The sequence below is a fragment of the Streptomyces sp. NPDC049915 genome (genome assembly GCF_040656475.1).
GTDB lineage: Bacteria > Actinomycetota > Actinomycetes > Streptomycetales > Streptomycetaceae > Streptomyces.
Genome location: NZ_JBFAMH010000027.1, coordinates 1 through 93,605, shown reverse-complemented (window position 1 = coordinate 93,605; position 93,605 = coordinate 1). Strand labels below are relative to the sequence as shown.

At 73.5% G+C, this 93,605-nt stretch carries 86 protein-coding genes, 4 pseudogenes and 1 riboswitch; of the genes and pseudogenes, 52 read left to right on the top strand and 38 right to left on the bottom strand.

The window, feature by feature from the left end; translation table 11 throughout:
* Positions 1-234 precede the first annotated feature (234 nt).
* A complete protein-coding gene (locus AB0J12_RS32670; protein WP_363268226.1) occupies positions 235-621 on the bottom strand; it encodes a MarR family transcriptional regulator in 387 nt (128 codons plus the stop codon).
* Between the two features lie 291 nt (positions 622-912).
* Here AB0J12_RS32670 and AB0J12_RS32665 point away from each other — a divergent pair, with 291 nt between their 5' ends.
* Complete coding sequence (locus tag AB0J12_RS32665; protein WP_363268218.1) at positions 913-1,233, top strand: hypothetical protein; 321 nt, start codon at positions 913-915, stop codon at positions 1,231-1,233.
* Positions 1,234-1,352: 119 nt separating this feature from the next.
* Positions 1,353-2,726 (top strand): hypothetical protein, encoded by a 1,374-nt coding sequence (locus tag AB0J12_RS32660; protein ID WP_363268217.1) that lies wholly within the window; start codon positions 1,353-1,355, stop codon positions 2,724-2,726.
* On the opposite strand, the gene AB0J12_RS32655 is transcribed toward AB0J12_RS32660, so the two are convergent.
* Positions 2,669-3,355 (bottom strand): maleylpyruvate isomerase N-terminal domain-containing protein, encoded by a 687-nt coding sequence (locus AB0J12_RS32655; RefSeq protein ID WP_363268216.1) that lies wholly within the window; start codon positions 3,353-3,355, stop codon positions 2,669-2,671. The genes AB0J12_RS32660 and AB0J12_RS32655 overlap by 58 nt on opposite strands.
* 127 nt (positions 3,356-3,482) lie before the next feature.
* Here AB0J12_RS32655 and AB0J12_RS32650 point away from each other — a divergent pair, with 127 nt between their 5' ends.
* Genes AB0J12_RS32650 through AB0J12_RS32640 form a run of 3 tightly spaced genes read left to right on the top strand, consistent with a single transcriptional unit; the run spans position 3,483 to position 7,142 of the window.
* Complete coding sequence (locus tag AB0J12_RS32650) at positions 3,483-4,031, top strand: 2Fe-2S iron-sulfur cluster-binding protein (RefSeq protein WP_363268214.1); 549 nt, start codon at positions 3,483-3,485, stop codon at positions 4,029-4,031.
* Positions 4,028-5,020: a xanthine dehydrogenase family protein subunit M gene (locus AB0J12_RS32645; protein ID WP_363268212.1), complete on the top strand. Its 993-nt coding sequence runs from the start codon at positions 4,028-4,030 to the stop codon at positions 5,018-5,020. The genes AB0J12_RS32650 and AB0J12_RS32645 overlap by 4 nt, the downstream gene beginning before the upstream one ends.
* Before the next feature lie 22 nt (positions 5,021-5,042).
* Complete coding sequence (locus AB0J12_RS32640) at positions 5,043-7,142, top strand: xanthine dehydrogenase family protein molybdopterin-binding subunit (RefSeq protein ID WP_363268211.1); 2,100 nt, start codon at positions 5,043-5,045, stop codon at positions 7,140-7,142.
* Between the two features lie 107 nt (positions 7,143-7,249).
* Here the strand turns inward: AB0J12_RS32640 and AB0J12_RS32635 are convergent, their stop codons facing one another.
* Entirely contained in the window at positions 7,250-7,666 is a 417-nt protein-coding gene (locus AB0J12_RS32635) for a hypothetical protein (protein WP_363268210.1), read from the bottom strand.
* A gap of 625 nt (positions 7,667-8,291) precedes the next feature.
* Between AB0J12_RS32635 and AB0J12_RS32630 the strand changes: the two genes are divergently transcribed.
* The 3 genes from AB0J12_RS32630 to tgmB all read left to right on the top strand — a co-directional run bounded on the left by AB0J12_RS32630 (position 8,292) and on the right by tgmB (position 9,834).
* The gene (locus AB0J12_RS32630; protein ID WP_363268209.1) at positions 8,292-8,432 is read left to right on the top strand and encodes a hypothetical protein; all 141 of its coding nucleotides are present in this window, start codon (positions 8,292-8,294) and stop codon (positions 8,430-8,432) included.
* A 206-nt stretch (positions 8,433-8,638) separates the two neighbouring features.
* On the top strand, positions 8,639-8,830 hold the full coding sequence (gene tgmA, locus AB0J12_RS32625) for a putative ATP-grasp-modified RiPP (RefSeq protein ID WP_363268208.1): 192 nt from the start codon (positions 8,639-8,641) through the stop codon (positions 8,828-8,830).
* Positions 8,831-8,847: 17 nt separating this feature from the next.
* Complete coding sequence (gene tgmB / locus AB0J12_RS32620; protein ID WP_363268207.1) at positions 8,848-9,834, top strand: ATP-grasp ribosomal peptide maturase; 987 nt, start codon at positions 8,848-8,850, stop codon at positions 9,832-9,834.
* Between the two features lie 30 nt (positions 9,835-9,864).
* Here the strand turns inward: tgmB and AB0J12_RS32615 are convergent, their stop codons facing one another.
* Together AB0J12_RS32615 and AB0J12_RS32610 are read right to left on the bottom strand one after the other, a co-directional pair.
* A complete protein-coding gene (locus AB0J12_RS32615) occupies positions 9,865-10,080 on the bottom strand; it encodes a hypothetical protein (protein WP_363268206.1) in 216 nt (71 codons plus the stop codon).
* A 141-nt stretch (positions 10,081-10,221) separates the two neighbouring features.
* The gene (locus AB0J12_RS32610) at positions 10,222-10,479 is read right to left on the bottom strand and encodes a DUF5133 domain-containing protein (RefSeq protein ID WP_363268205.1); all 258 of its coding nucleotides are present in this window, start codon (positions 10,477-10,479) and stop codon (positions 10,222-10,224) included.
* A 265-nt stretch (positions 10,480-10,744) separates the two neighbouring features.
* On the opposite strand from AB0J12_RS32610, the gene AB0J12_RS32605 reads away from it, so the two are divergent.
* Positions 10,745-11,062: a hypothetical protein gene (locus AB0J12_RS32605; RefSeq protein ID WP_363268204.1), complete on the top strand. Its 318-nt coding sequence runs from the start codon at positions 10,745-10,747 to the stop codon at positions 11,060-11,062.
* Positions 11,063-11,088: 26 nt separating this feature from the next.
* Here the strand turns inward: AB0J12_RS32605 and AB0J12_RS32600 are convergent, their stop codons facing one another.
* From AB0J12_RS32600 to AB0J12_RS32590, 3 genes are all read right to left on the bottom strand, one after another.
* Positions 11,089-11,613 carry an SRPBCC domain-containing protein gene (locus AB0J12_RS32600; protein ID WP_363268203.1) on the bottom strand — a complete coding sequence of 175 codons (525 nt, stop codon included), beginning with the start codon at positions 11,611-11,613 and terminating at the stop codon, positions 11,089-11,091.
* 307 nt (positions 11,614-11,920) lie between these two features.
* On the bottom strand, positions 11,921-13,690 hold the full coding sequence (locus AB0J12_RS32595) for an ABC transporter ATP-binding protein (RefSeq protein ID WP_363268202.1): 1,770 nt from the start codon (positions 13,688-13,690) through the stop codon (positions 11,921-11,923).
* Positions 13,691-13,773: 83 nt separating this feature from the next.
* A complete protein-coding gene (locus tag AB0J12_RS32590; protein ID WP_363268201.1) occupies positions 13,774-14,355 on the bottom strand; it encodes a hypothetical protein in 582 nt (193 codons plus the stop codon).
* Positions 14,356-14,650: 295 nt separating this feature from the next.
* On the opposite strand from AB0J12_RS32590, the gene AB0J12_RS32585 reads away from it, so the two are divergent.
* The gene (locus AB0J12_RS32585) at positions 14,651-14,881 is read left to right on the top strand and encodes a DUF397 domain-containing protein (protein WP_363268200.1); all 231 of its coding nucleotides are present in this window, start codon (positions 14,651-14,653) and stop codon (positions 14,879-14,881) included.
* Between the two features lie 131 nt (positions 14,882-15,012).
* Positions 15,013-15,927 (top strand): helix-turn-helix transcriptional regulator, encoded by a 915-nt coding sequence (locus AB0J12_RS32580; RefSeq protein WP_363268199.1) that lies wholly within the window; start codon positions 15,013-15,015, stop codon positions 15,925-15,927.
* A gap of 86 nt (positions 15,928-16,013) precedes the next feature.
* Here the strand turns inward: AB0J12_RS32580 and AB0J12_RS32575 are convergent, their stop codons facing one another.
* Together AB0J12_RS32575 and AB0J12_RS32570 are read right to left on the bottom strand one after the other, a co-directional pair.
* Positions 16,014-16,832 carry an SAM-dependent methyltransferase gene (locus AB0J12_RS32575; RefSeq protein ID WP_363268198.1) on the bottom strand — a complete coding sequence of 273 codons (819 nt, stop codon included), beginning with the start codon at positions 16,830-16,832 and terminating at the stop codon, positions 16,014-16,016.
* Between the two features lie 444 nt (positions 16,833-17,276).
* A pseudogene (locus AB0J12_RS32570) lies at positions 17,277-18,212 on the bottom strand (alpha/beta hydrolase).
* A 299-nt stretch (positions 18,213-18,511) separates the two neighbouring features.
* On the opposite strand from AB0J12_RS32570, the gene AB0J12_RS32565 reads away from it, so the two are divergent.
* Together AB0J12_RS32565 and AB0J12_RS32560 are read left to right on the top strand one after the other, a co-directional pair.
* Positions 18,512-18,739, top strand: coding sequence for a hypothetical protein (locus tag AB0J12_RS32565; protein ID WP_363268197.1), 228 nt, complete (start codon positions 18,512-18,514; stop codon positions 18,737-18,739).
* Positions 18,740-18,849: 110 nt separating this feature from the next.
* The gene (locus AB0J12_RS32560; protein ID WP_363268196.1) at positions 18,850-19,728 is read left to right on the top strand and encodes a Gfo/Idh/MocA family oxidoreductase; all 879 of its coding nucleotides are present in this window, start codon (positions 18,850-18,852) and stop codon (positions 19,726-19,728) included.
* A gap of 15 nt (positions 19,729-19,743) precedes the next feature.
* On the opposite strand, the gene AB0J12_RS32555 is transcribed toward AB0J12_RS32560, so the two are convergent.
* Positions 19,744-20,109, bottom strand: coding sequence for a hypothetical protein (locus tag AB0J12_RS32555; RefSeq protein ID WP_363268195.1), 366 nt, complete (start codon positions 20,107-20,109; stop codon positions 19,744-19,746).
* A gap of 132 nt (positions 20,110-20,241) precedes the next feature.
* Between AB0J12_RS32555 and AB0J12_RS32550 the strand changes: the two genes are divergently transcribed.
* Positions 20,242-21,351, top strand: a complete 1,110-nt coding sequence (locus AB0J12_RS32550) for a PP2C family protein-serine/threonine phosphatase (protein WP_363268194.1) — start codon at positions 20,242-20,244, stop codon at positions 21,349-21,351.
* Here AB0J12_RS32550 and AB0J12_RS32545 read toward each other — a convergent pair.
* On the bottom strand, positions 21,308-23,623 hold the full coding sequence (locus AB0J12_RS32545; RefSeq protein WP_363268193.1) for an MMPL family transporter: 2,316 nt from the start codon (positions 23,621-23,623) through the stop codon (positions 21,308-21,310). The two genes, AB0J12_RS32550 and AB0J12_RS32545, sit on opposite strands and share 44 nt — an antisense overlap.
* A 279-nt stretch (positions 23,624-23,902) precedes the next feature.
* Here AB0J12_RS32545 and AB0J12_RS32540 point away from each other — a divergent pair, with 279 nt between their 5' ends.
* Positions 23,903-24,109, top strand: a complete 207-nt coding sequence (locus tag AB0J12_RS32540) for a hypothetical protein (RefSeq protein WP_363268192.1) — start codon at positions 23,903-23,905, stop codon at positions 24,107-24,109.
* 97 nt (positions 24,110-24,206) lie between these two features.
* Here the strand turns inward: AB0J12_RS32540 and AB0J12_RS32535 are convergent, their stop codons facing one another.
* Positions 24,207-24,683: a DUF5709 domain-containing protein gene (locus AB0J12_RS32535; protein ID WP_363268191.1), complete on the bottom strand. Its 477-nt coding sequence runs from the start codon at positions 24,681-24,683 to the stop codon at positions 24,207-24,209.
* Between the two features lie 328 nt (positions 24,684-25,011).
* Between AB0J12_RS32535 and AB0J12_RS32530 the strand changes: the two genes are divergently transcribed.
* Together AB0J12_RS32530 and AB0J12_RS32525 are read left to right on the top strand one after the other, a co-directional pair.
* Positions 25,012-26,484 carry an APC family permease gene (locus AB0J12_RS32530; RefSeq protein WP_363268190.1) on the top strand — a complete coding sequence of 491 codons (1,473 nt, stop codon included), beginning with the start codon at positions 25,012-25,014 and terminating at the stop codon, positions 26,482-26,484.
* Between the two features lie 15 nt (positions 26,485-26,499).
* Positions 26,500-27,459 (top strand): hypothetical protein, encoded by a 960-nt coding sequence (locus AB0J12_RS32525; protein ID WP_363268189.1) that lies wholly within the window; start codon positions 26,500-26,502, stop codon positions 27,457-27,459.
* Between the two features lie 15 nt (positions 27,460-27,474).
* On the opposite strand, the gene AB0J12_RS32520 is transcribed toward AB0J12_RS32525, so the two are convergent.
* The 3 genes from AB0J12_RS32520 to AB0J12_RS32510 form a co-directional block, all read right to left on the bottom strand.
* Entirely contained in the window at positions 27,475-28,953 is a 1,479-nt protein-coding gene (locus AB0J12_RS32520; protein ID WP_363268188.1) for a hypothetical protein, read from the bottom strand.
* A gap of 204 nt (positions 28,954-29,157) precedes the next feature.
* A complete protein-coding gene (locus AB0J12_RS32515) occupies positions 29,158-31,497 on the bottom strand; it encodes a glycoside hydrolase family 65 protein (RefSeq protein WP_363268187.1) in 2,340 nt (779 codons plus the stop codon).
* Positions 31,494-32,234, bottom strand: coding sequence for a beta-phosphoglucomutase family hydrolase (locus tag AB0J12_RS32510; protein ID WP_363268186.1), 741 nt, complete (start codon positions 32,232-32,234; stop codon positions 31,494-31,496). The genes AB0J12_RS32515 and AB0J12_RS32510 overlap by 4 nt, the downstream gene beginning before the upstream one ends.
* 84 nt (positions 32,235-32,318) lie before the next feature.
* Between AB0J12_RS32510 and AB0J12_RS32505 the strand changes: the two genes are divergently transcribed.
* Together AB0J12_RS32505 and AB0J12_RS32500 are read left to right on the top strand one after the other, a co-directional pair.
* On the top strand, positions 32,319-32,963 hold the full coding sequence (locus tag AB0J12_RS32505) for a nucleoside/nucleotide kinase family protein (protein WP_363268185.1): 645 nt from the start codon (positions 32,319-32,321) through the stop codon (positions 32,961-32,963).
* Positions 32,964-33,160: 197 nt separating this feature from the next.
* Positions 33,161-34,708 (top strand): phospholipid carrier-dependent glycosyltransferase, encoded by a 1,548-nt coding sequence (locus AB0J12_RS32500; RefSeq protein WP_363268224.1) that lies wholly within the window; start codon positions 33,161-33,163, stop codon positions 34,706-34,708.
* Between the two features lie 478 nt (positions 34,709-35,186).
* Here AB0J12_RS32500 and AB0J12_RS32495 read toward each other — a convergent pair whose 3' ends face one another.
* Positions 35,187-35,585, bottom strand: coding sequence for a DUF3662 domain-containing protein (locus tag AB0J12_RS32495; RefSeq protein ID WP_363268184.1), 399 nt, complete (start codon positions 35,583-35,585; stop codon positions 35,187-35,189).
* 14 nt (positions 35,586-35,599) lie between these two features.
* Positions 35,600-35,794 (bottom strand): hypothetical protein, encoded by a 195-nt coding sequence (locus AB0J12_RS32490; RefSeq protein WP_363268183.1) that lies wholly within the window; start codon positions 35,792-35,794, stop codon positions 35,600-35,602.
* 138 nt (positions 35,795-35,932) lie between these two features.
* Here AB0J12_RS32490 and AB0J12_RS32485 point away from each other — a divergent pair, with 138 nt between their 5' ends.
* The 5 genes from AB0J12_RS32485 (at position 35,933) to AB0J12_RS32465 (ending at position 41,749) form a co-directional block, all read left to right on the top strand.
* Entirely contained in the window at positions 35,933-36,850 is a 918-nt protein-coding gene (locus AB0J12_RS32485) for a MurR/RpiR family transcriptional regulator (RefSeq protein WP_363268182.1), read from the top strand.
* A gap of 276 nt (positions 36,851-37,126) precedes the next feature.
* Entirely contained in the window at positions 37,127-37,492 is a 366-nt protein-coding gene (locus AB0J12_RS32480) for a hypothetical protein (protein WP_363268181.1), read from the top strand.
* Between the two features lie 495 nt (positions 37,493-37,987).
* Complete coding sequence (locus AB0J12_RS32475) at positions 37,988-40,297, top strand: SpoIIE family protein phosphatase (protein ID WP_363268222.1); 2,310 nt, start codon at positions 37,988-37,990, stop codon at positions 40,295-40,297.
* Between the two features lie 83 nt (positions 40,298-40,380).
* Positions 40,381-41,157: a TetR family transcriptional regulator gene (locus tag AB0J12_RS32470; RefSeq protein WP_363268180.1), complete on the top strand. Its 777-nt coding sequence runs from the start codon at positions 40,381-40,383 to the stop codon at positions 41,155-41,157.
* 160 nt (positions 41,158-41,317) lie between these two features.
* A complete protein-coding gene (locus AB0J12_RS32465; protein ID WP_363268179.1) occupies positions 41,318-41,749 on the top strand; it encodes a zinc ribbon domain-containing protein in 432 nt (143 codons plus the stop codon).
* 7 nt (positions 41,750-41,756) lie between these two features.
* Here the strand turns inward: AB0J12_RS32465 and AB0J12_RS32460 are convergent, their stop codons facing one another.
* On the bottom strand, positions 41,757-43,097 hold the full coding sequence (locus AB0J12_RS32460) for a Gfo/Idh/MocA family oxidoreductase (RefSeq protein ID WP_363268177.1): 1,341 nt from the start codon (positions 43,095-43,097) through the stop codon (positions 41,757-41,759).
* A gap of 232 nt (positions 43,098-43,329) precedes the next feature.
* Here AB0J12_RS32460 and AB0J12_RS32455 point away from each other — a divergent pair, with 232 nt between their 5' ends.
* On the top strand, positions 43,330-46,038 hold the full coding sequence (locus tag AB0J12_RS32455) for a hypothetical protein (RefSeq protein WP_363268221.1): 2,709 nt from the start codon (positions 43,330-43,332) through the stop codon (positions 46,036-46,038).
* A gap of 86 nt (positions 46,039-46,124) precedes the next feature.
* Here the strand turns inward: AB0J12_RS32455 and AB0J12_RS32450 are convergent, their stop codons facing one another.
* On the bottom strand, positions 46,125-46,517 hold the full coding sequence (locus AB0J12_RS32450) for a PPOX class F420-dependent oxidoreductase (RefSeq protein ID WP_363268176.1): 393 nt from the start codon (positions 46,515-46,517) through the stop codon (positions 46,125-46,127).
* A gap of 88 nt (positions 46,518-46,605) precedes the next feature.
* Here AB0J12_RS32450 and AB0J12_RS32445 point away from each other — a divergent pair, with 88 nt between their 5' ends.
* The 3 genes from AB0J12_RS32445 to AB0J12_RS32435 all read left to right on the top strand — a co-directional run bounded on the left by AB0J12_RS32445 (position 46,606) and on the right by AB0J12_RS32435 (position 50,029).
* Complete coding sequence (locus AB0J12_RS32445; RefSeq protein ID WP_363268220.1) at positions 46,606-47,631, top strand: hypothetical protein; 1,026 nt, start codon at positions 46,606-46,608, stop codon at positions 47,629-47,631.
* A gap of 143 nt (positions 47,632-47,774) precedes the next feature.
* Positions 47,775-48,575: an SAM-dependent methyltransferase gene (locus tag AB0J12_RS32440; RefSeq protein ID WP_363268174.1), complete on the top strand. Its 801-nt coding sequence runs from the start codon at positions 47,775-47,777 to the stop codon at positions 48,573-48,575.
* A gap of 98 nt (positions 48,576-48,673) precedes the next feature.
* Positions 48,674-50,029, top strand: coding sequence for a S1 family peptidase (locus tag AB0J12_RS32435; RefSeq protein WP_363268172.1), 1,356 nt, complete (start codon positions 48,674-48,676; stop codon positions 50,027-50,029).
* 4 nt (positions 50,030-50,033) lie between these two features.
* Here the strand turns inward: AB0J12_RS32435 and AB0J12_RS32430 are convergent, their stop codons facing one another.
* The 4 genes from AB0J12_RS32430 to AB0J12_RS32415 form a co-directional block, all read right to left on the bottom strand.
* Positions 50,034-50,852, bottom strand: a complete 819-nt coding sequence (locus AB0J12_RS32430; RefSeq protein ID WP_363268171.1) for a DMT family transporter — start codon at positions 50,850-50,852, stop codon at positions 50,034-50,036.
* A gap of 64 nt (positions 50,853-50,916) precedes the next feature.
* Complete coding sequence (locus tag AB0J12_RS32425; protein WP_363268170.1) at positions 50,917-51,102, bottom strand: hypothetical protein; 186 nt, start codon at positions 51,100-51,102, stop codon at positions 50,917-50,919.
* Positions 51,103-51,231: 129 nt separating this feature from the next.
* Entirely contained in the window at positions 51,232-51,930 is a 699-nt protein-coding gene (locus AB0J12_RS32420; protein ID WP_363268169.1) for a L,D-transpeptidase family protein, read from the bottom strand.
* A gap of 77 nt (positions 51,931-52,007) precedes the next feature.
* Positions 52,008-52,628, bottom strand: a complete 621-nt coding sequence (locus AB0J12_RS32415) for a maleylpyruvate isomerase family mycothiol-dependent enzyme (RefSeq protein ID WP_363268168.1) — start codon at positions 52,626-52,628, stop codon at positions 52,008-52,010.
* Between the two features lie 70 nt (positions 52,629-52,698).
* Here AB0J12_RS32415 and AB0J12_RS32410 point away from each other — a divergent pair, with 70 nt between their 5' ends.
* Positions 52,699-53,619: a LysR substrate-binding domain-containing protein gene (locus AB0J12_RS32410; RefSeq protein WP_363268167.1), complete on the top strand. Its 921-nt coding sequence runs from the start codon at positions 52,699-52,701 to the stop codon at positions 53,617-53,619.
* 81 nt (positions 53,620-53,700) lie between these two features.
* On the opposite strand, the gene AB0J12_RS32405 is transcribed toward AB0J12_RS32410, so the two are convergent.
* From AB0J12_RS32405 to AB0J12_RS32390, 4 genes and pseudogenes are all read right to left on the bottom strand, one after another.
* Positions 53,701-54,615, bottom strand: a complete 915-nt coding sequence (locus AB0J12_RS32405) for an SDR family oxidoreductase (protein ID WP_363268166.1) — start codon at positions 54,613-54,615, stop codon at positions 53,701-53,703.
* A 108-nt stretch (positions 54,616-54,723) separates the two neighbouring features.
* A complete protein-coding gene (locus AB0J12_RS32400) occupies positions 54,724-55,356 on the bottom strand; it encodes an MBL fold metallo-hydrolase (RefSeq protein ID WP_363268164.1) in 633 nt (210 codons plus the stop codon).
* Positions 55,353-56,441 (bottom strand): S-(hydroxymethyl)mycothiol dehydrogenase, encoded by a 1,089-nt coding sequence (locus AB0J12_RS32395; protein WP_363268163.1) that lies wholly within the window; start codon positions 56,439-56,441, stop codon positions 55,353-55,355. Before AB0J12_RS32395 ends, AB0J12_RS32400 begins: the two co-directional genes overlap by 4 nt.
* Before the next feature lie 184 nt (positions 56,442-56,625).
* Positions 56,626-56,915 (bottom strand): annotated as a pseudogene (locus AB0J12_RS32390) (hypothetical protein).
* 176 nt (positions 56,916-57,091) lie between these two features.
* Here AB0J12_RS32390 and AB0J12_RS32385 point away from each other — a divergent pair.
* The 4 genes from AB0J12_RS32385 (at position 57,092) to AB0J12_RS32370 (ending at position 60,669) form a co-directional block, all read left to right on the top strand.
* The gene (locus tag AB0J12_RS32385; protein ID WP_363268162.1) at positions 57,092-57,457 is read left to right on the top strand and encodes a nuclear transport factor 2 family protein; all 366 of its coding nucleotides are present in this window, start codon (positions 57,092-57,094) and stop codon (positions 57,455-57,457) included.
* Positions 57,458-57,590: 133 nt separating this feature from the next.
* Positions 57,591-57,674: riboswitch (ZMP/ZTP riboswitch) on the top strand.
* Between the two features lie 21 nt (positions 57,675-57,695).
* Positions 57,696-58,550 carry a bifunctional 5,10-methylenetetrahydrofolate dehydrogenase/5,10-methenyltetrahydrofolate cyclohydrolase gene (locus AB0J12_RS32380; protein ID WP_363268161.1) on the top strand — a complete coding sequence of 285 codons (855 nt, stop codon included), beginning with the start codon at positions 57,696-57,698 and terminating at the stop codon, positions 58,548-58,550.
* A gap of 60 nt (positions 58,551-58,610) precedes the next feature.
* Positions 58,611-59,117 (top strand): glycosyltransferase, encoded by a 507-nt coding sequence (locus AB0J12_RS32375; protein WP_363268159.1) that lies wholly within the window; start codon positions 58,611-58,613, stop codon positions 59,115-59,117.
* A 310-nt stretch (positions 59,118-59,427) separates the two neighbouring features.
* Positions 59,428-60,669 (top strand): YncE family protein, encoded by a 1,242-nt coding sequence (locus tag AB0J12_RS32370; RefSeq protein WP_363268158.1) that lies wholly within the window; start codon positions 59,428-59,430, stop codon positions 60,667-60,669.
* 456 nt (positions 60,670-61,125) lie between these two features.
* Here AB0J12_RS32370 and AB0J12_RS32365 read toward each other — a convergent pair.
* Positions 61,126-61,614, bottom strand: a pseudogene (locus AB0J12_RS32365) (MFS transporter); the annotation flags it as partial.
* A 192-nt stretch (positions 61,615-61,806) separates the two neighbouring features.
* Positions 61,807-62,307 carry a metallophosphoesterase gene (locus AB0J12_RS32360; protein WP_363268157.1) on the bottom strand — a complete coding sequence of 167 codons (501 nt, stop codon included), beginning with the start codon at positions 62,305-62,307 and terminating at the stop codon, positions 61,807-61,809.
* 96 nt (positions 62,308-62,403) lie between these two features.
* Here AB0J12_RS32360 and AB0J12_RS32355 point away from each other — a divergent pair, with 96 nt between their 5' ends.
* Together AB0J12_RS32355 and AB0J12_RS32350 are read left to right on the top strand one after the other, a co-directional pair.
* A complete protein-coding gene (locus tag AB0J12_RS32355) occupies positions 62,404-62,859 on the top strand; it encodes a MarR family transcriptional regulator (RefSeq protein ID WP_363268156.1) in 456 nt (151 codons plus the stop codon).
* A 106-nt stretch (positions 62,860-62,965) separates the two neighbouring features.
* A complete protein-coding gene (locus AB0J12_RS32350; RefSeq protein ID WP_363268155.1) occupies positions 62,966-63,550 on the top strand; it encodes a hydrolase in 585 nt (194 codons plus the stop codon).
* A gap of 79 nt (positions 63,551-63,629) precedes the next feature.
* Here the strand turns inward: AB0J12_RS32350 and AB0J12_RS32345 are convergent, their stop codons facing one another.
* On the bottom strand, positions 63,630-63,812 hold the full coding sequence (locus tag AB0J12_RS32345; RefSeq protein ID WP_363268154.1) for a hypothetical protein: 183 nt from the start codon (positions 63,810-63,812) through the stop codon (positions 63,630-63,632).
* 212 nt (positions 63,813-64,024) lie between these two features.
* Here AB0J12_RS32345 and ctaD point away from each other — a divergent pair, with 212 nt between their 5' ends.
* Positions 64,025-65,698, top strand: a complete 1,674-nt coding sequence (gene ctaD, locus AB0J12_RS32340; RefSeq protein ID WP_363268153.1) for a cytochrome c oxidase subunit I — start codon at positions 64,025-64,027, stop codon at positions 65,696-65,698.
* Positions 65,695-66,093 carry a cytochrome c oxidase subunit 4 gene (locus tag AB0J12_RS32335; protein WP_363268152.1) on the top strand — a complete coding sequence of 133 codons (399 nt, stop codon included), beginning with the start codon at positions 65,695-65,697 and terminating at the stop codon, positions 66,091-66,093. The genes ctaD and AB0J12_RS32335 overlap by 4 nt, the downstream gene beginning before the upstream one ends.
* On the opposite strand, the gene AB0J12_RS32330 is transcribed toward AB0J12_RS32335, so the two are convergent.
* From AB0J12_RS32330 to AB0J12_RS32320, 3 genes are all read right to left on the bottom strand, one after another.
* Positions 66,014-67,444 (bottom strand): ubiquinol-cytochrome c reductase cytochrome b subunit, encoded by a 1,431-nt coding sequence (locus AB0J12_RS32330; RefSeq protein WP_363268219.1) that lies wholly within the window; start codon positions 67,442-67,444, stop codon positions 66,014-66,016. The genes AB0J12_RS32335 and AB0J12_RS32330 overlap by 80 nt on opposite strands.
* A 255-nt stretch (positions 67,445-67,699) precedes the next feature.
* Positions 67,700-68,119 (bottom strand): CBS domain-containing protein, encoded by a 420-nt coding sequence (locus AB0J12_RS32325; RefSeq protein ID WP_363268151.1) that lies wholly within the window; start codon positions 68,117-68,119, stop codon positions 67,700-67,702.
* 69 nt (positions 68,120-68,188) lie between these two features.
* A complete protein-coding gene (locus AB0J12_RS32320) occupies positions 68,189-70,630 on the bottom strand; it encodes a SpoIIE family protein phosphatase (protein ID WP_363268150.1) in 2,442 nt (813 codons plus the stop codon).
* A gap of 193 nt (positions 70,631-70,823) precedes the next feature.
* Here AB0J12_RS32320 and lanKC point away from each other — a divergent pair, with 193 nt between their 5' ends.
* From lanKC to AB0J12_RS32300, 4 genes are all read left to right on the top strand, one after another.
* A complete protein-coding gene (gene lanKC, locus AB0J12_RS32315; protein WP_363268149.1) occupies positions 70,824-73,391 on the top strand; it encodes a class III lanthionine synthetase LanKC in 2,568 nt (855 codons plus the stop codon).
* A gap of 63 nt (positions 73,392-73,454) precedes the next feature.
* Positions 73,455-73,571 carry a SapB/AmfS family lanthipeptide gene (locus tag AB0J12_RS32310; protein WP_363268147.1) on the top strand — a complete coding sequence of 39 codons (117 nt, stop codon included), beginning with the start codon at positions 73,455-73,457 and terminating at the stop codon, positions 73,569-73,571.
* 89 nt (positions 73,572-73,660) lie between these two features.
* Positions 73,661-75,397, top strand: a complete 1,737-nt coding sequence (locus AB0J12_RS32305) for an ABC transporter ATP-binding protein (protein WP_363268145.1) — start codon at positions 73,661-73,663, stop codon at positions 75,395-75,397.
* Entirely contained in the window at positions 75,394-77,328 is a 1,935-nt protein-coding gene (locus AB0J12_RS32300) for an ABC transporter ATP-binding protein (RefSeq protein WP_363268144.1), read from the top strand. Before AB0J12_RS32305 ends, AB0J12_RS32300 begins: the two co-directional genes overlap by 4 nt.
* Here AB0J12_RS32300 and AB0J12_RS32295 read toward each other — a convergent pair.
* A pseudogene (locus tag AB0J12_RS32295) lies at positions 77,251-77,508 on the bottom strand (LuxR C-terminal-related transcriptional regulator); the annotation flags it as partial. The gene AB0J12_RS32300 and the pseudogene AB0J12_RS32295 sit on opposite strands and share 78 nt — an antisense overlap.
* Before the next feature lie 684 nt (positions 77,509-78,192).
* Here AB0J12_RS32295 and AB0J12_RS32290 point away from each other — a divergent pair.
* Positions 78,193-80,328 carry a SpoIIE family protein phosphatase gene (locus tag AB0J12_RS32290; protein ID WP_363268143.1) on the top strand — a complete coding sequence of 712 codons (2,136 nt, stop codon included), beginning with the start codon at positions 78,193-78,195 and terminating at the stop codon, positions 80,326-80,328.
* Between the two features lie 131 nt (positions 80,329-80,459).
* On the opposite strand, the gene AB0J12_RS32285 is transcribed toward AB0J12_RS32290, so the two are convergent.
* Positions 80,460-81,908: a S1 family peptidase gene (locus AB0J12_RS32285; protein ID WP_363268142.1), complete on the bottom strand. Its 1,449-nt coding sequence runs from the start codon at positions 81,906-81,908 to the stop codon at positions 80,460-80,462.
* A gap of 223 nt (positions 81,909-82,131) precedes the next feature.
* Between AB0J12_RS32285 and AB0J12_RS32280 the strand changes: the two genes are divergently transcribed.
* The 5 genes from AB0J12_RS32280 to AB0J12_RS32260 all read left to right on the top strand — a co-directional run bounded on the left by AB0J12_RS32280 (position 82,132) and on the right by AB0J12_RS32260 (position 89,133).
* A complete protein-coding gene (locus tag AB0J12_RS32280) occupies positions 82,132-82,545 on the top strand; it encodes a PaaI family thioesterase (RefSeq protein ID WP_363268141.1) in 414 nt (137 codons plus the stop codon).
* A 395-nt stretch (positions 82,546-82,940) separates the two neighbouring features.
* Positions 82,941-83,156, top strand: coding sequence for a type A2 lantipeptide (locus AB0J12_RS32275; protein WP_363268140.1), 216 nt, complete (start codon positions 82,941-82,943; stop codon positions 83,154-83,156).
* A 94-nt stretch (positions 83,157-83,250) separates the two neighbouring features.
* On the top strand, positions 83,251-84,057 hold the full coding sequence (locus tag AB0J12_RS32270) for an HlyD family efflux transporter periplasmic adaptor subunit (protein ID WP_363268139.1): 807 nt from the start codon (positions 83,251-83,253) through the stop codon (positions 84,055-84,057).
* Positions 84,054-86,279 carry an NHLP family bacteriocin export ABC transporter peptidase/permease/ATPase subunit gene (locus tag AB0J12_RS32265; RefSeq protein ID WP_363268138.1) on the top strand — a complete coding sequence of 742 codons (2,226 nt, stop codon included), beginning with the start codon at positions 84,054-84,056 and terminating at the stop codon, positions 86,277-86,279. Before AB0J12_RS32270 ends, AB0J12_RS32265 begins: the two co-directional genes overlap by 4 nt.
* A 1-nt stretch (position 86,280) precedes the next feature.
* Positions 86,281-89,133, top strand: a complete 2,853-nt coding sequence (locus tag AB0J12_RS32260) for an NHLP bacteriocin export ABC transporter permease/ATPase subunit (RefSeq protein WP_363268137.1) — start codon at positions 86,281-86,283, stop codon at positions 89,131-89,133.
* Positions 89,134-89,155: 22 nt separating this feature from the next.
* Here the strand turns inward: AB0J12_RS32260 and AB0J12_RS32255 are convergent, their stop codons facing one another.
* Together AB0J12_RS32255 and AB0J12_RS32250 are read right to left on the bottom strand one after the other, a co-directional pair.
* Complete coding sequence (locus AB0J12_RS32255) at positions 89,156-89,683, bottom strand: SRPBCC family protein (RefSeq protein WP_363268136.1); 528 nt, start codon at positions 89,681-89,683, stop codon at positions 89,156-89,158.
* A 6-nt stretch (positions 89,684-89,689) separates the two neighbouring features.
* A complete protein-coding gene (locus AB0J12_RS32250; protein ID WP_363268135.1) occupies positions 89,690-90,061 on the bottom strand; it encodes a metalloregulator ArsR/SmtB family transcription factor in 372 nt (123 codons plus the stop codon).
* Between the two features lie 92 nt (positions 90,062-90,153).
* On the opposite strand from AB0J12_RS32250, the gene AB0J12_RS32245 reads away from it, so the two are divergent.
* From AB0J12_RS32245 to AB0J12_RS32225, 5 genes are all read left to right on the top strand, one after another.
* Complete coding sequence (locus AB0J12_RS32245) at positions 90,154-91,164, top strand: Ppx/GppA family phosphatase (protein WP_363268134.1); 1,011 nt, start codon at positions 90,154-90,156, stop codon at positions 91,162-91,164.
* A complete protein-coding gene (locus tag AB0J12_RS32240) occupies positions 91,161-91,364 on the top strand; it encodes a hypothetical protein (RefSeq protein ID WP_363268227.1) in 204 nt (67 codons plus the stop codon). The genes AB0J12_RS32245 and AB0J12_RS32240 overlap by 4 nt, the downstream gene beginning before the upstream one ends.
* Positions 91,365-91,551: 187 nt before the next feature.
* Entirely contained in the window at positions 91,552-92,577 is a 1,026-nt protein-coding gene (locus AB0J12_RS32235) for an iron-containing redox enzyme family protein (RefSeq protein WP_363268133.1), read from the top strand.
* A gap of 21 nt (positions 92,578-92,598) precedes the next feature.
* Positions 92,599-93,252 carry a HemK2/MTQ2 family protein methyltransferase gene (locus AB0J12_RS32230; RefSeq protein ID WP_363268131.1) on the top strand — a complete coding sequence of 218 codons (654 nt, stop codon included), beginning with the start codon at positions 92,599-92,601 and terminating at the stop codon, positions 93,250-93,252.
* Positions 93,233-93,511, top strand: a complete 279-nt coding sequence (locus AB0J12_RS32225; protein WP_363268130.1) for a CDGSH iron-sulfur domain-containing protein — start codon at positions 93,233-93,235, stop codon at positions 93,509-93,511. Before AB0J12_RS32230 ends, AB0J12_RS32225 begins: the two co-directional genes overlap by 20 nt.
* Positions 93,512-93,605: the final 94 nt, after the last annotated feature.

Sequence of the window (93,605 nt, the reverse complement as noted above, 5' to 3'; positions counted from 1 at the left end):
CCATCGGAAAGGCTCGTCTCGCCGTGCACGATCACGTGCTCGGGAGGTTGACCGCGTCTCGCTCGTATGGCCCGGCTGGGGGTGCCGCTCCGTCGGCCGGTGGCGGCGCCGTTCGTGCCGGGCGGCTTCAGCGCACCCCCGGTCGAGGCCGTACCGACGCCGCGGGAGCGCCGTCGGCGCGGCCGGCGCCGTGGCCGTCCGGAGCGGGAGGGCAGCGGCGGTTCCTGACATCGGTCAGGGCCGGATGAGGGCCTGCTCCAGCAGGCCCTGCAACGTGCGCTGCTGATCCGGGCCCAGGCCGGCCAACGGCGAGTCCCGTTCGAGCAGTTCGAGGAGCCGGGTCTGCAGGGCGTGGCCCTGCTCGGTGAGCACCAGGTGCCGGGCCCGGCGATCGGTCGGGTGCGGGCGGCGCTCGACGAGGCCCTGCTTCTCCAGCCGGTCGACCACGAAGGTGGCGTTGGACGGCTCGCAGCTCATGCGTTCGGCGAGCTCCCGCATGGTCATCGGCCCGGTCATCTCCCGCAGCGCGGTCGCCTGCGGCGCGGTGAGCCCGAGCGCCTCGGCGCGTTCGCGCACATGGTCGGCGATCTGCTGGGCCAGGCCGTTGACCAGTCCGCACAGCCGGCGCTCTGCAACGGCCTGCGGCTCGACGGTCCGGCGTGGCAGCCGCTGGACGACTGACCGTCCACCGTGCGGCCGAAACGGACAGGACCCGTCCCGATGCGGATGGTGAACGGGCCCTGTCCGCCCAGATGATTGTGCTGGCCGGGGCCCGGCCGGAACCACGGGTGCGCACCGCCCGCCATGGTGAACGGCGCACACGCCGTGCGCGCGGCGTGCGTCCCGTGTGCGCCATGCCCGGACGAGAGCGCGCGGCGACATGCCGCCGTACGCCCCGGGTACCCGGCCCGCATGAACGACCGCAAGACACCCGATCCGCGTGAGGCCGCCCAGGCGGCGGAGACCGCCGACGAGCAGCGGGCCGCGTCCCGCCCCTTCGACTACCCCCACGACGAACGGCGCGCCGGCGTCCGCGCCACCCGGCACATCAGCCGCGAACAGGCCGACGCCGAGAGCGTCCCCGGAGTACCCGGCGGCTACGGCACCACGGGCGGCGGGCAGCCGAACACCCGTGGCGCCGACGCCCGGCCGGGCCGGGACGAAGCCGACGAGGAAGCCGGCGTGACGGACATCGTCGCGGGCCTGGAACCCCATCCCGACCGCAAGGAGTGACCGCGGCGGTCCGGCAGCCGGTCCGACACGCGGTACGCGCTCTCACCCCCGCGTGCTCCACGGGGGCCGCGGCGACGATACTGGCAGGACACGTCGTCCCCGCCCTCACGAACGGACCCATGCCGATCTCGCCCACGGACCGCACCGATCCCTCCACTACACCCCCGACGCTGTGGCCGGCCCGCGGCCGGTTCCTGGGGTCCGCAGCCGCCGGCGTGCTGCGCAGACACCTGCAGCGGCTGAAGGACGACGGGGCCGTCCAGGACTTCCTGGAACTGCCCGAGGACGAATCTCCCGCCGGACAGCGCGTCTTCGAGGCGCGCTGGCAGGTGCCCGAGGCGGTGACCGTCCGGGCACGGCTGACCGTCGCCATGGGCGCCGGCCACGGCCAGGAATGGCTGCTGGTCGCGGAGGCCGAACGGCCGTGGGACCTGCGCTGGCCGTCGCCGGCGGGTGTGTTCTGGCCCGCTGAGCCGGACGGCGGCTGGGCGCACGAGTCCGCGACAGGACTTCGTTTCCTCCAGGTCAACGCGCTGCCGGAGGACGACAAGGCACTGCGGCGGGTGCTGAAGGACGCCCTGCGCGACCGCTGGAGCGTCCATGTCGTCGTCCACGAGGCGATGACGCCCGACGAACGCGGCCGTGGCCCGCTCACCCGCTTCCTGCCGCCGGGCCTGCACCACCGCGTCGTGGAACACCGGGCCGCCCCGCACCAGCTGCGCGCCCTGAACTACGCGCTGCGCGACGCCGGGGTCGAGGTGCCGCGCGGAGGCGCCGCCGTCCTGCCCGGCGCCCCGGTTCCGGACGGCTGGAGCGCCGCGGACTTCTCAGTGCGCAGCGTGTTCCTGGACGGCTCGGAGCCGGTGGAGCTGGTCGACGCCGTGACCCGGTTCGCCGCCCTGGCGCGGCCGCTGCCGGACGGTGCCGCGGAACAGCTGGGCGCGCTGCGGGAGGGGTGGCACCTGTACACGCTCGAGGAGGAGCTGGAGCGCCAGCGCGCGCTGGTCGCCATGTACGCCGAGGCGCTGGAGGCGATGACGCGCTCCCGTGACCTGTACCGGGAGGCCGCGGAACGCGCGCACGAGGCCCTGGCCGCCTACCGGGAGACCGCCGCGGCGACCGTGGGTGACCAGCCGGCACCGGCGCGGCCCGTCGGCGGTCCGCTCCAGCAGCTGACCCGGACCTTCGAACGCCTGAAGATCTCCGGCCGTTCCCTGCGCCCCGCCGCCCTCCGCGAGCCTGCCGCTCCGGCCGGTCCGGCCGCCGCCGAGGAGGCCGCCGCCGACGGGACCACCTCCTTGGGTGAACCGTCCGTCGTCGGCGAGATCAGCTCTTCGGGTGAACTCTCCGTGGACGGAATCCCCTCTGCACGGGAGCCCGCCACCGCGGACAATGCCACCCCGCCGGGTGAGCCCGCCGCCGTCGGCGAGTCCGCTCAGGACAGCAGCGGCAGCCGTTCCGCGGAGGAGCCCAGTGTGCGCCGCTCCTCCTGAGTGAGAGGCGCGCGGCCCGTCGCGGCACGGGCGTAGTGCTCGTCGCTCCAGTCCAGGGGCACGGGCCGGCCCAGCAGCCCGTCCAGGGTGGCCCGCACCGCGGCGAGGCCCTCCGGCGCCGGGCCCGCGGCCCCTGGCAGGGAGACGGTGAGGTCGAGGTGGTGCACGGTGGCCTCGACGGCGAGCGTGGTGAGCAGGTCGCCCGCGGTCAGGACGTGGCCCTGGGTGCCCACGGCGCGGGCCGGGTCGGCCGCCGCACCGGCGGTGACGGTGGCGGCCGCGGTCTCCAGGTACAGGTCGCGCAGCGGGCCGAAGCTGAGGAACATGCTCGCGCTCACCCGTGTCCAGCGCCGCCCGTGCGCGGCGCCGACCGGATCCGGCGCCCAGTCGTGCCAGTAGGTCACGGCGTCCCGGTCCGCTGGTGCGGTGGCCGGCGTGTGCAAGGCGACGAGCGCGCGCTGGGCGTCGGAGAGGCAGTGGAAGACGAGGTCGCGCACGGCCCATCCGGTACAGCCCGTGGGCAGCCAGGACTCGTCGTCGCCGAGCGTTTCGACGACCGCGGCGAAAGCCCCGTAGGAGGCGCGCAGAGCGGTGACCGGGGCGACGGCGTCCGGGTGCTCAGCTGTCATGCGGCCAGCGTAGGGAGCGCACCCCGGCGGTCCGCCACCGGTTTCCGGCCATCGGCAGGTGTCGCCCGGCGCAGTCGGGATACGCGGACAGGACAGCACGACGCCCCCGTCCGGAGGGGAACACCACATGGGCAGCGAGCACCGCGCACCGTCGGCCGCGCACCATTCCGACACGACCCTCCGGGTCAACGGCAAACCGCACACCCTGACCGTCGACCACCGGCGTACCCTGCTCGACCTGCTGCGCGAGGATCTGGATCTCACCGGCGCCAAGAAGGGCTGTGACCACGGCCAGTGCGGCGCGTGCACGGTCCTGGTGGACGGGCGCCGCGTCAACGCATGCCTGCTGCTCGCCGTGGCGGCGGACGGCTGCGAGGTGACGACCGTGGAGGGCCTCGCGGGCGACGGCGAGGCATCCCACCCGCTCCAGCGGGCCTTCGCCGAGCGGGACGCCTTCCAGTGCGGGTACTGCACGCCGGGCCAGCTCTGCTCCGCGCTCGGCGCGCTCGCCGAGGCCGACGCCGGGCACCCCTCGCACGTCACGGACCCGGCGGCGCCGTCCGGCCGGCCCGTGCCGCTGACCCGGGAGGAGATCCGCGAGCGGCTCAGCGGCAACCTGTGCCGCTGCGGCGCGTATCCACGCATCGTCGACGCGGTGGAGGACGTGATCCCATGAAGCCCTTCGGCTATGTGCGGGCGGGCAGCGTCGCGGAGGCCACCGAGGCGTACGCCGCCCACCCCGGCGCCCGATACCTCGGCGGCGGCACCAACCTGGTCGACCTGATGAAGCTCGGCGTGGAACAGCCGGCCGTCCTCGTCGACGTCACCCGGCTGCCGCTGGCCGCAGTGGAGGAACTGGCGGACGGCTCCCTGCGGGTGGGCGCCCTGGTCCGCAACAGCGACCTCGCCGCGCATCCGCTGGTCCGCGACCGCTACCCGGCGCTCTCGCAGGCGCTCCTCGCGGGCGCCTCCGGCCAGCTGCGCAACGCCGCCACCACCGGCGGCAACCTGATGCAGCGCACCCGCTGCCCCTACTTCCAGGACCTGTCCAAGCCGTGCAACAAGCGTCAGCCGGGCACCGGCTGCGGCGCCCTGGACGGCGTCCACCGCGACCACGCGGTGCTCGGCCACTCCGAGAAGTGCATCGCCACCCACCCCTCGGACATGGCGGTGGCGCTGGCCGCGCTCGACGCGCGCATCGAGGTGTACGGCCCCGGCGGCGCCCGGGAGATCGCGGCGGACGTCTTCCACCGGCTGCCCGGGGAGCACCCCGAGCAGGACACCGAGCTGCGGCCGGGCGAGCTGATCACCGGTGTGCGGCTGCCGGCGGCGACGGCCGGTCTGCCCTCGCGCTACCGCAAGGCCCGCGACCGGGCGTCGTACGCCTTCGCGCTGGCGTCCGTCGCGGCGGTGCTGCATGTGGCGGACGGGGTCGTGGAGCGGGCCGGAATCGCCTTCGGGGCGCTGGCGCACCGGCCCTGGCGGGCCCGCCGCGCCGAGGAGGTGCTGCGCGGCGCGGCGCCCACCGCGGCCGCGTTCGAACACGCCGTCGATCTGGAGCTCGCCGAGGCGCGGCCGCTGCGCGACAACGCGTTCAAGGTGCCGCTCGCCCGCAATCTCGCCGTGGACGTCCTGACCGGCCTGGCCCGGTCCTCGGCGACCTGACCTGCATCCGCCAGGAGGAAGCATGACCGCCACCGCCGTGGGCGCGCCGGCCGAGCGCCGTGAAGCGCGTCTGAAGGTCTCCGGCACCGCCCGCTACGCCGCCGAGCACGCCCTGTCGGGCCGGCTCTGCGCCCGTCCGGTGCCGGCCACCGTCCCGCGCGGCCGGGTCACCGCCGTCGACGCCTCCGCCGCGCTCGCCCTGCCCGGCGTCGTCGCGGTGCTCAGCCACGACAACGCGCCGCGCCTGGGCAAGTCGAACGATCCGACGCTCGCCGTGCTGCAGGACGCGCGGGTGCCGCACCGCGGCTGGTGCGTGGCGCTGGTGGTGGCGGAGTCCCTGGAGGCGGCCCGTGCCGGTGCCGCCGCGGTCCGGGTGACGTACGCGGAGGAACCTCACGACGTGACGCTCACCGAGGACCATCCGGAGGTGTACGTCCCCGAGAAGGCCAACGCCGGGTATCCGGCGGTGCGGGAACACGGAGACCCGGAAGGCGCGTTCGCCTCCGCGGCCGTCCGCGTGGACGCCACCTACCGGGTGCCGCCGCTGCACAACCACCCCATGGAACCGCACGCCAGCACCGCCCACTGGGACGGCGAGCGGCTGAAGGTGTACACCTCCAGCCAGGGCACGTCCGTCGTGCGGATGGTGCTCGCCAGACTGTTCGACCTGCCCGAGGAGCGGATCTCGGTCGTGGCCGAGCACGTCGGCGGCGGCTTCGGCTCCAAGGGGACGCCGCGCCCGGACGTCGTTCTGGCGGCGATGGCGTCGCGGGCGACGGGACGACCGGTCACGATGGCCTACCCTCGCCGCTTCCTGCCCAGCTCGGTCGGTCACCGCGCGCCCACCGTGCAGCGGGTGCGGCTCGCCGCCGGCGCCGACGGCCGGCTGACCGCGCTGCTGCACGAGAGCACCACGCACACCTCGCGCATCAAGGAGTTCGTGGAGCAGGCGGCGGTGCCCGCCCGCGTCATGTACGACGCCCCCGGCCACCGCACCGTGCACCGCGTCGTCCGGCTCGACGTGCCCACCCCGTCCTGGATGCGGGCGCCCGGCGAGGCGCCGGGGATGTACGCGCTGGAGTCCGCGATGGACGAACTGGCCTGCGCCCTGGGCATGGACCCGGTCGAGCTGCGGGTCGTCAACGAGCCGGAGAGCGAGCCGGACAGCGGCAAGCCGTTCAGCAGCCGGCACGTCGTGGAGTGTCTGCGCGAGGGCGCCCGCCGGTTCGGCTGGGCGGAGCGCGACCCGCGGCCGGGGGCGCGGCGGCAGGGGCCGCTGCTGCTGGGCACGGGGGTGGCCGCGGCGACGTACCCGGTCGTGACGCAGCCGTCGACCGCGCGGGCGCACGCCCGGCCCGACGGCACGTTCCTCGTCGAGATCAACGCCACGGACATCGGCACGGGCGCCCGGACGGTGCTGGCGCAGGTCGCCGCCGACGCCCTCGGTGTTCCGCTGGACCGGGTGCGCACCGAGGTGGGCAGCAGCGACCTGCCGTACGCCTCCCTGGCCGGCGGGTCTTCGGGCAGCGCCTCCTGGGGCTGGGCGGTGCACGAGGCGTGCGCCCGGCTGGCCGAGCGGCTCGCCGGACGGCCGGAACCCCTTCCGGCGGAGGGGCTCACCGCCGAGGCCGACACGGCCGGGACGGCCGACGCCGAGAGCCCGTACTCCCGGCACGCCTTCGGGGCGCACTTCTCCGAGGTCGCCGTGGACACCGTCACCGGTGAGGTCCGGGTGCGCCGGCTGCTGGGCGTGTACGCGGCCGGGCGGATCCTCAACGCCCGTACGGCGCGCTCGCAGTTCGTGGGCGCGATGACGATGGGCCTGGGCATGGCGCTGACGGAGGACAGCACCGTGGACCCGGCCTTCGGCGACTTCGTCCAGTCCGACCTGGCGTCCTACCACGTGCCCGTGAACGCCGACGTGCCCGACATCGAGGCGCACTGGAGCGAGGAGGACGACACCCACCTCAACCCGATGGGCAGCAAGGGCATCGGCGAGATCGGCATCGTCGGCACGGCGGCGGCGATCGCCAACGCCGTCCACCACGCCACGGGCATCCGCCTGCGCGACCTCCCGCTGACGCCGGACAAGGTGCTGGAGGCGCTGACGGGCATGCGGTGAGCCCCGTCACCTTCGCGTGCCGGCGGGGGGTACGACGGCGACGGCCGCCACGGGGTTCTTGTGCCCCTCGTGGCGGCCGTCGCGCCGCGCGATCCCGAAACCCGGCCCTACTCGGAGGAGACCCGCTCCCCCACCGCCGCCGGGGTCGCCGCCGGTTGCGGGGCCGGGCGTTCACCGGCCGGCCGCACGCACAGCGCCGCGAGTGCGGTCAGGGCGGCGGCGAGGACCAGCGGGCCGGTGATCCAGGGCGGTGCGGCCGTCAGCACGAGGAAGCGCGACAGACCCGCCACGTCGATCCGGCCGACCAGCAGTCGGGCCGCCGCCAGGGCCGCCGGTACGGCCACCGCCGCACCGAGGACGGGCAGCGCGGGGCGCCGGCGGGTGAGCAGCAGGGCCGGCAGCAGGCACAGGGCGGACAGCCCGAAGGCCACGCCGTACACCCGGGCCGGTGCGCCGTCGCGGTGCAACGGGAACCAGGCCACGCCGCACAGGGCGAGAACGAGCGCGGCGAGACGGCCGGCCATGACGCGAGCGCGGCGGGCGGCCCGTCCTCGCGGGACGACGAGGGCTGTTGGGCCGGGGCGGCCGCCTCCGCCGCCGGTTGGTCCGCGGCGGGCGGCGCGGGCGGCGCCTGCGCGGCGCGCTGCTCCCGCTCGCGGGCCGGCCGCCCGACGAGTCCACCAGCTCCTCCGCCGGGCGGCCGGTGGCGGCGGGCGGCCGCCCGCACGGCCTCGTCGCCGCGGTGCTGCTCCGCCGGTTCGCGGTAGAGCAGTTCCATCAGCCGGGTTACCTCAGCGACCGGGCGGTGCGCGGCGGCGGCGCGGATCATCTCGTCGGCGTCCCCGGCGCGGTACGGAGGCCGGGAGAACACCGCGACCAGCCGGCTGGCGTCCTCCACGGGCCGTTCGACCCCGACGGCGCGCAGCACGTCGGTCGCCGCGCCCGCGTACTGCCCGGACTGCTGGAGGTTGAGGGATGCGGTCGCGCCTGGTCCGAGAACTCGCGGGACTCGGCGGGCCCGTTGGAACGGACGTTCGCGAGAACGGTTTCGCCGCGCGGGGCGGTAACCGGGCCCGGAAACGGGAATCCGTGAATCGAAAGCGGGGGAAGAGCAGACGCGGTGCGGCGCTCCGCGCCAGGGGAGGACTCGTGGACACGACCACCACGCGCGCCGCCGTCCTGCCGGCCGACGTCCTGCCCGACGCCCTCCATCCGGACGACATCGCCGCACTCCCCCGCGCACCGCGGTTCCCGCGCCGTCTCGCGCACCGTGCCGCACCGGCGAGCTGACCACCGGAAGTCCCCGGCCCGCACACCCTCTTCACCACCGCGTCACGACGGGCGACGAGACCCAACTCCGCGCCGATCACGCAGAGTAAGGAAACCATTCACCCGTTCGATTCGTATAAGTGACTGGAGGTCGCAGGAACGCGCTGGCCAAGGGGCGCCGCACGGCGGCACCACGTGTTCGATGCAGTACCGACGAGGGAGAGACGATGCAACCGTTCGCGCTCAACTACGCACGGCCCGCTGCGGAGTTGGAGTTCTCCGTTCCGTACACCTACGACTCCGGGCTGCAGTTGAACGTGCTCATCGACGGCCGGATCGCCGCCCGCGACCACGCGCTGCTGAGGGAGCTGGGGACCACGACGTCGACGGCGGGCTCCAAAACCCACTTCGACGACTGAACGCGAGACCGCCGACAATGACCGTACTGATCCTCACTTGTGAAGAGGACGTGACGGCCGACATGGTGGTGGTCCACCTGAACGCCGCCGCGGTACCAGTGGTCCGGCTCGACCCGGCCGATCTCACCGAGGGCGTCGCGCTCTCCGGCGAGTACGTCCACGGGGCGTTCCGCGGCCATCTCTCGTCCGCGGGACGCCTGGTGAGCCTGCACGGCCTGCGGTCGGTGTGGGTCCGCAGACCCGGCGCCGCGGCCGCGCGGGCACCGCACGCGTCGACGTGGCTGACGGAGGAGTCCGCGCAGGCGCTGTACGGCATGCTCCGCGGCAGCGGCGCGCGCTGGATGAACCACCCGGACGCGGCCCGCCGTGCCCGGCACAAGCCGTGGCAGCTGCACCTCGCCCAGCGCTGCGGGCTGCCCGTTCCGGCCACGCTGATCACGACGTTTCCGCAGGCGGCCCGGGAGTTCGCCGAACGCTATCCGGATCTGGTCGTCAAGCCGGTCTCCGGCGCGCATCCGCAGGATCCGCCGCGGGCGGTGCCGACCAGCCGGATCGCGCCGGACACCGACTTCTCGGCGGTCGCCTATGGCCCGACCCTGCTGCAGCGCCGGATCGCCAAACGGGCCGACATCCGGCTGACCGCCATCGGGGAGCGCCTGCTGGCCGCCCGCAAGCCGGCCGATCCGCAGGCGCATCCGGACCTGGTCGACGTCCGTTTCGACGCGTCGGGCAGACCGTGGGAGCCGGCCGAGGTGCCGCCGCGGGTGGCGGAGGCGGTGCAGGGCTATCTGCGGGAGGCGGAACTGGCGTACGGCGCCTTCGACTTCGCCGAGGACGCCGACGGGACCTGGTGGTTCCTGGAGTGCAACCAGTCGGGCCAGTTCGGTTTCGTGGAGGTGGACACGGGCCAGCCGATCGCCCGCGCCATCGCCGAATGGCTGGGGCGGCCCCTCACGGACCGGCGGCCCCAGCACGTCAACTGCACCGGCTGCGTCCTGCCCTGAGCCGTAGGGGCGGACCAGGCCGGTGCGGGGTCACTGCGAGCGCGGTGCGGGCAGCATGGCGGTGCGCTGCCAGCCGGCGCCGGGGTGGGCGGAGCGCGGGGACGGGTCGTGGTAGCCCGGAGAGCGCAGCGGGCGCAGGACCATTTCCAGCTCCCTGTTCACGCGCTCGGCCTCCCGGCGCACCTCGGTGGGTACGTCTCCGCATTCGGCGATCAGTCGGTCGTAGATGGGGGAATCCTGGAACACCCGGTGCTCTTCCTCTCGTGGGCCCGCGTGGTGGGCACGAGGGTCGAGTCTAGGCGCCCTCGCCGACGCCCGGGTGCGTTACCCCGCAGTCCCGCACACCGGCGATCGGCCGGTGTGCGGGTCGTCAGGGGTCCGTGCGGGTCACACCGCAAGGGACAGGCCGTTGTCGCCGTCCGTCTCGCTGGTCTGCGGCTGCGGCCGGTTCGCCGCCAGAAGCAGGGCGTCCGCCCTGGCGATCGCGTCGTACACGCTCGTCGTGCCCATCAGGACGCACAGGGTGTAGCTCACGTCCTCCAACTCCCGGGCCGTCGCCGGCCTCTCCCTCTCCGCCTGGGCGATCTTGAGTGATGCGTACTGCGTCAGCAGATGCCTGACGACCTTCGGGTCCGGAACCAGCACGGAGCTCCCCTCTCTCGATTTTTTGCTCCGTATGCCCCGCCCTGGCAGGATCATGCACGCTTTCCTCGCTGAATGGCAGGATTTACGGCCATGACGGGCCGTGGCGACCAAATTTGTCACGCACGGGTCGCGGAACCATCACGGCACGGGCACGTCCGCCGAATTCACCCGAACCGAGGGCGAGTCGCCAGGAACCGCTTCTTCGCCGCGCCGGGGGGAGTTGGACAGGGAGCACGGCCTCCCCGTCTACGAACGGTGTCCACCGATGAGTTGGTCCGCCCGCGCCCTGTGCGCGCTCTACGTCGTCACCAGCGCCGGTCTGGCCTGGACGGCCGTCCTGGACTTCGGCCACGGTCCCGCCCGGGCCGGGTGTCTGTTCAGCGCAGCGAGTCTGGTCCCGCTGATCGCCCTGGTGCGGGAGACGGAAAGCCCCGGGTGCGGCGGCGGCGCGCGGCCGGACGCGACGGAGGCGCTCGTCCGCGCGGAACTGGGGGCGGCCTGCTGCGAACGCTGGTGGACCAGTCTGGGCACGTCCCACGACGCGGCCTGCCGCCACCGCACCCACCGCAGCAACGCGGCCTGACGTCGGCCGCGTTAAGGGGGCCCGGCTCAGGCTTCGGCCGCCAGGGCGGCCGCCAGACCGTTCAACCGCAGGCGGGTGGCGCCACGCAGGTGCGGGAGGTCGTGTTCCGGCTCCGCCGACGCCGCCAGGAAGGCCGCCTGCTCGGTCCACCGCAGCCGGGTGCCGTCCGACTCCGGGTCCAGTTCCACGGTCACGAGCGAGGACCAACGCACGACGTCGTCCACGCGGGCCGTGTAGGCGTAGACGATCCGCGAGCACGGCGTGATGTCGAGGTACCGGGACCGGTAGCCGAGTTGCTCCGGCGGCGCGCCGGGAACGGGGAAGACACTCGACGCGGCCTCACCGCCGTCCACCGCGAAGTCGTGACGGTACGCCACCTCGCGGCCGGGCAGCTTGAACCACCGGCGCCGGAGGGGCGCGTCGGAGAACGCCTCGAACACGGCGCTCGGCGGGGCGGCGAGACGGAGTGACACCGTGAAGGTGTCGTGCCGCACCCCGGCGAGCGGGGCGCCGGATCCCTCGGTGGCGGCGTCGGGCGCAGTGGCTCCCATGGTGCCCAAGTCTCCTCACGGGATGTCAGGGATGTCAGGTGGTCGTTACGTTCGGAGACCCGGGCCGCAGGCATGGGCGCCCTTGACCGCGAGGCATCCTGGGCGGGCCTCCCATGTTTTACCCATCAGCACATTACTGCTTGCGCCCCGGACCCCGTCGGCCTTTGTTCCGCCGTCCACCGTCTCCCCGGTGCCGTCGAACGCTCCGCGGGACGATGCACGCGAGAGGGGATCGTCGACCGCGGCCGATCCGCGCGACACCGGGGTGGGTGGCTCTCGGGAACGACGACGCGCGTGCAGCCGCCGCTCAGGCGGCCTGCCCCGCGTGCAGCGCCGTGTAGGCCCCGCCGCGCCGAAGGAGTTCCTCATGGGTGCCGGTCTCCAGGATGCGGCCCTCGCCCATCACCACGATCCGGTCGGCGCCGCGGACCGTGGACAGCCGGTGCGCGACCATGAAGGTGGTGCGGCCACGCAGCAGCCGGGCGAGCGCCTGCTGCACCAGCGCCTCGGAGCGGGTGTCGAGTGCCGAGGTCGCCTCGTCGAGGATCAGCACCTTGGGATCGCGGATCAGCGCGCGGGCGATGGCGAGCCGCTGGCGCTGCCCGCCCGACAGGCGCGCCCCGTGCTCGCCCACCAGGGTGTCCAGGCCTTGCGGGAGCCGGTCGACGAACTCCAGCGCGTTGGCGTCGCGCAGCGCGGCCCGCACGGTCTCCTCGTCCGCCTCGTCCTCCATGCCGTAGGCGACGTTCTCCCGGACCGTGCCGTCGAACAGGATCGACTCCTGGGGTACGACGGACACGAACCGGCGGTAGGTGCGCAGGTCGAGCGTGGCCATGTCGGTTCCGTCCAGCAGCAGCCGCCCCGAGGTGGGCCGGATGAAGCCGATGACGAGGTTCAGCACGGTCGACTTGCCCGCGCCGGACGCGCCGACGAGCGCGACGGTCTCACCGGGCACGACGGACAGCGTGAAGTCGCGCACCACGACCCGGTCGGCGTCGTAAGCGTGGCCGACGCTCTCGAAGGTGACGGCGCCGCGCAGGGAGGTGAGTTCGGTCTTGCCCTCGTTGTCCTCCAACTCGGGCGCCTGGAGGACCTCGCCGACGGAACGGACGGACTCCAGGCCCTTGGTGATCACAGGGGCGAGGCCTGCCAGGGTGGTCGTGGAGTTGGTGAGGGTGGTGAGAAAGGCGCTGAGCATGACGACGTCACCGGCGCTCACGCCCCACACGCCGTGGTAGGAGACGAGGGCGGCACCCTCGAGGACACACACGCCGACGACGTTGAGCACCACCCAGGACAGCGAGCCGAAGCGGCCGTTGACGAGGTCGAGGCGCATCCCGGAGCTGAGCAGCCGGCGCAGGGTGCCGTCCATGCGGCGCAGCGCCTTGCCCTCCAGGCCGTGGGCGCGAGTGACCGGGATGAGCCGGGTCATCTCCGTGACGCGCGAGGAGAGGGCCTCCACCTCATGCCGGAAGTTCTCGTTGTGGGTGCGCAGGCGGGCCCGCAGCCGGGCGACGAGCAGGGCGGCGGCGGGGACGACCACGAGGAAGACGGGCAGGAACTCCGGTGTGCGCACGGCGATGATGACCAGTCCGCCGGTCAGCACGGTGAGGGCGCCGAGGCCCAGCTCGGCGGTCTGCTGGACCATCTGCTCGACCGTCTCGACATCGCGCACCACCTTGGCCTGCAGCACGCCCGCGCTGACCCGGGAGTGGTAGCCGATGGAGAGCTGCTGCATGCGCGTGCACAGCGCCGAGCGCAGTGTGGTGCCCATGCGGCGCACACTGCCGTAGAGGAGACGGACGTACAGCAGGTGCAGCGGGTAGTTGACGACCAGGATGAACATGATGATCCCGGTCGAGGTCCAGATCCGGTCCACCGGCCCGTGCTGGACGACGGTGTCGATGATGGACGCGGTGATCAGCGGCAGCAGCCATATCGGGCTGTGCTTGACGGTGAAGACGACGACCGCTGCGGCGAGGCGACGGCGGTCGGCGCGAAAGAGGTAGGCGAGCGTGCGGATCGGGTGTTCGTCCCGGTAGCGGTGGTCGAGCGGTCTTTCCAGCGACGACGCCATCGGCGGTGGCCTTCCCAGGTGCGGAGTCAGGAGTAAGCGGTTTCTCCACGCTGGGGTCCACGACTACACCAGGCGCGGCCGCCTCACACGCGCTGTCCGCTGTCCGAGACGTGCGATCCCCACTCGCCGAGCGCGCGGGCCAGTTCGGTGGTGGCGCGCGAGATCTCCGCGTCACCCTCGGCCATCAGATGGCGCAGCACACCGCGCCGGTCGCGCACCGCCTGACGGGCGGCCCGCTCCCAGGTCACGTGGTTCTCGCGGTGGTTGAGGAGCTTGGGGTAGGCGGCGGCGGTGCTCTCCCACTGCCGGGCGTCCGCGATGCTCTTGAGCAGCTGGATGATCCGCGCCCGGCAGGAGACGTGGGGCAGCTGGGCCAGTTCCCACAGGAACGGGACGGTGACGGCGGTGGCCTGTTCCACCACGAAGCCGTACTGGCAGATGCGTTTCCGCACATCCTCCAGCGCGGCACGGGCCGTCGCGGGGTCTCCCCAGGCGATCGTGTTCAGCAGCAGCGGGATCGCCGCGGCGGAGCCGGTGGAGTCCTTGATCTCCGCCCAGGGCACCTGCCCGAGGCCGGCCAGCGGCGCCTGCCGGGCCGCTGCCGCGGCGGGGGCGTCGCTCTCCGTGCGCGATGTGCTCTGCTGTCCGGTCGGAGCGGTGCGCATGACGTGGGGCCTTTCCACGGCGGTCGGGTCAGCTCGCAGGGGCCGGTCGGCCCGGGAGGCCGGACGGTTCGCCGGCCGAGTGCCTCACGTGCCCGCACACCCCGGCGGCGCCCGATGACCGTTGCGCTGTCGACGCAGGTGAGAGCACGTCTTCTCCCTGAAATGACGTCAGGACCGGGCGCCCTCCCGCGGGTTGACGCCACGGCTATTATCCACGCAGACGGCGCTCGCGTGCAATTGCACGAGAAATTGCGCGACACTGCGTCGACGGGTCGGTCACGGCAAGGAGACTGCGATGCCACCAGTACGCAACGGAGTGCGAGCGAGTTCGCTGGACGCCCGGTGGATGAAGAGCCGGTACAGCAACGCCGAGGGGAACTGCGTGGAAGTCGCACCCCTGATCGAGGGCGGCATCGCGCTGCGCAACTCCCGTGACCCGGACGGCCCCGCGCTGATCTACACGGCCTCGGAGATTGCGGCGTTCCTGGCGGGCGCGAAGGACGGCGAGTTCGACCACCTGGTCTGACGCGGACCCGGGGCCCGTTCGGCCGATCCGGGCTCGGACCCAACTCCCCCGGATCGGGTGGACGATGGGCCGCATCGGGAACGAGTACGATATTCTGGCCGCCAGGTCTGCCGGTCAACGGGGAGTGAAGGATGTCCGCTCAGTCGCATCGCCTCTCCCGGCTGGAATCGTATCTGGACCGGTCGGAGCCCGCGCCGACTTTGCTGAAGATGCTGGTCGGCGTCCAGCTGGCCGGTTTCCGCGAGGACGCCGGGTACTCCCAGGACCAGGCCGCCAAGGAACTCGGTTTCAGTGGCGCCAAGCTGTCCCGCATCGAGTCCGGCAAGAGCCGCCGCCCTCCGGCCGAGAGCGATGTGCGCGACCTGCTGACGCTGTACGGCACCGACGAGTACGAGGCGTCGGTGCTGCTGAGGCTGTTGCAGCGGGCCGGTGAGCCCGGCTGGTGGCAGCGCTACGACAAGCGGCTGATGCCGGAGTGGTTCGAGCGGCTGGTGGGGCTCCAGGAGGCGGCGGCCACCATCCGTACCTTCGAGATCCAGTACGTGCCCGGTCTGCTGCAGACTCCGGCCTACACGCAGGCCGTCGTCAAGCGTGGCCTGCCGAACGCACCGGCGGGCGAGGTGCAGCGCCGCGTGGAGCTGCGGATGCGCCGGGCCCGGCTGCTGCTGCGGGAGGACGCGCCGCAGCTGTGGGCGGTCGTCGACGAATCGGTCCTGCTGCGCGTGCTGGGCGGCAAGGACGTCATGCGCGAGCAGCTCGAGCACCTCATCGAGATGGCGGAACGCCCGAACGTGACCGTCCAGGTCGTGCCGCTGGACGTGACGGACGCGTCGGCGCCCGCGATCCCGATCACCTACCTGCGCTTCGACGGTCTCGATCTGCCGGACGTGGTCTACCTGGAGCACATCCGCAGCGCGAACTTCCTCGAGGACCGCGACGAGACCGAGGAATACCGCTTCGCCCTGGACCGCCTCGCGGATGAGGCCCTCAAGCCACGCGAGACGATCGAGCTGCTGCGCGAGACGGTGAAGAGCCGCTACACCTAGGCCCCGTCGCTCGGATCAGGCCGGCTGTGAGGTGCGATACCTCTGGGCCCACCCGAGCGGGGCTCGGTGCGTGCAGTTGCAAGGGGTCAGACGATCCGGCCCACTCCGCCGAACTCGATCCACTCGTGGCTGAGCTGGCGCGGCGCGACCTCGGTGTCCGGGCGCCAGGTGGAGACCTCCACCAGGCCTGGCTCCAGGATCTCCAGCCCCTCGAAGAGTTCGGCGACGTCCTTCTCCTGGCGCACGCGGCCCCAGCGGCCCTGCGTCGCCTGGTCCATGAAGTCGGTGACGAAGGCGCGCACCTCGGGATCCTCGCTGACCAGCTGGCACATCACCAGGTAGCTGCCGGGCACGAGGCGCCGCGCGACCCGGCGGGCCACGGCGAGCGGCCCGTCGGTGTCGCTGTCGGGGATGCAGTGGAAGACGGAGTTGAACAGCACGGCGACGGGCTGGGAGAAGTCGATCAGGCGTCGCGTGTCGGAGTGGTCGAAGATCTTGTCCGTGTCGCGCAGGTCGGCGTGGATGACGGTGGTGCGCTCGTCCTGCTCCAGCAGCGCCCGGCCGTGCACCAGCACCATGGGGTCGTTGTCGACGTAGACGACGTGCGCGGTGGGATCGAGACGCTGGGCGACCTGGTGGACGTTTTCCTGGGTGGGCAGGCCTGAGCCGTGGTCCAGGAACTGCCGGATGCCGTGCTCCCCGGCGAGGGTCCGCACGACGCGCTGCAGGAAGTGACGGTTGTTCAGGGCGAGCCGGCGGGTGCTGGGGACGACCTTGTCGAGCTGCTCGCACGCCGCGCGGTCGGCGGCGTAGTTGTCCCTGCCGCCCAGGTAGTGGTCGTACATGCGCGCGGCCGTCGGCACGGAGGCGTCGATCTCCGTGGACAGCTCCCCGTCACTCCGCATTGCGTCCCCAACTCCCGTAAACGGCACCGGAACCGGCAGCACAGAGAGTACAGGCCCGGGGCACGGCGTTGGCCCGTTCGGGTACACGCATCCCGAACCTTCGCCGGTGGTCGCCGGGCCCCGTGCGGCCTCCCTCAGGAGTGGCGCCCCCTCCGATACTCCTCCACGCCCGGCGCCCGGTGCGCCTCCTCCATGGCCACCAGACCGCCCACCGCCTTCGCGTCCGGCCTCCGCCGCCGCGCAACCGTTCCAGCAGGGCGTCCACCGCGTGCCGGCGTGGACCCGGCCGGTACCGCGGTGTCACGGGTTCCAGGGGCGTCTGTCTGGTCATTCCCGCGACGTTACTGTCGCGTAACGCAGGCGCGGCCCGGCTTGTGCCGCTGCCCAACGCACCGGCCCCGGCGGCACCACCCCGCCGGGGGCGGCCGCCGGGCGGGCGGACGGTCAGGAAGTGTGCGGGCAGTTGCCCCGGTACTCCTCGATGGTCAGGCTCGGCCGCGGCAGCGGGCACAGGAACTGCTCGTAGCGGGTGTCGTTGCCGATGAAGCGCTTCAGCCACGCGATGCTGTACTTGGCGATCGTCGTGTTCGAGGTGTTGGGCGTGAAGTGGGTGGCTCCGTTCAGCTCCAGGTACGCGCGGTCCAGGGAGGCGGGGAGACTGCTGTAGAAGGGCTCGGCATGGGTTGGCCACGGAGGGCGATCGTGTCGCCGTCGACGCCGAAGATCAGGGTGGGGGTGCTGACCTCCGGCCAGGTCTTGTCGAGGTTCCACGGCGTCAGCGGGATCGCCGCCTGCAGCGAGGGCCGGGCCTTCGCGGCCTCCAGGCTGCCGCCGCCCATCGAGTGGCCCATGACCCCGAGGCGTGTGCTGTCGACGCGGCCGCGGACGGAGCTGTTCCGGGTGAGGTAGTCGAGCGCCGCGAGCAACTGCCCTCCTCTCGAGTCGGTGGTCCAGCGTGGTGAGTGTGTCGATGGTGAAGACGACGAATCCCTGCGACGCCAGGCGCTCGCCGAGCCAGGCGATGGAGGACTGGGTGCCGGTGCAGCCGGGTGAGACGGCGATGGCCCCGAAGGTGCCGTCGGCGGTGCTGGTCGGGTAGTAGATGGTGCCCCCGCCGAAGCCGGTGACGGAGAGCCGCGAGACGGTCGTCTCGGAGACGGCGTACGGCCCGCGGAGCGCCTCGATGCTCGCCGCGGTCGGCGCCGGGCCGCGCTCGTAGGGGTTGTCCGCCCCGTGGGCCGCGGTGCCGCCCAGGGTGGTCAGGGCGACGACGGCGGCGAGGGAGGCGGCGAAGGCGGCGAGCCGGCCGCCACGGCGGGTGGAACGGGTGGGGCGGGCTCGGTGGGCCGGGGCCGCGGTGCTGGTGCGCGGGTGCTGCACGACGAGTGGTCCTCTCGGTCGTGGCGAACGCCCGCCCGGACGAGGGCACGGCTGGGGTGCCGCGACCTGCGGGCGCCGCCGTTGAGCTGGCGGTGCCACTGTCGGCGGGGGGCTGCCGCGCGCGGACCGGCAAAGTCACCGGTCTTGTCGCCGTGTTGCCGGAGGTACCAGAGGGACATACCGTCTTCTTTACGCATATCCCATCGCGTATCGTCACGGATTCTTCACCGGCTTCGAACGCATCATCGGCTCGGCCCGGAGCACCCGTGAAGACATTCCCGAGGGCCTAGGGGGCTGTCGTGGTCTGGGTCGCCGTTCTTCTGCTGCCGTTGCTGTCCGTTCTGCTGCTGATCATGGATCGTATGGAGGACCGCTTGTTCACCGCCTTGCCGGTCAGACACCGGCACGCGGCGCGCCGACGCCATCTGCGTCTCGTGCGCGGCGGGCGGGCGGGTTCCCCGCGCAAACACGCGGCGGACGCCGTGGCGTCCGACCCGGCCGGGCCCGCCGAGCGCCCGGCGGCGTGAGCCGGTCCGTTCGGTCCGTTCGGTCCGGGGTGTCCGCGGACCCGGCGGTGTGCCACGCTCGTGCGTGACCTCGCCGGAGGACCGTGAAGACGACCCTGTGAAGGAGTGGCATGCGCATCGGACTGCTCGGCACCGGACCCTGGGCACGCTTGGTGCACGCCCCCGCGCTCGCCGAACACGAGGCCGTGGACTTGGTCGGCGTCTGGGGCCGCCGGCCCGAGGTGGCCAAGGAACTGGCCGGGAGCCACGGCACCAGGGCCTACGACGACGTGGACGACCTGCTCGCCGACGTGGACGCCGTCGCCGTCGCGCTGGCGCCCGATGTACAGGCCGAACTCGCGGCGCGGGCCGCCCGGGCGGGACGGCACCTGCTCCTCGACAAGCCGCTGGCCACCTCGGTCACCGGCGGGCGCGCCGTGGCCGACGCGGTGCGGGAGGCCCAGGTCGCCTCGATCGTCTTCTTCACCACCCGGTTCCAGCCGGAGTCCGAGGCGTGGATCACCGAACAGGCGGAGCAGGGTGGCTGGTTCACCGCGCGGGCGCAGTGGCTGGGCGCGGCGTTCGCCGAGGGCAGCCCCTACGCGGCCTCCCCCTGGCGCCGGGAGCGCGGCGCGCTGTGGGACGTCGGCCCGCACGCGCTGTCCGTCCTGCTGCCGGTGCTGGGGGACGTCGAGCAGGTGGCCGCCGCGGCACACGGGCCCGAGGACACCGTGCACCTGGTGCTGCGGCATGCCGGCGGCGCCTCCGGCGCGCTGGACCTGAGCCTGACCGCACCGCCCGAGGCCGCCGGCGCCGTGGTGGAACTGCGCGGCAAGTCGGGCGTGACGCGGCTTCCGGAACGGACCCAGGGGGCGCAGCAGTCGTACGCCCGGGCCGTCGAGGCCCTGCTGGCAGCCGCCCGGGACGGCAGCCCCCACCCGTGCGACGCCGCCTTCGGCCTGCGGGTCACGACGATCCTCGCCGAGGCCGAGGACCTGCTGCGGGGCTGATCGACGAGAGATCCCCTAGGCTCTCGGCTCCGCGGGACCACTGCTCGCCGGAGCGGCGGCCCGGTCGTCTGCGTAGGGCTCGTCGCTCCAGCGGAACCAGGCACGGTCGTCCTCGATGTGCAGCAGGAACTCGGCGACCGGGCCGTGCGGGGCGTGCAGGGTCACCGTGCGGGAGATGTCGTCCCAGACCCGCTCCCACGCGTCCCAGTCCTCGTCGTCGGCCAGCGCCAGCTCCCGCTCGAACAAGGCGCGCACCGAGCCGAAGGCCGGACCGGCGGCGAACCGCCCGCGCAGCCAGGGGAAGTCGGCCTCCTCGACGACGACCTCCCCGATCGCGCCCGCCGCACCGGTCAGTCGCCACACCTGGCCCTGGTAACCCATGACGCCTCTCCCCCCTCGCCCGGCGATCGCGCGTGGATCATGCCGTGTGCCCCAGCATCGCACCCGGCACTGACAGCGCCGCGCGGCCCGACCCGGGGTGCGGGAGGTGGAGGGTCGTAGGAGCGTGGGGGTGTGGCGAGGCTGCGTGGTGCGGTGGCGGGCCGGGAGCAGGACCGGCGGGGCTGGCTGCGCGGTGCGCCGCCCCCTCCGTGGGTGCGCGTGCTGCCCGTGCTGCTGATCGCCGGTGTGTGCGCGGCCTCCCTTGTCACTCCCGAGGCCCAGGACATCGGCTTCCTGCTCGGCGCGATCCCGCCGCTGGCCGTGCTGTCGTACGGGCCGATCGCCACCGCGGTACTGGGCGGCGCGGCCCTCGCCGTGCTCAACATCCCCGTCTTCCATCTGAACCGCCCCGGCAACACCGACCTGCTCACCCTGTCCTTCGTCGCGGCGCTGAGCATCTTCGTGTCCTTCGTGCGCAGCCGCCGCGACGCCCAGTTGGACCTGGAGCGCACGGTCGCCGAGGCCGCGCAGCGCGCCGTCGTGCCGCCGGTGCCGGAGCGGGTCGGGACGGTGCGCTGCACGGGGCTGTACCGGGCGGCGGAGCGCGGCACGCTGGTCGGCGGCGACTTCTTCGACGTCCGCAGCGGGCCGTACGGCGTGCGGGCGGTCCTCGGCGATGTGCAGGGGCACGGCCTGTCGGCCGTCGCGACGGTGGCCTCCGTGCTGGGCGCCTTCCGGGAGGCGGTGCTCGACGAGCCGGACGTGGAGTCGGTCGCCGCGCGCCTGGACCGGCGGCTGGTGGTGGACTCGGCGCGCACCGAGCACGCGGAGTTGTTCGCGACGGCCGTGCTGCTGGAGTTCGCTGCGGACACGCGGGCGGTGCGCGTCGTGTCCTGCGGTCATCCGGCGCCCCTCCTGCTGCGCGGCGGCACGGTCACCGAGGTGCCGGTGAAGCCGTGGACGCCGCTCGGCCTGGGGCTGGCCGACACGCGTCCTCAGGCCGGCGCGGCGGTGCCGTTGCTGCCCGGCGACCGGCTGCTGCTGGCCTCGGACGGGGTGCTGGAGGCGCGGGACGAGGCCGGTGAGTTCTATCCGCTCGAGGAGCGGCTGGCGGGTTTCGCCGAGGCGGGCCCGGACACGCTGCCGGGGCTGGTCTGGGCCGACCTCGTGCGGTTCTGCCCCGAGATCCGCGACGACGTCACGATGCTCGCCCTCGCGCCGATGCCGCCGGACGCCCGCTGACGCCGTCCGCCTGTCCGGCCGACTCACCCTCGGCGTCGATGTGCGGCATGATCCGGTCCAGCCAGCGGGGTGTCCACCAGGCGTGCTTGCCGAGCAGGGTCATCACCGCGGGCACCATCAGCAGCCGCACCACGGTGGCGTCGATGAGCACGCTGACGGCGAGGCCCAGACCGAGCATCTTCACCACGATGTTGTCGCTGAGGATGAACGCGGCGAACACGCTCACCATGATCAGTGCCGCGCAGGTGATCACCCGCGCGGTGATCTCCAGGGCGTGCGCGACCGAGGCTTTCGCGTCCCCGGTGTGCAGCCAGGCCTCGTGGACGCGGGAGAGCAGGAAGATCTCGTAGTCCATGCTCAGTCCGAAGATGATCGCGAACATCATCATCGGCACATAGCTCTCGATGGGCACCTTGCCCGAGACGCCGAGCGCCGGCCCGCCCCAGCCCCACTGGAAGACGGCGACGACCACGCCGTAGGAGGCGGCGATGGACAGCACGTTGAGCACGGCGGCCTTGACGGCGACGAGCAGTCCGCGGAAGACGGCGAGGATGATCAGGAAGGCGAGGGCGACGACCACGCCGATGATCAGCGGCAGCCGGCTGGAGACGATGTCGCGGAAGTCGACCTGGGCGGCGGTGGTGCCGGTGACGTAGCCCTTGGCGTGAGTGCCGGCGACCGCGTCGGGCAGGGTCGTGTCCACCAGCCGGTTGGTGAGGTCGGTGGTGCCGGCGTTCTGCGGGCTGTACTTGGAGTAGACGGTGCCGATCAGGACGTCGCCGTCCGTGGTGGGGGTCAGCGGGGTGACGGTGGCGGCGCCCGCCACGGCGTTCAGGGTCTTCTGCGCCTGGGAGGACAGGGCCGAACGCTGGTCGCTGGGTACGCCGCTCTGGTCGATGACGACGGTGAGCGGGCCGTTGGAACCGGGTCCGAAGGCGTTGGTCATCAGGTCGTAGGCGCGGCGGTCGGTGAAGGAGGTGGGGTCGGCGCCGTCGCCGATGTGGCCGAGCTGGAGGGAGAAGACCGGAATGGCGAGGACGACGACGGTCACCACGCCCGCGGCCAGGTAGTACCAGGGTCTGTGCTCCACGCGCTGTGCGTAGCGGTGCCAGGTACCGTGCGGCACCGCACCCGGGGCGGCATCGGTCTCGGCGACCGGCCGGCGCACCCGGTAGCGGTCGATGCGTTTCCCGATCAGCCCGAGCAGCGCAGGGACGAGGGTGAGCGCACCGAGCACCGCGGTGACGACCGTGACGGCGGCGGCGAGTCCCAGCTTGCCGATGAAGGAGACGCCGGACGCGTACAGGCCGGCCAGGGCGATGATCACGGTCGTGCCGGAGACCAGGACGGCGCGTCCGCTCGTCGTGGCGGCGCCGCCCGCGGCCCGCACCGGATCAGCGCCGTCCATGAGATGTTGCCGGTGACGGGTGGTCAGGAACAGGGCGTAGTCGATGCCGACGCCCAGGCCGATCATCGTGGCCAGGGTCGGGGAGACGGTGGCGAAGGTGAACGCGGCGGCGAGCAGGCCCAGACAGGCCAGACCGCCGATGACGCTGATCAGCGCGGTGATCAGGGGCAGGCCCGCGGCGATGACGCTGCCGAAGCCGACCAGCAGCACCACGATGGCCACGGCGAAGCCGATCAGCTCGCTGACCCGGTCGTCCGCTGGGGGCCGGGCGAGTTCGCCGAGCGGTCCGCCGTACTCGACCTGCGCGCCGGCCGAACGCAGGGGCTGGACGGCGGAGTCCACGCCGTTCAGGTAGTCGTCGCCGAGCGTGGAGGGCTGCACGTCGAAGCGGATGGTGATGTACCCGGTCTTTCCGTCACTCGACAGTGGGCCGACACCGCCCTGCGGCGGCTTGCCCTGTGTGGAGCCCGGGGCGGTGAGCGGGTTCTGCGCGGTGAGGACGTGTGGCAGTTTCTGCAGGTCGCCGACCGTCGTGGACATCTGTGAGCCGAGCGCCGTCAGGGACTTGCTGCCGTCGTGCAGGACGATCTGGCTGCCGTAGCCGCCGGCCGCCGGGTCGTGCTCCTTGAGAACGGTCAGGCCCTGCGAGGACTGCACGCCGGGCAGGGAGAAGTTGTCGGAGTACTCGCCGCCGAAGCTGCGGTTGAGCACCTGGAGCGCCCCCAGGGCGACGAGCCAGGCCACGATGACGACGACGAAGTGCCGGGCGCACCACTCCCCCAGCCCGCGCAGTCCCCCCGCGGCCGACGCGCCCCCTGACGCGGCGCGTCGGTGTCCCCCACTGCGTTCCCGGGTGCGTGCCATGGACCCGACCCTTCCTCGCGTACGCCGGGTGGGGTGCTCGACCTCTCCCGTCCGACCTTTCCCATTAGACGTCGGGGGCCACAGCGCGGCATCCCGGATGATCGGCACGGGGAGGGTTACGACGGGCGGCACCGCGGTACTCCGGCGGCACGAGAAACGGCTGCGGCCCGCGTGCCCGCGCCGTCCGGATGCAGGGTGCGCCGGATGGATGAATGGTGAGAGTGGACTCGTTGCGCGCACCGGGTCGTCGCAGCCGTCCGGACCGGAGGGAGCACTGCCATGCCGACACCACAGCCCGAGGCGTCCAAGCCGTCCGAGGACCGGGCCACTCCCGACAGCCTGCTGCACGCCCGCACCGGTACCGACGTCTCCGCGGAGGACGTCGTGCTGGCCGCGGGCCGTGACATCACTCCGCGCAACCTGGAGTGGGCCAAGCGCAAGCTGGACCGGGAGGGGCCCGCCGCGCTGGACAAGCTGCTGCCCTGACGGGCCGGACGCTTCGAGCCGGGACCGTGCCGTGGGGCGGTCTCCTCGCCGTCGAGGAGACCGCCCCACGTCGTGTCCCGGTGGGAAGAGGTATCGGTCAGCTCTCCGTCACGTCGTCGTCGACGATGTGCATCGCGGCCTCCTCCGCGCCGGCCGCGCCCGCGTCGATGCCCTTGTCCGCGGCGACGGCGTCCTTCTCGGTGTCTGGCCGCACACCCTCGTCGGGTGCGACAAGACGCCCGGCGCGGTCCGCTCCGGCCTCCGGGTCGACGGGTTCGCCCTCGCCGCCGGGCAGGTCGCCGATGGCGTCGCCGGCGGGCGGTTGCACGTCCGGCTGCTCCTGGGCGAGCCGCTGGTCGAGACTCTCCCCGTCGTGCTGCTCGGCGGCGGTGGTGCCGTGCTTTGTGACGCCGAGCGGCTTCTCCGGGGGCGAGTAGCCCTCGTCCAGGGTGTCGTCATAGGTGCGTTCGCCGACGGCGTCCTGCATGTCCAGGGGCGCGGCGTCCTCCTGCTCCTCGTTGCTTCCGGTGGGCTGGTAGGCGTCGTCGGCCATCGGTTCGGGGCGGGTGCCCATGCTGCCTCCCTCGGGTGCCGTGTCGCCTCGTGATGTGCGTGTGGCGTGATTGCGTCTGCCTGTTCCGCGTTTCCCGTTCGGCCGGGTCCAACCCCCTTGGCCGGTGGCCCGCCTGCACCTTCGGGGGCGTCCTGGCGCGCCGAGGGCTGCCGCTATCATCACTCGCACACTCCGCGTGACCGTCCGTCCACGCACCGGCGTACGGTCCCGCCGGCTGCGCGGTCGCCGCGCCCCCCGGGGCTCCCCACGGGGCCGCGGCGGCACCCCCCACCCCCCACGTCGCCGGTGCCGGTCCACCCGCGCGCCGGCACGAGCGAAAGCAGCGACCATGAGCAACAGCGGCGGCAGAGGGCTGCAGGCCGGTGCCCTGGGCATGACGGACACCGTGGTGATGGCGGTCGCCGGCAGCGCACCGGCGTACTCGCTGGCCGCGACGACCGCGGTCCTGGTCGGCGCGGTGGGGCTGGCGGCCCCGGCCGCTCTGCTCTACTGCGCGATACCGATGCTCGGCATCGCGCTGGCGTTCAGCCGGCTCGGCCGCCTCGACGCGAACGCGGGCGCCGGCTACTCGTGGGTGGGCCGGACGCTGCATCCCTTTCTCGGGTTCCTGAGCGGCTGGGCCCTGGTGGTGTCGGCGACCCTGTTCATGGTGGCCGGTTCGCTTCCCGCCGGATCGCTGACGCTCGCCCTGTTCGACCCGGGCCTCGCGGACGACACCGCGCTGTCCACGCTGGTCGGCGCGGGCTGGTTCCTGCTGATGCTGGGCGTGGTGCTCGGCGGCGCCCGCCTCACCGCGCGGGCCCAACTGCTCATGTCCGGTGTGGAGCTGGCGATCCTGGTGCTGTTCGCGGTCCTGGCGCTGGGCCACGTCGGACAGGCCCGGTCCTTCGACTGGTCGTGGTTCGGACTCGGCCACTTCGACGGCGTGTCCGGGTTCGCCTCCGGGACGTTGGTGGCCGCGTTCTCCTACTGGGGCTGGGACGTCACCAGCAACCTCAGTGAGGAGACCCGCAACAGCCGCCGTACGGCCGGTCCGGCGGGGCTGATCGGGGTGGGTGTGGTGTTCGTCCTGTTCGAGGTGTTCACCGTCCTGGTGAACACACTCCTCACCCCCGAGCGGATCGCCGCACACGGTGCCGACGTGCCGGCCGCGCTGGGTGAGGTGATCTGGCCCGGCTGGGGCGGGAAGCTGCTGACGGTCGCGGTGATGCTGTCCACCATCGCGACGCTGGAGACGACGCTGATCCAGGTCACGCGGTCGCTGTTCGCGATGGGCCGGGACCGCACCATGCCGGCGGCGCTGGGCCTGGTGCACCGCAGCTGGAACACGCCGTGGGTGGCGATCGCCGTGGTGGGCGCGGTGGCGCTGGTCCTGTTCGTCGCGTCCACGGCCCTCGGCACGGTGGGTGAGATCCTCGCCGACGCGATCCGCGCCATCGGCCTGCAGATCGCCGTGTACTACGGTCTCGTCGGCGTGGCGGTCGTCGTCGCCTATCGACGGACGCTGCTGTCGTCGCCGGGTGCCTTCCTGCTGAACGGGCTGTGGCCGCTGCTCGGCTCGGCGTTCATGTTCTGGGTCTTCGCCGAGTCGCTGGCCGAGCTGAGCGGCGCGGCGGTCGGGATCGGGCTGGGCGGGCTGGCGGCCGGGCTGGTGCCGATGCTGTGGTACTGGCGGCGGGGCAGCGAGTACTACCGGCCGGCGAGACTCGACGCCTCGCGCACGGTGGAGACGGACTACGTCCCGGCCGCCGGCCCGGCCCTGGCGCCGGGCGGTTTCGAGGGCCTCCCCACGGACTTCTGAGGGGGAGGCAGGACGATGACGCGGGAGCGCTTCACGCCCGACTTCGACCCCGACTGCGGCGACGCCGCCCTGACCTCCGCACGCCAGGACGTCGTCATCGGCCGCTGGCAGGGGCTGCGCGCGCTGCTGCGGGCCACGGGCCCCGACTGGGCGGTGCGCGGACACCGGGTACGGCTGCTGGCGCAGGCCTGCGCGGACCGTTCGACGGTGGAGACCTGGCTGGCCGCCGAGCCGCGCAGCGCCGACGCACTGGTGCTGCGAGCCGCGACGGAGACGACGCGGGCCTTCAAGGTGGCCATCGCCGCCGGGCGGGGCGTGCCGATCGAGCAGCGGCGCATCGACTCGGCCGTGTCGGCCTGCCACGCGGCGACGGAGGCCTGCCCGCAGGACCCGACACCATGGGTGTCGCTCGTCTCGGTGGCCCGGCTGTACCCGTCCGGGGTGCGGCGGCGGGAGCTGGCCCGCTGGTGGGACGAGCTGCACCGGCGCGACCCGTACAGCATCGAGGGGCACCTTCAGGTGCTGCACTACTACTCCGCGCGCTGGCACGGCACCCACGGCATGATGTACGACTTCGCCCGTGACGCCGCCGGGGCGGCGCCGCCGGGTTGCGCACTGCCGGTGCTGGTGCAGTACGCGCGGGTGGAGGAGTACCGCTACGCCCTGGACGCGGCCCGGGGCCGGACAGCCGCCGTCGCCTCCGGTGAGCACTGGAGCCACCCCGGCGCGGTCGCCGACGTGCGGCGCAGCTGGCAGCGCTGGATCGCCGAGCGCGGGAGCACCCCCGTGACACCGGCCGAGCTGCGGGATGTGCACCATCTCGCCCACGCGGCGTGCCTCGCCGGGTGCGCGGACATCGGCGCCGCGCTGCTGCGGCTGGTGGGCCGGCGCGCGACCCGAACGCCGTGGTCGTGCACCGGGGACCCGGCCCGTCAGATCACCCGGTGGCGGCGAGAGCTGGGGGTGGAGGGTTAACGCGTGTCGTGTGGATCATCCCGGCGTGGCGGTGGGCGCCAGGTAGATCCGCAGCGTGCTGAAGCGGTGCGGCTGCCAGGTGCGCGCGTAGTCGGCGGGTGCGCCGCCCGGGGGCGTGAGGTGGGCGGTCGGGACGTGGTGCGCCGTGCGGGTGATGCCGGCCGCGGTGGCGTTCGCGTTGGGTCCTGAGATGGCGGCGGAGGCACAGCCGGCGTAGTAGGCGATCGGCAGGGCCTCGTGGCCGGTGACCAGGCAGGGCGGGTGCACCCCCAGCCGGTGCAGCTCGGCGGCGGTACGAGCCCACGCCCGGTGCTGCGCGGTGGTGCGGCGCACGGTGTGGCTCAGGACGGCGTACTGCACCGCGAGGTGCCCGGCGAGCGCGAGCACCGCGGCCGCCGTGAGCAGCGGGCGCGGACGCCCGCGGGGGCCGGTCAGCAGGGACAGCAGGGCGTCCGCGACGGGCAGGGACAGCAGGGCGTACGCCGGGAGGAGGAACCGGGGGGCGGCGTAGCCGATGAGGAACAGGTACGGCACTGCGGCGGTGACCGCGCAGGCCAGCGGAAGCAGCGTGGGCAGCGTGCGCCCGGCCCGGACGGCGACGGCCAGGCCGGCGGCGGCGAGCAGCGGCAGGGCGCACCACCACAGGGCCACCGCCGGGTGCGGAGCCGGTACGTCGCAGGGGCGGCACAGGGTGCGTCCGTCCAGACTGCGCAGCTGGTCGTCGACGGCGAGGTGCAGGCCGAGGCCGCCCTGGAGGCGGGAGCCGTCGGCGAGACGGCGCAGCAGGCCCCCGTAGTCGGCGTACGCCTCGATCACCCACTGCGCTGCACCGGCCGCGAGGCCCGCCACCAAGGCGAGAAGCGGTCGCCACCGCCGTCTCGCGGCCCCGAGGACGAGCAGCGGGGCGGTGGCCCAGACGGCGTCGGTGGGCCGCATCAGCGCCATGAGAGCGGCCGCGGCCCCGACGCCGCCCAGGGCCCACCGGTCGGCCGGGTTCCGCCACCCCCGCAGGAAGCAGCCGGCGCAGGCCAGCGCACCGACGGCGACCCAGTAGTTGGGCATGGCCTGCGGGGCGTAGAAGAGCGTGACCCACAAACCGGCGAACAGTGCCCCGGCGGTGGCGAGCACGCGGACGGGGAACAGGCCCCGCCAGGCGCGCAGCGCCAGGTACAGGGCGAGACCCGCGAGGACGGCGAGGTAGCCACGCAGCAGCGACGTGGACGACGACCAGGACGCGACGGGCGCCACCAGCAGGCTGACACCACGCGCGCGTGGCGCGCTGAAGTACGACGCGGGGGCGTGGGCGGAGACCTGGCTGACGTACACGGTCTCGTCCCAGCCGAGGCCCATCGACGGGTGGACGAGCAGCAGCTGGGCGAGCGTGAACAGACCGGCCACGACGGCGAGCGGGCCGTCCGTCCCGGCCGGCGCGGGCGGGGCCGAGGAGGCGACGGGACGCCGGGCGGGCCGGGTGCGGTGCGCGCTGTCGGCCATCGCCGGCCCTTCCCTGCGGTCGCTGGGTCCGCGCGCGGACTCGGGCAACCGGCCGCGCGTGCGGTGATCAGCGCCAACGTAACCGGCTGCGCCGCCCGGGGCCCGCGGGGCGCGGCCGGGCGGAGGACAGCGCACAGTGCTGCGGCCGCCGGCCTACGGGCCCGCGCCTCGCGCGCGACGCCGGGATGATCCAAACGCCAGGGCCTAGCGGGCGTTCGGGGCGCGGTGCTGGGGCTGCTCGGGCTCCGAGCGCCGCGGGGCGGGCGGAACGGCGCGCACCGTGGGGCTGTCGGTGGACAGGGTCACCTCCTCGCCGTGGTGGCGGATCGTCAGCGGCGGCCCCGACAACAGCGTGTAGACGGCCTTCTCGGGACCGATCTCCACGCGCAGGCAGCTCTCGCGCAGCCGCAGGTGGAAGGCGAGCCGGCTGAAGTGTTCGGGCAGGCGGGGCGCGAAGCGCAGGCTCTCGCCCTCGCGGCGCATGCCGCCGAAACCGGCGACCAGGGCCGTCCAGGTGCCGGCCAGGGAGGCGATGTGCAGTCCGTCGCGGGTGTTGTGCTCCAGGTCGGCCAGGTCCATCAGCGCGGCCTCGGCCGTGTAGGCGTAGGCGAGGCGCATATGGCCGGCGCGGGCGGCGACGACGGCCTGCACGCACGCCGACAGCGAGGAGTCGCGCACGGTCAGCGGCTCGTAGTAGGCGAAGTTGCGGGCGATGTGCTCCTCGTCGAAGAAGCCGTCGCAGGTGTACATGGCCAGCACCAGGTCCGCCTGCTTGATGACCTGCTTGCGGTACAGGTCGAAGTAGGGGAAGTGCAGCATCAGCGGGTACTGGTCGGCGCGGGTGCCGGCGAAGTCCCAGCGCTGGTAGCGGGTGAAGCCCGCGTGCTGCTCGTGCACGCCGAGCTCGTCGTTGTAGGGGATGTTCATCGCCGCGGCGGCGTCCCGCCAGGTGGCCGTCTCCTCGTCGTCCACGCCGAGGCGGGCGGCCTGCTCGCGGTGGCGTTCGGCGGCGTCGGCGGCGGCCAGCAGGTTCTGCCGGGCCATGAGGTTGGTGTAGGTGTTGTCGTCGCAGACCGCGCTGTACTCGTCGGGCCCGGTGACGCCGTCGATGTGGAAGGCGCCGGTGGAGTCGTGGTGGCCGAGGGAGCGCCACAACCGGGCGGTCTCCACGAGCAGTTCGAGGCCGGTCTCCCGCTCGAAGGCGACGTCGCCGGTGGCCGCCACGTACCGCACCACGGCGTCCGCGATGTCCGCGTTGACGTGGAAGGCGGCCGTGCCGGCCGGCCAGTACGCGGAGCCCTCCTGCCCCTCGATCGTCCGCCACGGGAACGCGGCGCCGCGCAGGCCGAGTTGGGCGGCGCGCTCGCGGGCCGCGTCCAGGGTGTTCTGCCGCCAGCGCAGGGCCTCGGAGACGGCGCTGGGCGCCGTGTAGGTGAGCAGCGGCAGCACGAACATCTCGGTGTCCCAGAAGGCGTGCCCGTCGTAGCCGGACCCGGTCAGGCCCTTGGCGGGGATGGCGCGCTGCTCGGCGCGGGCGCCGGCCTGCAGGACGTGGAAGAGGGCGAAGCGGACGGCCTGCTGGATCTCCTCGTCGCCGTCGACCTCCACATCCGCGGCCGCCCAGAAGTCGTCCAGGTAGGCGCGCTGCTCGTCGAGCAGGCCCTGCCAGCCGCTGTGGTCGGCGGCCGCGAGGGCGGCCTCCACCTGGTCGCTCATCGCGGGCCGGGAGCGGGCGCCGGACCAGCCGTGCGCGACGAGCTTCTCCACCCGCAGCCGCTGTCCCGGCTCCAGCACGGAGGTGACGGTGAACCGGGCCACGTCGACGTTGGACTCGCTGCTGGTGGTGCGCTCGGGTCCTTCGACGCGGTGGTCGGCGGCCACGGCGACGCGCAGGCCGCTGCGCCGGGTGCGGTGCACCAGCCGCAGCCGCGGGCCGGATGCCAGGTCCTCCTCCGGCTCCAGCGGCGACTTCAGGGCGCGGGCGGCCCGCGGGTCGCCGTTGGGGTCGGGCAGGCTCTCGTTGGCGACCAGTTCGGACTGGATCACCACGCGGGCCCGGCAGCCGACCGGTTCGACCTCGTAGGCGACGGCGGCGATCGCCCGCTGAGTGAGGGAGACCAGCCGGGTGGAGCGCACCCGGATGGTGGTGCCGGCCGGGGACGTCCACTCGCAGACGCGTTCCAGCACGCCCCGGCGCAGGTCGAGGGTGCGCTCGTGGGAGACGAGCCGGCCGTAGCGCAGGTCGAAGGGTTCGTCGTCGACGAGCAGCCGCAGCACCTTGCCGTTGGTGACGTTGATGGCGGTCTGCCCGGACTCCGGGTAGCCGTAGCCGGCCTCGGCGTACGGCAGCGGGTGCAGCTCGTAGACGCCGTTGAGGTAGGCGCCGGGCAGGCCGTGCGGCTCGCCCTCGTCGAGGTTGCCGCGCCAGCCGACGTGCCCGTTGGACAGGGCGAAGACGGACTCGCTCTGCGCGAGGAGGTCGAGGTCGAGGGAGGTCTCGCGTACGGCCCACGGCTCGACGGTGTACGACCGCTCGGTGATCACGCCTGTCCTCCCAGCTCCGCGAGGTCCTTGACGACCCGGTCCGCGCCGTGCGCGTACAGCGCGTCGGTCTGCCCCACGCGGTCGACGCCGACGACGTATCCGAACCTGCCCGCACGGCCGGCGTCCATGCCGGCCAGGGCGTCCTCGAAGACGGCGGCTCCCGCCGCCTCGATGCCCAGGTCGGCTGCCGCGGCCAGGAAGGTGTCGGGGCGCGGCTTGCCGGGCAGGCCGCGCTGGACGGCGACGACCCCGTCGATGCGCACGTCGAACAGGTGCTCGGCGTCGATGGACTTCAGCACGTCCAGCGTGTTGGCGCTGGAGGACACGATGGCGGTGCGCAGGCCCTTCGCCCTGACGGCCTCGATGTAGCGCAGCGTGCCGTCGTACGGCTCGACACCCTGGGTGCGGATCTTCTCCAGCAGCAGCTCGTTCTTGCGGTTGCCCAGACCGTGCACGGTCTGGGCGTCGGGCGGGTCGTCCGGCGAGCCCTCGGGCAGGTGGATGGAGCGGGAGGCGAGGAAGGTGCGCACGCCGTCGGCGCGGGGCCGGCCGTCCACGTACTGGTCGTAGTCGTCGTCGCTGAACGGCTCGGCGTCCGCGCCCTGCCGTTGCCGCAGGAACGCGTCGAACGTCTCCTTCCAGGCGGCCGCGTGCACCACGGCCGTCTTGGTGACGACCCCGTCGAGGTCGAAGAGGCATGCCTGGATGTTGTCGGGCAGACCGAGATCCGTCGTCATACCTGACACGGTTCCCCACACAGCGGCTCCTACGGGGTGTCACACGCCACAGGGCGCCGTCCGAGGAGTGGCACACTTCGCTGCGTGCCGACCTTCGACGATCTGCTGACCCGGGCCCGCGCCCTCGTCCACGCCCGTCCCGCGCGCGCGGTCCTCGGCATCGCGGGCAGCCCCGGCGCGGGCAAGACCACGCTCGCCGAGCGGCTGGTGCGGACGCTGAACGACGGGGACGAGCCCTGGGCGGTGCACGTGCCCATGGACGGCTTCCACCTCGCCGACGTGGAGCTGGACCGCCTCGGCCGCCGTCACCGCAAGGGCGCGCCGGACACGTTCGACGCGGCCGGCTATGCGTCGCTGCTGCGCCGGCTGCGGGACGAGAACGAGGACGTCGTGTACGCACCGGGTTTCGAACGGGTCCTGGAACAGCCTCTCGCCGGTGCGATCCCCGTCCCGCCGACCGCCCGCCTGGTGGTGACGGAGGGCAACTACCTGCTGCTGGGGACCGGCGCCTGGGCGCGGGTGCGGGCCGCGCTGGACGAGGTGTGGTTCTGCGAGCTGCCCGAGCCGGAGCGCGTGCGCCGCCTGATAGCCCGGCACGAGGAGTTCGGCAAGGGCCACGAGGAGGCGGTCGCCTGGGTGGGGGGCACGGACCGGCGCAACGCCGACCTGGTGGCGGCCACCCGGGACCGGGCCGACCTCGTGATCACGATGACCTGCCTCCAGGGGTGAACCGCGGCGGCCGGCCGGCCGTATCCCTGGGCGCGGCGGAAGGTCCGGCGTACGGCTCCTGAGGGGGTGGCGCCCGCGCGGGGCGGCACATGGCGACGAGCGAGCGGCAGCGGGTGCGCGAGACGCCCGCGCGGGAGAGTCCTCGGGGCGGGCGGCGATGGCTGGTGCCGCTGGTCGTGGCCGTGCTGCTCGGGCAGATGGCCGTCGCGATGGTCACGACCGCCGTGCAGCAGACGCCGACGGTCGACGAGCCCGTCTACGTCGGCGCCGCGGCCGTCTATCTGCACGAGCACAGCCTGGAGATCAATCCGGAGCATCCGCCGCTCGGCAAGCTGGCGATCGCCGTGGGCGTGGCGGCCGCCGGGCCGCACTTCGACGCCTCCTTCACCGGCACCCAGCAGCAGGTCGGGCAGCATCTGCTGTACCGGTCGGGGAACGATCCGTGGCGGCTGATGTTCTGGGCGCGGCTGCCGGTGATCGTGCTGACGCTGCTGTTCGGCCTGGTCGTCTTCGCCTTCGCCCGGGATCTCGCCGCGCCGCCGGCCGGCCTGGTGGCGCTCGGGGTGTACGCCTTCTCGCCGGACGTGATCGCGCACGGCTCGCTCGCCACGCTGGACGCGCCCGCGGCCGGGTTCCTGCTGACGTCGGTGTGGCTGTTGTGGCGGGCCAGGCGGCTGCCCCGGCGGTACCTGCCGCTCGCCGGGGCCGCTCTGGGTGCGGCGCTGGCCACCAAGGCGGCGGCGCTGCCGGCCGTACCGGTGCTGATGGTCCTGGCGGCCGTGTCGGCGTGGCACGCGTGCGGGGCGCACCGGCGGCGGGCCCGGCTGCTGCGAGCGGCGGGCGGGGCGCTGGCCGTGGCCCTGGTGGCGGTGGCGGTCGTGTGGGCGGCGTATCTGGTGGTCGATCCGCGGCTGCGGTGGTCGCCGCAGCAGCACGTGCCGGTGGTGCACGGACTGCGCGGGCTGCTGGTGCGGCTGCTGCCCCTCCCGCAGGCGTACCGGGACGGGCTGCGCATGCAGTTCGCCTTCGAGAACCAGCCTTGGCAGGGGTTCTTGTTCGGGCGGCTCTACACCGGGTCGCTCTGGTACTACCTGCCGACCGCGCTGCTGGTGAAGACGCCGCTCGGCATGCTCGTCCTGTGGGTCGCGGGCGTGGTCGCGCTGACCGCGCGGCGCCGGCTGCGGGCCGCGGCGCCGTATCTGCTGCTGCCCACGGGTGTGCTGCTGGCGGCGGCCATGACGGGATCGCGGGACCTCGGCACGCGCTACGCGCTGTTCGTGCCGGTGTTCCTGGCGGTGGCCGCGGGCTGCGCCCCGGTCCTGCGCCGGCGGTGGGCGGCCGCCGTGACCGCCGCGCTGGTGCTGTGCGTCGCGGTCAGTTCGCTGCGGGCCTTCCCGTACTACCTGCCGTACTCCAACGAGGCGTTCGGCGGTCCGGCGCAGACGCATCTGCGGCTGCACGACTCCAACGTCGACTGGGGGCAGGATCTGGGCCGGCTCGCCCACCGCCTGCGCGAGCGGTATCCCGGGGAACGGGTGTGGCTGGTGTACAAGGGCAGCGGGGTGCCCTCCGCCTACGGCATCCACGCGGCGAACCCGCTGCGAGTGCCCGCCGGGGACGTGCACGGGCTGCTGGTGGTGTCCGACTCCGCGCTCGCCAAGGCGCGGGGCCGGCTGGCCGCGCTCGTCGCCGGCAGCCGGCCGGTCGACGAGGTCGGCCACTCCATCACCGTGTTCCGGCGGTAGGGCGTCCCCGCCCAGGGCCTGTCGTTCGGATCAATGCTGGCGTCGCGGGGCCTGGCACGCTCGAACCGAGCTCACGCGGGGGCACCCCATCGCCCCCGCGCGGGTCGGCTCAGAGGCACCGTGTCCTGCAGCCGGTACACCTAGTGACCTGAGTCAGAGATTCTTCGTCAGATCGACGGCCACCAGCCGGATGCTGTGCGGCTGCCCGGCCCGGCCCGGCCTGCTGGAGTCCGGCCGCCGGCACGCCAGGCAGCTCGCGATAACTACCCGAAAATCTCCGACTCAGGTCACTAGCCCCTGTCCTTTGGATCAGGCCGGCTGTGAGGCGCGGTGGCTTTCGGCCGCCCCGAGCGGGGTCTGGTGCGTGCAGCTGCAAGGCGGAGGAGGGCGCCAACGCGGTGGGGGTCCCCCCTGCTCGAAGAGCTCGGGGGAGTGCTTGCCAGACCCCGCGACGCCGGGATGATCCAAACGACAGGGCCTAGTGCGCGGCCTCGAACCCCTCCGCGCTGACGTGCTGCATCACCGTGCTCGCGATCCGGTAGCGGCCGTTGGGCACGTCGCGGGAGCGGGTGATGTGCACGGTCAGGGGGCCGGCCCACTCGTAGCCCTTGCGTTCCGCGTGCCGGACCAGACTGTCGGCGAGGTCCTGGCCGACCCGGCTGCCGTGGCGGCTCAGTTCGTCGTGGACGGAGGCGTCGAGCTCGACGTCGTAGGCGTTGGGCACGACGACGAGGTTCTCGCTGCACACGACGGCGTTCTCGTCGCACTCACGGCGCAGGGCCGCGAGCAGTTCGACCGGTTCCCGGCCGATGACGCGTTCCCACAGCGCCTCCCAGCGCTGTTCCAGGGCGCGTTCCAGCCCGCTGAGGGCTCCCATGGATGTCCGCCCCCTCACTTCTCCTCGAAGTCGTCCGGCCGCACCTGGGCCTCCTCCATCGCCTCGCGCAGGGTGCGCCCGCTCGCGCCCTGGTCCCTCGTCGTGGCGCGCTGCTCCTTGGGCCCCTGCGCCTCCTGGGACGGGCCCCGCGTCTTGAGGGTGTCGTCGGTGGTGCCGGTCTTCGCCCGGTTCTCCTCGGGGACGGTCATCGTGTACTGCTCCTGACATGTCGTCGCGGATCGTGTCCCGCGTCGGGTTCCCGGTGGGCGCCGGGCTATCCATACGCCCTGTTCACCACGGTGAGTGAGCTATGTTGAAGCACTGTGGGAGACAAAGGAGACGCACCCGTGCCATCGCCGCAGCAGGCACGCGCACAGGCATCGGCGATCACTTCCGGCAAGACCGCGCCGGAGGTGGAGGCGTCCCCGACCTCCCAGCTCAGGTCGCTCTTCGACCAGCCGCGTCTGTCCCCGGGGCAGCGGCGCATCGCGCAGTACCTGATCGAGCACATCACCGAGGCCGCCTTCCTGTCGATCACCGACCTCGCGGAGCGGGCCGGGGTCAGCCAGCCGTCGGTGACGCGGTTCGCGGCTGCGGTCGGCTTCAGCGGTTACCCCGCGCTACGGGAGCGGTTGCAGACCATCGCGCTCGGCACGCTGGCCGGCGGCCCCGCCGAGGTGAACCGCAGCAACGAGCTGCAGGCCGCGGTCGACGCCGAGATCGAGAACCTGGAGAACCTGCGCCGCGACTTCGCCGACCCCGACCGGGTGATCGAGGTGGGCCGCAGCCTGTCGGAGTCGGCACCGCTGACCGTGCTGGGGCTGCGCATCTCCTCCTCGCTCGCCGAGTACTTCGCCTACGCGGCCCGCCGGATCCATCCCGACGTGCGGCTGGTGACGATGGGCGGGAGCGTCGCGTACGACGCGCTGCTGCAGTCCCGGGAGGCGGGCGGAACCTGGGTGCTGGCGTTCTCCATGCCCCGGCACGCGCAGGAGACGCTCACGGCGGTGCGGGTCGCGCGGCGCGCTGGGCTGAGGGTCGCCCTGATCACCGACCTGGCGCTCGGGCCGGTCGTGGACGAGGCCGACGTCACCTTCGCGACGGGGACCGGCTCCCGGCTCGTGTTCGATTCCTACGCGGCGCCCGGGGTGATGGCCGCCGCGCTGCTGCAGGCCATGACGGACGCCGGTCCGGAGCGCACGCAGGGCCGCCTCGAGGAGTACGAGCAGGTCGCCGAGGAGCACCAGTTCTTCCTGCGGGACTGAGCCGCGGCGCTGCCCATACCGGTGCACAGCGGGAGAACCCGTCGTAAAGCGCGCATGAATGTTTTCATACGTCTTGCAAAGCGGACGGCATATATAAATACTGCTCGGGGCCGTACACCGCCCCCTCGGCCGCCGCCCCCTACCCGCGACGGCGAGGGGCAGTCCGGTCGGGCGTCTCACCTGTGCGAGCGCCCGTGGCGGCTCCGGTCATCCCCTAGGCCGGGGCCGCCCCTCCCCCCTCTTGAACCACCGCACCCGACGCCGGAAGCGACGATCATGGCCCTGACGACGACGCGCATCAGCCCGGACTGGCCGTGCCAGGTGAAGACCCCCGGCTCCTACGACTGGGAGCGCTCGGCCGTGCGGTGGCTGCGGGAACTGGTGCCGACGCGTTACGCCAGCTACCCGGCGCTGATCCGGCACCCCGTGCTGCTCGCCCGGCACGCGCAGCTCCAGGTGCAGCAGGAGATCCGCGTCGCCCGCACCGCCCTGCAGACCGCCCGCGCCGACCTGCCCCGGCTCGGCCTGCCGGAGTCGGTCATCGAGCACACGATCAAGCTGTACGCGGCCGAGGTGATGCAGCTGCAGCACATCGCCCGCAGCGTCCGCGCGGTCACCGAGGCCCTGACGGGCCCCCGCTGAGGCCACGGACGGCCCCTGGCCCCGGCACGCGCCCCCGGCGTGCGGCCTGGCGCTGCGGCGTGGCGCCGCGGCGTGGCGCCGCGGCGTGGCGCTGCGGTGAGCACCTCCCGGTCCCGTGAGCCCCCGGCGGATCTCCCGCTGGGCCACCCACTGGGCCCGGGCGTTCCCCGGCGCCGAGGGCGTCGCCCGGCTGCGGCTTGCGGACGGCCGGTACCGCTTCCCTGCCGTGCCGTGCGGTGCCCCGCCCTGCCGCGCTACAGCGGCCGGCCAGAGCCTGATGTGCCTGGTGATGCCCCTGGTCAGCCGTGTGCCGCGCCGCCGGCTGTGTCCCCCGCCGGGCCGGTGAAGCCGATCAGGTCCCCCTGGACCGTGAGCGAAGCACCGCTCCTGTGCAATGCTCAAAGCGTGACGAGCGAACCGGCCCTCCCGGCGGAGTCCGGAAACGTGCCCGACCTGGCCGCCCTGAGCCGGGTCGTGGCCCGTCAGCGTGCCGAAATGGACCGGCTGCACGACATGGCCGCGACCTCGGCGGTGCTGGAGCGGGCCAAGGGTGCGGTCATGGCGCTGACCGGCTGTTCCCCGGAGACGGCCTACGAGGAGCTGATGTACCGGGCCAAGGCCGCCGAGCGCACCCTGCTGGAGGAGTGCTGGATCACGCTGGGCACTCTCGCGGCACCGCCACCGCCACCGCCACCGCGCCCCGCGCAGACCCGGCGGTCCGGCGCCGGGAGCGACGACCTCGCCGAGCCCCCGGAGGAGGCGCCGGCGCTGCGCGACGACGCCACCGCGCTGGCCCGGCTCGGCCGCGCCTTGCTGCGCGTGCACAGCCCCCAGGGCCTCGCCGCGGTGCTGCTGCGGCAGCTGCGGCGCCGCGTGGACGCCACCGCGATCATGATCTACCAGCGGCCGCACGCCGGCGGCCTGGAGCTGATCGGGCAGGCGGGCCTCGACGAGCTCACCGCCAGCCAGTGGCACCATGTGCCGCCGCTGCCCGGAGTGGCCGCGCGGGACAGCCTGGAGGCGCAGCAGGAGCAGTGGCTGGAGGACCTCGAAGCGGTCGGCCACACCCATCTGCTCATCGGGGACCCGCCCGAGCGATGGCCGTCCCGCGCCTGGCTGCCGGTGTCGGTCGGCGGCCGGGCGAACGTGGTGCTCGGCGTCCTGTGCGGACGCACCGGCCCGTTCACCGAGTCCGACCGGACCCATCTGCGGGCGGTCGCCCGGCTGTGCGCCGGCCGGCTGCGGTCGCTGGACGCCCCGCGCGAGCCCGCCGTCGACGCGGCCGCCGACGTCGTCCAGGGTGTGTTCGAGACGCTGCCGGGTGCCGCGCTGCTGCTGACGCCGCTGCGCTCGGCGTCCGGCGAGGTCGAGGACTTCCGTATCGACGCGGCCACCCCGCAAGCCGTCGACGCCGTCGGCCGCACCGGACGCGAGCTGGTCGGTCTTCGGCTGCTGGAGTACCGGCCGAGCGTGGCCGGTGAGCCGCTGTGGCAGGGCTGCCTGCGGGTGCTGGCCACCGGTGAGCCGTACGAGGGTGAACCGCTCGCCCAACGCGTGGTGGCGGGCGGCGTCACCGAACTGGTCACGTCCGCCCCACGCGTCGCCCGCCTGGGCGCGGGGCTGGTCGTGAACTGGGTCCGGCACGACCCCTCCGACCGGCAGGAGCAGCGGCTGGCGGACGTGCAGCGGCTGGGCAACCTGGGCTGGGCTAACTGGAACCTGGTCACGCACGAGGCGACCTGGTCCGCCCAGACCTTCACCGTGCTCGGCCGGGACCCCGCGCGCGGACCGGTGCGCCTGGCCGAACTGCCCTCGCTGGCCGTACCCGAGGACATGCCCGCGCTGGCCGGGGCGGTCGGGCAGCTGCTGCGGGACGGACAGCGTTTCGACGTTCCGTTCCGGGTGCGCACACCCGACGGGATACGGCATCTGCGAGTGGTCGCCGAGGCGGTGGCCGACAGCAGCGGCGCCCCGGTGGAGGTGCACGGCTTCGTGCAGGACCTCTCCGCGCGGCGCAACGCCGAGCTCGCCCTGGTGGAGAGCGAGCGGGCGATGCTGACGCAGCACGGTGTGCTGCAGGCCGAGCGCGCCCTCGCCACCCGGCTGCAGCACGCCCTGCTGCCCCTGCCGCGCACGCCGGTCGACCTCGCCGGGCTGCGTGTCGAGATCGCGTATCTGCCCGCCCAGTCGGGGCTCAGCGTCGGCGGCGACTGGTTCAGCGCCGTGCGACTGCCCGACGGTGACGCGCTGTTCGTCGTCGGCGACGTAGCCGGTCACGGGATCGACGCCGTGGCCACCATGGCGCAGCTGCGCTTCACCGCCAAGGGCATGATCAGCACGGGGTCGTCGCTGACCGGGGCGCTCGCCCGGCTCAACCGGCTGCTGCTGCACTCCCGCGATCCGCACGGCACCGCCACCCTGATCCTCGCCCGGTACCGGGCCGAGGGCCGGCGTCTGGTGTGGGCGCAGGCCGGACATCCGCCGCCGATGCTGCTGCGCGACGGCCGGGCGCGCCCCCTGGAGCGCCCCGCGGGCATGCTGCTGGGGGCCACCGACGCGCCGTACTACGAGGAGGCCGAGTGCCGGCTGCGGCCGGGTGACCGGCTGGTGCTGTACACCGACGGGCTGGTCGAGCGGCCGGGCGAGTGCATCGACCTGGGTCTCGACCGGCTCGCGGCGGCGCTCGGTTCGCCGGCGCCGGACCCGTCGGGCACGCTGGCGCCGCTGCTCGCCGCGCTGCTGGAGGGCGAACGGCGGGACGATGTGTGCGTGGTGGACATCCGGGTGCCGGAGGACTCCGGCTGAGCCCGGGGAGAAGCGCGGCACTCAGTTCCCTGGGTGGAGGGTACTGAGTGCCAAGATGACCTCCCAGGTGTTACGTTCCGTGCATGAGCTCCAGCAGTGCCGCCTCCGGGCGTGAGGACAAGACGGAGGCCGGCGCGCGGCCGCCGATCCGGGAGGCGCTCGTCGAGGCGGCCTTCCGGCTGTTCCTCGAACGCGGTTACGAACAGACCACCGTGGACGACATCGTGACGCTGGCCGGTGTCGGACGGCGCTCGTTCTTCCGCTACTTTCCGTCCAAGGAGGACGTGGTCTTCCCCGACCACGAACGCTGCCTGACGGACATGACGGAGTTCCTCGCGGCGAGCGAGGAGAGCGACGAGCCGGTGCGGCGGGTGTGCGACGCGGCCCGGCTGGTGCTGCGCATGTACGCCGAGAACCCGGCCTTCTCCGTGCAGCGTTACCGGCTCACCAAGAAGGTGCCGGGGCTGCGCGCCTACGAGCTGTCGGTGGTGTGGCGCTACGAGCGGGCCCTCGCGGAGTATCTGCGCGACTGCTTCGCCGGCCGGCCGGACGGCACCCTGCGGGCGGACGTGATCGCGGCCGCCGTGGTGGCGGCGCACAACAACGCGCTGCGCTCGTGGCTGCGCTCGGCCGGGAAGGGGGACGCGAGCGCGACGGTGGACCACGCGCTCGGCTATGTGCAGGAGGCCTTCGGCGGACGGGCCCGGCCCGCCGCCACCGAAGGGGACCAGCCCTCTCCCGCCGCCCGGAACCCCCTTGCCGCCACGTCGGCCGACGACGTGGTGGTCGTGGTCTCCCGGCGGGACGCCCCGCTGTGGCGTGTGGTGCAGGAGATCGAATCCACCCTCGGACGGGCATAGCCGGGCCTTCGTTCCCTTTTCGTGGTACGCAGTGCCTTTACGAGTGGCACTCAGTGCCATACGCTGAGGGCGTGCACGGTCCTCCGGTGAACCGGGCACACGCGTGTGCGGGCTGCCCCGCCCACGCCGGATTCCGGCCTAGTGCAGGGAGTTGAGCCGCGTGTACCACCACTCAGGAACCGCCGTGTCCCCGGTAGCCCGCTCCGCCACGGGTGTCCTCGACCATCCCACCGCAAGTCCCGGGACCGCCGAGGCGCGGGACGCCCTGCTCTTCCAGCGCTGCACCTGGTGCGGCACCGCCATGTACCACCGGGTGCTGTGTCCCGTATGCCGCGGCAGCGACCTGCGCACGGAGCGCAGCGAGGGCGTCGGCACGGTCCGCCACTCCACGGTGGTGCACCGCAACTCCCCCGCCGCGCGCAACGTCTCCCTGGTCGAGATGGCGGAGGGCTTCGTCGTGCGGGGCCGGGTGATGGGCCCGCCCATCGGCATCCACAGCGGTGACCGGGTACGGCTGTCCACCGCCAAGGACCCGGTGCGCGGCGAGCCGGTCTTCCAGCTGGTCGACGAGCCGTACCGGGCCTGGACCTGACGGCCGGTCACTCGCCGGCGAGATCCGGCAGGATCTCCTCCGCACGGACCGGACGCCCGGTCTCGAAGCTCCGGTTGGCGGCCAGCCCCGCCACGAGCGCCAGCGCGCCGTCGCGTTCGGTGGCCGTCGCACGCTCCCCCGGGACCGCCTCCGCGCCGTCCACGGTACCGAACAACGCGTCCAGCATGCGGGGGTCGCCGCCGCCGTGGGCCTCGTGCGAGGCGTTCAGCGGCACCTCGACCGGGGGCCGCCACAGCGGTCGCAAGGTGAGACGGGCACTGCCCGCGTGCGGCGCGGCCGTGTCGCCGTGCACCGCGCCACTGCCCGGGGCGACCGTGGTGGCGGGCGGCTGCCAGCGGCTCTCCTCCACCTCCAGTTCCAGCCGTCCCGCACTGCCGTTGACCATCACCCGGTAGCCCTCCCACGGGGAGTACGCGGTGAGGTGGTACGTCAGTGTCGCGCCGCCCGTGTAGCGGACCAGGACGGCCATGTCGTCCTCGATGGTGACCGGCCCGCCGAAGACGTTGCGGTCGCGCACGTACCCGTCGTCCCCCTCGGCGTCCAGATACAGGGCGCGCAGGGTGTCGTGCGCCGCCAGGTCCAGCGCGAAGGGGTCGTCCTGCGCCGAGCGGGAGCCGTGGGCGCGCTCGTAGTCGCGGCGCAGCCCGTGGCGTTCGCCCGCGTCGGGACCGTAGAAGGCGAGCCGTCCGTAGCCGAAGACCTCGCTCGGCCGGTCCGCGAGCCACCAGTTGACCAGGTCGAAGTGGTGGCTCGCCTTGTGCACGAGCAGCCCGCCGCTGCGCTCCTTCTCGCGGTGCCAGCGGCGGAAGTAGTCCGCGCCGTGCCGCACGTCGAGCAGCCACTCGAAGTGGACCGAGAGCACCTCGCCGATCGCGCCCTCGGCGAGCAGCGCGCGCACCCTCTGGTGGACCGGGTTGAAGCGGTAGTTGAAGGCGACGCGGAGGGATGTGCCGGTCCGCCGGACGGTGTCGAGGATGCGGCGGCAGCGCTCGGCGTCGACCGTCATCGGCTTCTCGGTGACCACCCGGCAGCCGGCGCGCAGCGCGGGGACGATGTAGCGGTCGTGTTCGGCGTCGACCGTGGTGACGACGACCTCGTCGATCTCTTCCTTGCCGAGCAGCGCGACGAAGTCCTGCGGGTCCCACGGGGTGGCCGGCGGGGCGCCTTCCTCGGCGAGCAGGCGGTTGTGGAACGCCATCCGGGTCGGGCTCGGATCGCGCAGAGCCACGACACGGTGGCCGGGGCGGGCGGCGAGGCCCCGGGTGAAGGTCCGGGCGCGGTGGCCGGTGCCGACGACGACGGCGCGGAGCGGTCGGGTTCGAGTCATGCGGAAAGCCCTTTCCGCGTACGTCTCCGCCAATCCCGCATATCCGTGCGAAGTTGACTCGATCCGATCTCTCGCACAGACAACCCGCGGACGGCGCTCTCCGTCCTCCGAGGCGCGAGGGGCCCCCGGGACCGACGGGGTGCCCGCGCACGGGGTTGAGGAGAGACCATTGTCACCTGCCCGGTTGCCACTGGCCCGGCGCATAGGCATCGCCGCCACGGCGGTGCTCGCGATGACGGGGGCATCGCCGCTGGCGGCACACGCCGCCGCACCCACGCGGGAGGCGCACGAGACGGCCCTCCCTCCCGGCTGGCGGATCACCGACGAGGGCACCGCGCGCCACCTGGTGTGGCGTTCGGCGCCCGGGATACCCATGGGCGACGCCCGCGTGGAGTTCCACTCCGGCGGCACGCTGCTCGGCGTGCCCGCTCCGGCGCGCGACGGCCACACCTTCCGGCTGGAGCTCGACGCGTCGGACGCCGCCCGGCTGACGGACCTTCAGGTATGGGCCGGCGGACGCCGCCTGGACGCCCCCGCCGACGACACCCGGCAGGGTCGCCGCGGCTCGCTCGCCGCCCCGCAACCACCGGCTCCGCTTCCCGCGGGCGCCGTCGATCCCGGCACGCCGGGCTCCTACCGCACGGCCACGGGCGAATACGACCTGCCGCCCGTGCGGCTGCCCGGCTTCAAGGCGCCGGTCGAGATGCGCGCGGTCGTCGTGGCGCCGGCGGCAGCCCGCGGGGCGCGCCCGCTGGCGCTGTTCCTGCACGGCCGCCACGCCACCTGCTACAAGGGCAAGGAGGCGACCGGCGACTGGCCCTGTACGGCCGGCACCAAGCCCATCCCGAGCTACCGCGGCTATCTGCGCGACCAGCAACTGCTGGCCTCCCAGGGCTATGTGACGGTGTCGATCTCCGCGAACGGCATCAACGGCCAGGACGGGGAGGCGGAGGACGGCGGCGCGCAGGCCCGCTCCTCGCTGGTGCGGCAGCACCTCGCCCGCTGGGCCGACTGGGCCACCCACCCGGCCACGGCCCCGGCGGCGATCCGCAAGGCGCCGAAGGCCGACCTGTCGAAGGTCCTGCTCGTCGGGCACTCCCGCGGCGGCGAGGGCGTCAACCGCGCCGCGATGGACAGCCTCTACCCGCCGCCCGCCGCCCAGGACGGCTACCGCGGCCCGGTCCGCTGGCACGTGCGGGGCACGGTCCTGATCGGCCCGACGATCTTCGGCCAGAACCCGGTGCCCGACGTGCCCTCGACCACCGTCCTGCCGGGCTGTGACGGTGACGTTTCCGATCTGCAGGGCGAGGTGTACGTCGACGGCACCCGTGGGGTCAGCCGCGGCCGCGCGCTGCACAGCGCCGTCTACGTGGAGGGGGCCAACCACAACTTCTTCAACACCGAGTGGACGCCGGGGAAGGCCCAGGCGCCCGCCGAGGACGACTTCTTCGACGACCCGGACCACAAGGACCCGGTGTGCTCGCCCGGCAGCCGCACCCGGCTGACGGCCGACCAGCAGCACCGGGCCGGCTCGACGTACATCGCGGCGGCGGCACGGCTGTTCGTCGCCGGGGACGACCGGGTGCGCGAGCTGCTCGACGGCACCGGGCGGCGGGCGCCGTCCGCCGACCCCGCGCGGGTGCTGACCCACGCGGTGGGCGCGCAACGCGGCGCCGGATTCCTGCCCGACGGCAAGGTGACGGTCACCGGCGCCCGGCTGTGTTCGGCGGTGGACCCGAAGCCGGCGGTCGCCTGCCTGGGCGAGGACGCGCACGGCGTCTCACCGCACTTCGCCACGTGGGAGACCGGCCGGGAGACCGGCCGCCGCGCGGTGGCGCTGCGCTGGTCGGCGCCGGGGAAAGCGGCCCGCGTACAGCCTGCCGCGCCGCTGTCCCTCGCCGGTGCCCGGTCGCTGGTGCTGCGCGTCATCGTGCCGCCGAACAGCAAGGGCACACAGCTCGACGTCGCCGTCACCGACACCCGCGGCCGGCGGGCCGTTCTCGGCCGGGTCACCGCCGACGGGCTGCCCGGCAGCGATCGCACCGCCTCGTACTGGGCGCGCGAGCTGCGCGTCCCGCTCACGGCCGCGACCCGCGCCGGACTCGACCTGCGGCACGTCACTTTCCTTGAGCTGACGCCGCGTTCGCGTACCGGACAGGCCTGGCTGATGGACGCCTGGGCCTGGCGCCCGGGCACGCCCGCGGTGCAGGAGGCCCCCCTCGCCCGGGTGGACCTCGGCCGGCTGTCGGTCAAGGAGGGCGACTCGGGCGTGCGCACCTACCGGGTACCGGTGCGGGTGTCCGGGCACGGGAGCGGTCAGGTGCGGGTGTACGTCATGGATCCGGTCACCGGCGAGGCCGAGGACCAGATGGTGACGGTGCGTCCGGGCCGCGACGACATCGCCGTGGCCGTCCAGGTCAAGGGCAACAAGCGCTTCGCGTACGACGTGTCGCACGACATCGTCGTCAAGGCGGTCCGCGGCACGGTCGTCGGGTCCCACCGGGGCGGAGTGACCGCGCTGAACGACGACCCGATGCCGAAGGTGTCGGTGACCCCCGTCGCCGACCGGGTGAGCGAGGGCCAGGCGCTGCGCTGGAAGGTGACACTGTCCGAGCCGGCGGACACCGAGATCGGCGCGTCCTTCTCGGTGGTGCCGGTGACGGCCGGCCCTGAGCTGTCCACCAAGGACGTCGACCCGGCGTGGCTGCGGGAGGCCGGCGGCGTCGAGCCGGATCCGGAGCGGCCGCTGTCCCAGGTTCCGTACCTGGGCGTGTGGGCGTCTATGCCGGCGGGCACAACGAGCACGGAGGTGTCCGTGCCCACCGTCAAGGACACGGTGACCGAGACCGCCGAGTCGGTGCGCTTGACGGTCACGGACGACTCGGGTGCGCCGCTGCCGGGCGGTCCGGTGCTGACCGGGACGGTTCTGGACGCGTCGTAGCCGACGACAGGCGCCCTGGCCGACCGCGCGCGGTGCGGCCGGCCAGGGCTCACGGGCTCAGGGCCTCACGGCTCACGGCTCACGGCTCACGGCTCACGGCTCAGCGTCACCCGGATGCCCACGGTGCCGTCCCGGCCGCGCCGGACGCGGCTGCCGAAGAGGGTGAGGCGGCCGATGAGGCCGTACTTGCGGGCGATCAGCTGCCGGTAGCGGCCGACGGTCGCCGCGTCCGTGATCTCGGCCGTGGCCGGGACCTGCTCCCCCGTCGGATTGCCCCGCGCGTCACACGGGCCGACCAGCACGTCGGCGCGGGCCCTGATCCGCTTGACCTTGTAGGAGCCGGCGACCGTCCACACCCCCAGGGCGTCACCGTCGCGCACCACCCACACCGGGGTGGCGACGGGCGTGCCGTTCCTGCGGTAGCTGGTCAGCAGCAGGTAGCTGCCCGCGCCGAGCCGGTCCAGAGGCGTGTCGTCCATGCCCGGCAGTGTAGAGCCGTTTATCCCGAGGCGGCCGGGAGCGGCGATGCGCGATCCTTGAGGTGCGGCGAGGACAGGGGGCGTGGGTGTGACCTGGAACCGGGCGGACGGCCGGCGAGCGGACGAGGCACCGCTTGGGGTGGCGTGCGACGAGTCGGGGTCGGACGGGGAGAACCTGGTCGGCGGTAACACCGACGTGTTCGCGCACGCGGGCGTGCGGTTGCCGGTCGGCGTGGCCGAGGCGGCCGTACGGGAGGTCCGGGACCGCATCCGCTCCCCGGCCGAGGAGTACAAGGCGGGGCATCTGCTGCGGGAGAAGCACCGGGCGGTGCTGGAGTGGCTGCTGGCGCCCGCGGGCCCGCTGGCCGGGCAGGCCCGGGTGCAGCTGACACAGAAGGCATACCTGGTGGTGGAACAGGCCGTCGGGCTGCTGCTGGACGACGGTGACGAAGCGGCGAGGATCGTGTTCCGGGCGGGCCGGCGGGCGTTCGGTGACGGGCCCTGGGCCCGGTTCCTCGGCGCGGCGAACCGGCTGCTGCGCGTGCGCCACGACGGGGAGCCGCAGCCGCCCGTGGCGGAGTTCTACGGCGCCGTCGAGGCGCTGCGTGAGGCGGGCGGTCCGGCTGCGGCCATGGACGTCCTCGCCCGGCTGGCGGACACCCACGCGCGGGCCCAGGCCTACCGGGACCGGCTCCTGGACGGGCCGCCGCTGGTGCCGGTGCTCGACCCCCTGTTGCCGGCGATCGTGCGCACGGCGGTCTCCTGGAGCGCCGGTGGCCGGCCGGTCGTCCTGGTGCACGACCGGCAGAGCCTGCTGACCGAGGACCGGATCGCCTGGATCGTGGTGACCGCCCGCCGCCACGGCGCAGCCCTGACCGGACTACGGCTGGTCGCCGCACGGGACGACGCGCGGGTGCAGCTCGCCGACTTCCTGGCCGGGATCGCCCGCAAGATCGCCTCCGACGAACTGAACGGGCACGGCGACACCGAACTGACCACGCTGCTGTGCCCCTTCGTGGCCGCCGGGTCCGTCTGGGGCGACGAGGGCAGCTGGGCGCGGCTCGGTGGCCTGCCCGAAGTCAGGGCAGCCGGAGTCGTGGGCAGGGACGGGTGACGTCACGTCGATGTGACTGCCTGACAAGGTGCTTGCCCTCGGGACCCACGCACCGAAAACGCCGGAGTGGCAGCGCGGCTGGATTGCGCCGTCTAGATTGCGTGCTGTCCCCGTATCGTCCCCGTTTCTCCAGGAGCCGGCCCGTGACCGACAGCCCGCGCGTGCGTATCGACACCTCCCAGCCGCACACGGCCCGCATTTGGAACTACTGGCTCGGCGGCGGTGACAACTACGACGTCGACCGCGCGGCCGGCGACCGGATTCGCCAACTGCACCCGGGGATCGGCGAGTACGCCCGTGAGGACCGCCTGTTCCTGGGCCGGGCCGTGCGGCACCTGGTCACGGAGGCGGGCATCCGGCAGTTCCTGGACATCGGCACCGGGCTGCCGACCGCGGAGAACACCCACCAGGTGGCCCAGCGGCACGCCCCGGAGGCCCGCATCGTCTACGTCGACAACGACCCGCTGGTGCTCGCCCACGCCCGCGCCCTGCTGTCCAGCACGCCCGAGGGCGTCACCGACTATCTCGACGAGGATCTGCGCAACGTCGACGCGATACTCGAACACGCGGCGAAGACCCTGGACTTCACGCAGCCGATCGGGCTGATGCTGCTCGGCGTGGTCATCTTCGTCGGCGACGAGGAGGACCCGTACGCGCTGGTGCGGCGTCTGCTGGACGCGCTTCCGCCGGGCAGCCACCTGGTGCTGTCGCACACCGTCACCCACCCGGCGATGCCGGACGTGGACGAGGCGGTGAAGTTCTGGAACGAGCACGGCACTCCGAAGCTCACCCAGCGCAGCCCGGAGGCCGTGGCCCGGTTCTTCGACGGGCTGGAGCTGCTGGAGCCGGGCGTCGTGTCGTGCTCGCGCTGGCGTCCCGACGCGACCGACGGGATCGAGCCGGCGGAGGTGGCCATGTTCGGCGGAGTCGGCCGCAAGCGCTGAACACGCCCGTGCCCCGCGCCGTATGGACAAGGGGCGCGCGCCGACCGGCGCGCCCCGCGGCCGCCGGTCGCGCGTTCGGGGTTCGGGAGCCAGGCATCATGAGGCACGCACGACGACGGTTCGTGAGGCGAGCGGCACGGCTGGCGGCCGCCGGCGGGCTCCTGCTGGGCGGGGCCATGGTCACTCAGGCCGTCGCCAGTGAGCCACCGGGCCCGCCCGCGACGCCGCGCACGCTCGCACAACCGGCCGGGGACAGCGCAGCGGGGCTGGTGCGGCGGCTGGGCACGGGGCGTACGGCGGGCAGCTGGATCGGCGCCGACGGGCGGCCGGTCGTCGCCGTGACCGACCCGGGCGCGGCGGCCGAGGTGCGCCGTGCCGGCGCCGAGCCGAAACTCGTCGGGCACAGCCTGGACGAGCTGAAGTCGGCGACGGGTGTGCTGCGTTCGGCGCCACGGGTGCCCGGCACCGCGTGGGCCGTGGACTACCGCACCAACGAGGTCGTCGTGCGCGCCGACCGCACCGTCTCGGCCACTGACTGGTCCCGGCTGACTCATGTGGCGCAGGGCATCGGCGGTTTCGTCCGGATGGAGCGCACGGGCGGGACGTTCACCACCCGGCTGAACGGGGCGCAGCCGATCCTGTCGACGGGCGGACGCTGCTCGGCGGGGTTCAACGTCACCGACGGGCGGGCCGACTTCATCCTCACCGCCGGGCACTGCGGGCCGAAGGGTTCGGTGTGGTTCGCGGACGCCCGGGCGGCGCGGGAGGTCGGGCAGACCGCCGACTCCGCCTTCCCGGGCTCCGACTTCTCCCTGGTGCGGTATGCGAGCGGCCGGGCGGGCGAGGCGGCCGACGTCGTCGCGATCGGCGGCGGAACGGGGGTGCGGATCACGGGCGCGGCCGATCCGGCGGTGGGGCAGCGGGTGTTCCGCAGCGGCAGCACCAGCGGCCTGCACGACGGGCGGGTGACCGGCCTGGACGCCACCGTGAACTACCCCGAGGGAACGGTCACCGGGCTGATCCAGACCGATGTGTGCGCAGAACCGGGCGACAGCGGCGGGCCGTTGTTCTCCGAGGGCGTGGCGCTCGGGGTGACCTCCGGCGGCAGCGGGGACTGCACCTCGGGCGGTACGACGTTCTTCCAGCCGGTGACCAAGGCACTGCGGACGCTGGGCGTGCGGCTGATCGTGTCGGCGCAGGCCGCACCGAACAGCGGCCCCTCCCCCAAGGCCCCTTCGTCGGCGCCCGGGGCCGCGTCGCCGGGAGCACCGTCCCCGGTGGGCGGTGGCGCGGAGGGCACGACGCTGCTGTCCCGCCTGGCGGACACCCGTGCCGTCGGGCCGGGACTCCTGGTGGTGGCGGGCAGCCTGGTGGCGCTGGTGGCGACCCGCTGGCTGCGGGAGGAACAGGACCGCAGGGCCTTTCGCCGGCACTACTCCACCATGTGGGGCTGACCCTTCAGCCCAGGCTCAGCAGCACCGTGGCCACGACCGCGCCCAGCAGTCCTACCGCCTGCCTGGGGGCGGCCCGTTCCCGCAGGACCGCGAGGCCGAGGACGACGGGCACGGCGGGGTAGAGGGACGCGAGCACGACGGCGACGGCCAGCAACTGCCGCTGGGCGGCGAGGAGATAGAGGATCAGGCCCAGGGCCGCGCCGGCGCCGACGAGGAGCGAGGCGAGGGCCGGCCCGGGACGCAGGCGCGGGGGACGCCGTACCGCGCCGGGCAGCAGCAACAGGACCGCGGCGGCGCGTCCGGCGGCCACCGGCCACAGTCCGCTGTCCGGACCGGCCTGGCCGAGCGCGAGGTACTGCACGGCGACGCCGGCGCTGGCGAGCAGCCCGTCGCGCACGCCCGAGCCGGGCGTCGCCGCGCCGCCGGCGACGAGCCACAGGGCGGGTACGGCGGCGGCGATACCGGCCCAGGCGACGGGACCGGGCCGGTCCCCGAGGAGCAGCACCCCGCACAGCACGGACAGCGCGACGGAGGTGACGGCGCTCACGGGGACGACGACGCTCATCGCGCCGCGGCTGAGTCCGCGGTTGAGGAAGAGCATGGCGAGGCCGCTGCCGACACCGGACAGCGCGCCCCAGGCCAGGTCGGCGGGGGCGGCGGAGGTGGCGGACATCACCCATGCGGCCACGGCGGCGAGCAGCAGCCCGCCGGCCTGGCCGAGGAAGGTGACGGCCCGGAAAGGGGCACGCCGGGACAGCAGGCCGCCGGAGAAGTCGACGACGCCGTAGACGAGGGCAGAGGTCAGAGCGAGAAGGGCACCCACTGAGCAGAGGGTGCCCTCGGATGATGCCGGGATGCGCGGTGGGAGGCGGGAGGTTCGGGCGACGCTAGGCCGCGTTCACCGGCCGGTGGGCCGCTGTGGCCCACTCCAGGACGAGGCGCTGGTACTCCTCGCGCTGCTCGCCGGTCAGTGTCCCGCCCGAACGGAGCCACAGGGCCCGGATCTCCTCGTTGACCTCCGCGGCCGATCGCTCGAAAGCGGGTTCAACAGTGGTGGACATGCTGTGAAGCATACGGCGCTGAAGGTGAAGGCGCTGTGAGCGAGGTCGCACAATCGAGACATTCCGGACGTGTCGATGATCACGTCCAAACGGGGCAACGGGAGGGGGCGGCCGTCCGGGCACCGCCCCCGGCGGCTCCCGTCAGGTGCCGGGCTTGCGGCCGTAGACGAAGACGTCGTCGCCGTTGCGCAGCAGTGACCAGTAGTTCTTCGCGTCGGTCTTCGTCATGTTGACGCAGCCGTGCGAGCCGGGCGGGTTCCACACGCTCACGCCGACCGAGTGGAAGGCCTGGCCGCCGTCGAAGAACTGGCTGTAGGGCATGGCCACGTGGTAGAGGCTGGAGACGTGGTCGATGTCACGCCAGTAGACCTTCTTCAGGCCGGTGCGGGTCTCGTAGCCGTCGCGGCCGGTGCGCACCGGGACCGGGCCGTAGACCAGCTTCCTGCCGTCCTGGATCCAGCTGAGCTGGAGGGTGAGGTCGACGCAGGCGATACGGCCCTTGTTCACCGGGCACTTGCCTGATCTGTTCGGGTTCTTCCCGACGGCCTTCTGCTTGTTCATGAGGTCCATCACGCCCCAGGTGACGGACCCGGCGTAGCCGATGTTCGGCGTGATGCCGTGTCTGGCCTGGAAGGCCTGGATGGCCTTGCAGTCGGCGGACGACTGCCTGCCGTCCACCGGGCGGCCGAGGAACTTCTCGACCTGCTTCTGGTGGGGGCCGGTACTGGTGGTGCAGTGCGACGCGGCCTGCGCCGGTGCGGCGCCGAGGGCCAGTGTGAGCGGCGCCACCAGTCCGGTGACGCCGAGGGCTACGGCGCCCCGACGGCCTATGTACCTCATGTCCGGTTTCTCCCTTGCCCGTCCTGCGGTCTCTGCCCCGTAGACAGGCGAGCGGGGGTGTTGGTTGCACGGACCGGTCAGGCTGTGACGAATCGGTGAACTTCCGGCCCCTCGAGCCGGGCGGCGGGCAGCCGCCGCCCGAAGGCGACGAGCAGCAGGTCCTGCGCGGCACCGTGCACCGGGCTGCCGCTGCCGTACGACCAGTCGAGGTCGTCGGCGACGAGGCGGACGCCGGAGAGGTCGGCGCCGAAGAAGCGGGCGCCGCGCGGGGAGATCGTGCCGAGGACGATACGCAGCCGGTCCTCGGGGACACGGCGGTCGAGTCCGAGGGCGACGGTGACGTCCAGGCCGTGCACGACGTCGTGCGCGAGGGCCGCGGCGCGCCCGCCCACCGGCGGCCCCCACGGATGGCGGGCGTGGGTGCGCAGGAGGCCGGCGAGTTCGGCGTCGGTGTGCGCGGCCGCGTCGCGGTGCGCGAGCCGATCGGTCATACGGTTCAGGCTGCCGCGCGCGGCGAGCAGTTCGCGCAGGACGCGCGGGCGGGAGTAGCGGAAGCCCATCGACATGTGGGCCACCACCTCCCGCACCCGCCAGCCCGCGCACAGGCTGGGCCGCGCCCACTGGTCCGGGGTGAGCGCGTCGAACAGGTCTGCCAGGTCCCGGCGTTCGGCGGCGATGGCATCGTCTGTGGTCCCCATGCGTCCAGGATCTTGCCCGCGCGGCCATAAGTCCAAGAGACGTCTGCTCTGGCATCTAGCATCATCCGTTATGGAGTTGAGGCAGCTGCACTACTTCGTGACCGTCGTGGAGGAGGGCGGCTTCACCCGGGCCGCCGAGCGGCTGCATCTGGCGCAGCCCGGGCTCAGCGCGCAGATCCGCCGGCTGGAGCGGGAGCTCGGGCATCCGCTGCTGGACCGCTCGGGCCGCGCGGTGCGGCCGACGGAGGTCGGGGAGGCGGTGCTGCCGTACGCGCGGGCCGCGCTGGCGGCGGTGGACGGGGTGCGGCAGGCGGTGGAGGAGTTCACGGGTCTGCTGCGCGGCCGGGTCGCGATCGGGATGGTGCCGGGCACGCTCGGGCACCCGATGGATCTGATCGGGCTGCTGGCCGCCTTCCACGAGCGGCATCCGCGGGTGGAGATCACCCTCACCGAGGACACCTCCGACCGCATGCTGGAGGCGGTGCGCCGCGGCGAGCTGGACCTCGCGGTCGCGGGGCTCGCCGAGGAACCGCCGCCGGGCGTCGGCCACCAGGTCGTCATCGACGAGCCGCTCGGCGCGGCCGTCGCCGCGGGACACGAGCTGGCAGCCGCCCACGGAGGCCGTGGCGCCCTGCCGGTCGCCGCCCTCGCCGGTCATCCGCTGATCACCCTGCCGCGCGGCACCGGGGTGCGCGGGGTGCTGGAACGGCTGTGTGCCCAGGCCGGGTTCCGGCCACGGGTCGCCTTCGAGGCGGCGACCCCGCGGGCGTTGGTGGACCTGGCCGCGCGCGGGCTCGGCGTGGCCGTCGTACCGGGGCGGCCCACGGCCGAGGGGCTGCGGGTGTGGCGCCTCGACGATCCGCGGGCGCGCGGGCGGGTGGCGCTGGCCTGGCGGTCGGACGGCCCGGTCTCACCGGCGGCACGCGCACTGCTCGGGCGGCTGCGGACGGCCGTGGCGCGGGTGGACGCGGCACGGGCAGCGGAGGGCTGACGCGCCGGCCACCGCGCGGACCGTGGCCGGGTGGCGGTCCGTCGACGCGTCAGCTGCGTCGTGGGCCGGTGGGCCGACGGGTCACCGGTAACCGGTGGTGTCCGCCGGCTTGCCCGCGTCCTGCACCTCGGTCAGGTAGCGCCAGGCGTCCGGGCGGCTGCCGTCGAGGTCGGTGAAGCCGTACACCCGGGCGAGGCCACCGCTGGACAGGGACCGGCCGTTGAAGCGGGCCACGTCCGGGTCGGCGGCCAGGGCGGCGACCGCGCGGCCGACATAGCGCGGGGTCTCGGAGATCGCGAAGTGCGGCTCGCGGTCGAGGGCGTCGCGCCAGTTGTCCTCGCGCACCCCGAAGTGGTCGAGCATGATCTCCGAGCGCAGCCAGCCGGGGGTGAGGGCGACGGCGGTGGCGCCGCGCGGGCCGAGTTCGTGGCCGAGGGAGAAGCCCATGCGCAGCACCGCCGCCTTGGCGAGGTCGTAGAAGAGGTTGTTGCGGTAGGTGTCGCGGTTGTATTCCGCGGTCCCGTCGGTCATCTCGACGACCAGCCCGCCTGGCCTGCGCAGCAGCAGCGGCAGCGCGTGGTGGCTGGTGACGAGGTGGGTCTCCACGGCGAGCCGCAGCAACCGCAGCCCCTTGTCGAGATCGTGCTCCCAAACGGGGGTGTCCCACTCGAAGAGCGTCTCGCCGCCCCAGATGTCGTTGACGAGGACGTCGAGACGGCCATGCTCGTCGTCGGCGCGGTCGACCACGGCGCGGACCTGCGCGGGGTCCAGATGGTCGGCGGGTACGGCGATGCCCTTGCCGCCCGCCTCGGTGACCAGGTCGGCGGTGTCCTCGATGGTCTCGGGGCGGTCGTACTCGGAACGCCGGGCGCGTGTGGTGCGACCGGTGACGTACACGGTGGCGCCTGCCGCGCCGAGCTCCACGGCGATCCCACGGCCCGCGCCGCGCGTCGCCCCGGCGACGAGCGCCACCTTGCCGTCCAGCGGACGTGGCATGTCCGGCCTCCTGTTTCCCTGGGTGAGGTGCGTCGTCCTCGAGGGTGCCGTGGAAGCCGGACATCTTCTGTCAGGTTTTACGGCCCGTCACTCGCCCGGCCTCGCCGTTCAGTGCCCCCGGTCGATCCACTCCTGAAGGTGGGGTGCCTCGGCACCGATGGTGGTCGCGTCGCCGTGCCCGGTGAACACCTTCGTCTCCGGTGGCAGTGTCAGCAGACGGTCGCGCAGGGAGGTGATGATCGACGGGAAGTGGGAGTACGAGCGGCCGGTCGCGCCGGGGCCGCCCTGGAAGAGCGTGTCGCCGGTGAAGACGGCGCCGAGGCCCGGGTCGTGCAGGCACACGGCGCCCGGGGCGTGCCCCGGGGTGTGCAGCACGGTCAGATCGGTGCCGGCGGCCTCGATGACCTGCCCGTCGACCAGGTGGGCGTCGGGGTCGCGGTCGGGGTGGGTGAACTTCCACAGCGGCAGGTCGTCGGGGTGCAGCCAGATCACCGCTCCGGTGCGGTCGGCGAGTTCCGGCGCGGCGTTCACGTGGTCGTTGTGGGCGTGGGTGCACACGATCGCGGTGAGGCGGCGGTCGCCCACGGCCGCCGTGATGGCGTCCACGTCGTGGGCGGCGTCGATGACGATCACCTCGTGGTCGTCGCCGACGATCCACACGTTGTTCTCGACGTCCCAGGTGCCGCCGTCGAGCGTGAACTGCCCCGAGGTGACGAGGCGTTCGATGCGGGCGGTCGTCACAGCATCACCACCGAGCGCAGCACGTCGCCGTGGTGCATCCGCTCGAACGCCTTCTCCACCTCGTCCAGTTGGATGGTCTCGGTGACGAACTCGTCCAGCGGCAGCCGCCCTTGCAGATGCAGGTCGATCAGCATCGGGAAGTCGCGGGAGGGCAGACAGTCGCCGTACCAGCTCGACTTCAGTGCTCCGCCCCGGCCGAAGACGTCCAGCAGCGGCAGCTCCAGCTTCATCTCGGGCGTGGGCACCCCGACGAGCACGACGGTGCCGGCGAGGTCGCGGGCGTAGAACGCCTGGGTGTACGTCTCGGGGCGGCCGACGGCCTCGATGACGACGTCGGCGCCGAAACCGCCGGTCAGTTCGCGGACGGCCTCGACCGGGTCGGCGTCCTCGGAGTTCACGGTGTGGGTGGCGCCCAGGGTGCGGGCGGTGGCCAGCTTGCGGTCGTCGATGTCGACGGCGATGATCCGGCCCGCGCCGGCCAGACGCGCTCCGGCGATCGCCGCGCCACCGACGCCGCCGCAGCCGATGACGGCGACCGAGTCGCCGCGGGTGACCCCGCCGGTGTTGATCGCCGCGCCGATGCCGGCCATCACCCCGCAGCCGAGCAGCCCGGCGACGGCCGGGGAGACGGCCGGGTCGACCTTGGTGCACTGGCCGGCGGCGACCAGCGTCTTCTCCGCGAACGCGCCGATGCCGAGCGCCGGGGAGAGCTCCTGGCCGGTGGCGGCGAGGGTCATCTTCTGCGAGGCGTTGTGGGTGGCGAAGCAGTACCAGGGCCGGCCGCGCAGACAGGCCCGGCACTGGCCGCACACCGCACGCCAGTTGAGGATCACGAAGTCGCCGGGCGCGACGTCGGTGACGCCGTCGCCGACGGACTCGACCACACCGGCCGCCTCGTGCCCGAGCAGGAAGGGGAAGTCGTCGCTGATCCCGCCCTGCTTGTAGTGCAGGTCGGTATGGCAGACGCCGCAGGCCTGGACGCGGACCACGGCCTCTCCGGTCCCGGGATCGGGCACGACGATCGTCTCGATGCGCACCGGCTCGTCCCTGCCCGGCGCGATCACGCCGCGTACTTCCTGCGCCATGCTGCTCCATCCTTCCCTCGACGGGGCATCCGTCCCGGTTCCGACCCTACGCGTGATCAAGCGCCGGGGGGGCCGAGGACGGGAACATGCCGCGGGGTGGGGACGGGGGCCTCGCACGGCGGTCGAGGGGCCCACATGCCGAGGGGCCGCCCGGCGGGCGGCCCCTCATGGGGATTCCGTGGTCTCAGCCGACGGGGAGCAGGCCGGTCACCGGGGCGACCAGGTCGGTGAGCTGGTGGAGTTCGTACATCTTGTTGAGCGCGTTCGCCTGGTTCAGCGCACCCAGCTGCTGGGAGACCCGGGGAATCTCGTCCTTGTGCTCGGCCGGGATGTCGCTGGTGGTGAGCGAGTCGAGCGCGGCGATCGGGTTCAGCGTTCGGCGCCCAGGACGCCGGCGTTCGCCGTGGGGGCGGTGATACCGGCGATCCCGGCGGCGAGTGCGGCGGCGGCGACGATACGACGAGTGGAGATCATGTCTTCAGCAACGGCGGAAGGGGCCCGGTGGACCCGGGCTCGCCGGGCAGCTCACCCGTCAGGCACAGCACCCGGCCGGGCTTGCCGAGCCCGGCTGGGCGGAGGAGTCTTTGGACTAGGCCCCGTGCGGCCCGTTCCCCTCTCTTTCGGGCCCGCGACCTGGCAAGGAGGTCACCATGGGCACCACGGCACACACCGGCTTCGACACGGAGACTCTGCGCAGAGGCATCGAGGACCGCACCGCCGAGGCGCTGCTCTCCCTGTACGCGGACGACGCGGAGATCCGTCTCGTGAACCGCAACGCTCAGCCCAGCAACCCGGCGGTGGTGCACGGCCGGGACGAGATCCGCGAGATGCTCGGCGACGTCTACAGCCGTGACATGACACACAAGCTGGAGCAGTGCGTGGTCCAGGACGACCACGCGGCGTACTGCGAGTCCTGCGAGTACCCGGACGGCACCCGCGTGCTGTCCGAGTCGATGATCACGCTCACGGACGGCAAGATCTCGGAACAGATCATCGTCGAGGCATGGGACGAGTGACGAGACAGGGGGTGCGGTCCAGGTCGGCCCCGGCTGACAAGACAGGGGGTGCGGTCCAGGTCGGCCCCGGCTGACCTGGACCTTCTCCGTGCGGCACCGGGGGCGGGGGCGGTGGACGGGCTCGGCTACCCTGGTCGCGGGCCGTGACTGGCGCTGAGGTGGAGCACCACCGGGGAGCGGCCCCGTGGAGTCGATGCCGTGCGCCTGGGCGATGCCGTACCCGCTCAGGAGTTGCATCATGACCCAGGCCCGCCTCATGGACGGCACCGCGCTCGCCCGCCGCACCCTCGAGGAGACCGCCCAGCGCGCCGCCGACCTCACCGGGCGCACCGGGACGGCGCCCTGCCTCGCCACGGTGCTCGTCGGCGAGGACCCCGCCTCCGTCACCTATGTGCGGATGAAGCAGAACCGCTGCCGCAAGGCCGGGATCGACTCCCGGCACGTGGCGCTGCCCGCGTCCACCACGACCGAGGAGCTGGTGGCGGCGGTCGGGGCGCTGTCCGCCGACCCGTCCGTGCACGGCATCCTGCTCCAGCACCCGGTGGGCGACCACATCGACGAGCGGGCCTCGTTCGAGGCGATCGCGCCGGAGAAGGACGTCGACGGCGTCACCTTCGCGTCGTTCGCGACGATGAGCTTCGGCCTGCCCGGTTTCGTCTCGTGCACACCGGGCGGGATCATGCGACTGCTGGACGCGTACGGCGTCGACCCGTCGGGCAAGCGGGCGGTCGTGGTGGGCCGCAGCGCGATCCTCGGCAAGCCCGTCGGGATGCTGCTGCTCGCCCGGGACGCGACCGTCACCTACTGCCACTCGCGCACCGCGGACCTGTCGGCGGCCGTGCGGGAGGCGGACATCGTCGTCGCCGCGGTGGGCCGGCCCCGGCTGATCCGCGGCCAGGACGTCAAGCCGGGCGCGGTGGTGATCGACGCGGGCTACAACGAGGGCAACGTCGGCGACGTCGACTTCGACTCGGCGGTGGAGCGCGCCTCGCTGATCACTCCGGTGCCGGGCGGGGTCGGTCCGATGACCATCGCGACGCTGCTGGAGCAGACGGTGGACGCGGCGGCCCGGCAGCTCGGGGTATCGGTGTGACGCCGTAGCCGGCCGAAGTGGCCGTATCGCGCGGGTCGTTCGTGTGGGTGGCGTGGGATCGTGGCCCTACTGCGCTGCATGCGGGTGGCGATCATGACGGCGGGCCCCCGGGGCGACGCGGCCCCCTTCACCGGTCTCGGGCACGCCCTGGCGCGGGAGGGTCACGACGTCACCCTGGTAACCCACGAGCGGTTCGCGCCGCTCCTGGCGGGCTCGGGGGGGGCCTTCCACGCGCTGCCGGTCGATCCGCGCGTCGAGCTGGAGCCGGCGCGCGGCCGGGGCCTGCACCGCAGCGTGACCGGGGTGGGCAAGCTGGTGCGGGTGGTGGGGATGGCCCGGGCGGTGGCCGGCCGCATGACCGACGCGTTGCCGGAGGCGGGCGAGGGCGCCGACGTGCTCCTCCTCGCCGCCGCGCTCGCGCCGCTGCGGCACGCCGTCGCCGAGGGCCTGGGCCGCCCGAGCCTGCGCCTTCAGCTGCACCGAGGGCCCCCACCCGGGAGTTCGCACCGCCTCTGCTCACCGCCGGCTCCTGGGGCGCGCTGCGCCGGGCGGGGCTGCGCGGGGTGATCCAGCGCGGCTGGGGCGGTCTGACGGCCGACGGCGACGATCTGCCGCTCGTCGACGAGGTGCCGCACGCGCTGCTGCTTTGCGCTCGTGGAGGCGGTCACCGACCCGTCGTACGGGCGGCGGGCGCCGGCCCTGGAGACCCGGATCCGCGAGGAGGACGGGACGGCACCGGTCCTGCGGGCGCTGGAGCGGATCGCGGGCCAGGTGTTACGTCCGTGGTCTTGCCGCAGCGGTCGGCCTTTCCTTACTTTGCAGTAAGTCTCTTGCGCATCACGTGTGTTCGGGTTCCACCCCACCCCGAGGAGCCGTCATGCCCGCCTTCCGACCCCGACTCGTGTGCACGGTCGCCGCCGCGCTCGCCCTCACCGCCGCCTCGCCCGCCACCGCCGCCCACGCCGACCCCGCGGGGCTGCGGGAGGTGCTGTTCGTCGGCAACAACTGGGACGGCACGGCCGACGTCATCGCCTCCAGCGGCGACTTCGCCCGGATCGGCCGGATCAGTGTCGTACCGGACAAGGAGCAGCGGCTCGCGGAGATCAACGCCGACCCGGTCAAGTGGGCGTACTTCATGGCGATCCGCAACAGCGTCGGCGAGGGCCACGACCAGTTCGCCGACGACATGTACTCCACACCCGACGGCCGCTCGGTCGTCGTCTCGCGGCCCAGCTTCGCCGACGTCGTCTCGATCGACCTGGCCACCGGCAGGCTGAACTGGCGTTTTCCGGTGTCCGGTTACCGTGCCGACCACATGGCCGTCTCCCCCGACGGCACCCGGGTCGCGGTGTCCGCGTCCACCGCGAACACCGTGCACGTCCTGGACATCGTCACCGGCCGGCAGCTCGGCTCCTTCGCCACCGGGGACAAGCCGCACGAGAACATCTTCAGCAAGGACGGCAAGTACCTGTGGAACATGGCCATCGGCGACGTGAACACCGCGCTGGACGCGCCCTGGCTGGACTGGACGAAGGGCGACCGGCACATCACGGTCGTCGACGCGGCGACGTACAAGCCGGTCAAGGTGATCGACATGCGCGAGCGACTCGACGCGATCGGGCTGAAGGACTACTCCGACGCGGTGCGGCCCGCCGTCTTCTCCCCCGACGAGTCGAAGCTGTACTTCCAGGTGTCGTTCTTCAACGGCTTCTTCGAGTACGACCTCGCCACGGACCGGATCACCCGGACCAAGACCCTGCCGAAGAACCCCGCCACCAGCGACGACCGGACCACCTTCGTCAACGACTCGCGCCACCACGGCCTGTCGATGAAGCCGGACGGCAGCAAGCTGTGCGTGGCGGGCACCATGGACGACTACGCGACCGTCGTCGACCGCGCCACCCTCCAGGAGGGCCCGCTGGTCCCCGCGTCCAAGCCGTACTGGGCCACGGTCAGCGGCGACGGCCGGGACTGCGTGATCTCCGAGAGCGGCGCCGACCAGGTCACGGCCATCGACTTCGCCACGGGCCGCAAGCGGATGTCGGTCCCGGTCGGCGACCACCCGCAGCGGGTACGGCTCGGCCATGTCACCGCCGGCTGGACCGGCCCGAGCAACTGAGCGCGAGCCGGTCCGGCGGAAGAAAAAACGCCGGCGCGTGGGTGTGATACGGGCGTTTCGGGGTATCCGCGCGCTATAGGGACGAGGCATGCACAGCATGCGTCGCCGCCACCGAACCACCCCATCGAAGGAGGTCCGTGACAGCGCAACCCAATCGCAGCGCCCGGGCCGCCTCCACCGAGGTGAGGCGGCCCGGCCCATGTCCGGGGCCCGGCGGTCAGTCGGCGCTCGCGCGCGCGGGCAGCAGCGCCCCGGGCAGGACGGCGAGCGCGAGGAGCGCGGCGGCCGCGTAGAGGCAGGCGGAGCCCAGCGCCACGGCGTGGAAGCCGTGCAGGAAGGGGCTCCGGTCGGCGACGGACCCGGCGACGGCTCCGGCGACGGCAATACCGATGGCCCCGCCTGTCTGGCGTTCTCCTCACGGCTCTCCTGGACCACGGCGGCGGCACGGACCAGGGCGACCAGCACGATCGGCACGTTGACCAGGAAGATCGCCCGCCAGCCGATCCCGTCGACGAGAGCGCCGCCGAGCAGCGGCCCGGCGGGCAGAGCGAGGCTGCCGATGCCGGCCCACACTCCGATGGCCCGCGCCCGCTCGGCGGGGTCGGGGAAGGCGCGGCCGATGACGGCGAGCGTGCCGGGCAGCAGCAGCGCGGCCCCGGCGCCCTGCGCGACACGGGCGGCGATCAGCGCGGTGACCGTGGGGGCGAGCCCGCAGGCCAGCGATCCGGCGCCGAAGACGGCCAGCCCGGCCAGTACGACGCGCCGGTGACCGTAGCGGTCGCCCGCGGTGCCGCTGGTCGGCATCAGGGCGGCGAGCGCCAGGGCGTAACCGTCGACGCCCCATTGCAGACCGTCCACGTCGGTGCCGAGCTGCGCGCCGATCGCGGGCAGGGCGACGTTGACGATCGTGACGTCCAGCAGCACCAGGAAGTACCCGGCGCACATGACGACGTGCACGCCCCAGGGCGAGGCGGGCCGCACCGCGCGCTTGAGGAAGGTCAGGGGTGTGTCAGTCATGGACCACTCGTAGCGGCCGAGGCGGTCGACGAGTGTCCGCGTCGGCCGCCCTGGACGACGGGCGTCCGCCTCGGGTGCCCGGCCGCCGGGACGGCGAAACGAGCCCGCGGGCGGCGGCCGTCAGCGCGGCGGCAGTCGGTGCAGTACGACGTCCGTGAGCCGGCCGTCGGCCACGGTGGCGGTGAGATAGGTGCAGTGGGGCTGGCGGCGGCGGTCGGTCGGGGAGCCGGGGTTGAGCAGCCGCAGGCCGCCGGGCGCCGTGGTGTCCCAGGGGATGTGACTGTGCCCGAAGACGAGGACGTCCAGGTCGGGGAAGCGCGCGGTACAGCGTGCCTCGCGGCCCTGGGCGGGGCCGGTCTCGTGGACCACGCCGAAGCGCAGACCGCCCAGGTCGGCACGGGCCACCTCGGGCAGGCGGGAGCGCAGCTCGGGGCCGTCGTTGTTGCCGTACACCGCGATCAGCCGGCGACTGCGGCTTTCCAGCAGGTCGAGGGTGGCGGTGTCGACCCAGTCCCCGGCGTGGAGGACGACGTCGGCGTCGGGCAGTTCGGCGAGCAGCGGCGCCGGCAGCTCCTTGGCGCGCTTGGGGAGATGGGTGTCGGACATCAGCAGCAGGCGCACGGCTTCAGGGTACGGCGCCGGTCCGCGACGTATTCTTCAGGCAAAGCTGTTCAGGTGAAACTGGACAGTTTTACCTGACGAAATTACCGTCGGTGCATGGCCCACGACGAGAACGCATCGGAGATCTCCGGCAGCGCCGCCCGCGCCGCCCAGGAGCTGCGCGTGCTGATCGGCCGGCTGCGGCGCCGCGTCCGCGAGGTCGCCGGGGACGACGCGCTCACCCCGTCGCAGGTCTCCGCGCTGACCCTGGTCGGCAAGCACGGCGCGGCCACGGCGAGCGCGCTCGCGTCCGCCGAGGGCGTGCGCCCGCAGTCGATGGCGGCCACGCTGGCCGCGCTCGAGCAGCACGGACTGATCCGGCGCAGCCCCGACCCCGCCGACGGCCGCCGCCAGCTGGTCACGCTGACCGAGGCCGGGCAGGACCGTATCGCCGGTGACCGGCAGGCCCGCGAGGAGTGGCTGGCCCGCGCCCTCCAGGACCGGTACACCGAGGCCGAGCGGCGCACCGTACTCGAGGCGCTGGCCCTGCTGGAGCGGCTGTCGCAGCCATGACAACCCCGCGTCCGTGAGCCGTGACACCCCCTCGTCCGCGAAGAGCCGGGAAACCTCAGCCCCGAAGTCCGCAGCACTGAGCAGCACCCAACCGAAAGGCCCGACCATGGCAGTCACCGCACTCGATCCGCGCACCGCCCTCGTGGTGATCGACCTCCAGGCGGGGATCGCCGCCGCGCCCGTGCAGCCCCACTCCGGCGCCGACGTCGTCGCCCGGTCCGCCCGGCTGGCCGAGGTGTTCCGGGAGCGTGACCTGCCGGTCGTCCTGGTGCGGGTGTCGTTCGCCGCCGACGGCGCCGACGCCGTCCCCGGACGCACCGAGGCCCCCCGGGCGGGGGGTGCCCGGCCCGAGGGCTGGGACGTGATCGTGCCGGAAATGGCCGGGAACGCGGGTGACATCACCGTCACCAAGCACAACTGGGGCGCCTTCCACGGCACCGACCTGGACGTTCAGCTGCGTCGACGCGGGGTGACGCAGATCGTGCTGACCGGCATCGCCACCAGCATCGGCGTCGAGTCGACGGCCCGCGCCGCACACGAGCACGGCTACCACGTCACCCTCGCGACGGACGCCATGAGCGACATGGACGCCGAGGCGCACACCGGCAGTGTGCGGCGGATCTTCCCGCGGCTGGGCGAGACGGGCACGACCGAGGAGATCCTCGAACTCCTCGCGAAGACGCACGGCTGACGCGCGTCGACCGCTCGGTCCTGCGCGGTGCCGCCTCCGCCCTGTCGCAGTACCGGTCGGTGCTGTCGGGAGGCTCGGCTCAGTCCTCGCCCCGCATGATGTTCCCATCGGTCCCGGTGCGTGACGCGGGCTCGGCGCCGGGGTCCTCCACGGCGGGCAGGCAGGTGCGCAGTGCGCGCTGGCGGCGCAGCCTGCGTGCCCTCGCCCAGCCGGTCTCGGCTCGGCGTATGACGGTCTTGTCCTGGGACTGAGCGGTCGTCACGGCGTCTCATCTTCCTTCTGCTGCCCGCGCGTTCCTTCGGTTCGCACTACGTCGCCGAGTCCCCGGACGTCCCGGATTCAAACACGCGTCCACCAGGCGAGGAATCGGCCGCGGATAGGCCGTAGGGCGCACCTCGGGCCCCGGGCCCTGCGTGGCGCGGGTACCTGCGCGGAGCGCGGCGGTAGCGTCGCCGCGGTCCGGGGAGGAGGACGATGACAGACCTGAAGGCACAGCACAGACCGGACGGCCGGCCGGCCCCGACCGGGCGGGCGCTCGGCCGGGCGCTGTTGCGCTGGACCTCCACGACCGACCACAAGGTGATCGCGCACCTGTATCTGGTGACGGCGTTCTGCTTCTTCCTGCTGGCCGGCCTGCTGGCCATGGCCATGCGCGCCGAGCTGGCGCGGCCCGGGCTGCAGCTGCTGAGCGAGGAGGGCTACAACCAGTTCGTCACGATCCACGGCACGATCATGATGCTGCTGTTCGCGACGCCCATGTTCGCCGGGTTCGCCAACGCCGTCATGCCGTTGCAGATCGGCGCGCCGGACGTGGCGTTCCCGCGGCTGAACGCGCTGTCGTACTGGATGTACCTGTTCGGCGGGCTGATGGTGGTCTCCGGGTTCCTGGTGCCCACCGGTGCCGCGTCGTTCGGCTGGTTCGCGTACGCGCCGCTGAACGACGCGGTGCACACGCCCGGCGCGGGGGGTGATCTGTGGGCGATGGGGCTGGTGGTGGCCGGTGTGTCGACCACGCTCGGCGCGGTGAACTTCATCGCCACCATCATGTGCCTGCGCGCGCCCGGCATGACCATGTTCCGGATGCCACTGTTCACCTGGAACGTGCTGTTCACCTCGATCCTGGTGCTGCCGGCGTTCCCGGTGCTGACCGCGGCGCTGCTCGCCCTGGAGGCGGACCGCAAATTCGGCGCGCACGTGTTCGACTCGGCGAACGGCGGCGCGCTGCTGTGGCAGCATCTGTTCTGGTTCTTCGGGCACCCGGAGGTCTACATCGTCGCGCTGCCGTTCTTCGGGATCATCTCCGAGATCATCCCGGTGTTCAGCCGCAAACCGCTGTGGGGTTATCTGCCGCTGATCGGCGCGACCGTCAGCATCACGATGCTGTCGGCGGTGGTGTGGGCGCACCATATGTTCGCGACCGGGGCGGTGCTGCTGCCGTTCTTCTCGCTGATGTCGTTCCTGATCGCCGTGCCGACGGGCATCAAGTTCTTCGCGTGGATCGGCACGATGGTCCGCGGCTCGATCTCCTTCGAGACCCCGATGGTGTGGTCGCTGGGCTTCCTGGTGACGTTCCTGCTGGGCGGGCTGAGCGGGGTGCTGATCGCCTCGCCGCCGCTGGACTTCCATCTCACCGACTCGTACTTCATCGTCGCGCACCTGCACTACGTGCTGTTCGGCACGGTGGTGTTCGCCATGTTCGCCGGCTTCTACTTCTGGTGGCCGAAGCTGACCGGCCGGATGCTCGACGAGCGGCTGGGCAAGCTGCACTTCTGGCTGCTCTTCCCCGGCTTCCAGCTGACGTTCCTGGTGCAGCACTGGCTGGGCGAGGCGGGCATGCCGCGCCGGTACGCCGACTACCTCGCCGCCGACGGCTTCACCCTGCTCAACACCCTGTCCACGGCCGGGGCGTTCCTGCTCGGCGTCTCCACGCTGCCGTTCCTGTACAACGTGTGGTACTCCGCCCGGCACGGCCGGGTGGTCACCGAGGACGACCCGTGGGGGTACGGGCGTTCCCTGGAGTGGGCGACCTCCTGCCCGCCGCCGCGGCACAACTTCCACGCGCTGCCCCGTATCCGCTCCGAGTGCCCCGCCTTCGACCTGCACCATCCCTACGTGGCCCGCCAGGCGAAGGAGGTGGGGCAACGATGAAGACGGAGTCGATGCTGTTCGGGGGCGTGGCCCTGTTCTTCGCGGGGATCGCGGCACTCTACGGCGGCTGGTCGCGGGAACCGGCCGGCTCGGCGGTGCTCGTGGTCGCCTTCCTGATGGCGTCCCTGGTGTCCTTCTTCAGCGCCGTGCAGTACCGGCGCCGGGGCTCGCGGCCGCAGGACCGGCGGGACGCGGAGATCGCCGACGCGGCCGGGCCGGTGGAGTTCTTCCCCGCGGCGAGCCGCTGGCCGGTGGTGACGGCGGCCGGGTTCGCGCTGGCGGCGACCGGTGTGGTGTACGGGCTGTGGCTGTTCCTCATCGGGATGGCGGTGCTGGCTCGGGGGGTTCTGGGGATGGCGTTCCAGTTCGTGCACCGGGGCGAGGACCAGGAGTGAGCTGCGGCCGCGGGGCGCCGGGCCGCACGGTGGTGACGGGGCGCCGGCTCTCCTCGTAGCCGCCCTCGACGGTCTGCCGGACGTCGCCGGTGTCCACGCCCTCCCGAAGGTGCTCGCGTTCCTCGTCGGTGAGGGCGTGGCACAGCCAGCGGGTGAGGAAGAACGCGGCGATCGGTGCGAGCACCAGCAGGACCCGCAGGGCCCACGTCATCACGTTGACGGAGACGCGGAAGGTGGCGGCGGCCACGTCGTTGCCGCCCGCGATCAGCAGGACGGCGTAGAAGACGATTCCGGCGACGCCCAGGCCGGTGCGGACGGGCCGGTCGCGGGGCCGGTCGCACAGGTGCTGCTCCTGGCGCCCCTCCCCCGTCAGCCGCTGCTCGACGAACGGGTACGCGTACAGCACCAGGAACAGCAGGCCGGGCAGGACGACGGCGGGCAGGAGCACGTTCCACATGAGGGTGTGCCCGGCGACGTCGGTCTCCCAGGGCGGTACGAGGCGCAGCGCACCCTCCAGGAAGCCGACGTACCAGTCGGGCTGGGAGCCGGTGGAGGCCTGGTCGGGGCGGTAGGGGCCGTACACCCACACGGGGTTGATCTGGGCGACGGCGCCGAGTGCGGCGAGCAGGCCGAAGACCATGAGGGACAGCCCGGCGGAACTCGCCGTGAACTGCGGCACCATCGGCTTGCCGACGGCGTTGCGCTCGGTGCGGCCGGGGCCGCTCCACTGGGTGTGCTTGAGGTGGAACACCAGGATCAGGTGCACGGTCACCAGGCCGAGCAGCAGGCCGGGCAGCAGCAGGATGTGCATCGGGTAGAGCCGGGAGATGAAGTCGTGCCCGGGGAACTGGCTGCCGAAGACGAAGAAGCTCACATACGTGCCGACGACCGGCAGCGACAGCATGATGCCCTGGGCGATGCGCAGGCCCGTGCCGGACAGCAGGTCGTCCGGCAGCGAGTACCCGGCGAAGCCCTCCGCCAGCGCCAGCATGAACAGGGTGACGCCGATGACCCAGTTCAGCTCACGGGGGCGGCGGAAGGCGCCCGTGAAGAAGATCCGCAGCAGGTGCACGCCGATCGCGGCGGCGAAGACGAGCGCCGCCCAGTGGTGGATCTGGCGCAGCAGCAGTCCGCCGCGCACGTCGAAGCTGATGCGCAGGGTGGACTCGTAGGCGGCGGACATCGCCACGCCGCGCAGCGGCACATAGTGGCCGGCGTAGACGACCTCGCGCATCTCCGCATCGAAGAAGAAGGTCAGCCAGACGCCGGTGAGCACCAGCACCAGCAGGCTGTACAGGGCGATCTCGCCGAGCAGGAACGACCAGTGGTCGGGGAACGCCTTGCGCAGCATCGCGCCGCCCTCACCGACCGGCAGCCGCGCGTCGAGGGCACCGGTCAGCCGCTCGCCCCTGCTCTCCCCCGTCACCGGCTCCGACCGGCCGTGCCGCTCCACGTCCCTGCGCCTCCCGTGTCCGCCGACCCACCGGAGATGACCCTCCCCCGCCGGCATGCCTGTGGCACGCGGCGGCGGGGGAACCACCCGTGTCTTGGGCCCACTGCACCCGTTCGGGTGCGCATCGCGGACGCGGTCGGGGCGGGGGTGCCGTCAGATGTTGGGGCGGGCCGCGCTGATGTCGCCGAGGGCCGAGTCCGGGTCGCGTTCCATGGCGGTGTCGCCGAGGGAGACGATGCCGACCGGGTGGCCGTGGTCGACGACGGGGATGCGGCGTACGGAGTGCTCGCGCATCAGGCGGATCGCGAGGTTCAGGTCGTCATCGGGGCCGACGGTGACCACGTCGTCGCTGCAGATGCCGGCGACGGTGGTCTGCTCGGGGTCCCCGCCGTCGGCGATGCCGCGCACCACCAGGTCACGGTCGGTGACCAGGCCGCGCAGGTCGTCGCCGTCGGTCACCAGGACCGCGCCGAGGTCCTCGTCGCGCATCAGCCGGGCGACGGAGGTGACGGAGGCCTGCGGCTCCACGGTGACCGGGTCGGCGGTCATGATGTCGCGGACGTGCTGGATCATGACGTACTCCTTGTCGCAAGGGGATGTGTGGGAGCCGGGTTACCCGCAGACGGCCGGTGACACGGGGATTCAGCGGGCGAGGTCGATCTCGCTCCAGACCTGTTTGCCGCCGCTGACCGGGACCGCGCCCCAGGCGTCCGACACGGCCTCGACGAGGAGGATGCCGCGGCCGCCGGTGGCCTCCCAGCCGATGCTGGTCGGCTTGACGGGGGTGCGCGGGGAGGCGTCGGTGACCGCGATGCGCAGCCGGTGGTTGACCAGGGTGAGGCCGAGGCGGACCTGCCCGCCGGTGTGCACGAGGGCGTTGGTGACGAGTTCGGAGACGACGAGCAGCGCGGCGTCCACGTCGGACGCGGGGACGCCCCAGACGCGCAGGGTGCGCCGGGTGAAGCGGCGGGCGTGTCCGACGGCCTGCGGGACCCGCCACACCGTCCAGCTCTCCCGCAGCGGGCGCGAGGCCATGCCGTCGTAGCGCACCAGGAGCAGGGCGACGTCGTCGCTGCGGTTGGCGTTGCCGAGGAGGGCGTCGGCGACCGTGCCGAGGTCGGCGACGGCGCAGCCGCCGAGGTCGCGGGCGAGCCGGGCGAGGCCGCTGTCGATGTCGGCGTCCACCGACTCGACCAGGCCGTCCGTGGTGAGCGCGAGCACCGTGCCGGGCCGCAGGGACAGCGGGCCGAGCGGGAAGTCCGCCTGCGGGAGCACACCGAGCGGCGGACCGCCGTCGGACTCGACGATCTCGGTGCTGCCGTCCGGGTGGCGCAGCACCGGCGGCAGATGCCCGGCCCGTACGCACCACGCGGAGCCCGACTCCAGGTCGAGGTCGACGTAGGCGCAGGTGACGAACAGGTCGGTCTCGAGGTCGGCCAGCAGCCGGTTGGCGTGCGAGACGACCACGTCCGGCGGGTGGCCCTCGACGGCGTACGCGCGCAGCGCGGTGCGCATCTGGCCCATGACGGTGGCGGCGGCGGTGCTGTGGCCCTGCACGTCGCCGATGACGAGGGCGACATGGTGATCGGGCAGCGGGATCACGTCGTACCAGTCTCCGCCGACCTCCAGGCCCGCCGTGGCGGGCAGGTAGCGGGCGACGGCGACGGCGCCGGGCAGTGCGGGCAGGCGGCGCGGCAGCAGCTGGCGCTGGAGCATGCCGACCAGTTCGTGCTCGGCGTCGAAGGCGTGGGCGCGCATCAGGGCCTGCCCGGCGAGGCCTGCGGAGGCGGTGAGCAGGGCGCGCTCGTCGGGGCCGAAGTCGTGCGGAGTGTCCCAGCCGATGAGACAGGCGCCCGCCATGCGGTTGCCGGCGGGCAGCGGCAGCACGGCGAGGCCGCCGGGCCCGACCTCGGCGAGGGCGGGTTCCAGGGCGGTGCCGGCGGGCCAGATCCGGGCGCGGCCCTCGCGCAGCGCGGCGGCGAGGGTGGGCATGGCGCGCACGGGTGCGTCGGGCCACTCCGCGCGCCACTCCAGCCGCCACAGCTCGGGCCAGGCCTCGGGCTCCGGCGGGTCGAGGACGGTGACGATGAGCCGGTCGCCCTCCAGCTCGGCGAGCGCGATCCGGTCGGCCCGCAGCGGCCTGCGCAGGGCGGACACGACGGCCTGGCTGACGTCCCGCACGGTGCCGGCGGTGGCCAGCGTGGCGGCCAGGCGCTGCACCCGGGCCACGTCGGTGACGTCGGAGCGCAGCACGGAGGTGTCCTCGACGGTGCCGACGAGCCGGGCGGGACGGCCCTCGCCGCCGGGCAGCAGCCGGCCGTGCAGCCTGAGCCATCTGGGCGCTCCCGTGGGCTGCAGGATCCGGAACTCCAGCTCACGGTCGCCGATCGACATGTGGTCTGCCTCGACAACGGACATCAGCGCGGGCAGGTCTTCGGGGACGGTGAGGCGCAGCAGCGTCTCGACGTTGCCGTCGAAGTCCTCGCGGGCCAGCCCGAACAGCCGCAGGATGCCGTCGCCGACCGCGACCCGCCCGCTGTCCATGGCGAGGCTGAAGGCGTTCGCGGGCAGCTCTCCGGCCTCGGCGGCCGTGGCCGGCACCGGCGCGGTGACGGCCGCGGCGACCAGTTCGAGGCAGGTGCGGGCCTCGGTGCCGAAGCCGCCGCTGTCCTCGCTGACGGCGAGCAGGCAGCCGCCGGTGCCGTGCAGGGGCAGCGCGGCCAGGTGGAAGTCGAGCGCGGGGACGCGCCGGGACGGCGCCCGCGCCGCCAGCTCGCGCGGCCCGAGCCACACCGCGTGCCCGGTGCGCTGCACGTCGGCGGCCGGGGAGCGCCCGGACACCGGGTAGCTCTCGCGCAGCCCGTACACGGATCTCGGCACCCCGGCGGACTCCACCAGGCACAGCAGGTCGCCCTCCTCGTCGGGCGTGTAGACGGCGGCCAGCTGGGCGCCGGCGAACACCAGCGCCTGTTCGAGAACCTGCCGGATCCGTTCGGGTGAGTCGGGGCCGGAGGCGAGCGCTTTGAGGGCACCCTCGGCACGCAGCGTCCGCGTGCTGTGTCCCGCAGCTCCCTCACTGACCACGTCGGTATTACAGCGCGCATCGCACGCGGGCGCAGCCCCTGCGACCGTGGCCGCGTCCCGGCGCATGAGCTGCTCGAAACGATCCGAACATCTGTTGACGCATGCGTTCTGCACGGCGATGTGGTGACACACGTGACTGTCGGTGGTCGGTCACTCACTGGAAATCTCGAGGCCGGACCACGGAGGGGGACGCATGGACAAGCGGTACGAGGTGTACGCCCTCGCGGACCGTCACTTCTACGACACGCCGGACCGGCTGTCGGACGGCGGCGAGCAGGCCGCACCGCTGTTCGCGGCGGCGCGCCGCGAGGTGCCCGCGGGCTGGAGCGCGGCACGCGTCGGCGACTGGCTGACGCTGACCCCGCTCACCGCGGACGGCCACCCGCACTCCGGACCGGCCCAGGGCTGGAAGATCCACGCCTCGGCCACCCGGGCGAACGCCGAGAAGATCGCGGCGATCGTGTGGGACTACTGCGTGCCCCGCCGCATCCCGTTCAAGTTCGTGCCCGGCCCGCACCTGCTGCACCTGCGCAACGCCAAGTACGCCGGGCGCGACACCAGCGGCAAGTTCGTCACCGTCTACCCGGACGGCGAGGAGCAGCTGCACACCGTCCTGCGCGAGCTGGGCGAGCTGCTGGGGGGCTTCGAGGGCCCCTACATCCTCACCGACCTGCGCTGGGGCGAGGGCCCGCTGTACGTCCGCTACGGCGCCTTCGCGCGCTCCTACGTCGTCGACGAGCGCGGTGCGCTGGTGCCGGCGGTGCGCGACGGAGAGGGCCGGCTGGTACCGGACCGGCGTTCGCCCTCCTTCCAGGTGCCGGAGTGGGTGACGCTGCCCGAGTTCCTCCAGCCTCATCTGGCGGCGCGCAACACCACGACGGTGGGTGAGCTGCCGTACCGCATCGACAAGGCGCTGCACTTCTCCAACGGCGGCGGGGTGTACGCGGGCACCGACACCCGCGACGGGCGCAAGGTGGTGCTGAAGGAGGGCCGGCCGCACGCGGGGCTGGCCTCCGACGGGGCCGACGCGATCGCCCGGCTGGAGCGGGAGAAGGACGCGCTCGAGCGGCTGGCGGACACCGGGGTCGTGCCGGAGGTGCGGGACTGGTTCACGCTCGGCGACCACCGGTTCCTGGTGACGGACTTCGTCGAGGGGCGGCCGCTGAACGCGTTCTTCGCCGAACGGCATCCGCTGCTCGCCCCCGACCCGGACCCCGGCGAGGTCGCCGCGTACACGGCGTGGGCGGTGCGCATCCACCGGGCCGTGGAGCAGGCGGTGGAGAAGGTGCACGCGCGCGGGGTCGTCTTCAACGACCTGCACGTGTTCAACATCATGGTCGCCCCCGACGAGGAGTCCGTGTACCTGATCGACTTCGAGGCGGCCGCCCCGGTCGAGGAGCACGGCCGCCAGGTCGTCGCCCACCCCGGGTTCTTCGCGCCGCCCGACCGGCGGGGCGTCGAGGTGGACGGCTACGCGCTGGCCTGCCTGCGGCTCGCGCTGTTCCTGCCGGTGACCACGCTGTTCGTGGTGGACCGGGGCAAGGCGGCCCACCTCGCCGAGGTGATCGCGCGTGAGTTCCCGCAGGTGCCCGCCGGCTTCCTGGCGGAGGCGGTCACCGAGATCACCCGGGGCACGACCGGCCGGCCGGCGGGATCCGTCCCGCTCGTGGATCCGGCCGACTGGCCGCACAGCCGGGACTCCATGACCAAGGCGATCCTCGCCTCGGCGACCCCGGAGCGCGACGACCGGCTCTTCCCCGGCGACATCGCCCAGTTCTCCGACGGCGGCGGCCTCGGCCTCGCCCACGGTGCGGCCGGCGTGCTGTACGCGCTCGCGGCGACCGGCGCCGAACGCTACGACGAGGGCGAGCGCTGGCTGCTCGAACACAGCGACCCGGCACCGGCGGGCACCCCGCTCGGCCTGTACGACGGTCTCGCGGGCGTCGCCCACGTACTGGAGCTGCTGGGCCACCGGCAACGGGCCCTCGACCTGGTCGACGGCATTCTGAAGGAGCGCTGGCACAACCTGTCGTCCGACCTGCACGGCGGCCTGGCCGGGCTCGGCCTGGTCCTCGGCGCGCTCGCGGACTCGACCGGCGAGAGCGAGCTGGGCGAGCGGGCCTCCGAGGCCGCGCGGATCCTGGTCGGGCGCCTCGCCGAACCGCCCGCGCCGAAACGGCGGGCCGGGCTGCTGCGCGGCGCGAGCGGGCCGGCGCTGTTCCTGCTGCGGCAGTACGAGCGCACCGGCCAGGCGGAGTTGCTGCGGGCGGCCGGTGTGGCGCTGCGTCGCGACCTGGAGCGTTGCGTGGTGCGGCCGGGCGGCTCGCTGGAGGTCGACGAGGGCTGGCGCACCCTGCCCTACGCCGGCGACGGCAGCGTCGGGATCGGCATGGTCCTGGACGACTTCCTCGTCCATGCGCCGCACGCCGCCGAGGAGTTCGCCACCGTACGGGCTGGCGTGCTGACCGCCGCGACCTCCCGCTTCTACGCGCAGCCCGGGCTGTTCCAGGGCCGCGCCGGAATGATCGCCCACCTGAGCCGCACCGGGGCGGCACCCGAGCATCTGGCCGGCCAGATCTCCGGTCTCGGCTGGTACGCGATGGCCTACCAGGGCCAACTCGCCTTCCCCGGCCATCAGATGATGCGGCTCTCCATGGACCTCGCCACCGGAACGGCGGGCTGTCTGCTGGCGCTCGGCGCGGCCCTCGACGGCCCCGGCCCGGCACACCTGCCGTTCCTCCCGCCGCTCACGCGGCCCTGAAGACGCGGCCGCAGTCCCGCGGTCCTGACACCACCCCTGTCCCCATGACGAAAGGACACGATCATGGCCCTTCTCGACCTGCAGACGATGGAGTCCGACGAGCACAACGGCGGCGGCGGCGCGAGCACCGTCAGCCTGCTGTCGTGCATCAGCGCGGCGAGCGTTCTGCTCTGTCTGTGACGCCCACCGCGTGACCACGGCTCCGGGTGTGCCCTTCCGCTCAGGGAGGGGCCACCCGGGGCCCTCACTCTTCTCCGGGAGCAGCCGGCATGTCACGTCCACACCAGCGAGGCGACGCGGTGACCCGCGAGAGCGGGGCACTGTTGCGCGACGCCGCCCGGCACAGCGCGGCCCGCCGCACGGCGCTGTCCGTGGCCTCCGTCGCGTCGGCCGGCGCCGGACTGCTGCTGCCCGCGGCACTGGGCCGGGCCCTGGACCTGCTGCTGGCGCACGAGCCCGCGACCCGCTGGGTGCTCCTGTGCACGGGCCTCGTACTGCTGACGACCGTGCTGGACGCGGCCGAGACCGTGCTCCACGGCACCGTCGACGCCCGCACCACGGCCTGGCTGCGCCGCCGCGCGACGGGCCATGTGCTCGCCCTCGGCCCCCGCGCCCAGGACCGCTTCCCGGCGGGTGAGCTGGTCGCCCGGCTGGTCGGCAACGCCACGGCGGCCGGAACGGCACCCGCCGCGCGCGCCGCGCTGCCGGCCGCGGTCGCGGTACCGGCCGGGGGTGTCGTCGCGCTGGCGGTGATCGACCCGTGGCTGGCGGTCGTCCTGCTCGCCGGGGCACCGCCGCTCTACCTGCTGCTGCGCGCCCTGGCCCGCGACACCTCCGCCTGCGTCGCCGACTACCAGCGGGTGCAGGGACGGATGGCGGCGACACTGGCCGAGGCCGTCGCCGGACGGCGCACCATCCGCGCGGCCGGGCTCCAGGAGCGGGAGACTGCCCGCATCCTGACGCCGCTGCCCGAACTGTCCCGCGCGGGCCACCGCATGTGGCGGGTGCAGGGCCGGGCCGCCGCGCAGGCGGTGGCGGTCGCACCCCTGCTGCAGCTGGCGGTGGTGGCGGTCGCGGGCCTGCTGCTGGCGCGGCACCGGCTCACCGCCGGGGAGCTGCTCGCGGCGTCCCGGTACGCGGTCCTCGCCACCGGTGTCGGCGCGCTCGTCGGCCGGCTCACCGCCGTGGCACGGGCCCGCGCGGCGGCCGGACGGCTGGGCGAGCTGCACGCCGTGCCCGCCCCGCGTCACGGTGGACGCCGGCTGCCGCGGGGCGGACCGGGACGGCTGGAGCTGCGCGGGGTGAGCGCGCGACGCGGCGAGCGCACGGTGCTCGACGGGGTCGACCTGGTCGTGCCCGGCGGGACCACCCTCGCTCTCGTCGGCCGCTCGGGAACGGGCAAGTCGCTGCTCGCCGCGCTCGCCGCACGGCTCGCCGACCCGGACGCCGGGGAGATCCTGCTGGACGGGGTGCCCCTGCGCGAGCTGTCCCACGAGGAGCTGCGGACCGCGGTGGCCTGCGCCTTCGACCGCCCGGTACTGCTGGGCACCACGGTGGAGGACGCGCTCGCCCTCGGCCTGCCGCACCCCTCACCCGCCCGTGTCCGGGAGGCGGCCCGTACCGCCCACGCCGACGACTTCGTGCGCCGCCTGCCCGCCGGGTACGCCACCGCCTGCGCCGACGCCCCGCGCTCCGGCGGCGAGTCCCAGCGCCTCGGCCTCGCACGGGCCTTCGCCCGGGGCGGACGGCTGCTCGTCCTGGACGACGCGCTGTCCAGCCTCGACACGGTCACCGAACACCGCATCACCGAGGCGCTGACCGCCCCCGGCACCCACGGCACCCGCCTGCTCGTCGCCCACCGCGCCGCCACGGCCGCCCGCGCGGACGCCGTGGCCTGGCTGGACGGCGGACGTGTCCGCGCGGTGGGGCCGCACACGACGCTGTGGCGGGACCCCGGCTACCGGGCGGTGTTCGCCGGCGCGGACCCGGCGGGGGTAGGGCGGTGAGCGGCCCGGAACGTACGGCCGCGGGCGTCGGGCTGTTCGCGCGGGGGACGCGCTTTCTGCACCGGCGGTGGCAGGTGCTGCTGCGGCTGGCCGGCTGGTCGGTGCTGGAGACCGGGCAGACCTTCCTGCTCGGGTACGCCCTCGCCCGCGCCCTGGACGACGGGTTCCTGGCCGGGCGGTCCGGGACGGGGCTGGTCTGGCTGGCGGTGGCCGGCGCGGGGGTGCTGATCGGCGCGTTGGGCACCGGGCGGGTGTACGGCGCCGTCGCCGCGCTGGTGGAACCGCTGCGGGACCGGCTGGTGACCCGGGTGGTGGCGCGCGGCGTGCGCGAGGCGGACGACGGGGCGCTGTCCGGGCTGACGCAGCAGGTGGAGATCGCCCGGGACACGTTCGCCGGGCTGGTGATGGTGGCGCGGTCGTTCGTGTTCACGTCCGTCGGCGCGGTCGCCGGGCTGCTCGCTCTCGCCCCGCCCCTGCTGCTCGTCGTGGGGCCGCCGCTGGCCGCCGGTGTGGCGCTGTTCGCGGTGACGCTGCGGCCGCTGGCACGGCGGCAGGAGGCCTACCTCGCCGCCGACGAGGCAGTCGCCGCCCGCCTCGGCGCCGTCTGTCCCGGGCTGCGGGACATCACGGCGTCCGGGGCGGAGGAACGGATCGCGGCGGACGTCGGGGCCGACGTCGACGCCGAACTGCGGGCCGCGCGGTCCCAGGCCCGCTTCTCCGTGCTGCGCACGGCGGCCCTCGCCGTCGGCGGTCATCTGCCGGCCGTGCTGCTGCCGGCCGCGGCGCCCTGGCTCCTGGACCGCGGTGTCACCCCGGGCGCCCTGGTCGGCGCCCTGGCCTACGTCACCCAGTCCCTGCTGCCCGCGCTGGGCACGCTCGTCCACGGCCTCGGCACGAGCGGCGCCCGGCTGACTGTGGTCCTGCGCCGGCTGGCACCGCAGACGGACGCCGGACGGCCGGTCGGTGCGGACGGGACGCACGGGGTGCGCGGGGCCGCGGGCCGCACCGGCGCGGCGGGCCCTGCGCCGGCTCCGGTGCCCGCACCTGCCCCGGCGCCCGCCGAACCCGCTCTGCGCCTGACCGGCGTGACCTTCTCGTACGGCCCCGGCGCGGCCCCGGTGATCGACGACCTGGACCTCACGCTCGTGCCCGGCGCCCACCTGGTCGTCGTCGGACCCAGCGGCATCGGGAAGTCGACGCTCACCGCGCTCGTCGCGGGGCTGCTGGAGCCCGTGCGCGGCGGCATCCGCGTCCACGGCGCGCCGGTGCCCTCGGCGCGGGCCGCCGCCCTGCGCGTGCTCGTCCCGCAGGAGGCGTACGTGCACAGCGGCACCCTCGGTGAGAACCTCGGCCTGCTGCGGCCGGATCCGGTGGCCGAGCCGGAGCTGCTCGCGGCGGCCGACGCGGTCGGGCTCACATCCCTGCTGGAGCGGCTCGGCGGTCCGGGTGCGCCGGTGGATCCGGCGGCGCTGTCGGCGGGCGAGCGGCAGCTGATCGCGCTGACCCGGGCCTATCTGTCGTACGCGCCGCTCGTGCTGCTGGACGAGGCGACCTGTCACCTGGACGCGCAGGCGGAGGAGCGCGCGGAGCGGGCCTTCGCGCAGCGCACGGGCGGGACGCTGGTCGTCGTCGCGCACCGCATCAGTTCGGCGCGGCGCGCCGACCGTGTGCTGGTGCTGGACGGCCCGCGCACGGCGTACGGCACGCACGGCGAGCTACCGGCCCGCTCACCGCTCTATCGCGAGCTGGTCGGCCACTGGGCCACTCCCTCAGACCCAGCCCTGGCCCTGGGAGATGCGGATGGCGTCGACGCGGTTGCGGGCGCCGGTCTTGCGGGTGATGGCCGCCATGTAGTTGCGCACCGTGCCGTGGGACAGGTGCAGGCTCCCGGCGATCTCGGCGACGGAGGCGCCACCGGCGGCCAGGGATAACACGCTCAGCTCACGGCGGGTCAGCGGCATCTCGGCGGCCTCGAGGAAGCCGAAGCCGAGCGAGTCGTCGACGAAACGTTCCCCCTGGGCGACACGCCGGATGCCCTCGACCAGGCGCTCGGGCGCGCCCTCCTTGCCGATGTAGCCGAGCGCCCCCGCCTCCCTGGCTCTTCTCAGCATCCCCGGCCGGTGCGCGTCGGCCAGCACCAGCAGCCGTGGCCCCGTCCCGTCGGCCGCGCCACGCCCGCACAGGTCGCCGAGCGGCGGGACGCCAGGTGCGTCGGAGCACTCAAGGTCCGCGGCGCACACGTCGGGCCGTACCGACCGCACCCGGCCCGGCGCGGCGCGCCATGAGGTGTCGTAGACGCGCAGGTCGTCCTCGCGGCGCAGCCAGTCCGCGAGGACGGACCGCACCAAAGACGCGTCATGGACCAGAAGTACCCGGATCACCGCTGTCCCTCTCCTCGTGCGCAGCAGTCATGGTGGTGAACGCGTGCCCCATTGTTGGCGTTCGTGACGTTCCCCGGTGGGGAAGATCCGGCCGACGCGGGGCGCGGGGGCGCACAGGCGCAGCCCGTGCACCGCCCCGCGCCTCGACTGCCCGGGCATGGTTGACCGCAAGGGGGGTAGTCGGCTCGGTCGCGTGGGCGCGGGGCGTCGGCAGCCGATCCCCCCGCGCGGCGGGCCGCCGCGACGACCGTGCCCTCGCCGTCGCGGCGGCTCGCGGGCTCTCGCCGTGCGCGGCTCGGTCCGGCAAGGCAGATTTGATCCCTGGGACCTCCCCGGGGCTTTCCGGCCTGCCCGCGGGGAATCCGTGCAACGTCGGGTCCGCGGCCCACGCGGGCGGGCGAGGAGGTGGTCGGCGTGAGCGACGGGCAGCCGCCCGGGCAGGCAGCGCCGGCCCACCGGGAGCCCGGCGGCGGGCCGCTGCTGTCGCTGGCCCTGACGGCGATGCTGGAGGACGTGGGGGCGCACTCGGGCGCGGTGTACCTGCGGGTTCCCGACGAGCCGGTGCTGGAGATGGCCGTGATGGTCGGGATGCCCCGGGCGTTCGCCGCCCCGTGGGAGCGGGTGGGGCTGAGCGCCCCGATCCCGGTCGCGGAGGCGGCCCGCGAGCGGCGCCCGGTCTGGGTGGGCGGCGAGGAGGAGATGGCCCGCCGCTACCCCCGCATCTCGGTGGTGCTCCCCTACCCCTTCGGGCTGGCCGCGCTGCCGGTGGCCACCGACTCCACGGTGTACGGGGCGGTGTTCGTCACCTGGCCCGGCGGGCGTCCGGCCGAGCCGCAGGAGGACGACCTGCGGCGGCTGGCCCAGGCCTGCGACCGTCTCGCACGGCAGCTGGAGCGGGCCGCCACCGAGGGCCGGCCGCTGCGGCCCGAACCCGACCTGCTCGCCACGCCGCCCCCGGAGGGCCTGACCGGCTCGCTCGGCTCGGCCGAGGCGGCCAGGATGGTGGCGCGGCTGCCGTACGGGCTGTGCTCGCTGGATCTGAACGGCCATGTCTCCTTCGCCAACGCGGCGGCGGCCGAGCTGCTGGGGGTCGACGTCGCCACGCTGCTCGGCAACCAGCCGTGGGCCACGCTGCCCTGGCTGCGCGATCCGATGTACGAGGACCGCTACCGGGCCGCGCTGATCAGCCAGCAGGTCACGTCGTTCGTGGCGATGCGCCCACCCGGCACCTGGCTGTCGTTCCGCCTGTATCCGAGCACGACCGGGCTGAGCGTGCGCATCTCCCGGGCCCGGGCGGTGTCGGAGCTGTACCGGGCCGGTCCGCAGCCCGGGGACGCCCCGTCCCGGCTGGTGACCATCTCGCAGGTGCTGAGCCTGGCCGGCGCGCTGACCGAGGCGGTGGGCGTGCAGGACGTGGTGGAGCTGGTGGCACAGGAGCTGGGCCCGGCCATCGGGAGCCGGGCCGTGGTGCTGCTCGGCTCGCGGGCCGGCCGGCTGCACGTGCTGGGACATCGCGGCTACCCGGACGCGCACATCGTGGAGCGGTTCGACGGCACCCCGCTGACCGAGCCGACGCCCGGTGTGCAGGCCCTCACCAGCGGGGTGCCGGGGTTCTTCGCCTCGCAGCCGGAGCTGGAGCGGCTGTACCCGTCCCGCCATGCCACCCCTGACGGCTTCGCGGCCTGGGCGTACCTGCCGCTCATCGCCTCCGGCCGGCCGGTCGGCACCTGCGTCCTCGCCTACGCCGAGCCGCATCCCTTCCCGGCCGACGAGCGGGCAGTGCTGACGAGTCTGGGAGGGCTGATCGCGCAGGCCCTGGAACGTGCCCTGCTGTACGACGTCAAGCACCAGCTGGCGCAGGGGCTGCAGGAGGCGCTGCTGCCGCACTCGCTGCCGCGGCTGCCCGGCATCGACGCCGCCGCCCGCTACCTTCCCGCGACCCGCGGGATGGACATCGGCGGCGACTTCTACGATCTGGTGCCCTCCCCGCCGCTGGCGGCGGCGGTCATCGGCGACGTGCAGGGGCACAACGTGACGGCGGCGGGGCTGATGGGGCAGATCCGCACGGCGGTGCGGGCGTACACGACCGTCGGGCACAGCCCGGGTGAGGTCATGAGCGCCACCAACCGGCTGCTGATCGAGCTCGGCTCCGAGCTGTTCGCGTCCTGCCTGTATCTGCGGCTCGACCCGGGGCATGGGCGCGCGGTGATGGCGCGGGCCGGGCATCCGCCGCCGCTGCTGCGCCGGCCGGACGGGCGGGTGAAGGTGCTCGACCGGGCGGGCGGTCCGCTGCTGGGCATCGACATGGCCGCCGCGTACGCGACGACCGAGGTCGGACTGGCGCCGGGCGCGTTGCTCCTGCTGTACACCGACGGGCTGATCGAGTCCCCGGGCACCGACATCGGGGACGCGCTGGCCGAGCTGTCCGAGCGGCTCGCCGACTGCGGGGACGTGCCCCTGGACGAACTCGCCGACGGTCTCGTCGCGCAGTACGCGGCCGGGGAGGAGCGGATCGACGACGTGGCGCTGATGCTGCTCCGGGCGCGGTGAGATGGCGGCGGGGACCCGGGGGTGTGCGGCGCTGTGAGCGGTCCGGCCCTCCCACCGGAGGGCCGGACCGTCTCCCCTGCCGGCCGGGAACCGCGGGTGAGGCCGGTCAGGGGGTTTGGGGTGGGGCGAGGTCAGTTGCTCCCGGTGAGCGCGGAGCCGTCCGACGCGCCGGAACCTTCCTGGGCACCGGAGCCGACGCCCGAGGCGGAACCGTCGCCCGCGCCGGAGCCATCCTGAGCGCCGGAACCGTCGCCCGTGCCGGAGCCGTCCTGAGCGCCGGAGCCGTCGCCCGTGCCGGAGGCGTCCTGAGCGCCGGAACCGTCGCCCGTGCCGCTGCCGGACTGGTCACCGCCCGCCTGCTGGTTACCGCCCGTCTGCTGGTCACCGCCCGCTTGCTGGTCACCGCCCGTCTGCTGATCGCCCGCGCCCTGGCCCGCGCCGCCGGTTCCGGCAGCGGAACCGCCGCCCGCGCCCAGCGTCGCTCCCGTCGCCTGCAGTGCCGTCGTGACCGGCTGGAAGAACGTCTCCCCGCCGGAGGTGCAGTCGCCGCTGCCGCCGGAGGTGAGCCCGACCGCGAGGCCGTCCTGGGTGAACAGGGAGCCGCCGCTGTCGCCGGGTTCGGCGCACACGTTCGTCTGGATGAGCCCGGTGACCGTGCCCTCGGGGTAGTTGACGGTGGCGTCGAGGCCGAGGACCTGCCCGTCGTGCAGTCCCGTCGTACTGCCCATCCGGAAGACCTGCTGTCCGACGGTCGCGTCCGCGGCCTGGCTGATCTGCACGGTCTGCCCGCCGCCGACGTTCACCTCGCTCGGCGCCTGCGTGTTCGGGTCGTCGTACTTCACGATGGAGAAGTCGCCGTTGCCGGGGAAGACGGCCTGGTCGACGGTGGCGATCGGCTGTCCGTTCTGGGCGTCGGACCACTGCTTGGCGGCGACCCCGCAGTGACCGGCCGTCAGGAAGGCGGGCGAGCCGTCGGACGCCGTGACGTTGAAGCCGAGGGAGCAGCGCGCCCCGCCGCCGAAGATGGCGTCGCCGCCGGAGACGAAGGTCTTGAAGGTGCCGGCGGACTTCTGCACGGTGGCCATGCCGGGGCCCAGGCTCCGCACGGTCGCCTGGAGCCGGTCCCACCGCGCGCCGGTGACGGTGCGGTCGGCGGTGACCCGGAGTTTGTTCGTGCGCGGGTCGATCGCCCAGGCGGTGCCGGGTATGGAGGCCTGCGCCTTCAGCGTGTGGGCGCCCGACTCGAGGGCGGCCAGGCTGTGGGCGACCTCGCGGACGGCCGCGCCCGCCTTCTTGGCCTGCGCGACGACGTTGTCGTTGTCGCCGGGGACGACGTTGACGACGAGTTGGCGCTTGCCCGCGTCGTAGTAGGAGCCGGCGAAGGAGTCGCCCAGCAGTCCGGAGAGCTGCGCGGCCAGGCCCTGGGCGTCGGCCGCCTTGAGCGTGCGGGGGGCCGGCGTGCTCGAGGCGCCGTCCTGTGAGGCGTTGGCCTGGGGCAGCAGGATCGCCGCCGCGCCGAGCGCCGCCACACCGCCTGCCGCCATGGCTGCCTTGCGCTTCGGGATTCGCTTGTGACTCAACCTTCTCGCCCTCCTGGGGGGTTGTGGGGGTCGGGGCCCTGTCAGCGGCGCCTGGATGGCCGTTGGTACGCAGGAGGCGGGCCAGGCGTTCAACGCGGTGCGTCAACTCACGTGGCGCGGAGGGTGATTCGGTCGCGGGGTGAATGGCGATTCGGCCGCAGGGTGGACGGCGGTTCGGCCAGGACACGGGCGTGGCGCGCGCCGCCTGGGAACAATCCCCTGCATGACGATGACCACCGCGGAAGCGGACAAGATCCTGGCCGGCAACTTCGCGCCCTGGGTGCTGGAGCTGGGGCTGTCGGTGCAGGAGATCGAGGCGGGCCGGGCGGTGCTGCGGCTGCCCTGGTCGGACCGGCTGGCCCGGGAGGGCGGGGCGCTGTCGGGGCAGGCGCTGATGGCGGCCGCCGACACGGCGACCGTGCTCGCCGTGTCGGCGGCGCGCGGCGGCTACGTCCCGATGACGACCGTGCAGCAGTCGACGTCCTTCCAGCGCGCCGTGACGGGGGCGGATGTCCTGATCACGGCGGTGCTCACCAAGCTGGGCCGCCGGATGGCCTTCGCGGACGTCTCCCTCGTCGATGCGGAGTCGGGCGAGCTGGCCGCGCACGCGACCACGGTGTACGCGCTGCTCGGCTGACACGATCGGTATCGGTCCGGCGACGGTCGGTTGCGGACACGTAACGGAATATCTGCTTCAGGGAATCTGCACATCGAATGCTCAACCAGGCCACCGGGCGCGGCAGATCTGCACAACCGCACGGCGCCCGGTTTTCGTTTGCGTCATGTGTCCGATTCGGCCGGCGGGCGGCAAGCGGAGGTGTGCGACGAAGCGGAGCACGGTGTGAAGAAGTCGCCGACGCGGCGTGCGCACGCCTGCACCTTTGGGTCGGCGAGCGGCACAAGTGCCCAGGTGAGAGCGATGGTTGATTGGAATCGCGCGGTCACCGCGTGCTTTTATCCAACGCACCGCAGGGATCCCCCGTGGCCCCCGGTACCCCCTTGTGAAATACCCATACGAAGGGAAGTTCCATCATGAACTCCACCCCCCAGGTTGAGACCGTCGAGATCTCCGACGCCGAGCTCGACAACGTCTCCGGCGGTCTGTCCGTCAACGCCCTGAACACCGTCACCGGTGCCGTCAACGGCGTTGCCCCGGTCGCCGGCCTGGTGGACACGGCCGTCGGCACCGTCGAGGGTGTCACCGGCCTGAACGTCGCCCCGGTCACCAACCTGGTCGCCGGTCTCTGATCGCACCCTTTGTGCCCCCCGGGTCCCGGAAGCCGCCCCCCGGCTCCGGGACCCACGGGTGTGCCCGGGGTCTCCGTTCCCGATGTAGGTGACCGTGCAGTTCCGCCAACAGGCCCTCACCAAGCTCCAGTCGCCGGAGGAGCTCGATCTTCCGGTGCGTCTCGCCCGCCCGCAGGGCTGGCTCGTGCTGTCGGTGACGGTGGTCGCGATCGTGGCCGCCTCGGTGTGGGCGGTGACCGGATCCGTGGCCTCCACGGTCAGCGCGGCGGCCGTTCTCACGCACGGAGAGGGCAGTTACGTCCTGCAGAGCCCGGTCGCGGGACAGGTGACGGCGGTCCTCGCCGAGGAGGGCGCGCGGCTGCCCGCCGACGCTCCGGTGCTGAAGGTCCGTACGGCCGAGGGCGAGACCACGGTCCGCACGGTCGCGGCGGGCCGGATCACGGCGCTCGCCGCCACCATCGGGCAGATCATCTCCACCGGCGCGAACGTCGCGGCCGTGGAGAAGGTCGCCCACGCCGGCGACCCGCTCTACGCGACCGTGTACGTCCCGGCGGAGAACGCCTCCACCATCCCCGCGCACGCCGCCGTTGACCTCACCGTGCAGACGGTGCCGGCCCAGCAGTACGGCGTACTGCGCGGCCATGTGAAGTCCGTGGACCGCACCGCCCAGTCGGCGCAGGCCATCGGCGCGTTCCTCGGGGACAGCCAGCTCGGCGAGCAGTTCACGAAGAAGGGCCGCCCGGTCGCCGTCACGGTCGAGCTGGACACGTCGTCACGCACGAAGAGCGGCTACCGCTGGTCCTCCGCGGACGGGCCGCCGTACCCCCTGACCTCCATGACCCTGGCCACGGGTTCGATCCACCTGGCCGATCAGCGTCCCGTCGATTGGCTGCTGCCGTGACCACCGCCGCACCCGAGACCCGGGGCCGCCGCCGCGCCGCCCCGCCCAAGCGGTCCGTGCCGAAGCCGCGCAGGAAGACCGTGCGCACCCCGACCGTGCTGCAGATGGAGGCCGTGGAGTGCGGCGCCGCCTCCCTGGCGATGGTGCTCGGCCACCACGGCCGGCACGTCCCGCTGGAGGAGCTGCGCATCGCCTGCGGCGTCTCCCGCGACGGCTCGCGCGCCTCCAACCTGCTGAAGGCCGCGCGCAGTTACGGCCTGACCGCCAAGGGCATGCAGATGGACCTGGCGGCACTCGCCGAGGTCAAGGCACCCGCGATCCTGTTCTGGGAGTTCAACCACTACGTCGTCTACGACGGGATGGGCCGCCGCTTCGGCCGCCGCGGCGTGTTCGTCAACGACCCCGCCAAGGGCCGCCGGTTCGTGACCCTGGAGGACTTCGACGGCAGCTTCACCGGTGTGGTGCTGGTGATGGAGCCGGGCGAGAACTTCAGCACCGGCGGTCGCAGGCCCGGCGTGTGGGGCGCGATGCCCGCCCGGCTGACGGGCACCGCGGGCACCCTGCCGGCCGCGGTACTGGCGAGCCTGCTGCTGGTGCTGGTGGGCGCCGCGGTCCCGGCGCTGAGCCGCACCTATATCGACATGTTCCTGATCGGCGGTCAGACCTCGCTGCTGGGCGTGCTGTTCACGTCCATGGCGGCGTGCGTCGCGCTCACGGTCGCACTGACCTGGCTGCAGCAGGCGAACCTGCACCACGGCCGGATCATCTCCTCGACGCTCTCCAGCGCCCGCTTCCTGCGGCATCTGCTGCGGCTGCCGGTGACCTTCTTCTCCCAGCGCAGCCCGGCCGACCTGGTGCAGCGGCTGCAGTCCAACGACCAGGTCGCCGAGACCCTGTCCCGTGATCTGGCGGCGGCGGGCGTGGACGCGGTGGTCGTCGTGCTCTACGCGCTCCTGCTGTACACCTACGACCCGCAGCTGACGGTCGTCGGCATCGGCGTCGCCCTGCTGAACGTCGTCGCCATGCGGGTGGTCATCCGGCTGCGGGCGACGCGCACGGCGAAGCTGCGCGCGGACAGCGCCCGGCTGACGAACACCGCCTACACCGGCTTGCAGCTGATCGAGACGATGAAGGCGACCGGTGGCGAGGACGGCTACTTCCGCAAGTGGGCCGGGCAGCACGCCACCACGCTGGAGGAGCAGCAGCGGCTCGGCGTGCCGAGCGCCTGGCTGGGCGTGGTCGCGCCGACGCTCGCCACGCTGAACAGCGCGCTGATCCTGTGGATCGGCGGCATGCGGGCCATCGAGGGGCACATCTCGGTCGGTCTGCTGGTCGCCTTCCAGGCGCTGGTGACCCGGTTCACCGCTCCCCTGACCCGGCTGAACGGCGTCGCGGGGCGCATCCAGGACTTCGCCGCGGACGTGGCCCGGCTGAAGGACGTGGAGAACTTCCGGGCCGATCCGCTGTACGACCGCAAGAGCGGGGCGGACGCCACACGCCGGCTGCACGGCCATGTCGAGCTGCAGAACATCACCTTCGGCTACAGCCCGCTCGACAAGCCGCTGCTGACCGGCTTCGACCTGACCGTGGGCCCCGGCCGGCAGGTGGCCCTGGTGGGCGGCTCGGGCAGCGGCAAGTCGACGGTGTCCCGGCTGATCGCGGGCCTGTACACACCGTGGGAGGGCGTGATCCGCATCGACGGTCAGCGCCTGGAGGACATCCCGCGGGGCGCGCTCGCGGCCTCGGTGTCCTTCGTCGACCAGGACGTGTTCCTCTTCGAGGGAACCGTCCGCGACAACGTGGCGCTGTGGGACCCGTCGATCCCCGACGACGCCGTGCTGGAGGCGCTGCGCGACGCCGCCCTGTACGACGTGGTGATGCGCCGGCCCGGCGGCATCCACAGCCGCGTGGAGCAGGACGGCCGCAACTTCTCCGGCGGGCAGCGCCAGCGGCTGGAGATCGCGCGGGCCCTGGTGCGCCGCCCGAGCATCCTCGTCCTGGACGAGGTCACCAGCGCCCTGGACGCGGAGACCGAGCAGATCGTGATGGACAATCTGCGCCGCCGCGGCTGCGCCTGCGTGGTGATCGCGCACCGGCTGAGCACGGTGCGCGACAGCGACGAGATCGTCGTGCTCCAGCACGGCCAGATCGTGGAGCGCGGGCGGCACGAGGAGCTGGTGGCACGCGGCGGCGCGTACGCGGCGCTGGTCAGGGAGCGGTGAGATGACGGCCGTACACGAAGGCGACCCGGTACTCGGCGCGTTCGGGCAGCTGGGCACGCCGCTGCACTGCGCGGGCCTGGGCCGGCTGGACCTGGAAGGTCCGCAGACGCTGTGGCTGGTCGCGGCCGGGGCGCTGGACCTGTTCGCGGTGGACGCCGCCCAGCAGGGCCACTGGCACCACCTGGGCCGGCTGGAGGCGGGCTCGCTGCTGCTCGGCCCGGTCGCAGGTCCCCAGCACACGCTCGTCGCCCGCCCGGTGCGCGACTGCGTCGTGCACCGCATCGCGCTGCGCGAGCTGTACCAGCCCGCGCAGACGCAGACCTGGTCCTACGACGAGTACGGCAACCCCCAGTACGTGCCGCCGACGACGAGCCCGCTGGAGTACGCCCTCGCGCTCGGCGTGGGCCGCGGTCTGTCGATCCTGTTCCAGGCGCCGATGGCCGACGAACGCCCGGCGGAGGGTGGGGGCGCCCCCGTGCGAGCGTATTCGAGCATGGGGGAGGACGACGACGTGTTCTGGATGCAGGTGCCGCCCGGCAGCGTCCAGTACGGCTCCCTGTACGGCCAGGAGGCGGCCGCCGATCTGCTGATGGACCCGGCGGTGTGGCAGGGCATGGTCGATCAGCAGTACCGGCTGCTGGCCACCCTGGACCGCTGGATCGAGCAGCTGGAGCGCACCCACGAGACCCGCACGGCCGCCGGCATCAAGGCCGGTGAGGCGGTGCGCGCCCAGGCCGACCGGACGCTGCTCGCCTCCATCGGGCGCGCCTCGGCCAAGCGCACCACGTCCGCCGACGCGGACGCCACCTACGCGGCGTGCAAGCTGGTCGCCGAGGCCGCCGGGATCACGCTGACCGCACCGCCGCAGTCCGGCACCGGTGACGACCGCCTCGACCCGGTCGAGCGGGTCGCGCTCGCCTCGCGGCTGCGCACGCGCGCGGTACGCCTGCACGGCCGCTGGTGGCGGGAGAACGCGGGCCCGCTGGTCGGTCACCGGGCGCTGTCCGGTGCGCCGGTGGCGCTGCTGTGGCGGCGCGGCGGCTATGTCGCCGTCCACCCGTCGACCGGACGGGAGACACCGGTGGAGAAGGCGAACGCCGGGGAGTTCGAGCCGCGCGCGGTGATGTTCTACCGGCCGCTGCCCGAGAAGGGACTCGGACCGCTGGGGCTGATGCGGTTCACACTGCGCGGCACCCGCTCGGACCTGACGTGGCTGCTGCTGGCCGGGCTGGTGACGGTGGCGATCGGCGCGCTGGTGCCGGTGGCGACGGGCCGGGTGCTCGGCGAGTACGTGCCGCGGGCGCAGTCCGGGCCGATCGTGCAGGTGTGCCTGGCGGTGATGGTCTCCAGTGTGGTGGCGGCGGCGTTCATGCTGCTGCAGAACCTCACCATCCTGCGGTTGGAGGGACGCATCGAGGCCACGCTGCAACCGGCCGTGTGGGACAGGCTGCTGCGGCTGCCGACGACGTTCTTCGCACAGCGCTCCACGGGCGAGCTGGCGAGCGCGGCGATGGGCGTCAGCGCGATGCGCCGGCTGCTGGCGGGCGTCGGCCCGTCGGTGGCGCAGTCGGTCACCATCGGCGCGATGAACCTGGGACTGCTGCTGTGGTACAGCGTGCCCATGGCCATGGCGGCGATCGGCATGCTGGTGGTGATCGCGGGCGTGTTCACGGCGCTGGGGCTGTGGCAGGTGCGCTGGCAGCGCAAGCTGGTGGTGCTCTCCAACAAGCTGAACAACCAGGCCTTCCAGACCTTGCGCGGACTGCCGAAGCTACGGGTGGCGGCGGCCGAGAACTACGCGTACGCGGCGTGGGCGTCTCAGTTCGCGCGCAGCCGTGAACTGCAGCAGCGGCTCGGGCGCATCAAGAATCTCAACTCGGTGCTGGGCGCGGTGTATCTGCCCCTGTGCTCGCTGGTGATGTTCATGCTGCTGGCCGGCCCGGCGCGCGGCGCGCTGTCGGCGGCCGACTTCCTGACCTTCAACACGTCGGTGACGATGCTGCTGACCTCGGTCACCCAGCTGACCGGCGCGTTCGTCTCCGCGGTGGCCGCGCTGCCGCTGTTCGAGGAGATCAGGCCGGTGCTTCAGGCCGCGCCGGAGGTGGCCGCGGCGAGCACCCGGCCGGGCCCGCTGTCCGGGGCGATCGAGGCGCGCCGGCTGTCGTTCCGCTACTCCGACGACGGGCCGCTCGTCCTGGACGACGTGTCGTTCGAGGTGCGCCCGGGCGAGTTCGTGGCGGTCGTCGGCCCGAGCGGCTGCGGCAAGTCGACCCTGCTGCGCCTGCTCATCGGCTTCGACAAGCCGGTCTCGGGGAGCGTCCTGTACGACGGGCAGGACCTGGCCGCCCTCGACCAGTCCGCGGTACGGCGGCAGTGCGGGGTGGTGCTGCAGCACGCGCAGCCGTTCACCGGCTCGATCCTTGACGTCATCTGCGGCACCGAGCCGTACACGCCGGAGGAGGCGATGGCGGCGGCCGAGTTGGCGGGGCTCGCGGAGGACATCCAGCGGATGCCGATGGGCCTGCACACCATCGTCGCCGGCAACGGGGCGATCTCCGGCGGGCAGCGGCAGCGGCTGATGATCGCGCAGGCGCTGATCAGGCGCCCGCGGATCCTGTTCTTCGACGAGGCGACCAGCGCCCTGGACAACGAGACGCAGCGCACGGTGATCGAGTCGACGAAGGCGCTGAACGCGACCCGGATCGTGATCGCTCACCGTCTGTCGACGGTGCTGGACGCGGACCGCGTGATCGTGATGGAGAACGGCAGGGTTGCCCAGCAGGGGCCGCCCGCGCAGCTGCTCGCCGACACGGGAGGGCGGCTGCACGAGCTGGTGCGGCGTCAGATGGCGTGACGCTTTCCTGCGGCGCTGCGGGTCAGTCCAGGCCGGGTACGGGGGCGCCGGAGGGGACGCCCGCGTCGATGTAGGCGGCGTAGAGCGCCTTCCAGTCGGCGGTGGGACCGGCGTGCGGGCCCTGGAGGCGTTCGCCGCGCGCGGCGGCGTCGAGTGCGGCGAGGCACACCTCCCAGCCGGCGCCGTTGCGGGCGGCGGTGTCCGGTGCGGCGAGGACGTCGGTGAGGGTGAAGAGGGTGCGTCCCCCGGTGAGTTCCTCCAGGTCGAAGTGGAGTTCGTCGTCGCCCCAGGAGAAGGACAGGTGCCGCGGGGGGTCGACCGCGATGACCCGGCCGGTGGACTCCGGCATGTTCGGGTCGCCGCGGAAGGTGACGGTGCCGCCGGGGCGCAGGTCGAACGCGGCGCGGGCGGGGAACCACCGGGCGAGTTCGTCCGGGTCGGTGACGAAACGCCAGACGCGGTCCACGGGGTGGTCGTAGGTGCGGCTGAAGCGGACGGCGGGGCGGCCGTCGTCGAGGATGAGGTACGTACCGGTGAGGTCGGCGGCCATGGCGGATCAGTCCTTCGGGGTGGGGGGCGGCCGAAGCTCGGGGGCCCCGGTGTTCCCGGACGCGTCCGGCGCGCCGTCGAGGTGGCGGCCGAGGGCGTCCAGGCTCGTGTTCCACAGCCTGCGGTAGGGGGCGAGCCAGGCGTCCAGCGCGGCGATCGGGGCCGGGTCGAGGGCGTAGACGCGGCGCTGCGCGTCCTGCCGTACCCGGACCAGACCGGCCTGTCTGAGCACCTTCAGGTGCTTGGAGGTGCTGGGCTGGCTCAGTCCGCGGGCCTCGACGATCTCGCCGACGGACCGGGGCCGCTCCAGAAGCAGCGCGACGATGGCGCGCCGGTGCGGGTCGGCGAGGGCGGTCCACAACGAGATGCCGTCGGACATAAACTCCAATATGCCTCCACGGTTATATGCCGGTCAAGGAATGGGCCGATGCGTTCCGGCATGATCCCGCCGCGCTGGGTACCCGCCACGCCATGCGGATGAGTGTGGTGGACGTCGGATCGAACACGGTCCGGCTGGTGGTGGCGGACGCGGAAGGCGGGGTGCCGCTGCCGGTGCACACCGCCAAATGGCGACTCAGGCTGGGGCAACGGGTCAGACCCGGGAACCCGATCCCCGAGGAGGACGTGGAGCAGCTCGCCGAGGCGGTCGCCGGGGCGGGCCGGACGGCGGCGAAGTGGGGCGCGGCGGGGCCGCTGGCGTTCGCGACCGCGGTCGTGAGCGCCGCGCCGAACCGGGGCGAGGTCCTGCGCGAGGTGCGGGCCCGCACGGGTGTGGAGCTGTGCACGCTGCCGGGTGAGCTGGAGGCCGAGCTGACGTTTCTCGCGGCGCGGCGCTGGATGGGCTGGCGGTCGGGACCGCTGGCGCTGCTGGACATCGGCGGCGGGTCGCTCGAGGTCGCCTTCGGGCGCGGCCGGCTGCCGGACTTCGTGGCGTCGCTGCCGCTGGGCGCGGCGCGGCTGACCCATGAGTTCCTCGAGGGCGGCCAGGATCCGCCGGCGCCGGAACAGCTGAAGGCGCTGCGCCGCCGGGTACGCCACCAACTGCGGGACGTGGCGGCGCGGATCCGCTGGGAGGGCCCGCGCACTGCGGCCGCCACGTCGCGCACGTTCCAGCAGCTGGGGCGGCTGTGCGGGGCGGCGCCCGGACGGCACGGGCCGTTCGTGGAACGGGAACTGCGCCGCGCGGACCTGCGCCGGGCCGCCGCCCGGCTGGCCGAGCTGCCGGCCGCGGAACGGGCCGCGCTGCCCGGCATCTCCGCGCCGCGCTCCGCCCAGAGCCTCGCCGGTGCGGTGGTCGGGCACACGGCGATGAAGCTGACCGGACTGCGAGCGGTCGTGGTCTGTCCGTGGGCGATCCGCGAGGGCGTGATGCTGCGGCATATCGAGGACGGTCCGTCCTGGTGGGCGGAGATCTGCCGTCGGGCCGAGGGCGCGGCACCGCCCGGCCCGGTGCCGCTGCGGATCGCGACGGTGACGAAGTGAACGGTGAGAGCGAGGAGAACCACGACATGGCCGAGGACACCAACCGCCGCCCCGAGACCGCCCTGGGCGAGGTCCTGCGCGAGGTGGAGGACGCCGAGAAGCGCGTCACGCACGACGAGCGGGACGAGCGGCGCCGGGGCGAGGCCGGGGAGGCCATCACGCCCAACGTCCACGCCGAGGAGGAGTCGCAGGGCGACTGAACGCGCGGGCGGGCCGCACGGCGGGGGCACGCCGTGCGGCCGCCGTGCGGCCCGTCGTCCCGAGCCGGGACCCGTATCCGTTTCCGGGCCCCGGCTCGCGTGTGCGCGGGCGCGCGTGGCACCCCGGCCGGGGTGGGCCGGCCGGGGTGCCACGCGTGTCTTCAGCGGGCCCGGGTACCCAGGCGGCATGGCACATGATCTCCGAGGACCTCGGCTGCCGTCGGCCCGTGGCCCCCTGTCCGGGGCCGTACTGGACCATCTGCGCGGCACCGGTCCGCTGCCCGCCGCCCCCACGGTGGCCGGCGCGGACCCGTACGGCGACGACCTGCAGCTCGCTCTGTACCTGTGCTACGAGCTGCACTACCGGGGCTTCGCCGGGGTGCCCGACGACCGGGAGTGGGACCCCGGCCTGCTGCGCACCCGGGCCGCGCTGGAGCACCGCTTCCTGGCGGCGCTGCGCGCGGACACACCGGTGCACGACAGCGTCGAGGAGGCCGTCGGCGACCTGCTGGTGGAACCGGCCGACGGCACCGGCGTCAGCCACCACCTGTGCGAGAAGGGCGAGCTGTGGCAGCTGCGCGAGTACGCGGCGCACCGCTCCCTGTACCACCTGAAGGAGGCCGACCCGCACGCCTGGGTGCTGCCCCGGCTGACGGGGCGGGCCAAGGCGGCGATGGCGGCCGTGGAGTTCGACGAGTTCGGCGGCGGCCGGGCCGACCGGGTGCACGCCCGCCTGTTCGCCGACCTGATGACGGACCTCGGCCTGGACACCACGTACGGCCGCTACCTGGACGCGGCCTGCGCTCAGATGCTGGCCGTCGTGAACCTGATGTCGCTCTTCGGCCTGCACCGCGAACTGCGCGGCGCCCTGGTGGGCCACTTCGCCGACGTGGAGATCACCTCCTCCCCCGGCTCCCGGCGGCTCGCGGAGGCGATGCGCCGCGCGGGCGCGGGCCCGGCCGCCGTGTTCTTCTACGACGAGCACGTGGAGGCGGACGCCGTGCACGAGCAGATCGTCCGCCACGAGGTGATCGACGGCCTGCTCGCGGACGAACCGCACCTCGCGCCCGACGTGGTCTTCGGCATCGACGCCACCGAATACCTCGAGGGCCGCCTCGCCGACCGCCTGCTGGACGCCTGGCGTACGGGCGCCTCCTCCCTGCGGACGCCCCTGGACGCCCCGACCGCCACAGAAGTCCCTCATATTTCCTGATCGAGGGGGAACTCGACGCCCGTGACTCCTCTGGTGCTCCCGGGCGTGTACGCCCCTCAGGACGACACCCGGCTCCTGGCCGGGGCGCTGTGTGACGAGCCGCTCCCTCGGGGCGCGGCCGTGCTGGACGTGGGAACCGGCAGTGGCGCGCTGGCCCTGGAGGCCGCCCGCCTCGGTATGCGGGTGACAGCCGTCGACGTGTCGCGGCGGGCGGTGTGGAGCGCTCGGCTGAACGCCTGGCGGTCCGGTCTGCGGCTGCGCATCCGGCGCGGAAACCTGTTCGAGCCGGTGCGCGGGCAGTCTTTCGACCTCATCGTGGCCAACCCGCCCTACGTTCCGGCCCCCGAGGGCCCCCGGACGCCGCGCGGGGCGGCCCGCGCCTGGGACGCGGGAGGCGACGGCAGGCTGCTGCTGGACCGGATCTGCCGCGAGGCGCCCGGCCTGCTGCGCCCCGGCGGGATCCTGCTGATCGTCCACTCCGCGCTGAGCGACCCGGAACAGACCCTGACCTGTCTGCGTGCGGCCGGGCTGAAGGCGTCGGTGACCCGGCGCCACCGGATCGGCTTCGGACCGGTGCTGCGCGAGCGGCAGGGCTGGCTGCGGGCGCGGGGGCTGTTGTCCGCCGAGGACACGAGCGAGGAACTGGTGGTGGTCCGTGCCGAACTCCCCGTCTGAACCGCCCCGCAGGATCAAGGTCCAGCGCCCCGGCCCGCTGCTGGTGGAGGGCCCGGTGGAGGTGGAGCTGGAGGACGGCACCACCGTCTCCTCCGACCGCTTCCGTGTCGCGCTGTGCACCTGCCGGCGCAGCCGCCGCTACCCGTGGTGCGACACGAGCCATCGCAGGACGGCGAAGCCGGACGCCCCGGCCCGCGACGGCGGCCGCGGGACGAACCCGACCCAGGGCCGCACGGACCCGGCCCGCCGGGACGACTGACCCGGTCGCACAAGCAGAAGCAGAGCCGGCCCGCCCGGGGGGGCGGGGGGGCGGGGCGGGGGGCCCCCCCCAGATGGCCGGGGGGGGGCGGCGG

Bases quoted from the DNA above. Each gene is read 5' to 3' on its own strand.
- AB0J12_RS32665 (WP_363268218.1), top strand. From the start codon at position 913: ATGAACGACCGCAAGACACCCGATCCGCGTGAGGCCGCCCAGGCGGCG.
- AB0J12_RS32660 (WP_363268217.1), top strand. From the start codon at position 1,353: ATGCCGATCTCGCCCACGGACCGCACCGATCCCTCCACTACACCCCCG.
- AB0J12_RS32655 (WP_363268216.1), bottom strand. From the start codon at position 3,355: ATGACAGCTGAGCACCCGGACGCCGTCGCCCCGGTCACCGCTCTGCGC.
- AB0J12_RS32650 (WP_363268214.1), top strand. From the start codon at position 3,483: ATGGGCAGCGAGCACCGCGCACCGTCGGCCGCGCACCATTCCGACACG.
- AB0J12_RS32645 (WP_363268212.1), top strand. From the start codon at position 4,028: ATGAAGCCCTTCGGCTATGTGCGGGCGGGCAGCGTCGCGGAGGCCACC.
- AB0J12_RS32640 (WP_363268211.1), top strand. From the start codon at position 5,043: ATGACCGCCACCGCCGTGGGCGCGCCGGCCGAGCGCCGTGAAGCGCGT.
- AB0J12_RS32635 (WP_363268210.1), bottom strand. From the start codon at position 7,666: ATGGCCGGCCGTCTCGCCGCGCTCGTTCTCGCCCTGTGCGGCGTGGCC.
- tgmA (WP_363268208.1), top strand. From the start codon at position 8,639: ATGCAACCGTTCGCGCTCAACTACGCACGGCCCGCTGCGGAGTTGGAG.
- tgmB (WP_363268207.1), top strand. From the start codon at position 8,848: ATGACCGTACTGATCCTCACTTGTGAAGAGGACGTGACGGCCGACATG.
- AB0J12_RS32605 (WP_363268204.1), top strand. From the start codon at position 10,745: ATGAGTTGGTCCGCCCGCGCCCTGTGCGCGCTCTACGTCGTCACCAGC.
- AB0J12_RS32600 (WP_363268203.1), bottom strand. From the start codon at position 11,613: ATGGGAGCCACTGCGCCCGACGCCGCCACCGAGGGATCCGGCGCCCCG.
- AB0J12_RS32595 (WP_363268202.1), bottom strand. From the start codon at position 13,690: ATGGCGTCGTCGCTGGAAAGACCGCTCGACCACCGCTACCGGGACGAA.
- AB0J12_RS32590 (WP_363268201.1), bottom strand. From the start codon at position 14,355: ATGCGCACCGCTCCGACCGGACAGCAGAGCACATCGCGCACGGAGAGC.
- AB0J12_RS32585 (WP_363268200.1), top strand. From the start codon at position 14,651: ATGCCACCAGTACGCAACGGAGTGCGAGCGAGTTCGCTGGACGCCCGG.
- AB0J12_RS32580 (WP_363268199.1), top strand. From the start codon at position 15,013: ATGTCCGCTCAGTCGCATCGCCTCTCCCGGCTGGAATCGTATCTGGAC.
- AB0J12_RS32575 (WP_363268198.1), bottom strand. From the start codon at position 16,832: ATGCGGAGTGACGGGGAGCTGTCCACGGAGATCGACGCCTCCGTGCCG.
- AB0J12_RS32560 (WP_363268196.1), top strand. From the start codon at position 18,850: ATGCGCATCGGACTGCTCGGCACCGGACCCTGGGCACGCTTGGTGCAC.
- AB0J12_RS32555 (WP_363268195.1), bottom strand. From the start codon at position 20,109: ATGGGTTACCAGGGCCAGGTGTGGCGACTGACCGGTGCGGCGGGCGCG.
- AB0J12_RS32545 (WP_363268193.1), bottom strand. From the start codon at position 23,623: ATGGCACGCACCCGGGAACGCAGTGGGGGACACCGACGCGCCGCGTCA.
- AB0J12_RS32540 (WP_363268192.1), top strand. From the start codon at position 23,903: ATGCCGACACCACAGCCCGAGGCGTCCAAGCCGTCCGAGGACCGGGCC.
- AB0J12_RS32535 (WP_363268191.1), bottom strand. From the start codon at position 24,683: ATGGGCACCCGCCCCGAACCGATGGCCGACGACGCCTACCAGCCCACC.
- AB0J12_RS32530 (WP_363268190.1), top strand. From the start codon at position 25,012: ATGAGCAACAGCGGCGGCAGAGGGCTGCAGGCCGGTGCCCTGGGCATG.
- AB0J12_RS32525 (WP_363268189.1), top strand. From the start codon at position 26,500: ATGACGCGGGAGCGCTTCACGCCCGACTTCGACCCCGACTGCGGCGAC.
- AB0J12_RS32520 (WP_363268188.1), bottom strand. From the start codon at position 28,953: ATGGCCGACAGCGCGCACCGCACCCGGCCCGCCCGGCGTCCCGTCGCC.
- AB0J12_RS32510 (WP_363268186.1), bottom strand. From the start codon at position 32,234: ATGACGACGGATCTCGGTCTGCCCGACAACATCCAGGCATGCCTCTTC.
- AB0J12_RS32500 (WP_363268224.1), top strand. From the start codon at position 33,161: ATGGCCGTCGCGATGGTCACGACCGCCGTGCAGCAGACGCCGACGGTC.
- AB0J12_RS32495 (WP_363268184.1), bottom strand. From the start codon at position 35,585: ATGGGAGCCCTCAGCGGGCTGGAACGCGCCCTGGAACAGCGCTGGGAG.
- AB0J12_RS32490 (WP_363268183.1), bottom strand. From the start codon at position 35,794: ATGACCGTCCCCGAGGAGAACCGGGCGAAGACCGGCACCACCGACGAC.
- AB0J12_RS32480 (WP_363268181.1), top strand. From the start codon at position 37,127: ATGGCCCTGACGACGACGCGCATCAGCCCGGACTGGCCGTGCCAGGTG.
- AB0J12_RS32475 (WP_363268222.1), top strand. From the start codon at position 37,988: ATGGACCGGCTGCACGACATGGCCGCGACCTCGGCGGTGCTGGAGCGG.
- AB0J12_RS32470 (WP_363268180.1), top strand. From the start codon at position 40,381: ATGAGCTCCAGCAGTGCCGCCTCCGGGCGTGAGGACAAGACGGAGGCC.
- AB0J12_RS32460 (WP_363268177.1), bottom strand. From the start codon at position 43,097: ATGACTCGAACCCGACCGCTCCGCGCCGTCGTCGTCGGCACCGGCCAC.
- AB0J12_RS32455 (WP_363268221.1), top strand. From the start codon at position 43,330: ATGACGGGGGCATCGCCGCTGGCGGCACACGCCGCCGCACCCACGCGG.
- AB0J12_RS32450 (WP_363268176.1), bottom strand. From the start codon at position 46,517: ATGGACGACACGCCTCTGGACCGGCTCGGCGCGGGCAGCTACCTGCTG.
- AB0J12_RS32435 (WP_363268172.1), top strand. From the start codon at position 48,674: ATGAGGCACGCACGACGACGGTTCGTGAGGCGAGCGGCACGGCTGGCG.
- AB0J12_RS32425 (WP_363268170.1), bottom strand. From the start codon at position 51,102: ATGCTTCACAGCATGTCCACCACTGTTGAACCCGCTTTCGAGCGATCG.
- AB0J12_RS32420 (WP_363268169.1), bottom strand. From the start codon at position 51,930: ATGAGGTACATAGGCCGTCGGGGCGCCGTAGCCCTCGGCGTCACCGGA.
- AB0J12_RS32415 (WP_363268168.1), bottom strand. From the start codon at position 52,628: ATGGGGACCACAGACGATGCCATCGCCGCCGAACGCCGGGACCTGGCA.
- AB0J12_RS32410 (WP_363268167.1), top strand. From the start codon at position 52,699: ATGGAGTTGAGGCAGCTGCACTACTTCGTGACCGTCGTGGAGGAGGGC.
- AB0J12_RS32405 (WP_363268166.1), bottom strand. From the start codon at position 54,615: ATGCCACGTCCGCTGGACGGCAAGGTGGCGCTCGTCGCCGGGGCGACG.
- AB0J12_RS32395 (WP_363268163.1), bottom strand. From the start codon at position 56,441: ATGGCGCAGGAAGTACGCGGCGTGATCGCGCCGGGCAGGGACGAGCCG.
- AB0J12_RS32385 (WP_363268162.1), top strand. From the start codon at position 57,092: ATGGGCACCACGGCACACACCGGCTTCGACACGGAGACTCTGCGCAGA.
- AB0J12_RS32380 (WP_363268161.1), top strand. From the start codon at position 57,696: ATGACCCAGGCCCGCCTCATGGACGGCACCGCGCTCGCCCGCCGCACC.
- AB0J12_RS32370 (WP_363268158.1), top strand. From the start codon at position 59,428: ATGCCCGCCTTCCGACCCCGACTCGTGTGCACGGTCGCCGCCGCGCTC.
- AB0J12_RS32355 (WP_363268156.1), top strand. From the start codon at position 62,404: ATGGCCCACGACGAGAACGCATCGGAGATCTCCGGCAGCGCCGCCCGC.
- AB0J12_RS32350 (WP_363268155.1), top strand. From the start codon at position 62,966: ATGGCAGTCACCGCACTCGATCCGCGCACCGCCCTCGTGGTGATCGAC.
- ctaD (WP_363268153.1), top strand. From the start codon at position 64,025: ATGACAGACCTGAAGGCACAGCACAGACCGGACGGCCGGCCGGCCCCG.
- AB0J12_RS32335 (WP_363268152.1), top strand. From the start codon at position 65,695: ATGAAGACGGAGTCGATGCTGTTCGGGGGCGTGGCCCTGTTCTTCGCG.
- AB0J12_RS32330 (WP_363268219.1), bottom strand. From the start codon at position 67,444: ATGCTGCGCAAGGCGTTCCCCGACCACTGGTCGTTCCTGCTCGGCGAG.
- AB0J12_RS32325 (WP_363268151.1), bottom strand. From the start codon at position 68,119: ATGATCCAGCACGTCCGCGACATCATGACCGCCGACCCGGTCACCGTG.
- lanKC (WP_363268149.1), top strand. From the start codon at position 70,824: ATGGACAAGCGGTACGAGGTGTACGCCCTCGCGGACCGTCACTTCTAC.
- AB0J12_RS32310 (WP_363268147.1), top strand. From the start codon at position 73,455: ATGGCCCTTCTCGACCTGCAGACGATGGAGTCCGACGAGCACAACGGC.
- AB0J12_RS32305 (WP_363268145.1), top strand. From the start codon at position 73,661: ATGTCACGTCCACACCAGCGAGGCGACGCGGTGACCCGCGAGAGCGGG.
- AB0J12_RS32280 (WP_363268141.1), top strand. From the start codon at position 82,132: ATGACGATGACCACCGCGGAAGCGGACAAGATCCTGGCCGGCAACTTC.
- AB0J12_RS32275 (WP_363268140.1), top strand. From the start codon at position 82,941: ATGAACTCCACCCCCCAGGTTGAGACCGTCGAGATCTCCGACGCCGAG.
- AB0J12_RS32260 (WP_363268137.1), top strand. From the start codon at position 86,281: ATGACGGCCGTACACGAAGGCGACCCGGTACTCGGCGCGTTCGGGCAG.
- AB0J12_RS32255 (WP_363268136.1), bottom strand. From the start codon at position 89,683: ATGGCCGCCGACCTCACCGGTACGTACCTCATCCTCGACGACGGCCGC.
- AB0J12_RS32250 (WP_363268135.1), bottom strand. From the start codon at position 90,061: ATGTCCGACGGCATCTCGTTGTGGACCGCCCTCGCCGACCCGCACCGG.
- AB0J12_RS32245 (WP_363268134.1), top strand. From the start codon at position 90,154: ATGCGGATGAGTGTGGTGGACGTCGGATCGAACACGGTCCGGCTGGTG.
- AB0J12_RS32235 (WP_363268133.1), top strand. From the start codon at position 91,552: ATGGCACATGATCTCCGAGGACCTCGGCTGCCGTCGGCCCGTGGCCCC.